This window comes from Shewanella loihica PV-4 (assembly GCF_000016065.1).
Lineage (GTDB): Bacteria > Pseudomonadota > Gammaproteobacteria > Enterobacterales > Shewanellaceae > Shewanella > Shewanella loihica.
In genome coordinates, this window is sequence record NC_009092.1 from 113758 (window position 1) to 229100 (window position 115343).

The 115343-nt window shown below is 52.1% G+C and carries 109 protein-coding genes, 6 tRNA genes and 6 rRNA genes (1 of these 121 running past the window's edge); 82 read left to right on the forward strand and 39 right to left on the reverse strand.

What is annotated here, in order from left to right:
* Positions 1-30 precede the first annotated feature (30 nt).
* Complete coding sequence (locus SHEW_RS00525) at positions 31-2568, reverse strand: M14 family zinc carboxypeptidase (RefSeq protein WP_011863914.1); 2538 nt, start codon at positions 2566-2568, stop codon at positions 31-33.
* A gap of 207 nt (positions 2569-2775) precedes the next feature.
* Between SHEW_RS00525 and nfuA the strand changes: the two genes are divergently transcribed.
* A complete protein-coding gene (gene nfuA, locus SHEW_RS00530; RefSeq protein WP_011863915.1) occupies positions 2776-3354 on the forward strand; it encodes a Fe-S biogenesis protein NfuA in 579 nt (192 codons plus the stop codon).
* 33 nt (positions 3355-3387) lie between these two features.
* On the opposite strand, the gene SHEW_RS00535 is transcribed toward nfuA, so the two are convergent.
* Positions 3388-4734 (reverse strand): MATE family efflux transporter, encoded by a 1347-nt coding sequence (locus SHEW_RS00535; RefSeq protein WP_011863916.1) that lies wholly within the window; start codon positions 4732-4734, stop codon positions 3388-3390.
* A 22-nt stretch (positions 4735-4756) separates the two neighbouring features.
* Between SHEW_RS00535 and SHEW_RS00540 the strand changes: the two genes are divergently transcribed.
* Positions 4757-5803: a polysaccharide deacetylase family protein gene (locus SHEW_RS00540; RefSeq protein WP_011863917.1), complete on the forward strand. Its 1047-nt coding sequence runs from the start codon at positions 4757-4759 to the stop codon at positions 5801-5803.
* Between the two features lie 58 nt (positions 5804-5861).
* Here the strand turns inward: SHEW_RS00540 and SHEW_RS00545 are convergent, their stop codons facing one another.
* From SHEW_RS00545 to SHEW_RS00600, 12 genes are all read right to left on the reverse strand, one after another.
* A complete protein-coding gene (locus SHEW_RS00545) occupies positions 5862-6908 on the reverse strand; it encodes a protein-glutamate methylesterase/protein-glutamine glutaminase (RefSeq protein ID WP_011863918.1) in 1047 nt (348 codons plus the stop codon).
* Between the two features lie 28 nt (positions 6909-6936).
* Complete coding sequence (locus SHEW_RS00550) at positions 6937-7767, reverse strand: CheR family methyltransferase (RefSeq protein WP_150099928.1); 831 nt, start codon at positions 7765-7767, stop codon at positions 6937-6939.
* 108 nt (positions 7768-7875) lie between these two features.
* Positions 7876-10470 carry a methyl-accepting chemotaxis protein gene (locus SHEW_RS00555; RefSeq protein ID WP_011863920.1) on the reverse strand — a complete coding sequence of 865 codons (2595 nt, stop codon included), beginning with the start codon at positions 10468-10470 and terminating at the stop codon, positions 7876-7878.
* 22 nt (positions 10471-10492) lie between these two features.
* On the reverse strand, positions 10493-11050 hold the full coding sequence (locus SHEW_RS00560; protein ID WP_011863921.1) for a chemotaxis protein CheW: 558 nt from the start codon (positions 11048-11050) through the stop codon (positions 10493-10495).
* A gap of 28 nt (positions 11051-11078) precedes the next feature.
* The gene (locus SHEW_RS00565; protein ID WP_011863922.1) at positions 11079-13139 is read right to left on the reverse strand and encodes a chemotaxis protein CheA; all 2061 of its coding nucleotides are present in this window, start codon (positions 13137-13139) and stop codon (positions 11079-11081) included.
* Positions 13140-13160: 21 nt separating this feature from the next.
* The gene (locus SHEW_RS00570) at positions 13161-13523 is read right to left on the reverse strand and encodes a response regulator (protein ID WP_011863923.1); all 363 of its coding nucleotides are present in this window, start codon (positions 13521-13523) and stop codon (positions 13161-13163) included.
* Positions 13520-13819 (reverse strand): STAS domain-containing protein, encoded by a 300-nt coding sequence (locus tag SHEW_RS00575; protein ID WP_011863924.1) that lies wholly within the window; start codon positions 13817-13819, stop codon positions 13520-13522. The genes SHEW_RS00570 and SHEW_RS00575 overlap by 4 nt, the downstream gene beginning before the upstream one ends.
* Positions 13820-13982: 163 nt before the next feature.
* Complete coding sequence (locus SHEW_RS00580; protein ID WP_011863925.1) at positions 13983-14618, reverse strand: SCO family protein; 636 nt, start codon at positions 14616-14618, stop codon at positions 13983-13985.
* A 4-nt stretch (positions 14619-14622) separates the two neighbouring features.
* Complete coding sequence (gene cyoE, locus SHEW_RS00585; protein ID WP_011863926.1) at positions 14623-15525, reverse strand: heme o synthase; 903 nt, start codon at positions 15523-15525, stop codon at positions 14623-14625.
* Positions 15526-15537: 12 nt separating this feature from the next.
* Positions 15538-16521 carry a COX15/CtaA family protein gene (locus tag SHEW_RS00590; RefSeq protein WP_011863927.1) on the reverse strand — a complete coding sequence of 328 codons (984 nt, stop codon included), beginning with the start codon at positions 16519-16521 and terminating at the stop codon, positions 15538-15540.
* Entirely contained in the window at positions 16521-17072 is a 552-nt protein-coding gene (locus tag SHEW_RS00595) for a redox-active disulfide-containing membrane protein (RefSeq protein ID WP_011863928.1), read from the reverse strand. Before SHEW_RS00595 ends, SHEW_RS00590 begins: the two co-directional genes overlap by 1 nt.
* 172 nt (positions 17073-17244) lie before the next feature.
* Positions 17245-18000 (reverse strand): SURF1 family protein, encoded by a 756-nt coding sequence (locus SHEW_RS00600; protein ID WP_011863929.1) that lies wholly within the window; start codon positions 17998-18000, stop codon positions 17245-17247.
* On the opposite strand from SHEW_RS00600, the gene SHEW_RS00605 reads away from it, so the two are divergent.
* On the forward strand, positions 17999-18217 hold the full coding sequence (locus tag SHEW_RS00605) for a DUF2909 domain-containing protein (RefSeq protein ID WP_041406252.1): 219 nt from the start codon (positions 17999-18001) through the stop codon (positions 18215-18217). The genes SHEW_RS00600 and SHEW_RS00605 overlap by 2 nt on opposite strands.
* Before the next feature lie 15 nt (positions 18218-18232).
* On the opposite strand, the gene SHEW_RS00610 is transcribed toward SHEW_RS00605, so the two are convergent.
* The 7 genes from SHEW_RS00610 to yrfG all read right to left on the reverse strand — a co-directional run bounded on the left by SHEW_RS00610 (position 18233) and on the right by yrfG (position 25176).
* Positions 18233-19108, reverse strand: a complete 876-nt coding sequence (locus SHEW_RS00610; protein ID WP_011863931.1) for a cytochrome c oxidase subunit 3 — start codon at positions 19106-19108, stop codon at positions 18233-18235.
* Positions 19105-19674 (reverse strand): cytochrome c oxidase assembly protein, encoded by a 570-nt coding sequence (locus SHEW_RS00615; RefSeq protein WP_011863932.1) that lies wholly within the window; start codon positions 19672-19674, stop codon positions 19105-19107. The genes SHEW_RS00610 and SHEW_RS00615 overlap by 4 nt, the downstream gene beginning before the upstream one ends.
* A 1-nt stretch (position 19675) precedes the next feature.
* Positions 19676-21286 (reverse strand): cytochrome c oxidase subunit I, encoded by a 1611-nt coding sequence (gene ctaD, locus SHEW_RS00620; RefSeq protein ID WP_011863933.1) that lies wholly within the window; start codon positions 21284-21286, stop codon positions 19676-19678.
* A 9-nt stretch (positions 21287-21295) separates the two neighbouring features.
* Positions 21296-22861: a cytochrome c oxidase subunit II gene (gene coxB, locus SHEW_RS00625; protein WP_011863934.1), complete on the reverse strand. Its 1566-nt coding sequence runs from the start codon at positions 22859-22861 to the stop codon at positions 21296-21298.
* A gap of 398 nt (positions 22862-23259) precedes the next feature.
* Positions 23260-23769: a cell division inhibitor SulA gene (locus SHEW_RS00630; protein ID WP_011863935.1), complete on the reverse strand. Its 510-nt coding sequence runs from the start codon at positions 23767-23769 to the stop codon at positions 23260-23262.
* Positions 23766-24383: a transcriptional repressor LexA gene (gene lexA, locus SHEW_RS00635; protein ID WP_011863936.1), complete on the reverse strand. Its 618-nt coding sequence runs from the start codon at positions 24381-24383 to the stop codon at positions 23766-23768. The genes SHEW_RS00630 and lexA overlap by 4 nt, the downstream gene beginning before the upstream one ends.
* A gap of 118 nt (positions 24384-24501) precedes the next feature.
* A complete protein-coding gene (gene yrfG, locus SHEW_RS00640; RefSeq protein WP_011863937.1) occupies positions 24502-25176 on the reverse strand; it encodes a GMP/IMP nucleotidase in 675 nt (224 codons plus the stop codon).
* Between the two features lie 97 nt (positions 25177-25273).
* Between yrfG and nudE the strand changes: the two genes are divergently transcribed.
* From nudE to SHEW_RS00665, 5 genes are all read left to right on the forward strand, one after another.
* A complete protein-coding gene (nudE, locus tag SHEW_RS00645) occupies positions 25274-25819 on the forward strand; it encodes an ADP compounds hydrolase NudE (protein ID WP_011863938.1) in 546 nt (181 codons plus the stop codon).
* A gap of 53 nt (positions 25820-25872) precedes the next feature.
* Positions 25873-26685 carry a 3'(2'),5'-bisphosphate nucleotidase CysQ gene (gene cysQ / locus SHEW_RS00650; RefSeq protein ID WP_011863939.1) on the forward strand — a complete coding sequence of 271 codons (813 nt, stop codon included), beginning with the start codon at positions 25873-25875 and terminating at the stop codon, positions 26683-26685.
* Positions 26678-27133, forward strand: a complete 456-nt coding sequence (locus tag SHEW_RS00655; RefSeq protein ID WP_011863940.1) for a GNAT family N-acetyltransferase — start codon at positions 26678-26680, stop codon at positions 27131-27133. Before cysQ ends, SHEW_RS00655 begins: the two co-directional genes overlap by 8 nt.
* Positions 27134-27240: 107 nt before the next feature.
* Positions 27241-27897 (forward strand): TetR/AcrR family transcriptional regulator, encoded by a 657-nt coding sequence (locus SHEW_RS00660; RefSeq protein WP_011863941.1) that lies wholly within the window; start codon positions 27241-27243, stop codon positions 27895-27897.
* Positions 27888-29750, forward strand: coding sequence for an MFS transporter (locus tag SHEW_RS00665; protein ID WP_011863942.1), 1863 nt, complete (start codon positions 27888-27890; stop codon positions 29748-29750). Before SHEW_RS00660 ends, SHEW_RS00665 begins: the two co-directional genes overlap by 10 nt.
* Positions 29751-29797: 47 nt before the next feature.
* Here SHEW_RS00665 and mnmH read toward each other — a convergent pair whose 3' ends face one another.
* The 3 genes from mnmH to SHEW_RS00680 form a co-directional block, all read right to left on the reverse strand.
* A complete protein-coding gene (mnmH, locus tag SHEW_RS00670) occupies positions 29798-30916 on the reverse strand; it encodes a tRNA 2-selenouridine(34) synthase MnmH (RefSeq protein ID WP_011863943.1) in 1119 nt (372 codons plus the stop codon).
* On the reverse strand, positions 30916-31959 hold the full coding sequence (gene selD / locus SHEW_RS00675; RefSeq protein ID WP_011863944.1) for a selenide, water dikinase SelD: 1044 nt from the start codon (positions 31957-31959) through the stop codon (positions 30916-30918). Before selD ends, mnmH begins: the two co-directional genes overlap by 1 nt.
* Positions 31960-32121: 162 nt before the next feature.
* Positions 32122-33228: a fatty acid desaturase gene (locus SHEW_RS00680; RefSeq protein WP_011863945.1), complete on the reverse strand. Its 1107-nt coding sequence runs from the start codon at positions 33226-33228 to the stop codon at positions 32122-32124.
* 142 nt (positions 33229-33370) lie between these two features.
* On the opposite strand from SHEW_RS00680, the gene fabR reads away from it, so the two are divergent.
* Positions 33371-33985, forward strand: coding sequence for an HTH-type transcriptional repressor FabR (fabR, locus tag SHEW_RS00685; RefSeq protein ID WP_041406854.1), 615 nt, complete (start codon positions 33371-33373; stop codon positions 33983-33985).
* An 80-nt stretch (positions 33986-34065) separates the two neighbouring features.
* Here the strand turns inward: fabR and trmA are convergent, their stop codons facing one another.
* The gene (gene trmA / locus SHEW_RS00690; RefSeq protein ID WP_011863947.1) at positions 34066-35163 is read right to left on the reverse strand and encodes a tRNA (uridine(54)-C5)-methyltransferase TrmA; all 1098 of its coding nucleotides are present in this window, start codon (positions 35161-35163) and stop codon (positions 34066-34068) included.
* A gap of 207 nt (positions 35164-35370) precedes the next feature.
* Between trmA and murI the strand changes: the two genes are divergently transcribed.
* Entirely contained in the window at positions 35371-36171 is an 801-nt protein-coding gene (gene murI / locus SHEW_RS00695; RefSeq protein ID WP_011863948.1) for a glutamate racemase, read from the forward strand.
* Between the two features lie 68 nt (positions 36172-36239).
* On the opposite strand, the gene SHEW_RS00700 is transcribed toward murI, so the two are convergent.
* A complete protein-coding gene (locus SHEW_RS00700; RefSeq protein WP_011863949.1) occupies positions 36240-36698 on the reverse strand; it encodes an RNA recognition motif domain-containing protein in 459 nt (152 codons plus the stop codon).
* A gap of 630 nt (positions 36699-37328) precedes the next feature.
* Here SHEW_RS00700 and SHEW_RS00705 point away from each other — a divergent pair.
* From SHEW_RS00705 to birA, 7 genes are all read left to right on the forward strand, one after another.
* Positions 37329-38871: ribosomal RNA gene (locus tag SHEW_RS00705) — 16S ribosomal RNA — on the forward strand.
* Positions 38872-38941: 70 nt separating this feature from the next.
* Positions 38942-39018: transfer RNA gene (locus tag SHEW_RS00710), tRNA-Ile, on the forward strand.
* Positions 39019-39070: 52 nt separating this feature from the next.
* Positions 39071-39146: transfer RNA gene (locus tag SHEW_RS00715), tRNA-Ala, on the forward strand.
* A 245-nt stretch (positions 39147-39391) separates the two neighbouring features.
* Positions 39392-42284 (forward strand): 23S ribosomal RNA (locus tag SHEW_RS00720).
* A gap of 122 nt (positions 42285-42406) precedes the next feature.
* Positions 42407-42522: ribosomal RNA gene (rrf, locus tag SHEW_RS00725) — 5S ribosomal RNA — on the forward strand.
* The 16S, 23S and 5S rRNA genes sit together here with 2 tRNA genes alongside, the layout of an rRNA operon.
* A 918-nt stretch (positions 42523-43440) precedes the next feature.
* Positions 43441-44481, forward strand: a complete 1041-nt coding sequence (gene murB, locus SHEW_RS00730; RefSeq protein WP_011863950.1) for a UDP-N-acetylmuramate dehydrogenase — start codon at positions 43441-43443, stop codon at positions 44479-44481.
* Positions 44474-45433, forward strand: a complete 960-nt coding sequence (birA, locus tag SHEW_RS00735) for a bifunctional biotin--[acetyl-CoA-carboxylase] ligase/biotin operon repressor BirA (protein WP_011863951.1) — start codon at positions 44474-44476, stop codon at positions 45431-45433. Before murB ends, birA begins: the two co-directional genes overlap by 8 nt.
* 63 nt (positions 45434-45496) lie before the next feature.
* Here birA and coaA read toward each other — a convergent pair whose 3' ends face one another.
* The gene (gene coaA, locus SHEW_RS00740) at positions 45497-46447 is read right to left on the reverse strand and encodes a type I pantothenate kinase (RefSeq protein WP_011863952.1); all 951 of its coding nucleotides are present in this window, start codon (positions 46445-46447) and stop codon (positions 45497-45499) included.
* Between the two features lie 235 nt (positions 46448-46682).
* On the opposite strand from coaA, the gene SHEW_RS00745 reads away from it, so the two are divergent.
* From SHEW_RS00745 to rplQ, 44 genes are all read left to right on the forward strand, one after another.
* A tRNA-Thr gene (locus SHEW_RS00745) sits at positions 46683-46758 on the forward strand.
* A 7-nt stretch (positions 46759-46765) separates the two neighbouring features.
* Positions 46766-46850: transfer RNA gene (locus tag SHEW_RS00750), tRNA-Tyr, on the forward strand.
* A 36-nt stretch (positions 46851-46886) separates the two neighbouring features.
* A tRNA-Gly gene (locus SHEW_RS00755) sits at positions 46887-46960 on the forward strand.
* 189 nt (positions 46961-47149) lie between these two features.
* The gene (gene tuf / locus SHEW_RS00760; RefSeq protein WP_011863953.1) at positions 47150-48334 is read left to right on the forward strand and encodes an elongation factor Tu; all 1185 of its coding nucleotides are present in this window, start codon (positions 47150-47152) and stop codon (positions 48332-48334) included.
* A 282-nt stretch (positions 48335-48616) separates the two neighbouring features.
* Positions 48617-48988: a preprotein translocase subunit SecE gene (secE, locus tag SHEW_RS00765; RefSeq protein WP_011863954.1), complete on the forward strand. Its 372-nt coding sequence runs from the start codon at positions 48617-48619 to the stop codon at positions 48986-48988.
* Positions 48989-48997: 9 nt separating this feature from the next.
* The gene (gene nusG, locus SHEW_RS00770; RefSeq protein ID WP_011863955.1) at positions 48998-49540 is read left to right on the forward strand and encodes a transcription termination/antitermination protein NusG; all 543 of its coding nucleotides are present in this window, start codon (positions 48998-49000) and stop codon (positions 49538-49540) included.
* 126 nt (positions 49541-49666) lie between these two features.
* A complete protein-coding gene (rplK, locus tag SHEW_RS00775; protein WP_011863956.1) occupies positions 49667-50095 on the forward strand; it encodes a 50S ribosomal protein L11 in 429 nt (142 codons plus the stop codon).
* A 4-nt stretch (positions 50096-50099) separates the two neighbouring features.
* Complete coding sequence (gene rplA, locus SHEW_RS00780; RefSeq protein WP_011863957.1) at positions 50100-50801, forward strand: 50S ribosomal protein L1; 702 nt, start codon at positions 50100-50102, stop codon at positions 50799-50801.
* Positions 50802-51068: 267 nt separating this feature from the next.
* The gene (gene rplJ, locus SHEW_RS00785; RefSeq protein ID WP_011863958.1) at positions 51069-51566 is read left to right on the forward strand and encodes a 50S ribosomal protein L10; all 498 of its coding nucleotides are present in this window, start codon (positions 51069-51071) and stop codon (positions 51564-51566) included.
* A gap of 53 nt (positions 51567-51619) precedes the next feature.
* A complete protein-coding gene (gene rplL / locus SHEW_RS00790; RefSeq protein ID WP_011863959.1) occupies positions 51620-51988 on the forward strand; it encodes a 50S ribosomal protein L7/L12 in 369 nt (122 codons plus the stop codon).
* A 238-nt stretch (positions 51989-52226) separates the two neighbouring features.
* Positions 52227-56258, forward strand: a complete 4032-nt coding sequence (gene rpoB / locus SHEW_RS00795) for a DNA-directed RNA polymerase subunit beta (RefSeq protein WP_011863960.1) — start codon at positions 52227-52229, stop codon at positions 56256-56258.
* 82 nt (positions 56259-56340) lie between these two features.
* A complete protein-coding gene (rpoC, locus tag SHEW_RS00800; RefSeq protein WP_011863961.1) occupies positions 56341-60555 on the forward strand; it encodes a DNA-directed RNA polymerase subunit beta' in 4215 nt (1404 codons plus the stop codon).
* A 190-nt stretch (positions 60556-60745) separates the two neighbouring features.
* Positions 60746-61120: a 30S ribosomal protein S12 gene (gene rpsL, locus SHEW_RS00805; RefSeq protein ID WP_011863962.1), complete on the forward strand. Its 375-nt coding sequence runs from the start codon at positions 60746-60748 to the stop codon at positions 61118-61120.
* An 80-nt stretch (positions 61121-61200) separates the two neighbouring features.
* On the forward strand, positions 61201-61671 hold the full coding sequence (rpsG, locus tag SHEW_RS00810) for a 30S ribosomal protein S7 (RefSeq protein WP_011863963.1): 471 nt from the start codon (positions 61201-61203) through the stop codon (positions 61669-61671).
* Positions 61672-61746: 75 nt separating this feature from the next.
* Positions 61747-63843: an elongation factor G gene (gene fusA, locus SHEW_RS00815; protein WP_011863964.1), complete on the forward strand. Its 2097-nt coding sequence runs from the start codon at positions 61747-61749 to the stop codon at positions 63841-63843.
* Positions 63844-63922: 79 nt separating this feature from the next.
* Positions 63923-65107 carry an elongation factor Tu gene (gene tuf / locus SHEW_RS00820; RefSeq protein ID WP_011863965.1) on the forward strand — a complete coding sequence of 395 codons (1185 nt, stop codon included), beginning with the start codon at positions 63923-63925 and terminating at the stop codon, positions 65105-65107.
* 361 nt (positions 65108-65468) lie between these two features.
* Positions 65469-65780 (forward strand): 30S ribosomal protein S10, encoded by a 312-nt coding sequence (gene rpsJ / locus SHEW_RS00825; protein WP_011070616.1) that lies wholly within the window; start codon positions 65469-65471, stop codon positions 65778-65780.
* Between the two features lie 27 nt (positions 65781-65807).
* Positions 65808-66446, forward strand: a complete 639-nt coding sequence (gene rplC, locus SHEW_RS00830) for a 50S ribosomal protein L3 (protein WP_011863966.1) — start codon at positions 65808-65810, stop codon at positions 66444-66446.
* Between the two features lie 16 nt (positions 66447-66462).
* Positions 66463-67068, forward strand: a complete 606-nt coding sequence (rplD, locus tag SHEW_RS00835; RefSeq protein ID WP_011863967.1) for a 50S ribosomal protein L4 — start codon at positions 66463-66465, stop codon at positions 67066-67068.
* Positions 67065-67364 (forward strand): 50S ribosomal protein L23, encoded by a 300-nt coding sequence (rplW, locus tag SHEW_RS00840; protein ID WP_011863968.1) that lies wholly within the window; start codon positions 67065-67067, stop codon positions 67362-67364. The genes rplD and rplW overlap by 4 nt, the downstream gene beginning before the upstream one ends.
* Positions 67365-67380: 16 nt before the next feature.
* The gene (rplB, locus tag SHEW_RS00845) at positions 67381-68208 is read left to right on the forward strand and encodes a 50S ribosomal protein L2 (RefSeq protein WP_011863969.1); all 828 of its coding nucleotides are present in this window, start codon (positions 67381-67383) and stop codon (positions 68206-68208) included.
* A gap of 11 nt (positions 68209-68219) precedes the next feature.
* Positions 68220-68498, forward strand: coding sequence for a 30S ribosomal protein S19 (gene rpsS / locus SHEW_RS00850; RefSeq protein WP_011863970.1), 279 nt, complete (start codon positions 68220-68222; stop codon positions 68496-68498).
* A gap of 15 nt (positions 68499-68513) precedes the next feature.
* The gene (gene rplV, locus SHEW_RS00855) at positions 68514-68846 is read left to right on the forward strand and encodes a 50S ribosomal protein L22 (RefSeq protein WP_011863971.1); all 333 of its coding nucleotides are present in this window, start codon (positions 68514-68516) and stop codon (positions 68844-68846) included.
* A gap of 9 nt (positions 68847-68855) precedes the next feature.
* The gene (rpsC, locus tag SHEW_RS00860) at positions 68856-69545 is read left to right on the forward strand and encodes a 30S ribosomal protein S3 (protein WP_011863972.1); all 690 of its coding nucleotides are present in this window, start codon (positions 68856-68858) and stop codon (positions 69543-69545) included.
* An 11-nt stretch (positions 69546-69556) separates the two neighbouring features.
* The gene (gene rplP, locus SHEW_RS00865; RefSeq protein ID WP_011863973.1) at positions 69557-69967 is read left to right on the forward strand and encodes a 50S ribosomal protein L16; all 411 of its coding nucleotides are present in this window, start codon (positions 69557-69559) and stop codon (positions 69965-69967) included.
* Positions 69967-70158, forward strand: a complete 192-nt coding sequence (rpmC, locus tag SHEW_RS00870; RefSeq protein ID WP_011863974.1) for a 50S ribosomal protein L29 — start codon at positions 69967-69969, stop codon at positions 70156-70158. The genes rplP and rpmC overlap by 1 nt, the downstream gene beginning before the upstream one ends.
* On the forward strand, positions 70158-70406 hold the full coding sequence (gene rpsQ, locus SHEW_RS00875) for a 30S ribosomal protein S17 (RefSeq protein ID WP_011863975.1): 249 nt from the start codon (positions 70158-70160) through the stop codon (positions 70404-70406). Before rpmC ends, rpsQ begins: the two co-directional genes overlap by 1 nt.
* Before the next feature lie 179 nt (positions 70407-70585).
* Positions 70586-70954 carry a 50S ribosomal protein L14 gene (gene rplN / locus SHEW_RS00880; RefSeq protein WP_011863976.1) on the forward strand — a complete coding sequence of 123 codons (369 nt, stop codon included), beginning with the start codon at positions 70586-70588 and terminating at the stop codon, positions 70952-70954.
* 11 nt (positions 70955-70965) lie between these two features.
* On the forward strand, positions 70966-71280 hold the full coding sequence (gene rplX / locus SHEW_RS00885; protein WP_011863977.1) for a 50S ribosomal protein L24: 315 nt from the start codon (positions 70966-70968) through the stop codon (positions 71278-71280).
* 12 nt (positions 71281-71292) lie between these two features.
* Complete coding sequence (rplE, locus tag SHEW_RS00890) at positions 71293-71832, forward strand: 50S ribosomal protein L5 (protein ID WP_011863978.1); 540 nt, start codon at positions 71293-71295, stop codon at positions 71830-71832.
* Positions 71833-71842: 10 nt separating this feature from the next.
* A complete protein-coding gene (gene rpsN / locus SHEW_RS00895) occupies positions 71843-72148 on the forward strand; it encodes a 30S ribosomal protein S14 (protein WP_011863979.1) in 306 nt (101 codons plus the stop codon).
* A gap of 23 nt (positions 72149-72171) precedes the next feature.
* Complete coding sequence (gene rpsH / locus SHEW_RS00900) at positions 72172-72564, forward strand: 30S ribosomal protein S8 (RefSeq protein ID WP_011863980.1); 393 nt, start codon at positions 72172-72174, stop codon at positions 72562-72564.
* Between the two features lie 10 nt (positions 72565-72574).
* Positions 72575-73105, forward strand: a complete 531-nt coding sequence (rplF, locus tag SHEW_RS00905) for a 50S ribosomal protein L6 (protein WP_011863981.1) — start codon at positions 72575-72577, stop codon at positions 73103-73105.
* Positions 73106-73115: 10 nt separating this feature from the next.
* Positions 73116-73466, forward strand: a complete 351-nt coding sequence (gene rplR / locus SHEW_RS00910) for a 50S ribosomal protein L18 (RefSeq protein WP_011863982.1) — start codon at positions 73116-73118, stop codon at positions 73464-73466.
* A gap of 13 nt (positions 73467-73479) precedes the next feature.
* The gene (rpsE, locus tag SHEW_RS00915) at positions 73480-73983 is read left to right on the forward strand and encodes a 30S ribosomal protein S5 (RefSeq protein WP_011863983.1); all 504 of its coding nucleotides are present in this window, start codon (positions 73480-73482) and stop codon (positions 73981-73983) included.
* A 5-nt stretch (positions 73984-73988) separates the two neighbouring features.
* Positions 73989-74171, forward strand: a complete 183-nt coding sequence (gene rpmD, locus SHEW_RS20215) for a 50S ribosomal protein L30 (RefSeq protein ID WP_011863984.1) — start codon at positions 73989-73991, stop codon at positions 74169-74171.
* Between the two features lie 3 nt (positions 74172-74174).
* Positions 74175-74609 carry a 50S ribosomal protein L15 gene (rplO, locus tag SHEW_RS00920; protein WP_011863985.1) on the forward strand — a complete coding sequence of 145 codons (435 nt, stop codon included), beginning with the start codon at positions 74175-74177 and terminating at the stop codon, positions 74607-74609.
* Between the two features lie 7 nt (positions 74610-74616).
* The gene (secY, locus tag SHEW_RS00925) at positions 74617-75957 is read left to right on the forward strand and encodes a preprotein translocase subunit SecY (RefSeq protein ID WP_011863986.1); all 1341 of its coding nucleotides are present in this window, start codon (positions 74617-74619) and stop codon (positions 75955-75957) included.
* Between the two features lie 21 nt (positions 75958-75978).
* The gene (rpmJ, locus tag SHEW_RS20220) at positions 75979-76092 is read left to right on the forward strand and encodes a 50S ribosomal protein L36 (protein ID WP_006083579.1); all 114 of its coding nucleotides are present in this window, start codon (positions 75979-75981) and stop codon (positions 76090-76092) included.
* Positions 76093-76209: 117 nt separating this feature from the next.
* Positions 76210-76566, forward strand: a complete 357-nt coding sequence (gene rpsM, locus SHEW_RS00930; protein ID WP_011863987.1) for a 30S ribosomal protein S13 — start codon at positions 76210-76212, stop codon at positions 76564-76566.
* Positions 76567-76583: 17 nt separating this feature from the next.
* A complete protein-coding gene (gene rpsK / locus SHEW_RS00935; protein WP_011863988.1) occupies positions 76584-76976 on the forward strand; it encodes a 30S ribosomal protein S11 in 393 nt (130 codons plus the stop codon).
* Between the two features lie 36 nt (positions 76977-77012).
* Positions 77013-77633, forward strand: coding sequence for a 30S ribosomal protein S4 (gene rpsD / locus SHEW_RS00940; RefSeq protein ID WP_011863989.1), 621 nt, complete (start codon positions 77013-77015; stop codon positions 77631-77633).
* 24 nt (positions 77634-77657) lie between these two features.
* Positions 77658-78647, forward strand: a complete 990-nt coding sequence (locus SHEW_RS00945) for a DNA-directed RNA polymerase subunit alpha (RefSeq protein WP_011863990.1) — start codon at positions 77658-77660, stop codon at positions 78645-78647.
* Positions 78648-78686: 39 nt separating this feature from the next.
* Positions 78687-79079: a 50S ribosomal protein L17 gene (rplQ, locus tag SHEW_RS00950; RefSeq protein WP_011863991.1), complete on the forward strand. Its 393-nt coding sequence runs from the start codon at positions 78687-78689 to the stop codon at positions 79077-79079.
* 56 nt (positions 79080-79135) lie between these two features.
* Here the strand turns inward: rplQ and SHEW_RS00955 are convergent, their stop codons facing one another.
* The 6 genes from SHEW_RS00955 to ccmA form a co-directional block, all read right to left on the reverse strand.
* The gene (locus SHEW_RS00955) at positions 79136-80113 is read right to left on the reverse strand and encodes an ABC transporter substrate-binding protein (RefSeq protein ID WP_011863992.1); all 978 of its coding nucleotides are present in this window, start codon (positions 80111-80113) and stop codon (positions 79136-79138) included.
* 134 nt (positions 80114-80247) lie between these two features.
* Positions 80248-80733, reverse strand: coding sequence for a cytochrome c maturation protein CcmE (gene ccmE / locus SHEW_RS00960; RefSeq protein WP_011863993.1), 486 nt, complete (start codon positions 80731-80733; stop codon positions 80248-80250).
* Positions 80730-80930: a heme exporter protein CcmD gene (gene ccmD, locus SHEW_RS00965; RefSeq protein WP_011863994.1), complete on the reverse strand. Its 201-nt coding sequence runs from the start codon at positions 80928-80930 to the stop codon at positions 80730-80732. The genes ccmE and ccmD overlap by 4 nt, the downstream gene beginning before the upstream one ends.
* On the reverse strand, positions 80930-81676 hold the full coding sequence (locus tag SHEW_RS00970) for a heme ABC transporter permease (protein ID WP_011863995.1): 747 nt from the start codon (positions 81674-81676) through the stop codon (positions 80930-80932). Before SHEW_RS00970 ends, ccmD begins: the two co-directional genes overlap by 1 nt.
* A 1-nt stretch (position 81677) precedes the next feature.
* On the reverse strand, positions 81678-82364 hold the full coding sequence (gene ccmB / locus SHEW_RS00975) for a heme exporter protein CcmB (protein WP_011863996.1): 687 nt from the start codon (positions 82362-82364) through the stop codon (positions 81678-81680).
* Between the two features lie 11 nt (positions 82365-82375).
* Positions 82376-83026: a cytochrome c biogenesis heme-transporting ATPase CcmA gene (gene ccmA, locus SHEW_RS00980; protein WP_011863997.1), complete on the reverse strand. Its 651-nt coding sequence runs from the start codon at positions 83024-83026 to the stop codon at positions 82376-82378.
* Between the two features lie 332 nt (positions 83027-83358).
* Between ccmA and SHEW_RS00985 the strand changes: the two genes are divergently transcribed.
* Positions 83359-83652, forward strand: coding sequence for a c-type cytochrome (locus tag SHEW_RS00985; RefSeq protein ID WP_011863998.1), 294 nt, complete (start codon positions 83359-83361; stop codon positions 83650-83652).
* 191 nt (positions 83653-83843) lie between these two features.
* Here SHEW_RS00985 and ccmI read toward each other — a convergent pair whose 3' ends face one another.
* On the reverse strand, positions 83844-85094 hold the full coding sequence (ccmI, locus tag SHEW_RS00990; protein WP_011863999.1) for a c-type cytochrome biogenesis protein CcmI: 1251 nt from the start codon (positions 85092-85094) through the stop codon (positions 83844-83846).
* A gap of 411 nt (positions 85095-85505) precedes the next feature.
* Between ccmI and SHEW_RS00995 the strand changes: the two genes are divergently transcribed.
* From SHEW_RS00995 to SHEW_RS01030, 8 genes are all read left to right on the forward strand, one after another.
* Positions 85506-87482, forward strand: a complete 1977-nt coding sequence (locus tag SHEW_RS00995; RefSeq protein WP_011864000.1) for a heme lyase CcmF/NrfE family subunit — start codon at positions 85506-85508, stop codon at positions 87480-87482.
* 17 nt (positions 87483-87499) lie between these two features.
* A complete protein-coding gene (locus SHEW_RS01000) occupies positions 87500-88057 on the forward strand; it encodes a DsbE family thiol:disulfide interchange protein (protein WP_011864001.1) in 558 nt (185 codons plus the stop codon).
* On the forward strand, positions 88057-88536 hold the full coding sequence (gene nrfF / locus SHEW_RS01005) for a heme lyase NrfEFG subunit NrfF (RefSeq protein WP_011864002.1): 480 nt from the start codon (positions 88057-88059) through the stop codon (positions 88534-88536). The genes SHEW_RS01000 and nrfF overlap by 1 nt, the downstream gene beginning before the upstream one ends.
* On the forward strand, positions 88533-89120 hold the full coding sequence (locus tag SHEW_RS01010; RefSeq protein WP_011864003.1) for a TlpA disulfide reductase family protein: 588 nt from the start codon (positions 88533-88535) through the stop codon (positions 89118-89120). Before nrfF ends, SHEW_RS01010 begins: the two co-directional genes overlap by 4 nt.
* Before the next feature lie 521 nt (positions 89121-89641).
* A 16S ribosomal RNA gene (locus SHEW_RS01015) occupies positions 89642-91186 on the forward strand.
* A 251-nt stretch (positions 91187-91437) separates the two neighbouring features.
* A 23S ribosomal RNA gene (locus tag SHEW_RS01020) occupies positions 91438-94330 on the forward strand.
* A gap of 103 nt (positions 94331-94433) precedes the next feature.
* Positions 94434-94549, forward strand: a 5S ribosomal RNA gene (gene rrf, locus SHEW_RS01025).
* A 36-nt stretch (positions 94550-94585) separates the two neighbouring features.
* Positions 94586-94662 (forward strand) — tRNA-Asp (locus SHEW_RS01030).
* A gap of 101 nt (positions 94663-94763) precedes the next feature.
* Here SHEW_RS01030 and SHEW_RS01035 read toward each other — a convergent pair.
* Positions 94764-95264: an Hcp family type VI secretion system effector gene (locus SHEW_RS01035; RefSeq protein ID WP_011864004.1), complete on the reverse strand. Its 501-nt coding sequence runs from the start codon at positions 95262-95264 to the stop codon at positions 94764-94766.
* A gap of 217 nt (positions 95265-95481) precedes the next feature.
* Between SHEW_RS01035 and SHEW_RS01040 the strand changes: the two genes are divergently transcribed.
* Complete coding sequence (locus SHEW_RS01040) at positions 95482-96756, forward strand: CinA family nicotinamide mononucleotide deamidase-related protein (protein ID WP_011864005.1); 1275 nt, start codon at positions 95482-95484, stop codon at positions 96754-96756.
* A gap of 57 nt (positions 96757-96813) precedes the next feature.
* Here SHEW_RS01040 and SHEW_RS01045 read toward each other — a convergent pair whose 3' ends face one another.
* The 3 genes from SHEW_RS01045 to argE all read right to left on the reverse strand — a co-directional run bounded on the left by SHEW_RS01045 (position 96814) and on the right by argE (position 101264).
* On the reverse strand, positions 96814-97353 hold the full coding sequence (locus tag SHEW_RS01045) for a YceB family lipoprotein (protein WP_011864006.1): 540 nt from the start codon (positions 97351-97353) through the stop codon (positions 96814-96816).
* Positions 97353-99989 (reverse strand): phosphoenolpyruvate carboxylase, encoded by a 2637-nt coding sequence (gene ppc / locus SHEW_RS01050; protein WP_011864007.1) that lies wholly within the window; start codon positions 99987-99989, stop codon positions 97353-97355. Before ppc ends, SHEW_RS01045 begins: the two co-directional genes overlap by 1 nt.
* A 117-nt stretch (positions 99990-100106) precedes the next feature.
* The gene (gene argE / locus SHEW_RS01055; protein WP_041406261.1) at positions 100107-101264 is read right to left on the reverse strand and encodes an acetylornithine deacetylase; all 1158 of its coding nucleotides are present in this window, start codon (positions 101262-101264) and stop codon (positions 100107-100109) included.
* A 276-nt stretch (positions 101265-101540) separates the two neighbouring features.
* Between argE and argC the strand changes: the two genes are divergently transcribed.
* The 5 genes from argC (at position 101541) to argH (ending at position 107015) form a co-directional block, all read left to right on the forward strand.
* On the forward strand, positions 101541-102521 hold the full coding sequence (gene argC / locus SHEW_RS01060) for an N-acetyl-gamma-glutamyl-phosphate reductase (protein WP_011864009.1): 981 nt from the start codon (positions 101541-101543) through the stop codon (positions 102519-102521).
* A gap of 28 nt (positions 102522-102549) precedes the next feature.
* Positions 102550-103335: an acetylglutamate kinase gene (gene argB, locus SHEW_RS01065; RefSeq protein WP_011864010.1), complete on the forward strand. Its 786-nt coding sequence runs from the start codon at positions 102550-102552 to the stop codon at positions 103333-103335.
* A 42-nt stretch (positions 103336-103377) separates the two neighbouring features.
* Positions 103378-104283 carry an ornithine carbamoyltransferase gene (locus SHEW_RS01070; protein WP_011864011.1) on the forward strand — a complete coding sequence of 302 codons (906 nt, stop codon included), beginning with the start codon at positions 103378-103380 and terminating at the stop codon, positions 104281-104283.
* 53 nt (positions 104284-104336) lie between these two features.
* Positions 104337-105560, forward strand: a complete 1224-nt coding sequence (locus tag SHEW_RS01075; protein ID WP_011864012.1) for an argininosuccinate synthase — start codon at positions 104337-104339, stop codon at positions 105558-105560.
* Between the two features lie 93 nt (positions 105561-105653).
* A complete protein-coding gene (gene argH / locus SHEW_RS01080; RefSeq protein WP_011864013.1) occupies positions 105654-107015 on the forward strand; it encodes an argininosuccinate lyase in 1362 nt (453 codons plus the stop codon).
* A gap of 171 nt (positions 107016-107186) precedes the next feature.
* Here argH and SHEW_RS01085 read toward each other — a convergent pair whose 3' ends face one another.
* Positions 107187-109772: a penicillin-binding protein 1A gene (locus tag SHEW_RS01085; protein WP_011864014.1), complete on the reverse strand. Its 2586-nt coding sequence runs from the start codon at positions 109770-109772 to the stop codon at positions 107187-107189.
* A gap of 184 nt (positions 109773-109956) precedes the next feature.
* Here SHEW_RS01085 and SHEW_RS01090 point away from each other — a divergent pair, with 184 nt between their 5' ends.
* The 6 genes from SHEW_RS01090 to aroK form a co-directional block, all read left to right on the forward strand.
* Entirely contained in the window at positions 109957-111036 is a 1080-nt protein-coding gene (locus SHEW_RS01090; RefSeq protein ID WP_011864015.1) for a pilus assembly protein PilM, read from the forward strand.
* Positions 111024-111605: a PilN domain-containing protein gene (locus SHEW_RS01095; RefSeq protein WP_011864016.1), complete on the forward strand. Its 582-nt coding sequence runs from the start codon at positions 111024-111026 to the stop codon at positions 111603-111605. The genes SHEW_RS01090 and SHEW_RS01095 overlap by 13 nt, the downstream gene beginning before the upstream one ends.
* Entirely contained in the window at positions 111602-112225 is a 624-nt protein-coding gene (locus SHEW_RS01100; protein WP_011864017.1) for a type IV pilus inner membrane component PilO, read from the forward strand. Before SHEW_RS01095 ends, SHEW_RS01100 begins: the two co-directional genes overlap by 4 nt.
* On the forward strand, positions 112222-112737 hold the full coding sequence (locus tag SHEW_RS01105) for a pilus assembly protein PilP (protein WP_011864018.1): 516 nt from the start codon (positions 112222-112224) through the stop codon (positions 112735-112737). Before SHEW_RS01100 ends, SHEW_RS01105 begins: the two co-directional genes overlap by 4 nt.
* A gap of 22 nt (positions 112738-112759) precedes the next feature.
* Positions 112760-114811 carry a type IV pilus secretin PilQ gene (locus tag SHEW_RS01110; RefSeq protein WP_011864019.1) on the forward strand — a complete coding sequence of 684 codons (2052 nt, stop codon included), beginning with the start codon at positions 112760-112762 and terminating at the stop codon, positions 114809-114811.
* A 215-nt stretch (positions 114812-115026) separates the two neighbouring features.
* Positions 115027-115343 carry the 5' portion of a shikimate kinase AroK gene (gene aroK, locus SHEW_RS01115; RefSeq protein ID WP_011864020.1) on the forward strand. Its footprint extends 199 nt past the window's final position, so only the first 317 of its 516 coding nucleotides appear in the window; the start codon lies at positions 115027-115029; the stop codon falls past the right edge of the window.

The window sequence follows — 115343 nt, forward strand, 5'->3', positions numbered from 1 at the left end:
GGCGCGTCGAAAAAGGGTTAAGCGCGAAGATCAATGTAGGGCCGGAATGAAGTAGAGGCTGTTGGCGTACACCTTCTGCGAGCCGAGCCAGATATTGCGAAACAAGAGGTTATCGGCCAAGGCGACCAGGGCGCCCTTGCCGTGGCGCTCCACGACAATGGCTGGGGTCTGACTCAGGCTGCGCTGATACTCCTCGGCTAGGAAACCATCCAGCAGGGGCTCGTCGGCATAGCTGGCGGCCGTGATGAAGGGGGCCTGGCTCTTACTCAGACCAAATACCTTGTTCTTCAGCACGGGTAGGCGATTAGTGCCTAGGCCGAAGGTGATCGGGTGGCTGGTGTCGAGATCCAGCGCCAATACGGCGCCGCCGATCGCCTGGCGGGCATCCAGCTTAGCCTTATCGCCAAAAGAGAGACCATCGGTGGCAAACAGCTGGCTGAAGTAGCGCTTCTCTCTGATGTCGCTCTTGAGCAGGTTGCCCTTGGAGAGCCACTGCAGCGCGCCTTTCTGCGCGACGATCACTCCGCCTTCAATGGCGAACTGCCCAAGCTTGCGGGCATATTTCTCATCCAGGTTGGCATAGCTGCCATCCATCAAGAACAGATGGGTGTAAGCTGCCAGCTCTATGCTCGGTAGGCGGCTGATATCGACCTGGGTCAGGGGCGCGCCGATAAGATTGTCCATGAAATACCAGAGCTCACCCACCTCGGCCGATGAGGTGCCATAGCCGGTGACAACCAAGGCCTTGATGGGGGCTATGTCATGAAAATCCGGGCTGCCAAGATCTATCCCTGAGCTGGCGAGTCCACTATCGACTCCCTGTAGCTGCACCCGATACTGCTCGGCGAGCGAAGTAAGCCTGTCGATCAGTTCCCTCGGCGTCATGGCGGCTTGGGCAACTGGGATCTGCAGGGTGCCGGCCTCCATGTTCAGAGACTGGCCATCGACCTTAAGGCTAAAGGGTTTGGCAGCAAACTTGACCCGAACACCCTCGCTAAGCAGGGTCTGCAACATGGGCGCGGCGTTCTGCTGTCGCCAATCGATTAATACCGCGACGTTATTGCTGCTCAGGGTGTCGGGCACTCTGGCGTGCGGCTCGGTGAGCAGGTCGTCGACATTCAGGTTAACGTTACGGGCCATCTGCAGGTTATAGGAGAAGGCGAGGTTCCAGCTGGAGACGTCGTAGAAAGTAGCGTCTTCAAATTCGGTGCGCAGATCGAACATCGCCAGCAGCAGTGTCTTCTGCGGCTGATTGATGGGGACAAACAGGCTGTCGTCCTGGCTGTATTGGTGTCTGCCCTGTTGCATCTTGTCCTTGAGATAGAAGAAGGCTATTCCATGACGGCTCAGTAGCTGGGCGAGATCGTCACGTCTGCCCGGATCCCCCGGCGCGCCAAGCAGGAAGCCGGCCTCACGGCCCGAAGGTGGGTGTTTGTCTTTGCGCTGATAGAAGCGGCTCTGATACTGCTTCAGCTCATCTGCCAGTGCCAGGGCCCCCTTGAGACTGGAGAAGGAGGTCGCGATCTGGTTGTTTATGGCCTGACTAAAACGCAGCAGGCCGTTTTCAGAATCCTGCTGCTGGCCGCGCACGCTGGCCTGTTCGAACAATATGCCCACGGCGCCGTTGATGTCTGGATAGGTCGAGCCCTTGCCGTAGTAGAAGTCATCAAACATCTGCTTGGTGAAATAGCGCTGCTTGCTCTCATCCAGCGCCTTGGCGTGGAAACTGGCGAGCTTTGAGGTTATCACCTGATTCTCTTTGGGAGTCAGCGGATGGGTACGTGTCGGCACGCCCGGCTGGAAGAAGAAGGTCTGGTTATGGCCCATCTCGTGGAAGTCGCCCAGATAGTGCGGCTGCCACTTATGGAACAGGGCGATGCGCCCCTGAGACTCTGGATGGCGCAGGAACAGCCAGTCGCGGTTCAAGTCGGCAAAATAGTGGTTACGCCTGCCGGCCGGCCAGTTCTGTCTGTGCTCGTTGTGATTCTCATCGCTCACCTTCACCTTGCCTGTGTAGTTGTTGGTCCAGGTGGAGAAGCGATCCAGGCCGTCGGGGTTTTGCGATGGGGTGATCAGTACCACGGCCTTGTCCAGTAGCTCCTGCACCCAGGGCTCCTGGTTCTGGCTGAGGCGATAGCTGACCTCAAGCGCCGCATGGGCGCCGCTGGCCTCGTCGCCATGAATCGAATAGGCCAGCCAGATGATAAGTGGGCTTTCGGGTGCCTTACCCGCCTTGACCTGTTGACGTCCCTGGACTATCTCTGCCAGCCTGGCCTGATTGGCGGCGGAGGTGATCACCGCCGTGAGCTGCTGCCTGGTCTCGTGGCTCTGTCCGGTGGATTCCAGGCTGACTCTGGGGCTGTTTTGGGCCAACTGCTTGAGGTAGTAGTTGATCTGGTCGTGGCGCAGATGCCACTGGCCGAGGGGATAACCGAGAAACTCGCTAGGCGACGCTAGGCTGCTGTCACTCTGGGTAGCGGACGCGACTGAGATCACGCTTTGGGCATTTGTCGCAAAGCTTAGGAGCAGGGGGACGATAGAAAGCAGCAAAAGGCAGAGTCGCAGCATGGTAATGCTCTTTATTATTGTATATAAAGGCTAAATTAACAGTTAGGCCAATGAGTTTCCAGCATCAGGCCTGACTTTAGACCATACTGCCAAGGCAAAAATCTCGCGACTATTAGACAAAGGGGCTACAAAGCTGATGATAGTCGGAGTATTATAGGCTTAATTCTTACTAAATCACTCGGGTTTATCCTGACGGAGCATGTCTTAATGATCACCATTTCCGATGCAGCTCAGGCGCATTTTGTTAAGCTACTCGCTGACCAGCCTGAAGGAACTCATATTCGCGTTTTTGTTATCAGCCCAGGTACCCCTTCGGCTGAGTGTGGCGTGTCTTACTGTCCGCCGGATGCCGTAGAGGCAGACGACATCGAACTCGAATTTAATGGTTTCCATGCCATGGTAGATGAGAAGAGTGCTCCTTTCCTCGAAGATGCTTCTATTGATTTCGTCACCGACCAGCTGGGTTCTCAACTGACCCTGAAGGCGCCCAATGCCAAGATGCGTAAGGTCGATGCCGACGCGCCGCTGAAAGAGCGTATCGAGTATGTGATCCAGTCTGAGATCAACCCACAACTGGCTAGCCATGGCGGTAACATCATGCTGGTGGATATCGACGAAGCCGGTATTGCTATCCTGCAATTCGGTGGTGGCTGTAACGGTTGTTCTATGGTCGATGTGACCCTGAAAGATGGCATCGAGAAGCAGCTACTGGATATGTTCCCTGGCGAGCTCACCGGGGTGCGCGATGTCACCGAACATCAACACGGTGAGCATTCTTACCAATAATCTTGATGATTAGATACAGCGGGATGACTTAGGTCATCCCGTTTTCGTTAGGGTCTTACTCAATCGATAGCGGTAGTCCAGTGCCAGGCTGAGGCTGCGGGTCACCATAAACAGGCTCATGGCGGCCCACAGGGCATGGTTACCATAATCCTGCAACAGTAGCCATGTGGGGAAGAAGACCCCGAAGGTGGCGAGTATCATGGTGTTGCGCATCGCCTTGCCTTGGGCGGCGCCGATATAGACGCCGTCGAACAGGTAGGAGCCGAAGGCGAGTAGCGGCAGGGCGACCACCCAGCCCAAGTAGGCCAGGGCCTCCTGGCGCACCTCAGAGATATTGGTCAGCAGCTTGATGATCTGCTCGCCCCAAAGGGCAAAAAACAGGGTAAACAACAGGGCAAAGATGGCCGACCAGAGCCCGGCCAGAGTGACGCTCTGGGTCATGCGCTGGTGGCTCTTTTCGCCCACGGCTCGGCCCACCTCGGCCTCACCATAATAGGCGATGCCATCCAAGGCGTAAGAGATGAGCAGCAAAAGGTTGAGCAGCACGGCGTTGGCGGCCACCGTATTGTCGCCCAGGTTAGCTCCCTGAAAGGTCATGAAGGCGAAGGCGAGTTGCAGGCAGAGGCTGCGGATAAAGATATCCAGATTGAGGCGCACCAGGCGCTGATAGCTATTGAGCGACAGGCTGCGAAGTAGAGGCAGGAACTCGAAACCTCCCTCTCGCTTGATGGTGCGAACCACCATGCTGGCGGCAACGGCAAAGCCCGTCATGTCCGCCAGTACAGAGGCCAGAGCGGCTCCTTCGACGCCCCAGCCAAGTCCGATTACGAATAGCAGATCCAAAAGTATGTTAGTGAGGTTGGCGGCGATGAGCTGCCACATGGCGGCCTTAGGCTGCTGGCGCCCCAGCAGCCAACCCAGCAGGGCCAGGTTGACCAGGGCGAAGGGGGTCGACCAGATGCGGATGTTAAAATAGGCCTGGCTGTAATACTGCACCTGCTCGCTGGCGTCGGAGAGTGCCATCGCCGCGGTGATTATGGGTTGCTGCAGGAGTAGCACCAGCAGGGAAAGCAGCAGCGCCAGGCTGGCCGACTGCATCAATAAACGGTATTGGGTGTGAAGCTCCTTGGCGCCGAAGGCCTGTGCCACAAGCCCCGTAGTCGACATGCGCAGGAAGCCCAGAATCCATAAAATCAGGGTGATCACCGTTGACCCGACGGCGACTCCCCCTAAATAATAGGCGTTACTCAGATGTCCCACGACGGCAGTATCGACCAGCCCCAGCAGGGGAACCGTAATGTTAGACAGGATCATAGGCACGGCGAGCGCGAACAACTGGCTGTTTTTCTGTTTATTTAACAATAAGTTTAGTGGCGACATAGACTCTCAGAGGTTACTCAATATGTTTAGAAGCGTGATTGCGGCGCTATTGGCCTGTCTCAGTTATTCGGCTCATGCTGTGGTGATTCTACAATATCATCATGTATCCGAGGATACCCCTAAGGTGACCAGTGTGATACCTGCTCAGTTCAGAGAGCAGATGAGCTACCTGAGGGAGAATGGCTTCAAGGTCAAGCCCTTGACTCACGTGGTCGAGGCGATAAAGCAGGGACGAGAGCTGGCGGACAAGACGGTGGCAATCACCTTCGACGATGGCTATCAGAACATTGCCGATACCGCTCATCCTATCTTGAAGGAGTTCGGCTATCCCTACACCATCTTTATCTCCATCGACCCTATAGAGCGCAAGCATAAGAATGTGATGAGTTGGGCGACCCTGAAACGCCTGAGTGATGAGGGGGTAACCCTGGCCAACCATAGCTGGGGCCATGAGCATCTTATTCGCCGTCTACACGGTGAAGACGAACAGACCTGGTTGACCCGAATTACAGAAAATCTGCTCGCCACCGAGGCCGAGATAGAGGCGAAAACCGGTCAGAGCGTGAAGATGTTAGCCTATCCCTATGGCGAATATAACACGGCCATAGAGACGCTGGTGCAGAAACTGGGCTTCGTGGGCTTCGGCCAGCAGTCTGGCGCTGCAGGCGGTTATTCTTCGCTTACCGCCTTGCCGCGCTTCCCGGTGGCGGGTGCCTATGCGGATCTCACCTCGCTCAAGGCCAAGCTCTATAGCCTGAATATGCCTGTGTTAGCGCTCACCCCGCGCAATACCCAACTGCCCCTGGGGCAGTGGCGGCCCGAGATGCAGGTGACCTTAGATATGGCAGATATCGTCGCCAGCCAAGTGATGTGCTTCGTTCAGGGGCAAGGCGCCATGAAGCCTAGCTGGGAGAGTGAAGATACCTTCAGTATACAGGCGGTGACAGACCTGCCGCCGGGGCGTTCGCGCTACAACTGCACAGCCCCAAGCAAGGCGAGCGGACGCTATTATTGGTTCTCCCAGGCCTGGGTGCGGCCAAAAAACGACGGCACCTGGGTGAAGGAGTAGCCCAGGTAGATGAGTCGACCTAGGTTATTGACTAGAGTCGCTAAATGAGTCGCAAGCCCTAGGAGATCTCCGCCGTCTTGCTGGTATTGAGTAGCTGCATCAGCCGGGCGGGGATCTTATCCAGATGCAGTATCTCTCTGTGAGCGTTGAGCTCGGCGGCGGCGCCCGGCATGCCCCACACCACAGAGCTGGCCTCATCCTGTATTATGGTGTGACTGCCGGCAGCCTTGAGGCGTTCCAGCCCCAGGGCTCCATCTTTTCCCATTCCCGTCAGCAGTATGCCTATGGTGTTGGCACCAAAGCAGTCGGCGATACTGTTGAATAACACATCCACAGCAGGTTTATGTCTATTGACCGGATCTGAGTCCAGTAGCTTGGTATAGAGCCTGGCGCCGTGTTTCTCCACCGTGAGATGAGCATCCCCAGGGGCCAGATAGGCGGTGCCTGACGCTATGAGCTCGCCGCCCTTGGCTTCGATCACCTTCATCGCCGAATGGCTGTCCAGTCGCTTGGCGAAGGAGAGGCTAAAGGCGGCGGGAATATGTTGGGTGATCACTATGGGCGGCGTATTTGCCGGCAGCGGGGTGATCACCCGCTGGATCGCCTCGGTTCCGCCGGTCGAGGCACCGATGGCGATCAACTTGTCCCCCGTAAGGGAGAACTTATTATTGGAAGCGACCTGAACAACCGGCCGGGTGAGCGGCTTAACATGACTGACGGCGGCGGTGCGCACCTTGTCGATCAGCTCATCGGTATAATCCAGCAATGTATTGGTGAGATCCGACTTGGGCTTAGAGATGAAGTCCACCGCGCCTAGGGCCAACGCCTCCAGGGTGATCTCGGCGCCCTTGTGGGTCAGGGTCGAGACCATGACGACCGGCATGGGTCTGAGCTTCATCAGATTGCGCAGGAAGGCGATGCCGTCCATCTTGGGCATCTCGATATCCAATGTCAGTACATCTGGGTTGAACTGCTTGATCAGGCTCCTGGCCTCATAGGGGTCTTCGGCGGTGGCGACCACCTTGATATCCGGCGCCTGTGAGAGCATATGGGTAAGCAGCTGCCTGACCAGAGGTGAGTCATCTATGATCAATACTTTTATCATATGGCGCCATCCTTTTGCGTCATCTGGCTCATGCACCGACACCGAGTCGTTGCCGCACCAGGGCGGCGTGTTGAGGTTGATAGATGGTTTGGCCGATCAATTTGAAATCGCTCGAGATATTATGCAGCGTCTCCGAATGACCGATAAACAGGTGGCCATCGTCGGCGAGCAGTCGTCGAAACTGGCGGATGATCTTCACCTTGGTCTGGGCATCGAAGTAGATGAGCACGTTGCGACAGAAGATGAGATCGAAGGGGCCATGCATGGGCCACTCGCCTAGTAGATTTAGCTGCTTGAAGTGGATTAGCCGCTTGAGTGAGTCGCACAGCATGACCTCGCCGGGATGGGGCCCGGGTTCCACATATTGGTTCAGCAGCGCCTTGGGCAGGTTGGCCATCGCCTCCTGGCTGTAGATACCGGCCCTGGCCTTATCCAGCACGTTAGTGTCGAGATCTGTAGCGAGGATTTTGAGATCCCAGCTGGCGGGCGGAAAGTGTTTAGCCAGGATCATGGCGATGCTGTAGGCCTCTTCGCCGGTGGAGCAGGCCGACGACCAGACGCGCAGGCGACGGTCGCGTCTCTGTTGCCATTGAGGCACTAGGTGCCGCTCCAAATAGTCGAAGTGGTGGGCCTCGCGAAAGAAGGAGGTGAGGTTAGTGGTCAGGGCATTGATGAAGTTGATCAACTCGCCGCCGTCGTCCTCTAGTCTCTGGCAATACTGATGGAAGTTGTTCAACTTGAGTGCGCGCAGGCGTCTGCTGAGGCGCGAGTAGACCATGTGCTGCTTCCTGTCTGGCAACACTATGCCCGACTCGCGATAGGCAAGCTGTCGAATAAATTCGAAGTCTTGCTGCGCCATCGGAAATTCCTTTTCGTTGCTCTGTTCCAATTGCATCCCCTAGCCTGATATTGGCTGCTGGCTATCGAATCGACTCTATGGGGCGCCTTCCTCTGGCGCCCACAGTTCCTAAAACTCGTTCCACTCCTCGTTGCTGATGTTCAGGGGACCGTGGCTATCGCCGGCCACCAGGGAGAGCGGTGCCGAGGTCATGCCCGAATGCATCGGAGCTTGAGACTGGAAGAAGCCGAGCTGAGACTTCATGTTGCGTGCCTGCTCGGCCATGGCATCGCCGGCGGCCGATACCTGTTCGACCAGGGCGGCGTTTTGCTGGGTCATCTCATCCATCTGGGAGATCGCCTTGTTGACCTCCTGAATACCCGCCGACTGTTGATCCGAGGCGATGCTGATCTGGCTGATCATATCGGCGACTTTAGTCACCGCCTGTACGATATCTTCCAGGGTCTCACCCGACTGGTTCACCAGCTGGGTACCGTCGGTCACCTTGGTCACGCTGTCACGGATCAGCTCCTTGATCTCCTTGGCGGCGCCGGCGCTGCGCTGTGCCAGGTTACGCACCTCGCCAGCCACCACGGCAAAGCCGCGTCCCTGCTCGCCCGCTCTGGCGGCCTCGACGGCGGCATTGAGGGCCAGCAGATTGGTCTGGAAGGCGATCTCATCGATCACCCCTATGATGTCGGCGATACGCTTGCTCGATTCGTTGATTGCCTCCATGGCAGTCACGGCCTGCTCCACCACCTTGCCGCCGTGGGCGGCCTTAGTGTTGGCCTCCTGGGCCAGCTGATTGGCGACCGTGGCGTTTTGCGCGCTCTGGGTGACGGTTGCCGTCATCTCTTCCATGCTGGAGGCTGTCTCTTCGAGGGAGGCGGCCTGCTCCTCGGTGCGCTGACTCAGGTCGGCGTTACCCTGGGCGATCTCTTCGGCGCCAGAGGTCACTGTATTGGCCGACTGGTTGATGCCGTCGAGGACCTCGGTCAGCTTGGCAGCGGTGGCATTGGCATCGGCCTGTAGCTTGCCGAACTGGCCCTGATACTCGCCCTGGATCTGACGATTGAGATCCCCCTTGGCCAGGCCGTCGAACATGTTCACCACATCGCCTATCACCTGGTCGGCGATGCCGACGAGACGGTTGAGGCCGTTGGAGAGATTGAGGAAGAAGCCCTCCTTATCTTGGGTGCCTACCCTCAGGGAGAGATCCCCCTTGCTGGCGGCGCCTATGATGGAATCTATCTCATGTTCTATCGCCACCTCGGCGGTTCTGTCGGCCCATTCCACAACCGTGCCTATGCTTTCACCGTTAGGATCGCGGATAGGGTTGGCGACTACCTGGAAGGTGCGTCCGCCAACCTTGAGCTGGCTGGTGTAGGTGGTGGTCAGCGTCTTGAGCAGGTTGCGTTGATGGCTGGGATTCTTGTGGAAGTTGTCTATGTTGACGCCCATGAGGTTACTGGCGTCGAAGTTAGGCAGATCCTTGGCAATATCATTCTGCGCCTGCTTGAACATCTGGCTGACGGCCTTGTTCATGTAGATGATGTTCAGATCGGCGTCGGCCACCATGGTATTGGAGGAGACATTGTCCAGCGCCTGCTTGATGCGGGCATTCTCGGCGGCTAGTTGACGTTCCTTCGCCTCCTTAGCCAGCTTCTCGGTGACATCCTGCCACTCGACCACAGTACCCGTGCGCACGCCATTCTCAAATACCGGGGTGGCGATCAGGGTGAAGTCTAGCCCCGCGACCTGAATGCTGGTGTCGTAGCTGCCGGTGAGCCTGTCGAGCATCTTACGTTGATGGGCCGGGTTCTGGTGGAAGATATCGATATTGCTGCCGAGCAGGCTATTGGTATTGAATTTGGTCAGCGTCTGTTGCAGCGTCTGCTCATTGTCCTTAAGCATCTGGGTGACAGAGTCGTTGAGGTAGATGATGTTATAGTCGGCATCCGCCACCATGACGTTGGCGCGGCAGACATCCAGCGCCTGCTTGATGCGGCTGTTCTCCTGGGCCAGCTTGTTCTCCGCATCGGCCTTGGCCAGGGCCTCGGTCTTATCCTGCCATTCGACCACAGTCGCGATGCGTTGATGTTTGTCGTCAAATACGGGAGAGGCGATCAAGGAAAAGATGCGACTACCCACCTTAATCTGCGCCGAGTGAGGGCGCTGCAGCTTAGCGATGATGTTTTGTTGATGGCTGGGTTGCTGGTGGAAGGTATCCATGTTGGTGCCGATAAGCGTGTCGACACTGAAGCTGGCTATCGCCTGCTGTATGTCGGACTCGGCCTTTTCCAGGGTCTGGCGCAGCGACTGGTTGAGGAAGTTAATATTGCCTTGGGGGTCGGCAAGCATCACGTTGGCCTGGCAGATCTCCAGTGCCCTGAGCTGTGCCTGATTGCCCTGGTTGGCATGCCATTGCTGGGTCAGGCTCTGGCTGATCTCAGGCCAATGGGGATAGTCGAAGGCGGAAAAGCTCGGCGGATTCTTGCCTTCGAGTGCCTGGTGGATCTCCTCGAAGGCTTGCCGCAGACTGTGTTGCGTCTGCCCCTGTTGTTGAATACCCAGGGCGATGACGGCGATGGCAACCACCTGAGCTATGCCGACCCAGAGCGAGGGCTGCTGGGTAAAGGCCAATAGGGCTGCGACGCCAGCGATAAGCAGTCCAATGATCGGCAGATTGTTTGCGTTGCCAGTCTTGCTGTTCATTGCATCCATTCTCTGTTCCTCTCTTGCCGGGTTAGGCGCTGACAGCCTGTGTTGAAGCAGCGTCGATATTATTGATGATGTTTGACAGTTGGGCGGCCTCGGGCAGCACCTCACTGCTAAGTAGGGTGTCTATGTCCAGTAGAATCACCATCTTATCCGCCAGATTTGCGAGTCCCTTGATGAAGGTGAGATCTGTCTCTTCGCCGAAGTCGGGGGCGTCGCGCAGATCTCTGTGGTGGACACTGAAGACATCTGAGACGGCATCGACCACTATGCCGATCACCTTGTGTTCGTCGCCGACACAGACCTTGATGACGATCACCACTGTCGTGGGGCCGTAGTCCAGGCTGGCGATTCCGAATCGCTGCCGTAGATCTATGATGGGGACTATGGTGCCGCGCAGATTGATGACCCCTTTGACATGGCTGGGGGAGTTGGGAATGACTGTCGTGGGCTCCCAGCCGCGGATCTCCTGCACCGAGAGTATGTCGACGCCATACTCCTCATCGGCCATGATGAAAGTAAGATACTGGTCGCTGGCATCGTCTTTGGCGGTGAGTGTGATGCCTGCTTCATCTGCCTGTGTCATGGATGAATCTCCCTTCTCATTTGGTTTCCTAGGCGGCGTGCTCTTGGGTACTGTTGATGCCCGCGAGGCTGACTAATCCGGCAATGTCTATGATCAAGGCAACGGTACCGTCGCCGAGTATGGTGGCGCCCGAAATACCGGCCACCTTGCTGTAGTTGTCTTCCAGGCTCTTGATCACCACCTGCTGTTGGGACAGCAGCTCGTCGACCAGGAGTCCTACCTTATCGTTGTTGGCATCGACTACCATCACCAGGCCATCTTTAATCTGTTTGGCATCTGCCTCGTGATGGAAGGCCTCATAGACCTTGAGCACTGGCAGGTATTCGTCCCGCAGACGAATCACCTCATGTTCTTCACTCAGGCGATTGATATGGGCGGCGGGCACCTCGAGCGACTCGTGAATTGCCACTAGGGGCACCACATAGGTGTGCGTGCCGATGCGTACCAACTGACCGTCGAGAATCGCCAGGGTGAGCGGCAGGCGTATGGTAAAGCGACTACCCTTGTCCTGGGTGGATTTCAGCTCTATGGTGCCGTTGAGTTCGTGAATGTTTCTCAGCACCACATCCATGCCGACGCCGCGGCCGGAGAGGTCTGAGACCGTCTCTGCGGTAGAGAAGCCGGGTTTGAAGATCAGCTGGTGAATGGCCTCTTCGCTCAGCTCTTCGTCGCTGCCGACTAGTCCCTTGGCGCGTGCCTTATCGAGAATTTTCTGGGTGTTGAGACCGGCGCCGTCATCGATGATCTCTATGATGATGTTACCGCCCTGATGGAAGGCATTGAGGGTGAGTGTGCCGGTTTCGGGCTTGCCCTTCTGACGGCGCACCTCCGGGGTCTCCAGGCCATGGTCGAGGGAGTTTCTTACCAGGTGCACCATAGGGTCGACTATCTTCTCCATTACCGTCTTGTCCAGCTCGGTATCTTCCCCCTTGAGGATCAGCTCCACCTTTTTACCCAGTTGCTGGCCTATGTCCCGTACCAGACGGGGGAAGCGGTTGAAGGCGAAGCTGATGGGCAGCATGCGGATCTGCATGACACTCTCCTGCAGATCCCGGGTGTGGCTGGCTAGCTGCTCCAGCCCCTGCTTCATGGTGATGAAGGACTCGGGCGTCATCTCCTCCTGCTGACCTATCTGGCCCAGCATGGCCTGGGTGATCACCAGCTCGCCCACCATATTGATCAGCAGATCTATCTTCTCTATGCTGACGCGGATGGATCCGGCGTCCTGGGTCTTGCTGCTGACCACGCTGGGCCTAGTCTGGCTTGCGGGTTTTTCGGGTTGGACACTAGCTGGGGTAGTTGTTTGAGTACTGGCCTGAATATCGCTTTCTGCCGTCGCCTCTATCTCTTTCTCAGTCGTTATCTCACTGGCCTCGCTCGCCTTGGGCTGAGCCTGATAGTCAATGTCGCACTCATCCTCGACCCATTCGAAGGCTTCCTTAAGACGCGAAAGGGGTTGGTCTGTGGTGAGGGTGAGCGACCAGGCGAGGTAGCAGGCCTCGGGGTCATATTGAGTGAAGTCGGGGATCTCCTGCGGCAGTAGCTCGACACTGAGTTCTCCGCACTGACCCAGCTCGTTGAACATCAGCAAAGGGTCGTTACCGTACCTGAGGATGTCCGTGCCGGCCTTGAAGCTGATCTGCCAGGTCGTCTGTTCTGGCGTCTCGGGTTCGCGCTGGGTTTCATCTTCTTGTGACTCGCCCTGGGATAGCTCGGCGGCAAACTTCTGCTCCAGATCGCTGAGCATGGGATCGTCGAAGGTTTGCTGATGCATGACGGCGTCGAGCATGTTACGCAGCAGGTCGACCGACAGCAGGAGTATGTCCTGATGATGGCTGGTCATCTCGCGGCGGCCGTCGCGGATCTCATCCAGCAGCGTCTCTAGCAGGTGGGTGTAGTTGGCGACCTGGTTAAAACCGAAGGTGCCGCTGCCCCCCTTGATGGAGTGGGCGGCGCGAAAGATGGTGTTGATCGCCTCGGGATCCGGCGCGGCGATATCTAGCTTCAGCAGCTCGGACTCCATGCTTTCCAAGCCCTCAAGGCTTTCTTCAAAGAAGACTTGGCTGAATTGACTCAGATCGATTTCCATATCCCACCATCCAGACTCAGATTAACGTAACACCTTGTTGACCGTGGCAAGCAGCTGGTCGGGGTTAAAGGGTTTGACTATCCAGCCGGTGGCACCGGCCGAGCGTCCCTCCTGCTTCTTTTCGCTGCCCGATTCTGTGGTCAGCATCAGTAGAGGGGTGAACTTATAGTTGGGCAGGCTGCGTAGGTTGCGGATCAAGGTGATGCCGTCCATCACTGGCATGTTGACGTCTGAGATCACCAGGTCATAGTCCTGGCTCTTCGCCTGGGTCAGCGCCTCGTCACCGTTGCAGGCTTCGGTCACATCGAATCCCGCCGTCTTGAGGGTAAAGCCCACCATCTGACGCATGGAGGCTGAATCATCTACTGCGAGTATCTTCTTCATTCTTGAATTCTCTCCTGAGCAAGCGCAAAGATCTGTGTCGCGTCGAGCCCCAACTCGGCCAGGGTATGTTCGACCTCCTCTGCGGGCGGCGTCCATTCGATGGCATGGTGGTGCGTCTGGCAATAGTGATGCAAAAAGTAGAGCAGCTGCGCACCTGAGGTATCGACCCGGGTCAACTGGCTGGCGTCGATACACAAGGTGTCGGACGCTGTGAGTTGTTCGGCAATATCGTGGTGGACCTGCTGGATGTTACGAATCGTCAGCTCGGACGCTAAGCGAATCGGACTCTGGGTCATCGGGGGGCTCCTCTACAATCCCTGTCAATAAGACTCCACTAGGATCAAAAGATAGACGGTAAATAAGAGGCTTGCCTGAAAAATAACAGTTTTTTAACTAAATGGGCTCCCAGGAGGGGAGCCCATTAGCGGTGATGAGAGTAATTTTGACGAGTGAGTCTCGCTATTCACCATAGTGAGTCGCCAGGGCGATCACATCATGAATGAGGTTCTTGTTGCGGATCTGCGGCAGCTGTCGCGGATCTAGGCTGGTGGGTTTAACCGTGGCCACCCGGGTGCCGTCGGGAGAGATGAGCACCATGGAGGCGCTGTGATCCACCTGATAGTTTTCGCCTTCGCCCACCATGGTATATACGAATCCCAGCTCACGGGTCAGCGGCAGTAACTGGCTGTGGGGCGCCGTGACCGCAATGAAGTTGGGATTGAAGAAGTTGATGTAATCCTTGAGTTTTACCTGGGTATCCCGCGCAGGATCGACCGACAGAAACACCACCTGCAGATCCACCACGCCTTCCAGTTGTTGATAGGCCGCCGCCAGCTTGCCCAGGGTGGTGGGGCAGACATCCGGGCAAGAGGTGTAGCCGACGAAGAACAGGCTCCACTTGTCTTTTAGCCGGGCGTTGGTGAAGGCCTTGCCGTTCTGATCCGTCAGCTCGAAGGGGGACAGAGGTCGCTGCTGGGGATAGCGATAGCTGGTGAGCAGCTCGGGCGGCGTGGCTTGGCCCGTGAAGTTAACCGCCGCGATCGCCCCCAGGCCGCTGAAGATGAATAAGGTTAGGACTATCCATAGCGGTTTCATCGCGTTAGCTCCAGAGATAGTGGTCGACTAGGAGCAGCAAGAAGAGCAGCATCAGATGGTAGATGGAGAAGCGAAACACCTGCATCGCCAGGCCCGGCTTGTCTCGATACTTGAGTTGCCAGGCCTTATAGATGAAGCCGCAACTCAACAGAGTCGACCCCACCAGATAAAGGGGACCGCACATGCCGACCAGCACAGGGTAGAGGCAGGCCAGCGCCAGCAACACCGTATAGAGCATGATGCAGGTCTTGGTAAATTCGACGCCGTGGGTGACGGGCAGCATGGGCACATCGACCTTGGCATATTCGGCGCGTCTGTGGATCGCCAGCGCCCAGAAGTGGGGCGGGGTCCAGGCGAAGATGATGATCACCAGCAGCAAGGCATGGCCGTGAAACTCACCGGTGATCGCCGTCCAACCCAGTAGGGGGGGCATGGCGCCGGCCAAGCCGCCGACGACGATATTCTGGGGTGTCGCGCGCTTGAGATAGGCGGTATAGATCACCGCGTAGCCGATGAGACTGGCGAAGGTGAGCCAGGCGGTGAGCGGGTTGACGGCCCAGTAGAGCAGCGCAAAGCCGAGAATCGCCATGGCGGTGGCAAAGGTGAGCGCCTTGGTGATAGAGATCCGGCCTTTGGGGAGCGGACGGTTATAGGTGCGGGCCATCAGGCCGTCGATGCGGCGGTCGATCAGATGGTTATAGGCCGCAGCGGCCCCCGCCATCATGCCTATGCCCACCAGGCCGGCGATCAGCGGCTGAACCGGTACCGCGCCTGGCACCGCCAGACACATGCCGACCAATACGGTCAGCAGCATCAGGGCAACCACCCTAGGCTTGGTCATTTCGAGGTAGGCGCGCCAAGGGAGCGGGGTGGCGACAGGCTTAGTGATTGTCATAGGTTTGGCCATGGCGATGCCTCCTTATGCCTTACGCCACAGGGCGTAGTTGATGAAGACCAAGGTGAGTAACAGGAGTGCGGCGCCCGCGTTATGGGACACGGCGATCCCCAGGGGAAGGTGCAGCACCACGTTGCTGATCCCCAGGGCTATCTGCAGGCACAATAACCCCAGGAGTACCCAGGCACTGCGTTTCAGCAGCTGAGAGTGTGAGAATTTAATCATGCAATACACCAGCCAGAGCAGTGCGGTCGCCGTGATGATGGCGCCGAATCTGTGAGCCACATGAATCGTCATGCGGGAGGAGTAATCCAGTATGCCGAACTCGTAGCTACCTTCCGTCTTATGCAGGGGATAGAAGGCATGCAGCGGGTCGAGGTTGCTTACCCAGTCTCCTTCGCAGATGGGCAGTGTGGTGCAGGCCAGCGCCGCATAGTTAGAGGAGGTCCAGCCGCCCAGGATGATCTGCAGCACGAGTAAGCTAAGGCAGAAGAGGGCGTAGGGTGCCAGTTTTCGCAGCCTTGGCTCGCCGCCGGGCAGTCGTAGCGGCTTGGTCCTGAGGTAGAGGAGCCACAATAAGGAGATCAGGGTAAAGCCGCCTATCAGGTGGGACATCACCACCACGGGCATGAGTTTCATGGTGACGGTCCACATTCCCAGCGCCGCCTGAAATAGGATCAGCAGGGCGATAAAGCTCGGCAGCTTCTTAGGAGCATCGGGCCGCCTGAAGCTGATGAAGAGGATGAAGGCGACCAGCAGGCCCAGGGTGCCGGCAATGTATCTGTGGATCATCTCCAGCCAGGCCTTCTCGGGTTCTACCGTGTGTTCGGGAAAGCTGTCCTGGGCTTTGGCCAGCTCATGGCTCTGGGTGGGCACCTTGATCATGCCATAGCAGCCGGGCCAGTCGGGGCAGCCAAGGCCGGCGTCAGACAGTCGGGTGTAGGCACCCATAAGTATCACGCACAGGGTAAAGACCAGGGTGAGTTTGAGTAGGGAAGTCATCTGCATTAGCCGACCCTCGACAGTTTAAGCATCTTTCTTAAGTCGGCGATCATCGCCTTACCCAGCATCAGCTGGGCCTGCTCATCTTCAACCTGGGCATAGCGCATCACCAGGGAGCCCAGGGGATCCACTATGATGATCTCTTCCCGGGTCAGCATCTGGCTGAGCGCCTCGGTAGCCTGGGCTGTAGTGAAGCTGAACTCACTCTCCTGCAGCGCCGCAAGATCGCTGTCTGCCTGTAGCAGTATGATGGGGTTGACCCTGTGTTGGTCCCGTCCCAGGGCGATCTGGCTCTGATGCAGTATGTAGAGTCGGTTCATGCAGGCCTGATCGCATTGGCTCGGCAGCAGGTAGATCATCTGCCAGTGCTTGGGCATGGGGTTGGCCATCGCTAGGCGGGCGTAGTTGGTATCGGGCGGCAGGAGTTCGCCCTTGTTGGTGACGCCACCATGGTAGAGGTTCAGACTCAGCACCAGCTTTGCCACCGCAACGGGTAAGACAAATACCAGTAGCAAGATCAGTAGGGGTTTTGCGCCTCGGCTCTTTGGGGATCTCATCTTAATCCTCTGTTGATTATTTTATGGGTTAGCGCGCGCCAGACACCGAAAAATATCAACTCCCCGAGACGGCTAGGAAGTGACCATTTACCTGGGTGAGCCCCCCGTTAATTCGGGGTGCCTATTGTTTAACCTACAGGGTCAGCTGACTTTGCGCAACAAGTTACGGCATTCATTTGTCTTTACTGGATTCTTTGTTTTTCCTCTTAAATATCAGAAGGTAAGCCATAAGTATCAGAAACGCGGTCGCCATAGAGAACCACTGCAGGGCGTAGCCCTGATGCTTCAGGGCACTCATGGGGATCGGCTGCCAGGGATGGGGGAGCGCGCTGCCCGGAATCGCCTCGGGTTGAAGAATGGCGGGGGCGAGCGGCAGCCCAAGTGTTTGCGATAACTCCGGCAGGTTAAGGTTCTGGATGCGCATGGGGGAGCCCGTCTCGGCCAGTAGATGTTGACTCAGTGGGTTGCTGGCTCGCTGATAGACGCGACCACTTAGTGTCACCTCTCGGCTTAGTTTGGTTAGTTGGGGCAGTTTCTGTCTGTCCAGGCCGCTGTCGATAAAGCCGAGCTCGACCAGCAGCAAGGGATCATCGGCCTCGCTCTCGGTCTCGACACGCATCACCTGGTAGGCCAGATAACCGACGTGGCCCTCATATACCTGGTTGTCCAGCAATATGATGGGGGCGTCCACAGGAGTCGCCTGGACCTCCAGACGATAGCCGGTGAGGGATTCACTTTCGGCCAAGGCGAGCAGACCCTGATAATCCAGCGGCGCGGCGGCCTGCTTGACGGTGAGCGCCTGTTGCAGTGCCTGCTTCTCGGCGGCCCTGTCTAACTGCCAAAGTCCCAGCTTGACCAGAATGGTGAATACCAGCAAAGTAACTAAAACGAGAAAAATCGTGCCACCGCGAACCGTGGGAGCCTTCATGAGCGAAATACTGCTATTTAAGATCGTCTTAGTACTGCTATTGGTCTTCATTATCTTTAATCTTGGCCGGGCCTTATTTGTCTTAGTGAAGGGAGAGGGCAAGGCGCCCATGAGTCAGTATCTGGGGCGGCGTGTGCTCTTCTCTGTGCTGGTGGTGCTCCTGCTATTGATTGCCTTGGGACTGGGGATCATCACCCCCAATCCCAGACCCTATTAGTCTCTAGATTCGTCGCTAAAGCACATAGACGAATACGAACAGGCAGAGCCAGACAACATCCACAAAGTGCCAATACCAACTGCCTGCCTGGAAGGCAAAATGCTTATCCGGCGTGAAATGTCCCCTCAGTACCCGCAAGAAGAGGACGAACAGAAAGATGGTCCCCAGGGTCACGTGCATGCCGTGAAATCCGGTGAGCAAGAAGAAGGTGTTGCCATAGACACCGGATGACAGGGTCAGCCCCATCTCCTGATAGGCGTGGGCATACTCTTTGGCTTGGAGGAAGAGGAAGGCCAGACCTAAGAGTATGGTGATGCCTAACCAGAGGGTGAGCGCCGTGCGTTTGCTCTTCTCCAGGCTCACATGGGCGAAATGCAGGGTGACCGACGAGGTCAGCAGTATGATGGTGTTGTAAAGGGGCAGACCTGTCCAGCCCATGGCCTCCGTCTTGGTGCCGTCCGGTGTGGTGACCAGAGGCCAGACCGCCTGGAAATTGGGCCAGAGCACCTCGTGGGTCATGGCATTGTTCGAGGCGCCACCGAGCCAGGGCACGGCTATGGTGCGGGCATAGAGCAGGGCACCGAAGAAGGCGGCAAAGAACATCACCTCGGAAAAGATAAACCAGCTCATTCCTTGGCGGAAGGAGCGATCCATCTGTTTAGAGTAGAGGCCAGACATGGACTCGCCGATCACAGTCCTGAACCAGCCGAAGACCATGTAGAGGATGACGGCGATCCCGGCTGTAAGGATATAACCGCCGCTAGTCTGCTCCGTCTGTAACTGCTGTACATAACTGCCGGCGCCATAGGCGATGAGGAAGAGGCCGAAGGCACCTATGATGGGCCAGGCACTCTGGGCGGGGACATAGTAGTGTTCATGTTTGCTTGTCATTTCGCAGCTCCTTGCTCAACATCATCTACGTACCCCTTGTCGGTGATGTTGTATAGCGTATAAGAGAGGGTCAGTGTCGAGATCTGCTCGGGCAGCTCGGTATCGACATAGAAGATCAAAGGTAATTGCGCATCGGCATTGGCATCGAGTTTTTGCTGGTTAAAGCAGAAACACTCTGTCTTGTGGAAGTAGGCCGCGCCCTGTCCCGGAGAGACAGAGGGAATAGCCTGTCCGATAATTTGCTGCGCCGATAGATTTTTGGCGTGAAACTGAGTACGAATCACCTCTCCCGGATGCACCTGAATGCGTTTCATCTCGGGGGCGAAGACCCAGGGCATATCTTTCTGGGTCTGTGCCATAAATTCGACCGTTACCGTGCGGCTGGTATCTATGGTTACCGCCTTATATTCGGCGGCGGTCGATTGCGTCTTACCATTGATGCCTAATTTTTCACATAGCACATCATATAGAGGCACCAAGGCGAATCCGAAGCCGAACATGCCCACACAACCTAATAGCAGTAGGCCGATCAGCTTACGGTTGGAGTATGCCTTAGTGTCCGTCATGCTATTTCACCTCGGGTGGTGTCGAGAATGAGTGGTAGGGCGCCGGACTCGGCAGGGTCCACTCCAGTCCCTCGGCACCATCCCATGGCTTGCTGGGCGCCGGCTCGCCGCCGCGGATGCACTTGATCACCACCACCAGGAAGATCAGTTGCGACAGGCCGAAGGCGAAGCCGCCGATAGAGACTATCTGGTTAACGTCGGCAAACTGAATCGAGTAGTCCGGAATGCGTCGCGGCATGCCCGCCAGTCCCAGGAAGTGCATGGGGAAGAAGAGCACGTTAACCGAGATCACCGAGCACCAGAAATGCAGCTTGCCGAGTTTCTCGCTGTACATATGCCCGGTCCACTTAGGCAGCCAATAGTAGGCCGCCGCCATGATGGAGAAGATAGCGCCCGAGACCAGCACATAGTGGAAGTGAGCCACGACGAAGTAGGTGTCGTGATACTGGAAATCCACAGGCGTGATGGCCAGCATCAGCCCAGAGAAGCCGCCTATGGTGAAGAGTATGATAAAGGCCAGTGCAAACAGCATGGGCGTCTCGAAGGTGAGCGAGCCGCGCCAGAGGGTGGCGACCCAGTTAAACACCTTCACTCCGGTCGGCACGGCGATCAACATGGTGCAATACATGAAGAAGAGCTCGGCAAATACCGGCATACCTGTGGTAAACATGTGGTGTGCCCAGACCAGGAAGGAGAGGATCGCGATACTGGCGGTGGCGTACACCATGGAAGAGTAGCCGAACAGCTTCTTGCGGCTGAAGGCCGGTACTATGGCGGAGATGATGCCGAAGGACGGCAAGATCATGATGTAGACCTCGGGATGGCCGAAGAACCAGAAGATATGCTGGAACATCACAGGGTCACCACCACCGGCGGCATCGAAGAAGCTGGTGCCGAAGAACTTGTCGGTCAGTACCATGGTCACTGTACCTGCGAGTACCGGCATTACTGCGATCAACAAGAAGGCGGTGATCAACCAGGTCCAGACGAACAGTGGCAACTTCATCCAGCTCATGCCGGGAGCGCGCATGTTGACTATGGTCACGATCACGTTGATGGCGCCCATGATGGAGCTGATACCCATGATGTGTACCGAGAAGACAAACAGCGCCGTGCTATCCGGGCTATAGGCCGTCGACAGCGGGGCGTAGAAGGTCCAACCAAAGTTAGGCCCGCCGCCTTCCATAAACAGCGAACTGAGCAGGATCGCAAAGGCGAAGGGCAAGATCCAGAAACTCCAGTTGTTCATCCGCGGCAGTGCCATGTCTGGCGCGCCTATCATCATAGGGATCAGCCAGTTGGCGAGGCCGGTAAAGGCCGGCATCACGGCGCCAAACACCATGATGAGGCCGTGAACCGTGGTCATCTGATTGAAGAAGTTGGGCTCCACCAGTTGCAGACCCGGCTGGAACAGCTCGGCACGGATCACCATGGCCATGGCGCCGCCGGTCAAGAACATGATGAAACTGAACCAGAGATACAGGGTGCCAATATCTTTATGGTTGGTGGTAAACAGCCAACGTTTTATACCCGTCGGGTGCTCCTCATGGTGGGTCGAATGTTCGCCAATATGAGTGGCATCCATATCTGCTTCACGCGTTATTGCATTCATAATGCCTCCCTATTGACCCTGTTGCTTGACGTCTGTTGCCTGAACCATGTCGCCTGTGTTGTTACCCCAGGCGTTACGCTCAAAGGTGATCACCGAGGCGATTTCCTGTGGCGTTAACTGACTGGCGAAAGCCTGCATGGCGGTGCCAGGCTTACCGTGAAGCACTATGTCTAGGTGATTCTTAACTGGCCCTGTGGCGATGGCGCTGCCTTTTAGGGCGGGGAAGGCGCCGGGTAATCCCATGCCTGTGGCCTGATGACAGGCGGCGCAGTGGCCGAGATATACCTGTTCACCCTTGGCCATCAGCTCATCCATGGTCAGATCGTCTAACACAGGTGCTTGGGGATCCTCGGCGGTGGAGCTTGCTGCCGCACTCGAATCGGCTGCCGGGGTAGGCACAGATTGAACCGCTTCTGCAGCTGCATCTGCTCCTGTATCAGCCCCGCTCGATGCGCCTGAGTTTGCCTGGTTAACGTCGGCTGCCTGAACCGTATCGCCCGTGTCGTTACCCCAGGCATTACGTTCGAAGGTAACCACGGCGGCAATCTCTGTGGCGGTGAGCTGCTGGGCGAAGGCCTGCATGGCTGTGCCGGAGCGGCCATGTAGCACCACATCCAAGTGATCGGCGACAGGGCCCTTGATGATTGGGCTGCCTATGAGCGAGGGGAATACACCCGGCAGGCCGGCGCCATTTGGCTGGTGGCAGGCGGCGCAGCGGGCCATATAGACTTGTTCGCCCTGAGCCATCAGCTCTTCTTTCGACAGGGTCTTCGACAGTGCGGCCTGCGCCTCGGCGGCGGCCGCGCTGGCCTGTGCCTCCTGCTCGACAATCCAGTTGTCGAAATCGGCCTCGGAAAGTACCTGCACTACGATGGGCATGAATCCGTGATCCTTGCCGCAAAGCTCGGCGCACTGGCCGCGGTAGATGCCTGGCTTGTCGATGCGGGTCCAGGCCTCGTTGATAAAGCCTGGGTTAGCATCCTTCTTTACCGCGAAGGCCGGCACCCACCAGGAGTGGATCACATCTTCCGAGGTCATCAGGAAACGGATCTTACGATTGACCGGCAATACCAGCGGCTTGTCGACCTCCAGCAGATAGTGTTCGCCTTTGGTCTCCTTGCCCTCTATCTGTTCTCTGGGAGTCGCCAGCAGGCTATAGTAGCTGATGTCTTGATCAAAATAGCTGTAGTGCCATTTCCATTGGGAGCCAGTGATCTTGATGGTGAGATCGGCATTGCTGGGATCTTCCATGGCGATGAGAGTCTTGGTGGCCGGGATGGCCATGAGGATCAAGATGACAAAGGGAACGAGCGTCCAGGCGATCTCTACCTTAGTGCTCTCATGAAAGTTTGCCGCGACGGCACCCTTAGAGCGCCTATGGTTGATGATGGCGTAGATCATCACCCCAAAGACGACTAGGCCTATGGCACAACAGATATAGAGAATCGTCATATGAAGGCTAAACACCTTATTGCTGATCTCTGTGACCCCTGATGTCATATTCAGGGGCATATCTGCTGCGAGTATGGTGGGCGTAAATAGCAACGCCAGCAAACAACACAACACTTGCTTCACTAGACTTCTCCTCTGTCAATTGCGAAGGCAACTACAAAGAAGAGCCACACAGTATGTCTCGGCTCTATGCAAACTCTTCAGTTCCCAAAAAAGCAACGATGACTTCAAAGTGCGTCGGTGGTGAATCTCTTGTTCTGCTGGTGGTGACCACGCTTGCACTTACGGCTGAATATATCAGACCAATTTCAGCTACCGTGGGCGAGGTATTACAGGTTCATTTTCGCCGCTCAAGCCGACAACCAAATTGTGCGATATAACAAATAATCGTTGATATCTCTTACTAACTTAATGGCTGTTTAAATATTGATCAAGATCACTTTTATTTTATTTTGCTAAACAAAACAGACACAAAAACGCCCCTTGCGGGGCGTCTGTATGGAAAGGTAGGGCGCGGAATATCAGTGTAGTGAACTGAACAGACTCATGGTTTGGCCGCCGAGATCCTCTTGGGGAAAAGGGTTGGCAGGTAAGTGACCGTTCGCATCTTCGATCACCACTCCCAGGGCGCGGGTATTCTTGGCAACTATCTGTAGGCGACGACTGTCACGGGCATCCAGGGTTTGTGCCCAGCAGATCACCGCACTGGATGTACCACTTGTGAGGGCTTTTTCCATCGCCCACAGGGTTTCGACCTCATCCTTGGTGTGCACCAGTAGGATGCGATCCATACGCACACCGCCGTCGGCCAGCATCTGCTTGTAGCCTATGTTAGGTGGGCTGATCAACACCACCCATTGTCCCTGCTGACTGAGTCTGGCTAGCTCTGGAGTGAGGGCCTGCAGCTCCTGCTTGCCCTGGGTAGAACTTGCCGTAGTCGAGATAGTGTTGCCATCGCCGCGCTTAAGCGAGCTGTCGAGATCGACCCACAGCCCTGGATGACGTGGCGCCATGCCCATTAGGTTGTTCATTGCCAGTCTCCATTTCGAATAACGCCGACGGCCAGGCCTTCGATGCTCAGGCTCTGGGTGGTGAGGTCCACCACGATAGGGGAATACTCTTCATTCTCGGCATGCAGATAGACGGTGCTGCCACGCTTCTCGAAGCGTTTAACCGTTACATCATCTTCCACGCGGGCCACGACTATCTGGCCGTTTCTTGCCTGTTCGACCTTATGTACCGCGAGTAGGTCGCCCTCGAGAATACCTATATCTTTCATACTGTCCCCCCTGACCCGCAGCAGGAAGTCGGCGCTGGGGCGGAACATGCTAGGGTCAACCTGATAGTGTTGTTCCACATGCTCCTGGGCCAGGATGGGCTCACCGGCGGCCACCTGACCTATGAGGGGCAGGCCGAGATCTTCAGGCTCTTCCTCCTGGGTCAGCTTGATGCCACGTGATGTGCCGGGCATGATTTCGATGCAGCCTTTCTTGGCCAGGGCCTTGAGGTGTTCCTCGGCGGCGTTGGCACTCTTAAAGCCTAGTCGACGCGCAATCTCGGCACGGGTAGGCGGCATGCCCGTGTCGGCAATATTGCGTTTTATCAGATCTAAAATCTCGGCTTGTCTCGGGGTTAAGGGTCTCATGATTAATCCTGTCTTTCCATACAGTACCTGTCAGTATATACAGTATTTTATACAGTGCAAGTATTAACCAGATTTTCTCCCAATCCCATCAAGCGATTAGCGCCTAAAGTGTGATTGATTAGCCGAGTCTGGCCTGTTCAAGGGAGAGCAGCAGATGATGGTAATCGTCGATGGCCGGAAAGTCGGCAAACTGCTTGTGAGGCTGCTGGCTGTCGGGATTCTTGATCCCCAACTGGTAGCCGACGCCAGCCTTCTTGGCTGCCTGTAGTATGGGCTCGCTGTCGTCGATAAACAGGCAGCGGCTGGGATCCAAGGAATACTGATTAAACAGGTGACGCCAAAATTGCGGGTGTTCCTTGGGATAGCCGGTGGCGTGACTCGAGAGCATCTCATCGAGCCCGTTAGCCAGATCTGTATGCTCGAGTTTCAGCGCCAGGCTGTGGGGATGGGCGTTGGTGACCAAGATGCGCCGCTTGCTGTGTCTGGCCAGTGCGGTGAGAAAGGGCATGCTGTCCTGACGTAGCTGGATCCGGTCCACTAGAGTGTGGTGCAAAGCCAGGATGTCTAAACCCAGCTCCTGTTGCCAATATTCAAGGCAATACCACTCCAGGGTGCCGAAGACCTTGGCGTAGGCACTCTCCACCAGTTGTTGGGCGTCGGCCTTTGGGATCTGCCTTTGTTCACACAAGGCCTGAGGCACCAGGCTAAGCCAGAAATGGTTGTCGAAATGCAGATCCAACAGGGTGCCGTCCATATCCAGCAGCACGGTATCTATCTTATTCCAGGGAAACATAAAGCGAGTAAAAAAATTCCTTGGTTTGAGTTGTGGATTAGGCCCATCATAGTAAGATTGAGTGGTTAAGCAAACGCCATTTTTATCAGGAAGTTTCATGCCGGACAAAAAGCCGCAGATCCTACATGCCGAAGTTGTTGCCCAGAGCCGTCTGTTTCAGATAGAGCAGGTGCATTTAAAATTTTCGAACCAGGTTGAGCGCCAGTATGAGCGCATGAAGGGCAACGCCCGTGGCGCCGTGATGGTGGTGCCTGTGCATGGCGAGGAGCTATTGCTGGGACGCGAATATGCGGCGGGTACCCACAGCTATGAGCTGGGTTTCCCCAAGGGCCTAGTGGATCCCGGCGAGACCCATGCCGAGGCGGCCAACCGAGAGCTGCAGGAAGAGATAGGTTTTGGTGCGCGTAAGTTGACCCATCTGATGGAGTTGAGCCTGGCGCCCGGCTACTTTGCCAGCAAGATGCAGATCTTCGTCGCCGAAGATCTGTATGAGAGTCGATTGCAGGGTGACGAGCCCGAACCCATAGAGGTGGTGCGCTGGCCATTGAGCCAGTGGTCTGAGCTGTTATTAGAAGATGATTTTTCCGAATCTCGAAGCGTTAGCGCCTTGTTTTTGGCACAGAAACATCTAAAACTAAAGTAGTTAATCCGAATTATCATATTAGGCATTGCCAGATGTAGGCTGTTGGAGTTGTGATGAAGCCAGAAGAGTATGTTGAGCAGGCGATTTCGATTGCCATCGAGGCGGGTGAGGCCATCAAAGGGATCTACCTCGAGGGCAGTTTTGACAAAGAGGTGAAATCCGACAATACCCCGGTAACCTCTGCCGATATCGCGGCCCATGAGATCATCTCTTCCCAGCTAAGCAGCCTTACCCCTGAGATCCCAGTCCTCTCTGAAGAAGATGCCGATATTCCTTTCTCCGAGCGCGCCGATTGGCAGCGTTACTGGTTGGTAGACCCTCTCGATGGCACGGGTGAGTTTATCGCCGGTAGCGGCGACTTCTCGGTGATCATCGCCCTGGTCGAGCACAATCGTCCCATCATGGGAATCGTCTATGTGCCCATGACGGGTGTGGTTTACTATGCCGTGGCAGGCCTGGGTGCCTACAAGCGTAGCAGCAAGGGCGAGGTGCGTATCGCCAGCAAGCAGCTGACCAAAGACGATGAGCCCTGCCTGCGTCTGGCGGTGAGCCGCCGTCAGGATCCTCAATCTGTGTTGAAGCTTTTCAATCATCCTAAGCACTGTGAACTCGTGGTGCTGGGCGGTGCGGCGCTAAAGAGCTGCCTGGTGGCAGAGGGCCGCGCCGACTGCTATGTGCGCATTGGCCCAACCGGCGAGTGGGACACCGGTGCGGCGCAGATCATCATCGAAGAGGCCGGTGGCCAGGTGATGGATCTCGAGTTGCAGCCGTTGAGCTACAACGAGCGCGAATCACTGGAGAACCCCAACTTCATCGTCGTGGGCTCGACTCACCTGCCATGGGATGAGCTGTTAACCGGTGAATAATCCTAATCTTATCAGTGTCGAGGCGGCTTGTAAGACTCAGCTGCCGGCGATCTATCGTCTCGAGCAGGGGCTCTTTGGCGACCATGCCTACCCGGATTTTTTCTTTCGTCAGAGCTTCGATTGCTGGCCGAGCGGGCTGCTTGTCGCCTGCGATAACGCTGAACGCCTGCTCGGTTACATCTTGCTGGCAAGGAGTGAACAGGCCGACTGTGCCTGGATCCTCTCTGTGGCCGTCGACGATGCCGCTCAGGGTCGGGGCATAGGCAGGCGCCTGATCACCGAGTCTCTGAGTGCGCTGCCAGATGGTGTGGCCCAGGTGAAACTCACGGTGGCGCCGGAGAATCCCGCCAGACACCTCTATTCCAAGCTGGGCTTTGTCGAGCAGGGGCTGGAGGCCGATTATTTCGGCCCGGGCGAAGACAGGATCCTCATGATACTCCAGCGATAAAATCCTAATTTTAATCTACCCGGTGAAAAATAGTCTTATTGTGAACATTGTTTTTTATTTTGCTTGCTGGTAACTTGTGCACAAATTGACAGCGCGATGGAGCCGAGATGGCAAGACGCAAAGAACATACTCATGATGAGATCCGGGCGATGGCAACCGCCGCCGTGCTGCGCCACCTGGAGGTCGAGCCGCTCGATAGCCTGAGCCTGCGCAAGGTGGCGGCGGCCATAGGTTATGTGCCCAGTACGCTGGTGAATCTCTTCGGCAGCTATCAGGGCTTGCTGCTGGCGGTTGCCGAGCAGACCCTGGATGAACTGTATAAGCGCCTGGCTGCTAAAGCTCAAGCTTTTCAAGATTATGCATCTCAAGAGCAAGCTGCTCAAAGCCAAGCGTCTGAGTCGAGTCAGCTTGAGGCGATGGCCGGGGCCTATCAGCAATTTGCTTTCGCGCAGCCAAGGGCGTTTCAGCTGATCTTCGAGCTAAAGGCGACGGAGGAGCAGGGGCTGAGCGATCACCATGCCCAGCTAATCGCGCAGCTGTTCGGCCTGATTGAGTCATGCCTGGCGCGTCTGCTGCCCGAGCTTCCGGCCGAGCAACTATTACTGGCGAGCCGCGCCCTGTGGGGCGGCGTCCATGGTCTGGTGAGTCTGGCGCTGGATGATAAGCTCTTTGCCCCAGGGATCGGTATTGAGCAGGCCATTAGTCATCATCTCGCGGTACAACTTAAAGGATTGGGTTATCACAAGGAGGCGTTATGTTGTTAACCAAGCGGTTTTTCCCCTATTTTGCGACCCAGTGTCTGGGCGCGCTTAACGATAATATCTACAAGAATGTGCTGCTGCTGATGGTGACCTACAGCCAGATAGAGAGCCTACCCATTAGCGTCAACCTATTTGTTAACCTCGCCGCCGGCGTATTTATCCTGCCTTTCTTCCTGTTTTCCGCCCACGCGGGTGTGGTGGCAGATAACATGGATAAGGCCAAATTGATCAGACGCTTAAAGCAGCTCGAGTTGGTGATCATGTCCTGCGCCGCCATGGCGATCTTGACCCAGAGTTACATGATGATGTTGCTGCTGCTCTTCTTGACCGGTAGCCAGTCGGCCTATTTTGGGCCGGTCAAATACTCGCTGTTGCCTCAGGCGCTTGCGGAAGATGAGCTGGTGACGGGCAATGCCTGGGTGGAGATGGGCACCTTCTTGTCGATCTTGATAGGTACACTCAGTGCCGGGCTTCTGGTGGCCAGCGACAAGGGCATTATAGCTACCGCGGCGACCGTGTTTGTGCTGGCCGTTGCCGGCTATCTGGCCAGCCGCGCGATCCCTGCCATGCCGCCGCAGGGAAATGTCACTAAGATACGTTTCGCGCCTCTGTCTGGCACCTGGCGCAGCATCGCCAAGGTGAGGAAGACGCCGAGTATCTGGATGGCCATCTTAGCGATCAGCTGGTTCTGGTTCCTCGGGGCGACCTATCTGACCCAGTTCCCCAACTTTGCCAAGTTGCATCTGCACGCCGATGCCACCGTGGTCTCACTCCTGTTGGCGCTGTTCTCTATCGGGATTGCCGCGGGCTCCTTCCTGTGTGAGCGCTTCTCCTTCGGCCATGTGGAGCTGGGGCTCTTGCCCTTCGGCGTGGCTGGGCTAACTCTGTTTGGTGTGGATCTGCTGTGGTCGCTGCCCGAGTTGCCCGCCCAGGCTGAGACCATCTATAGCTTTAGCAGCTTTATCGCCGAGTCACAGCACTATCGGGTGATGTTTGCCCTGTTTATGGTGGGGGTGAGCGGCGGTCTGTTTATCGTGCCCCTGTACGCCTTTATTCAGTCGCGTGCCGACCGGGGTGAGTGTGCCCAGGCCATCGCCGCGAACAATATCATGAACGCCCTGTTCATGGTGGTCTCGGCGGTCATGTCTATCTTGCTGCTAGAGGTGTTTGGCTGGCAGATCACAGAGCTCTTCCTATTGCTGGCGCTGCTCAATGCCGTCGTCGCCCTCTATGTCTATAGTCAGGTGCCCGAGTTTACCCAGAGATTTGTCAGTTACCTGCTGAGCCATATCCTGTATCGCGTCACAGTTACCGGCCGCGACAAGCTGCCCAGCGAAGGTGCCGGCATCATAGTGTGCAACCATGTGAGCTATGTGGATGCCTTGATCATCATGGGCGCCTCGACCCGCCCGATCCGTTTCGTGATGGATAAATCTATCAGCGAGATGCCGCTGCTCAAGTATCTGTTTCGCCATGCGGGTGTGATCCCCATCTGTTCACCGCGGCAGAGTGAGGCGACCTATAATCAGGCGTTCGAGTCTATCCATCAGGCGCTGGCCGATGGCGAGCTGGTGTGTATCTTCCCCGAGGGGCGTCTGACGCCTAACGGTGAGTTGGGCGAGTTCCGCCCCGGTATCGACAAGATCCTCGCCCGCGACTCCGTGCCTGTTATCCCTATGGCCCTCAACGGCCTCTGGGGTTCCTACTTCAGCCACAAGGATGGCCATGCTCTGAGTACTAGGCCAAAGCGCTTCTGGTCTAAGATCTCGGTTGATCTGGATGATGTGGTGTCGGGCACAGAGGCTAACCGCCATCTGCTGCGAGAGCGGGTCGAGGCCATGTTGCCCGCATCCTAGTAGGTTGCTGCTTGAGATTAAATAGCGAAAAGCCAGGCTGATGCCTGCTAGCGAGTGGCGTATTCATCCAGCCACTGGTGCATGGCCTGATGGTCGCCCTGGAAGATCACCCTGTCGGCCTTCTTGCCAATCTGATATTGATACATGGGGTCGTAATACTTGCTCAGCAGCAGGGCGATCCATTCGAGGTGCGCCTGGGTATCGCCGCGCTGGGTCTGCACCGCTAATGCGTCTGTGATCATCTGTTGCAGCTCATCGTGCTGCTTGCCGCCCAGGCGTTTCTTGATGCCACTGATGCTGTTGGCCAGGTACTCGGCAAATGCCTCAAAGCCTGCTTCTTCGCCCAGACGCTCGACATAGCCTCGATGCATCTTATGGACATATTCGTCCAGAAGACGTGTCAGCCTTGCCTCCAGCGGTTCCTCCAGGATGACCACGCTGGCGGCTTGCATTCCCATGTAGAAGGCCTTGGGCAGCGCCGAGCGTCCGATAAGGTAGCTCTCATCTTCTAACAGCAGGATTCTCGCCGGGCTCTGTTGATGTTTGAGCAGGGCGACGCCCAGACTGTTTTCGAAGTTGATTTGTGTCGGCTGTCCCTCGTGATAGCGGCCGAAGCTGGATCCCCTGTGATGGGCCAGTCCTTCGAGATCTACTGCCTCCTGGCGTTGCAGCAGAAAGTCTGTCTTGCCACTGCCTGTGATGCCGCTGAGGATCAGCATAGGCCTCGCCTCTGGCGCCCTGTCTATGGTGTCGATAAGGTACTGGCGCATCGCCTTGTAGCCACCCTGAATGTAGGGGACGTCTCTGCCGGCCTCGGCCAGCCATTGCTGGGTTAGCTGTGAGCGCAGGCCGCCGCGAAAGCAATAGAGGTAGGCGTCTGGATGGGCATCGAGATAGGCAAGCCAGGCGTCTACGCGCTGCTGTTTGACCGCGCCACACACCAGGGAGTGGCCCAGGGCGATGGCGGCATCCTGGCCATGTTCCTTATAGCAGGTGCCCACTTGTTGTCGCTCATCGTCGCGCATCAGGGGATGGTTGCTGCTGGCGGGAAAGGCGCCCTTGGTGAACTCTATCGGCGCGCGCACATCCATGATGGGATGGCCGCTGGCCAGGATACGGCCATATTCGCTTGCCGGAATGACGTTAGCCAATTGATGATTATCCATTAGATTAGCTCTACCAGTGGCTGCGACTCAGTTTGCGGCGCCAAATGGCCGATGCATTGGGTCGGCAGCCCCTCTTTTCCCAGCAGTGCCAGCAACTCGGCCTCATGGCTGTTTGATACGGCGATCAGCAATCCGCCGCTGGTTTGTGGGTCGCACAGCAGGGCCTTCTGCTCTTCGTTCACTTCTGGCAGGTGTTCGCCATAGCTGTCGTAGTTTCTATGGGTGCCGCCGGGGATACAGCCGAGCCTGAGGTAATCCATCGCCTTTGGCAGCATGGGCAGGGCATTCAGGTCTATCTTGGCCGCCAGCGTGGCGCCCTGGCACATCTCGATCAGGTGGCCAGCTAGGCCAAAGCCGGTGACATCTGTCATGGCGGTAACCCCGGAGATCTTGGCGATTGCCGCGCCTATCTTGTTGAGTTGGCACATGGCACCCGGTGCGATGTCGATATCCTCATCCGCCAACTTTTTCTGTTTCTGCGCCGTGGTTAGTATGCCGATACCCAGCGGTTTGGTCAGGAACAGCCTGTCGCCCGCCTTGGCGGTATCGTTCTGCTTGAGCTCGTTTAACGGGATCTGTCCGGTCACGGCGAGGCCGAAGATAGGCTCGGGCGCATCGATACTGTGGCCGCCTGCCAACATGATGCCGGCATCCTTACAGGCCTGGCGTCCGCCATCGACCACCTGCTGGGCGATCTCGGCAGGTAAGACGTTGACCGGCCAGCCCAAAATCGCGATGGCCATCATAGGGGTGCCGCCCATGGCGTAGATATCGCTGATGGCATTGGTGGCGGCAATACGCCCGAAGGTAAAGGGGTCATCCACGATCGGCATGAAGAAGTCAGTGGTGCTGATGATGCCTGTCTCATCGTTGAGTCGGTAAACGGCGGCATCGTCGCGGGTCTGATTGCCTACCAGGATATTGGGGTCGTCAAAGCTGGGTAGCTGAGAGGCGAGTATGGTGCCCAGTACTTTAGGTGAAATCTTACAACCACAGCCAGCGCCATGGCTGTACTCGGTGAGTTTAATCTTTTCTGCTGACATAACCGCAAACTATCTCTGGATGAAGTGGAGAGCCGCTCATGATAGACCCATAGGTGCGCCACTTCAATCGCCCTTAGATATGAAGGGCGGGAGGCCGTTATCATTCCTGTTTATTTCAGGGTGTAAAAAAGCCACCCCTGGGGTGGCTTTTTCGAGATCGGACTAGGCAAAGCCTGTGGTGAGGGACTTCCACTGCTTCTGGCGTGCCAGGAGTTCCTGCTTCAGGTGCTCTACCTGCTGCATCAGCTGATGTGTGGTCAGCTGTTTGCGCTTGGCTTCCAGCAGCTCCTTATGGGCCTGATAGTAATCGGCAATATGGGTCTTGAGCAGCTCATATTCCGCATGGATCTTCTCGAGGATCTCTTCGTGGTTGGCCAGCTGTGTGACCTTATGCTGTGCCTTCTTCAGTTGCATCTGCAACTTGGCACTCTCGATCCGCTCCTGTGGCGTGACCCTGAGGTTGTTGGCCAGTCCAGTCCAGGCCATGGCGTTGATCAGCCATTTGGTGGGATCATAGTGCCACCAGAGGATGCCGTTGCGATAGTCGTTCTCGAAGATGTGGTGGAAGTTATGATAGCCCTCGCCATAGGTAAACAGTGCCAGCACGCCGTTGTCACGCGCCGTGTTTTTGTCTGTGTAGGGCTGGCTGCCCCAGATGTGGGCCAGCGAGTTGATGAAGAAGGTGCAATGGTGCACGACCACCAGACGCAGCAGGCCAGCCATCAGCAACATGGCCCAGACATCGCCATTAAGCCAGCCCAGCAGCGCCGGCAGGCCTATGTTCATGATGATGAGGAGCGGCAGATAATATTTGTGCTGCCACATCACAATTTTCTCATTCTGCAGATCACGCACGTTCTTATAATCGTGATAACGCTGCGCCTGATACTCCCTTAGCATCCAGCCGATATGGCTGTACCAGAAACCCATGTTAGCCGAATAGGGGTCTTTGTCGTTGTCATCCACATGCTTGTGATGGATGCGATGATCCGACGACCAGTGCAGGGCGCTGTTCTGCAGAGCTAGGGCGCCGCCCAAGGCAAACAGAAAACGTACCGACCAGTGTGCCTTGTAGGTGCGATGTGACCAGAGCCTATGGTATCCGGCGGTTATCGACAGACCGCTGGCGAAGGCGAGGCCGACAAAGGCAACCCATTCTGCCATGCCATAGCCATAGGTGATGCCATACCAAGGCACCAGGATGACAGCACCTAAGAAGGTGATGGCAAAGAGTAAAATGTTGGTCCAGATGAGGGGAGGCTTTTTCATTATAATGTCCAGGTTCTCTTCATTGAGCGTACAGCTGTAAGCCAATTCTACTGACTTAATGGAGCAGGTCAAGGCGGGCTGCGTTTTTGTCTCAAAGAAGGTATGATTGCCAGATTGAGTTTTATCTAGTGGATTCATCATGATGGGTATCAGAGCACAGCAAAAAGAAAAAACGCGTCGCGCCTTGGTCGATGCGGCATTTAATCAATTAAGTGCCGAACGCAGTTTTTCTAGCCTGAGTCTGCGGGAAGTGGCTCGCGAGGCCAACATAGCGCCAACCTCCTTCTATCGTCACTTTAAGGATATGAACGAGCTGGGGCTCACCATGGTGGATGAAGGCGGCCTGACCCTGAGACAGATGATGCGCAAGGGACGTCAACGCGCCGAGGCCGGCGGCAGCGTGATTCGCATCTCAGTCGATACCTTTATGGAAGTCTTGGAGTCTAACCCCAACGTCTTTCGCATCTTGCTGCATGAGCGCTCGGGCACCTCGGCGCCGTTTCGTGCGGCGGTGGCGAGAGAGATAGAACACTTCATCTCGGAGTTAGCGCACTACACCGAGGCGACCACCAAGCGCACCCCCGAACTGGCAAGAGCCCAGGCGGAGGCCCTAGTGACCTTAGTCTTCAATGCCGGCGCCGCGGCGCTGGATATGAAGCGGGTCGATCGCAAGATATTGGCGGATCGCCTGGTGATCCAGCTGCGCATGGTGGCTAAGGGCGCCGAGTCCCTGCAGCAGAAGATGGAACATCGTTAAGCCGGGAATAGGTAGCGCAAGAGAGCAACGAAAAAAGGGCCATCGGGCCCTTTTTTACTGTTTGACTTATAGCTAGCCGATTAACGACGTTCCAGCAGGACGCCAGATTCCATATGATCTGTATAAGGGAACTGGTCAAACAGCGCGAAGCGGGTGATCTTATGGGTTTTGTCCAACACCTTGAGGTTGTCCAGCAGGGTATTGGGATTACAAGAGATATAGAGAATACGCTCGTAGCCCTGCACCATAGACAGGGTATTATCATCTAAGCCTGCTCTTGGCGGGTCGACGAAGATGGTGTTGCAGTCATAGCTGTCCAGATCCACCCCTTCTAAGCGTCTGAAGCTGCGCTTCTTGGCCAGCGCATCGGTAAAGTCTTCCGCCGACATACGGATGATCTGCAGATTATCTATCTGGTTGGCCTCTATGTTGTACTGGGCCGAGTCCACAGATGGCTTGGCCAGTTCGGTAGCGAGCACGCGGTTGAAGTTCTGTGCCAGGGCGATAGAGAAATTACCGTTACCGCAGTAGAGCTCCAACAGGTCACCACTGCTATCACGGGTGATGTCGATGGCCCACTCGAGCATCTTGATCGCCACCTCGCCGTTTGGCTGGGTAAAGCTGTTTTCGACCTGCTTGTAGGTAAGCTGTTTGCCGTTGACGGGTAGGGATTCGATAACGAAGTCGCGATCCATCACCAGCTTCTGCTTACGAGCGCGGCCTATGATGTCCACCTTAAATTTGCTCGACAGTGCCTCTTTCAGCGCCTGAGCCTCCTCTTGCCACTGAGCATCGAGCTGCTTGTGGTACAGGAGTGACACTAAGATCTCTCCGCTGAGAGTAGAGAGAAAATCAACCTGGAACAGCTTGTGTCTCAGGACCGGGTTAGGACGCAGCGCCGCCATCAGCTCTGGCATCATGTCGTTGATCAACTGACTTGCCGGTAAGAACTGCTCGCAGCGTATCTTCTGGTTCTGCGCCTTATCGAACATGTAATAGTAGAGATCTTCACCCTCATGCCAGACGCGGAACTCGGCGCGCATGCGGTAGTGGGCCTTCTGTGAGGCAAACACTTCCAGTTCGGGTGTCTCGAAGTCGACAAATAGCTGGGCTAGTTTCTGACGTTTCACATCGAGTTGTGCGTCATATTGCTGGGGATCCATTGCGTCTACATTCATTTCTTAACACCGTTACTGTCTCTGGGGGCGCAAATAGTATACTACTTGTCGTTGATGTCTAGGGGGTGGCTAACATTGTAGCGGACTTTCCCGGCGGATTAAGCCGCCATAAAAGCCAATTGTGAGGCCTATGGCTTTAGCTTTTATCGCGAATGTGAAAAAATCGCCCCTTTAGTGTGTCTGCGTTTCTATGATGGGAGAGCCAATTTGTCAGCAAATATACTCGTGTTCGATTCCGGGGTAGGCGGCCTGTCGATATTGGCGGCGGTGCGAGAGCAGCTTCCCAGTGCGAACTACTGTTATCTGTTTGACAATGCCAGGCTACCCTATGGCGAACTTGACGAGCAGGAGCTGATCCAAGGTTGCGTGACCTTAATTAGTCAGGCGGTTATTCAGTGCCAGGCTGATATCGTGGTCGTGGCCTGTAACAGTGCCAGCACACTCATATTGCCAGCGTTAAGAGCCTGCCTGAAGGTGCCCGTGGTGGGCGTCGTTCCGGCTATCAAGCCCGCGGCGGCGTTATCACAGAAGAAACACCTTGGGCTATTGGCAACGCCCGGTACTGTCAATCGCCAATACACCCAAGATCTTATCGATCAGTTTGCCAGTGATTGTCGCGTGGACAGATTTGGCTCCTCCGAGCTGGTCTATCTGGCCGAGGATAAGATGGCGCAGCGGCCTGTGGATAGCGAGGCTCTGCATCGTATCCTTGCACCAATCAAAGCATCCGGGTTAGACACCCTGATCCTCGGCTGTACTCACTTTCCGATTCTAAGAGAGGAGCTGCAAAGCTACTTGGGTGAGGGCGTGCATCTATTAGATTCATCCAACGCTATTGCGGCCAGGGTGGTGAGCCTGCTCGAGCCGAGCATGAGTGGAGAGATAGGTAAGAGTCAGGCACTTTACACGACAGATAGTATTTGCGAGGGATTAAGGAAGACCTTAGCTGCCTGGGGATTCAGATCGGCTACCGCCTTTCGCGATAGCCTGATGCCAATAGGCAGCTAGGTTATGACGCTGCTAAATATAAGCTGACTTTCTAATATCAAATTAATATCAATTAAGCCGGGTTAAATTTAGCTGGCCTGTGCTCCTTCGTTTTTCTCTGCGTCTTGCGACTTAGCTTCACGAACCTTGAGGGTGCGTTCCTGGAACTCGAATTCGTTTAGTTTGGTCATCGCCTTCTTGGCGCCCGCCTCTGACATCTCGATAAAGCCGAAACCCTTACGACGTCCTGTCTTGCGATCGCGAACCAATCTGACCGAGCTGACAGGACCATACTTGCCAAATAACTCTTTCACTTCACCTTCGTGCACACGGTAAGGCAGGTTGCCTACATAGAGTGTCATTGTGGGTCCTGTATAAGTGTCGCCTCCGGTAGCGTTAGCGGGAGATGACTGAAGTGTAAAAATAACACTCGCAATAATAGCACCAGTAAAAAATGCGACCGCTGAATAAAGCTCTGGTGTGAACTGAGATATTGCCAATGCGCCCAGGATGGCGACAATCAAAACAATAAGAAATGGCTTTTGCATATAATAGGTTCTCTGAGGAATTGATAATTAACTGTTAACAGCTCGTATATGGTAATGAATTATTAGCAATTACACTAGCATATTGATGAAAAAACGAACTTTAGCGGCCTTTGATATTGCGAGATCCAGATCCATTCTGTGTGATTTCCCCTCGTTTTGTTTCTTAATTCAACGAAGCGATTAAAAGATCGACTTGCGATCGCCGATCCTTGAAAAAGCCCTTGCGCCCAAATCAGAACTGCCTATAATGCGCATCCACTGACACGGCAAAGCAGACAACGCAGCGTCGAAACACTTGGTAGCCAAGGCGATAAGGTAGTCAGTCACTGAAAAGTGAAGCCTCAAAAAGTTTGCAAAAACTGCTTGACGCGAACAAGGGATTGCGTAGAATACGCAGCCCTAGCCACTCGGGAATCACCGGGATGTGCTAACGCTCTTTAACAATTTATCAAGTAATCTGTGTGGACACTCGCAGGTATTGAGTTAATCGAAAACGATTTAAATCTCAATGCAACGATGAGTGTTCATAGCAATATGTACAAACATGTAGATGATTCTTCCGAGTCATTTATGTGAATCAGAATTCATTGAGTCGCTTCCTTTTGAATAAAGAGTGGAGCAAAAAACTTTTAATTGAAGAGTTTGATCATGGCTCAGATTGAACGCTGGCGGCAGGCCTAACACATGCAAGTCGAGCGGTAACAGAAAGTAGCTTGCTACTTTGCTGACGAGCGGCGGACGGGTGAGTAATGCCTAGGGAACTGCCCAGTCGAGGGGGATAACAGTTGGAAACGACTGCTAATACCGCATACGCCCTACGGGGGAAAAGAGGGGATCTTCGGACCTTCTGCGATTGGATGTACCTAGGTGGGATTAGCTAGTAGGTGAGGTAATGGCTCACCTAGGCGACGATCCCTAGCTGTTCTGAGAGGATGATCAGCCACACTGGGACTGAGACACGGCCCAGACTCCTACGGGAGGCAGCAGTGGGGAATATTGCACAATGGGCGCAAGCCTGATGCAGCCATGCCGCGTGTGTGAAGAAGGCCTTCGGGTTGTAAAGCACTTTCAGCGAGGAGGAAAGGTTAACGGTTAATACCCGTTAGCTGTGACGTTACTCGCAGAAGAAGCACCGGCTAACTTCGTGCCAGCAGCCGCGGTAATACGAGGGGTGCAAGCGTTAATCGGAATTACTGGGCGTAAAGCGTACGCAGGCGGTTGATTAAGCGAGATGTGAAAGCCCCGGGCTTAACCTGGGAACTGCATTTCGAACTGGTCAACTAGAGTCTTGTAGAGGGGGGTAGAATTTCAGGTGTAGCGGTGAAATGCGTAGAGATCTGAAGGAATACCGGTGGCGAAGGCGGCCCCCTGGACAAAGACTGACGCTCAGGTACGAAAGCGTGGGGAGCAAACAGGATTAGATACCCTGGTAGTCCACGCCGTAAACGATGTCTACTCGGAATTTGGTGTCTTGAACACTGGGTTCTCAAGCTAACGCATTAAGTAGACCGCCTGGGGAGTACGGCCGCAAGGTTAAAACTCAAATGAATTGACGGGGGCCCGCACAAGCGGTGGAGCATGTGGTTTAATTCGATGCAACGCGAAGAACCTTACCTACTCTTGACATCCAGAGAACTTTTCAGAGATGAATTGGTGCCTTCGGGAACTCTGAGACAGGTGCTGCATGGCTGTCGTCAGCTCGTGTTGTGAAATGTTGGGTTAAGTCCCGCAACGAGCGCAACCCTTATCCTTACTTGCCAGCGGGTAATGCCGGGAACTTTAGGGAGACTGCCGGTGATAAACCGGAGGAAGGTGGGGACGACGTCAAGTCATCATGGCCCTTACGAGTAGGGCTACACACGTGCTACAATGGTCGGTACAGAGGGTTGCGAAGCCGCGAGGTGGAGCTAATCTCACAAAGCCGGTCGTAGTCCGGATTGGAGTCTGCAACTCGACTCCATGAAGTCGGAATCGCTAGTAATCGTGGATCAGAATGCCACGGTGAATACGTTCCCGGGCCTTGTACACACCGCCCGTCACACCATGGGAGTGGGCTGCACCAGAAGTAGATAGCTTAACCTTCGGGAGGGCGTTTACCACGGTGTGGTTCATGACTGGGGTGAAGTCGTAACAAGGTAGCCCTAGGGGAACCTGGGGCTGGATCACCTCCTTACCTATACGATTGAATTGATATTTGTTGAGTGTTCACACAGATTACTTGATAGAAGATAGAGAATGACGTTGGGTCTGTAGCTCAGCTGGTTAGAGCGCACCCCTGATAAGGGTGAGGTCGGTGGTTCAAGTCCACTCTGACCCACCAATCTTTTCAACTGGAAAGATTCGGTAAACGTATTATTCTCGCTGCATGTAATGGGGCTATAGCTCAGCTGGGAGAGCGCCTGCCTTGCACGCAGGAGGTCTGCGGTTCGATCCCGCATAGCTCCACCATTTGCTCTTAAAGAGAGCATGCAGTTATGGTTAGAGATGCCAAAGATAAATGCAGAATTTATCTTTGGCTTTTTTAAGCCCGCTCTTTAAAAATTTGGAAAGCTGATAGTAATAACCGAAAGGTTATTGCGAAAAATAATTGAGTTCTCAAAACACACTTTAATCAAGTGACTTGAGTATTCTTTTGGCGAAAGTAGAAACCGTTAGTTGCGATGCGACTCAGATGAAACTCATTTGGGTTGTATGGTTAAGTGACTAAGCGTATACGGTGGATGCCTTGGCAGTCAGAGGCGATGAAGGACGTAGTAACTTGCGAAAAGCGTTGGCGAGCTAGTAACAAGCATTTGAGCTAACGATGTCCGAATGGGGAAACCCGGCACCATAAGGTGTCATCACTAAGTGAATACATAGCTTAGTGAGGCGAACGAGGGGAACTGAAACATCTAAGTACCCTTAGGAAAAGAAATCAACCGAGATTCCCCTAGTAGCGGCGAGCGAACGGGGATTAGCCCTTAAGCCTAGAGGGTGTTAGTGGAATGTGTTGGAAAGCACAGCGATACAGGGTGATAGCCCCGTACATGAAAACTAACTTTAGGTGAAAACGAGTAGGACGGGACACGTGATATCTTGTTCGAATATGGGGGGACCATCCTCCAAGGCTAAATACTCCTGACTGACCGATAGTGAACCAGTACCGTGAGGGAAAGGCGAAAAGAACCCCTGTGAGGGGAGTGAAATAGAACCTGAAACCGTATACGTACAAGCAGTGGGAGCGGTTCTTGAGACCGTGACTGCGTACCTTTTGTATAATGGGTCAGCGACTTACATTTTGTAGCGAGGTTAAGCGAATAGCGGAGCCGTAGGGAAACCGAGTGTTAACTGCGCGTTTAGTTGCAAGGTGTAGACCCGAAACCCGGTGATCTAGCCATGGGCAGGTTGAAGGTTGAGTAACATCAACTGGAGGACCGAACACACGTATGTTGAAAAATGCGGTGATGACTTGTGGCTGGGGGTGAAAGGCCAATCAAACCGGGAGATATCTGGTTCTCCTCGAAAGCTATTTAGGTAGCGCCTCGAGCGAATACCATTGGGGGTAGAGCACTGTTAAGGCTAGGGGGTCATCCCGACTTACCAACCCTTTGCAAACTCCGAATACCAATGAGTACTACTCGGGAGACACACGGCGGGTGCTAACGTCCGTCGTGAAAAGGGAAACAACCCAGACCATCAGCTAAGGTCCCAAAGTTATTGCTAAGTGGGAAACGATGTGGGAAGGCTTAGACAGCTAGGATGTTGGCTTAGAAGCAGCCATCATTTAAAGAAAGCGTAATAGCTCACTAGTCGAGTCGGCCTGCGCGGAAGATATAACGGGGCTAAGCAATACACCGAAGCTATGGGTACTAGCGCTTGCGCTAGTGCGGTAGAGGAGCGTTCTGTAAGCCGTTGAAGGTGAAGGGGTAACCCACGCTGGAGGTATCAGAAGTGCGAATGCTGACATGAGTAACGATAAAGGGGGTGAAAAACCTCCTCGCCGAAAGACCAAGGGTTCCTGTCCAACGTTAATCGGGGCAGGGTGAGTCGACCCCTAAGGCGAGGCCGAAAGGCGTAGTCGATGGGAAACGGGTTAATATTCCCGTACTTCTGCTAACTGCGATGGAGAGACGGAGAAGGCTAGGCTAGCGCGGCGTTGGTTGTCCGCGTTTAAGGCTGTAGGTAGGGTACTTAGGCAAATCCGGGCACCTAATACTGAGAGTTGATGACGAGTCACTACGGTGATGAAGTAGTTGATGCCATGCTTCCAGGAAAATCTTCTAAGCTTCAGGTTAGTAGGAATCGTACCCCAAACCGACACAGGTGGTCGGGTAGAGAATACCAAGGCGCTTGAGAGAACTCGGCTGAAGGAACTAGGCAAAATGGTACCGTAACTTCGGGAGAAGGTACGCTCCTGTTGGTGATGAGACTTGCTCTCTAAGCTGACGGGAGTCGCAGATACCAGGTGGCTGCAACTGTTTATCAAAAACACAGCACTGTGCAAAATCGCAAGATGACGTATACGGTGTGACGCCTGCCCGGTGCCGGAAGGTTAATTGATTGGGTTATCTTCGGAGAAGCTCATGATCGAAGCCCCGGTAAACGGCGGCCGTAACTATAACGGTCCTAAGGTAGCGAAATTCCTTGTCGGGTAAGTTCCGACCTGCACGAATGGCGTAATGATGGCCACGCTGTCTCCAGCCGAGACTCAGTGAAGTTGAAATTGCGGTGAAGATGCCGTATACCCGCGGCTAGACGGAAAGACCCCGTGAACCTTTACTATAGCTTGGCACTGAACATTGACCCTACATGTGTAGGATAGGTGGGAGACTTTGAAGCGGGAACGCCAGTTCTCGTGGAGTCATCCTTGAAATACCACCCTTGTAGTGTTGATGTTCTAACTCTGGCCCCTGAATCGGGGTTGAGGACAGTGCCTGGTGGGTAGTTTGACTGGGGCGGTCTCCTCCCAAAGAGTAACGGAGGAGCACGAAGGTTGGCTAAGTACGGTCGGACATCGTACGGTTAGTGCAATGGCATAAGCCAGCTTAACTGCGAGACATACACGTCGAGCAGGTGCGAAAGCAGGTCATAGTGATCCGGTGGTTCTGAATGGAAGGGCCATCGCTCAACGGATAAAAGGTACTCCGGGGATAACAGGCTGATACCGCCCAAGAGTTCATATCGACGGCGGTGTTTGGCACCTCGATGTCGGCTCATCACATCCTGGGGCTGAAGTCGGTCCCAAGGGTATGGCTGTTCGCCATTTAAAGTGGTACGCGAGCTGGGTTCAGAACGTCGTGAGACAGTTCGGTCCCTATCTGCCGTGGGCGTTGGATGATTGAAGGGAGCTGCTCCTAGTACGAGAGGACCGGAGTGGACGAACCGCTGGTGTTCGGGTTGTCATGCCAATGGCATTGCCCGGTAGCTACGTTCGGAATCGATAACCGCTGAAAGCATCTAAGCGGGAAGCGAGCCCTAAGATGAGTCATCCCTAGACCTTTAAGGTCTCTAAAGAGCCGTCCGAGACTAGGACGTTGATAGGCAGGGTGTGTAAGCGTTGTGAGGCGTTGAGCTAACCTGTACTAATGACTCGTGAGGCTTAACCATACAACCCAAAAGGGTTTCGTAAGATGGTTTTACGTAATCAAAAGAATACAAAGTACTTGATTGAAGTGCGAACTCAGATTGACTCTTAGATAAGAGTACAGCTTTCCGAATTTCCAATTTTGTCTGGAAACCATAGCATTGTGGTCCCACCTGATCCCATCCCGAACTCAGAAGTGAAACGCAATCGCGCCGATGGTAGTGTGGGGTCTCCCCATGTGAGAGTAGGTCATTTCCAGGCGCCTAATAAACGATAAATCCCCAGCACCTAGTGTTGGGGATTTTTTCGTTTAACAGCTTTTGAAATATCTACTCGAGCATGGGAAAAAGAGAGTGCATGCAAAGCATGCCACCTTTCCATGTGAAGTAGGGTGAATCACTTGCGTTTATCAAACGAAGTTTGATGCAAGGGATGAACGCGGAGAGCTCTGCTCGAAGCTGGCCATGACAGGCGCCTACTCCCGACGTCCCCCACCGCTGAGCGGGTTCTCCGGCTACGAAGCATAGCTTCTCCGCGTTCAAGTGAGGCTAAATACTGCGTATTTAAAGCGCCTCACCTTCACCCCCATGTGTTCGCTGCGCGAACCGAGTAGGTCATTTCCAGGCGCCTAATAAAGCAAAAAGCCCTAGCGTTTTAGGCTAGCGCTTTTTGCTTTCTACGCTCGGCTAAATTGCTCCTGGCAATTTATGGCACTTCCTACATTCCATGTAGGTCGCGCGAAAGCGCTACTTCACATGCAGCCCAAAGCTGCTTACGCAGTATGGCAGTTAAGTGCTCCATTCATTAACTGCATTTCCGCCATTCAAGGTGGTCAGGCCCCTCAGTTCGCAGCTTAGCTGATTCGCGCTCCAGTCATCCATCAAGCTGCGCTTGATAAGCGGATGTCTTGCACCCTCATGTGAGATACGACTTTCTATAATCGCGGACGAAAATATGGTTTTAGCTGCTCGATACTCTTCGCAGCTCTGTTTGCAACGGTATGGGTATCCTTTTTACAGGTGTCAATTGCCGAACGGTACGATCCTTCCTATTTTCAGAGTCCATTCATAGGTGAATCATGAGCTCCATCAAGATTAATCTTTGTTGGGATTTAGGTTGCCGGGGTTAGATACGTTACAATGGCTTTTTTGGCTGACAGACATAAATCACGCTTCCTCTATGGACTCCAAGAACACTGACTCTTTAACGCAATTTAATACCCTGGGCCTTAAGGCTGACTGCTTTCGATTGGTTAGGGCAAGGCAGGAGGCTGAGCTTATTGCCGTCTGTTTGCAGGCCTTTAAACAGCTGGAGCCGCTATTGCTGATAGGTGGTGGTAGTAATATTGTGCTCACCGAGACCTTCCAAGGGACTGCCGTATTAGTGGAGACCAAGGGAATCGAGGTGAGTCAGGATGAGAAGTACTATTACCTCAGTGTCGAGGCCGGTGAGGTGTGGCATGATCTTATCAAGTTCTGTCTCGATAATAAGATGCCAGGACTCGAGAACCTCGCGTTGATTCCAGGTTCTGTCGGCGCCGCGCCCATACAAAATATCGGTGCCTATGGCGCAGAGCTGGCGCAGTTCTGCAATTGGGTCGAGTATCTCGACCTCGCTAGCGGTGAAATAAAGCGGCTAAAAGGCGCTGAATGCGAGTTTGCCTACCGTGAGTCCATCTTCAAGAATGCCCTAAAGCATAGCGCCGTGATCTTGCGGGTGGGCTTTGTGCTATCCAAGGCGTGGCAACCTAATCTCAGCTATGGCCCATTGCAGGCATTGAGCGAACGTACCCAAGGGGTGACGCCAAGAGAGGTGTTCGATTGCATCTGCGAGACACGCATGGCCAAACTGCCCGATCCTGCCGTATTAGGTAACGTCGGCAGCTTCTTTAAAAATCCTGTGGTGAGCCAGCAAACATTCGACGCGCTCAAGCAGCAATATGCCGACATAGTCGGCTATGCGCTGGAAGATTCACAGGTTAAGTTGGCGGCTGGCTGGTTGATCGACAGGGCAGGGCTCAAGGGGCAGTCTGTTGGCAATGCAGTGGTTCATCTTAAACAGGCCTTAGTCATAGTTAACAGAGGGGGCTGTAGCGGTCAGGATGTATGTGACTTGGCGGAGTTGGTGATAGATAGGATATTCGAACAATTTGGCGTAAGGTTAGAGGTCGAACCTAGGGTCATAGGCGCAACCGGACAGAAGGAATTAGCAGATGCATGATCAGTGGGCCCGTCGCCGGGATATTATTCGTTTGTTGAGTCAGGGACACTTTGTGTCGGGCGAGGCGCTGGCCAGTGAGCTCGGCATCTCTCGGGCGGCAGTCAGCAAGCAGGTAGCCAACTTAGAAGAGTTTGGCGTCGACATCTATAGCGTTAAAGGTAAGGGCTATAAGCTAGCCACACCTATCTCGCTTATCGATGAGGCTAAGCTTAAGACTGCTATCAAGAATCGCTGCTTCTATTTTAATGAGATCAACAGCACCAACGGATTCCTACTCGAGCATGTGAAGGATCTCAGCAGCGGCGATATCTGTGTGGCCGAGTATCAGTCTGCCGGGCGTGGACGCCGCGGGCGTCAATGGGTATCTCCCTATGGATGCCACCTCTATACCTCCTTCTATTGGCAGTTTTCTCAGGGAATGGCCCAGGCGATGGGGCTTAGCCTGGTGGTTGGCTGCTCTTTGGTAACAGTGCTGCGTTCACTGGGAGTCGATGGCATAGGGGTTAAGTGGCCGAACGACATCTACCTCAACCATAAGAAGCTTGCGGGGATACTGATCGAGATGAGTGGCCAAGCCGACAGTGTTTGTGACCTAGTGATAGGTATAGGCATCAACCTCTCTATGTCGCCGGCGCAAGCGGATAAGATAGATCAGCCCTGGAGCGATCTGTCTGAGTTGACGCAGTTGCCGGACAAAACGGAGCTGATGATAGCGCTGCAGCAGCAGTTGGTGACAGATCTGGAGCTGTTTCAGCGTCAAGGTCTGAAGGCATTCCAGTCAAGATGGCGCGAGGCCGATCTGTTCGACGGTGAGCCTATCAAGCTGTTGATGGGCGAGAATAGCGTCGAGGGGATCTGCTGCGGTATCGACGAGCAGGGGGCAATATTGCTTAAGACGGAGGAGGGCACTAAGGCCTTCGTCGGCGGTGAGATCTCCATGCGTCCTGCATAACAAAACGGCCATCTTTTGATGGCCGTTGATCTATCTATAGGTGCTTGGCTATCTACTTTAAACCTATTTACGCATCAGCACCTGGTGCATCATATGATCTGTGCCCTTGCGCAGGATAAGATGCGCCCTGTCTCGGGTAGGCAGAATATTCAGATTCAGGTTAGGGCCGTTGATGCTGTCCCAGATGTTGGCGGCTATCTTGGTGGCCTCATCGTCAGTCAGTTCTGAATAGTGATGGAAGTATGAGTTAGGGTCGCTAAAGGCGCCGGTGCGGAATTTGAGGAAGCGGGAGATATACCACTCCTTGAGCAGCGGCTCTTCGGCATCCACATAGATAGAGAAGTCGACAAAGTCGGACACGAAGGGCTGCTGAATGGCCACATGGGTATCCTGGCCCGTCTGCAGTACGTTGAGCCCTTCGATGATCAGGATATCGGGCTGTTCTATGGCCTGCTGTGTATCGGCCACTCGGTCGTAACTGATATGAGAATAGATAGGCGCATGTACCAGACTCTCACCTGCCTTGATCTTGGAGATGAACTCGACCAGCAGTTTCATATCATAGCTTTCTGGAAATCCCTTACGCTGTAGCAGTCCGCGGCGTTTGAGCTCAGACAGGGGATATAGGAAGCCATCTGTGGTGACCAGGTCCACCTTGGGATGCTCGGGCCACTGACGCAGTAGTGCTTGAAGGATACGCGCCGTAGTACTCTTGCCTACCGCGACACTGCCGGCGATGCTAATAATATAGGGACGCTTAGGCGGTACACGACCGAGAAACTGATTCAGTACCAGTCCTCTCTGCTGCTTGGCACCGACGATCAGGTTCAGCAGGCGGCTAAGGGGCAGATAGATGTCGGTGACTTCATCGAGGGAGATAGATTCGTTAATACCGCGCAGATCGTCGAGATCGGATTCGCTGAGTGTCAGAGGCACAGATTTTCGCAGCTCGGCCCACTGTTGGCGGGCAAATGCGAGATAGAGTGCATTGTGAATTTGGTTGTTGGCGCGCATGAATGAAATCTCCCCTTAGGCAAGGCACAGTACACCATAGACCTCGGTGGAACAACATCAAAAACACGATTCCATAATGGCTTATTAACCTGTCGAAGCTTAGTGGGTAAATAGTGCACTTTCTGAGGCTTGCGTGGCGGAAAAAACGACGTTTAGGCGATTTTTTTGCAGATTTTTAAAATTAGGTATTGCACTTGTGCTCACGATTACCTAATATCCGCTACCGAAATGACACGCCGGCATAGCTCAGTTGGTAGAGCAACTGACTTGTAATCAGTAGGTCCCGAGTTCGACTCTTGGTGCCGGCACCATTTCTCTGGAGGGGTTCCCGAGTGGCCAAAGGGATCAGACTGTAAATCTGACGGCTCAGCCTTCGAAGGTTCGAATCCTTCTCCCTCCACCATTTTTCTAGGTAGTTAGGTAACCTTAGTTAGGTTGCGCGGATGTCGTATAATGGTATTACTCCAGCCTTCCAAGCTGATAACGCGGGTTCGATTCCCGCCATCCGCTCCAATTTTCGCTGATTGTGCCCGTATCTATGAGCCAGCCCAACAGGGTCCCGTTCACGATAAACTGCCTTCAGCCTTCCCAACTAAGCTTCCGTAATTATCTTAATTAAATCGATTCGATGACATAATAGGCATCGGATTTTTTGTTGTATGTAGATTTCATCACCAAGTATCTCTTAATTGGGGCAATACCATGGCTAAAGAAAAATTTGAACGTAGCAAACCTCACGTAAACGTGGGCACCATCGGTCACGTTGACCATGGTAAAACAACTCTTACAGCTGCTATCTCTCACGTACTGACTAAGACGTACGGTGGTGAAGCTAAAGATTTCGCACAGATCGATAACGCTCCAGAAGAGCGTGAGCGCGGTATTACCATCAATACCTCTCACATCGAGTACGACACTCCAACTCGTCACTACGCACACGTAGACTGCCCAGGCCACGCTGACTATGTTAAAAACATGATCACTGGTGCTGCACAGATGGACGGCGCTATCCTAGTAGTAGCTTCTACTGACGGTCCAATGCCACAGACTCGTGAGCACATCCTGCTTTCTCGTCAGGTAGGTGTACCTTTCATCATCGTATTCATGAACAAGTGTGACATGGTTGACGATGAAGAACTGCTAGAACTAGTAGAGATGGAAGTTCGTGAACTGCTATCTGAATACGACTTCCCAGGTGATGACCTACCAGTTATCCAAGGTTCAGCTCTGAAAGCCCTAGAAGGCGAGCCAGAGTGGGAAGCTAAGATCCTAGAACTAGCTGAAGCACTAGACTCTTACATTCCAGAGCCAGAGCGTGCTATCGACGGTGCATTCATTCTGCCAATCGAAGACGTATTCTCAATCTCAGGCCGTGGTACTGTAGTAACTGGTCGTGTTGAGCGTGGTATCGTTAAAGTTGGTGACGAAGTAGAAATCGTAGGTATCAAAGACACTACTAAGACTACTTGTACTGGTGTTGAAATGTTCCGTAAGCTGCTTGACGAAGGTCGTGCAGGTGAGAACTGTGGTGTACTACTACGTGGTACTAAGCGTGATGAAGTTGAGCGTGGTCAAGTACTGGCTCAGCCTGGTTCAATCACTCCACACACTCAGTTCGAATCAGAAGTATACGTACTGTCAAAAGAAGAAGGTGGTCGTCACACTCCATTCTTCAAGGGCTACCGTCCACAGTTCTACTTCCGTACAACTGACGTAACCGGTACTATCGAGCTGCCAGAAGGCGTTGAAATGGTAATGCCTGGTGACAACATCAAGATGGTTGTTACCCTGATCTGCCCAATCGCGATGGACGAAGGTCTACGTTTCGCTATCCGTGAAGGTGGCCGTACAGTTGGTGCTGGTGTTGTAGCTAAGATCATCGCTTAATAGCATTTGATTTTACAAACACACTGAAAAAGGCAGCTTAGGCTGCCTTTTTTGTTTTAGAACTCCCAGATATTGTGCTTATCCTTGTGCGGCTTAGCCTTGCTTACTGCGCGGAATAAGAATACAATCTATGGCCGATTTTTGACCCTCTGGGCTTACTGCTTGCTCTGGGAGTAAGTTCGGAGAATGTTAGTGGTATGGACTGGGCAATCTCAGCACTTGCGAGTTTTTTATGCCCGGCCAGACTTAAGCTCAGGTCGTAGTGAGTAACGGAATTAACCGATGACAACAAATACTGAAAACCAGGGAAGCTCTCTGGATATCGTTAAATGGGGCATAGTAGTCGTACTGCTAGCGGCCGCCATTATTGCTAATCAGATGTATAGCGAAGCTAGTGTATTAGTTCGTGCTATCGGTGTCGTAGTGGCATTTGCAATAGCAGGTTTTATCGCGCTTCAAACCGAGAAGGGTAAACAAGCGCTGACTTTCGCTCGCGAGTCTCACATTGAAGTGCGTAAAGTGGTATGGCCGACGCGTCAAGAAGCCCTAAACACGACATTTATCGTACTACTGGCAACAGGTGTACTGGCATTGGTTCTGTGGGGAATGGATGCGGTACTGCTGAGAATTGTTAATTTTATTACGGGCGTATAGGCATTTCATATGACTGAAGCTAAAAAAAGATGGTATGTGGTTCAGGCCTTTTCGGGTTATGAAGGTCGTGTATGCAAATCATTGCTTGAACACATCAAAATGCACGGCATGGAGCATTACTTCGGCGAGGTACTAGTACCTACCGAGGAAGTGGTTGAGATGCGTGCAGGCCAGCGTCGTAAGAGCGAGCGTAAGTTCTTCCCTGGCTATGTGTTGGTACAGATGGAAATGAACGATGAAAGCTGGCACTTGGTGAAGAGCATCCCTCGTGTGATGGGCTTTATCGGTGGCACCTCTGATCGTCCAGCGCCTATCTCTGATCGCGAAGCCGATGCGATTCTGCAGCGTCTACAAGAGACGACAGAGTCTCCGACTCATCGCGTGATGTTCGAGCCTGGTGAAGTGGTTCGCGTAACCGACGGTCCTTTTGCCGACTTTAACGGCACCGTTGAAGAGGTCGACTACGAGAAGAACCGCGTTAAGGTGTCTGTAATGATCTTCGGTCGTTCAACACCTGTAGAGCTAGATTTCAGCCAGATCGAAAAAAGCTGATTAAATAAAGCACAAAACGTATTGGAAATGGGTGCGGATTTTTGTATAATCCGCACCCATTATTTTCGGGGAGCTAATCGGCATGTCGCCGCTAGCGTTTGTACCCAAACTTGAGGAAAATGTCTCATGGCAAAGAAAGTTGATGGTTACATCAAACTACAAGTAGCAGCCGGTGCTGCAAACCCGTCGCCACCAGTTGGTCCTGCATTGGGTCAAAAAGGTGTCAACATCATGGAATTCTGTAAAGCATTCAACGCTCGTACTGAAAAGTTCGAGAAAGGTATGCCAATTCCTGTTGTGATCACTGTTTACACTGATCGCTCTTTCACTTTTGAAACTAAGACGCCACCTGCTTCATTCCTGCTGCTTAAAGCTGCTGGTCTTAAGTCTGGTTCAGGCCGTCCTAACACTGAAAAAGTGGGAACTATCAAGCGTAGCGCTGTCCAGGAAATCGCTGAGACTAAAGCTGCTGATATGACTGGTGCTGACATTGAAGCGATGACTCGCTCAATCGAAGGTACTGCGCGTTCAATGGGTTTGGTAGTAGAGGATTAATATCATGGCAAAGCTAACTAAACGCGCGCGTTTGATCCGCGAGAAAGTAGAAGCGACTAAGAGCTACGACATCAACGAAGCTGTTGCACTACTGAAAGAACTAGCTACTGCTAAGTTCGTTGAAAGTGTTGACGTTGCGGTTAACCTAGGTGTTGACCCACGTAAATCAGACCAAAACGTTCGTGGCGCGACTGTTCTGCCACACGGTACTGGTCGTGAAGTACGTGTTGCTGTGTTTACTCAAGGTGCTAACGCTGACGCCGCTAAAGAAGCCGGTGCTGAGCTAGTTGGTATGGACGAGCTTGCTGCACAAGTTAAAGCTGGTGAAATGAACTTCGACGTAGTTATCGCATCTCCAGATGCAATGCGCGTTGTTGGTCAGTTAGGCCAAATCCTGGGCCCACGTGGTCTGATGCCTAACCCTAAGACTGGCACTGTAACGCCAAACGTTGCTGAAGCTGTTAAGAACGCTAAAGCTGGTCAGGTTCGTTACCGCAACGACAAGAACGGTATCATCCACACTACCATCGGTAAAGTGGACTTCGAACCAGTTCAACTGAAAGAAAACCTAGACGCTCTGCTAGGCGCGCTTATCAAAGCTAAGCCAGCTGCAGCGAAAGGCGTTTTCGTTAAGAAAGTAAGCATCTCTACCACTATGGGTGCAGGTGTTGCGGTTGATCAGAGCACTCTGAACCCAACTGCTTAATTTCTTAGCTTGTTTTACAAGGTGCGGGGATTAGTCTATAATGCGCGCACCTTGTGGGTTGAGGACCATTTTCATTCGTGTAAATGGTTCACGTCCAAGACCGTAGGTGTTAACGAATAAACGTTAGCTTAATTCCCTACGTAGACGGTGTCGGACCCCAGATAGATTTATTCTGCCTGGATATTCGCGCCGTAAGTAACTGAGTATTAAATACTTAGTTTGGTAATTGCTAGGGATATCCCTAGATTGAATCCAGGAGTAAAGCCAATGGCATTAAGACTCGAAGACAAAAAAGCGATTGTTGCTGAAGTCAACGAAGCTGCCAAAGGTGCTTTATCTGCAGTTGTAGCCGATTCTCGCGGTGTGACTGTAGGTGATATGACCGGTCTTCGTAAAACCGCTCGTGAATCTGGTGTTTACATTAAAGTTGTACGTAACACACTAGTTAAGCGCGCTGTTGAAGGTACTGATTTCGAGTGCCTAAGCGAAACATTTACTGGTCCTACTTTGATTGCATTCTCTAACGAGCACCCAGGTGCCGCTGCGCGTCTTCTTAAAGATTTCGCGAAAGCTCAAGGGAACTTTGAAATCAAAGCAGCAGCCTTTGAAGGGGAATTAATCCCTGCAAGCGACATTGATCGTTTAGCAAAACTACCAACATACGAAGAAGCACTAGCACAGTTCATGATGACTATGAAAGAAGCATCTGCTGGCAAGTTCGTTCGTACATTGGCCGCTCTACGCGATCAGAAAGAAGCTGCTTAATTTTACAAGCCGCTTAAATAAATTGAATTCAGTACAATTAGGAATTTTTTGTTATGTCTATCACTAAAGACCAAATCTTAGAAGCCCTTGCAGCTATGTCTGTAATGGAAGTTGTTGAACTAATCGAAGCAATGGAAGAGAAGTTCGGCGTTTCTGCCGCTGCTGCTGTTGTTTCTGGTGGTGCTGATGCAGGCGCTGCTGCTGAAGAGAAGACAGAGTTTGACGTAGTTATGACTTCTCACGGCGACAACAAAGTTGCAGTAATTAAAGCTCTTCGTGGCGCTACAGGTCTAGGCCTGAAAGAAGCCAAGGGTATGGCTGAATCAGCTCCAGTAGCTGTTAAAGAAGGCATCTCTAAAGAAGAAGCTGAAGCACTGAAGAAAGAGCTTGAAGAAGCTGGTGCTCAAGTAGAGATCAAGTAAGTTATACTCTAACTTACAACCTCCCGAGTGATCGGGCGGAGGCTGGCGGTTTTTTAACCGTCGGCCTTTTTTGCGCTGTAAGCGTAGGCGATTTTTTATTCACCGTTTGTCGCCAGATTTCGCAGTCCCTAGCAGAGATTATTGGTTAGGTTCTTGCTTTCAACGGTGATGGGCAAACGTGCTGTTGCAACCCAGCGTTGTTTCAGTCTTGGTCACATCTCGCAATCAGAGGAAACCCATGGTTTACTCCTATTCTGAAAAGAAGCGTATTCGCAAAGACTTTGGTAAGCGTCCACAAGTGTTGGATATCCCTTACCTTCTGTCAATCCAGTTGGACTCGTTTAAGAAGTTCACCGATCAAGATCCTACAGGTGAGCGTGGTTTAGAAGCCGCTTTCCGTAGCGTTTTTCCCATCAAGAGCTTTTCTGGTAATTCAGAGCTGCAATATGTCAGCTATAAGCTAGGTGAGCCAGTTTTTGATGTGAAAGAGTGTCAAATTCGCGGTGTTACATACTCTGCTCCACTACGCGTTAAACTGCGTATGGTGCTGTATGATCGTGAAGCTGCGCCTGGCACAGTTAAAGACATTAAAGAACAAGAAGTCTACATGGGGGATATCCCTCTGATGACTGAAAACGGTACCTTTGTTATCAATGGTACTGAGCGTGTTATCGTTTCTCAGCTGCACCGTTCTCCTGGTGTATTCTTCGATCACGACCGTGGTAAGACCCACTCTTCAGGTAAGGTGCTTTATAACGCACGTATTATTCCTTACCGTGGCTCATGGTTGGACTTCGAGTTCGATCCTAAAGATGCACTGTTTGTACGTATTGACCGTCGTCGTAAGCTTGCGGCGTCTATCATACTGCGTGCACTTGACTACTCTACTCAAGATATTCTCGATCTGTTCTTCGAACGTGTTCAGTACAAGATCAAGAAAGATAGCCTAGTCATGGCACTGGTTGCCGATCGCCTACGTGGTGAGACAGCCAGCTACGACATCAAAGATGCTGAAGGTAACATCATAGTTGAGAAGGGCCGCCGTATTACTGCGCGCCACATTCGTCAACTTGAAAAGACAAACACCACAGAGCTCGAAGTACCTGTTGAGTACATTTCAGGCAAGATCGCTGCACAAGACTACATCGACCCAGATACGGGCGAAGTACTGGTTTCTGCTAACGCCGAAATCAGCCTGGAAGATCTTGCTAAGCTGTCTATGGCCGGCATCAAAGATATCGACACCCTATACGTCAACGAGCTTGACCACGGTGCCTATATCTCTGACACCCTACGTATCGATTCAACCACTAACCGCCTAGAGGCGCTGGTTGAGATCTATCGTATGATGCGTCCTGGCGAGCCGCCAACCAAGGATGCTGCCGAAGCGCTATTCCAAAACCTCTTCTTCAGTGAAGAGCGTTACGACCTGTCTAAAGTGGGTCGTATGAAGTTCAACCGTCGTCTCGGTATCGATGACGATGAAGGTACAGGTATCCTGACCAAAGAAGATATCGTTGCAGTAATGCAGAAGATCATCGAAATCCGTAACGGTAACGATGAAGTCGACGATATCGACCACCTGGGTAACCGTCGTATCCGTAGTGTTGGTGAAATGGCTGAGAACCAGTTCCGTGTTGGTCTCGTTCGTGTAGAACGTGCCGTACGTGAGCGTCTGTCTCTTGGCGATCTTAACGAGCTGATGCCACAAGATCTGATCAACGCTAAGCCGATTTCTGCGGCAGTGAAAGAGTTCTTCGGTTCTTCTCAGCTGTCTCAATTCATGGACCAGAACAACCCGCTGTCAGAAGTGACACACAAGCGTCGTATCTCTGCGCTTGGCCCAGGCGGTCTGACCCGTGAGCGTGCAGGTTTCGAGGTTCGAGACGTTCACCCAACTCACTATGGTCGTCTATGTCCAATTGAGACCCCTGAAGGTCCAAACATCGGTCTGATCAACTCGTTGGCAAGCTTCGCGCGCACCAACTCTTACGGCTTCCTCGAAACACCATACCGCAAAGTGGTTGATGGTGTGATCACAGATCAGGTGGATTACCTGTCTGCTATCGAAGAAGGTCGTTACGTGATCGCACAGGCTAACATCGAAGTCGATGCCGATGGCCGTATGGTTGAAGAGCAGATCGCTTGTCGTCATAAGGGTGAATCTACCTTTATGCGTGCAGCAGACGTTCAGTACATGGACGTATCACCACAGCAGATCATCTCTGTGGCAGCCTCTCTGATCCCGTTCCTAGAACACGATGACGCGAACCGTGCATTGATGGGTGCGAACATGCAACGTCAGGCAGTACCAACACTTAGAGCTGACAAGCCGCTAGTAGGTACTGGTATTGAGCGTACATTGGCCGTTGACTCAGGCGTAGTTGTTGCCGCTAAGCGTGGTGGTTACGTTGACTATGTCGATGCGAGCCGCATCGTGGTTAAGGTTAACGAAGACGAGCTGACTCCTGGTGAAGCCGGTATCGACATCTACAACCTGACCAAGTACACACGTTCTAACCAGAACACCTGTATCAACCAGCGTCCATGTTGTAGCGTTGGCGAGCCAGTGGTTCGTGGTGACGTACTTGCAGATGGTCCATCTACCGACCTGGGTGATCTTGCGCTTGGTCAGAACATGCGTATCGCATTCATGCCTTGGAACGGTTACAACTTCGAGGATTCGATCTTAATCTCTGAGCGCGTTGCGCAAGAGGATCGTTTCACCACTATCCACATTCAAGAGCTTTCTTGTATCGCTCGTGATACTAAGCTGGGTAGCGAAGAGATCACCGCCGATATTCCTAACGTGGGTGAGTCTGCGCTGTCTAAGCTGGATGAATCAGGTATCGTTTACATCGGTGCAGAAGTGAAGGGTGGCGACATCCTGGTTGGTAAGGTTACGCCTAAGGGCGAGACTCAGCTGACCCCTGAAGAGAAGCTGCTACGCGCTATCTTCGGTGAGAAGGCTTCTGACGTTAAAGACAGCTCACTGCGTGTCCCTAACTCTGTTAAGGGTACCATCATCGACGTTCAGGTATTTACCCGTGACGGCGTTGAAAAAGACAAGCGTGCTGTAGAAATCGAAGAGATGCACATCGCTCAGGCTAAGAAAGACCTGACCGAAGAGTTCAAGATCCTTGAAGAAGGTGTCTTCGGCCGTGCGCGTAACCTTCTCATTGGAGCAGGTTTTGCCGAAGCCGAGCTTGATGCTCTGCCACGTCCTCAACTACTGGTACAAACCATTGAAGACGAAACTAAGCAGACTGAACTCGAGCAACTTGCCGAGCAGCATGAAGAGCTGAAAGCCGATTTCGATAAGAAATTTGAAATCAAACGCCGCAAGATCACCCAAGGTGATGACTTGGCACCTGGCGTACTGAAGATCGTTAAGGTTTACCTGGCGGTTAAACGTACTATCCAGCCTGGTGACAAGATGGCGGGTCGTCACGGTAACAAGGGTGTGATCTCTAAGATCAACCCAATCGAAGATATGCCGTATGACGAAAACGGTAACCCAGTGGACATCGTACTGAACCCACTAGGTGTACCATCACGTATGAACATAGGTCAGGTTCTCGAAGTGCACTTAGGTGCCGCGGCCAAGGGCATTGGTGATCGCATCACCGCTATGCTCGAAGAGCAGCGTGAACTTGCAGAGCTTCGTGGCTACATCAAGAAGGTGTACGAACTGGGTGAAGACGTGCAGCAGCAGGTCGACATCGACTCGTTCACCGATGAAGAAGTTCTACGTCTTGCTAAGAACCTCAAAGGCGGTATTCCGACTGCGACTCCAGCATTCGACGGCGCGAAAGAGAAAGAGATTAAGGACATGCTTGAACTAGCAGGTCTGCCAACCTCTGGACAGCTGAAGTTGTTTGATGGTCGTACCGGTAACGAGTTTGAACGTCCGGTAACCGTAGGTTACATGTACATGCTTAAACTTAACCACTTGGTTGACGATAAGATGCACGCGCGTTCAACAGGTTCTTACAGTCTTGTTACTCAGCAGCCTCTGGGCGGTAAAGCTCAGTTTGGTGGTCAGCGTTTCGGTGAGATGGAAGTATGGGCACTTGAAGCATACGGTGCCGCTTACACGCTACAAGAAATGCTTACTGTTAAGTCTGATGACGTTAACGGTCGTACTCAGATGTATAAGAACATCGTCGACGGTAACCATCAGATGCAACCAGGCATGCCTGAGTCCTTCAACGTATTGCTGAAGGAGATCCGTTCGCTCGGTATTAACATCGAGTTGGATCAAGAGTAAGACTTGGCCATCGCCGAAGTTTGGCAATAAACGGTGCTCTGCGAGAGCAGGGCACCTGGTTTAACTCCTTCAGGAGAGAAACGTGAAAGACTTATTAAAGTTTCTGAAACAGCAAAGCAAGACTGAAGAATTTGAAGGCATCAAGATCGGCCTAGCGTCGCCTGATCTGATCCGCTCTTGGTCATTTGGTGAAGTTAAGAAGCCAGAAACCATCAACTACCGTACTTTCAAGCCTGAGCGTGAAGGTTTGTTCTGTGCGCGTATTTTTGGTCCAGTTAAAGACTACGAGTGTTTATGCGGTAAGTATAAGCGCCTTAAGCACCGTGGTGTGATTTGTGAGAAGTGTGGCGTAGAAGTTACCCAGACTAAAGTACGTCGTGAGCGTATGGGTCACATCGATCTAGCCAGCCCAGTAGCGCACATTTGGTTCTTGAAGTCTCTGCCGTCTCGTATCGGTTTGATGCTGGATATGACTCTGCGTGATATCGAACGTGTGCTTTACTTCGAATCTTTCGTCGTGATCGAGCCTGGCATGACCAGCCTCGAGCGCGGTCAGATGCTGACTGAGGAAAACTACCTCGACGCACTCGAAGAGTACGGTGATGAGTTTGAAGCCAAGATGGGTGCCGAGGCAGTACTTGAGCTGCTGCGTGCTATCGATCTTGAGAAAGAGATTGAAGAGATGCGCGAAGAGCTGCCATCTATCAACTCTGAGACTCGTCGTAAGAAGATCACTAAGCGTCTGAAACTGATTGAGGCCTTCTACCAGTCTGGCAACAAGCCAGAGTGGATGATCCTCAAGGTGCTACCGGTTCTGCCACCTGATCTGCGTCCATTGGTTCCACTGGATGGCGGTCGTTTCGCGACTTCAGATCTGAACGATCTGTATCGCCGCGTGATTAACCGTAACAACCGTCTGAAGCGTCTGTTAGACCTAGCTGCACCGGACATCATCGTGCGCAACGAAAAGCGTATGCTGCAAGAGTCTGTTGATGCGCTATTGGATAACGGTCGTCGCGGTCGTGCGATCACGGGTTCTAACAAGCGTCCTCTGAAATCTTTGGCCGATATGATCAAGGGTAAGCAGGGTCGTTTCCGTCAGAACCTACTGGGTAAGCGTGTTGACTACTCAGGCCGTTCGGTAATTACCGTAGGTCCTACTCTGCGTCTGCATCAGTGTGGTCTGCCTAAGAAGATGGCACTTGAGCTGTTCAAGCCATTCATCTACGGCAAGCTGGAAGGTCGTGGCCTGGCTACTACCATCAAAGCTGCTAAGAAGATGGTTGAGCGCGAAGTACCAGAGGTTTGGGACGTACTCGATGACGTGATCCGTGAGCATCCTGTGATGCTTAACCGTGCACCAACACTTCACCGTCTTGGTATCCAGGCGTTTGAGCCGGTACTGATTGAAGGTAAAGCGATCCAACTGCACCCATTGGTGTGTGCGGCATACAACGCTGACTTCGATGGTGACCAGATGGCGGTTCACGTGCCACTGACGCTAGAAGCTCAGTTGGAAGCGCGTTCACTCATGATGTCTACCAACAACATCCTGTCACCTGCGAACGGTGAGCCGGTGATCACACCGTCACAGGACGTTGTATTGGGTCTGTACTACACCAGCCGTGAGCGTATCAACGGCCGCGGTGAAGGCATGGCATTCGAATCTGTTGCCGAAGTAGAAAAGGCATACCGTACTGGCGTTGCCGAGCTGCATGCTCGCGTTAAGGTACGTATTACCGAGACTACTATCGCTGAAGACGGCGAGCGCACCGAGTCACGTCGTATCGTAGATACTACTGTGGGCCGTGCCCTGTTGTCTCAGGTTCTGCCAAAAGGCCTTTCTTATGATCTGGTTAACCAGAACATGGGTAAGAAGCAGATCTCTAAGCTATTGAACACCTGTTATCGTCAGCTAGGTCTGAAAGATACCGTTATCTTTGCTGACCAACTGATGTATACCGGTTTCCACTTCGCGACCGTTTCTGGTGCGTCTGTGGGTATCAACGACATGGTGATTCCAGATGAGAAATATTCTCTGGTTGCCGATGCCGAAGCTGAAGTACTTGAGATTCAAGAGCAGTTCCAGTCGGGTCTTGTTACCGCCGGTGAGCGTTACAACAAGGTTATCGATATCTGGGCAAGTGCGAACGAAAAAGTTTCTAAGGCGATGATGGATAACCTGTCTACCGAGACAGTGATTAACCGTGATGGCGAAGAAGAAACTCAAGCTTCGTTCAACAGCATCTACATGATGGCCGACTCGGGCGCTCGTGGTAGTGCTGCACAGATTCGTCAGCTAGCGGGTATGCGTGGTCTGATGGCGAAGCCAGATGGCTCGATCATCGAAACCCCAATTACGGCGAACTTCCGTGAAGGTCTAAACGTACTCCAGTACTTTATCTCTACTCACGGTGCGCGTAAGGGTCTAGCGGATACCGCACTTAAGACAGCGAACTCGGGTTACCTGACTCGTCGTCTGGTTGACGTTGCACAAGACTTAGTGGTTATCGAAGACGATTGTGGTACACACGAAGGTCTGACAATGAAGCCGCTGATCGAAGGTGGTGATGTTGTTGAGCCGCTACGTGAGCGTGTACTGGGTCGTGTGGTAGCTGAAGATGTTTACTACCCAGGTACCGAAGATGTACTTGCGCCGCGTAACACTCTGCTTGATGAAGCATGGTGTGACAAGCTGGAAGAACACTCTATCGACGAAGTTAAGGTTCGTTCTGTAATTAGCTGTGACACAGATTTCGGTGTGTGTGCGGCGTGTTACGGCCGTGACCTTGCACGTGGTCACCTGATTAACCAAGGTGAAGCGATTGGTGTGGTAGCTGCTCAGTCAATTGGTGAGCCAGGTACACAGCTGACGATGCGTACCTTCCACATCGGTGGTGCGGCATCGAGAGCGTCTGCAGAAAACAACGTACAGGTGAAGAACGCTGGTACCGTTAAGCTGCACAACGCTAAGCATGTTACCAACAGTGACGGTAAGCTGGTTATCGTATCGCGTTCATCTGAAATCGCGATTATCGATGAGCTGGGTCGTGAGAAAGAGCGTTACAAGGTGCCTTACGGTACTGTCCTAGAGAAGCTGGAAGACGCAACGGTTAATGCCGGTGAAGTCATCGCTAACAGGGATCCGCACACTCACCCAATCGTTTCTGAGGTAGCGGGTAGCATCAAGTTCGTCGACATGATCGAAGGTGTCACTATGACACGTCAGACCGACGAGCTAACGGGTCTATCTTCAATCGTGGTTATGGATGTGGGTCAACGTCCTACTGCGGGTAAAGAGATGCGTCCGGCGATTCGTCTGGTTGGTGCCGATGGCAACGATCTGATGATCCCTGGTACCGAAGTACCAGCGCAATACTTCTTGCCTGGTAAGGCGATCGTTAACCAAGACGATAACGCACAAATCGCCGTTGGTGATGCGCTTGCACGTATTCCGCAAGAATCATCTAAGACTCGCGATATTACCGGTGGTCTGCCACGCGTTGCTGACTTGTTCGAAGCGCGTAAGCCGAAAGAGCCTGCTATCCTGGCTGAGTACTCAGGTACTATCTCGTTCGGTAAAGAGACCAAAGGTAAGCGTCGTCTGGTGATCACACCTGCCGATGGTGGTAAGCCATACGAGGAGATGATTCCTAAGTGGCGTAACCTGAACGTGTTCGAAGGTGAGAAGGTTGAGCGCGGCGAAGTTATCGCCGACGGTCCAGAAGCTGCACACGACATCCTGCGTCTGCGTGGTATTCACAAGGTGGCTAACTACATCGTTAACGAAGTGCAAGACGTTTACCGTCTGCAAGGCGTGAAGATTAACGATAAGCACATCGAAGTGATTATCCGTCAGATGCTGCGTAAGTGTGAGATCACCGAAGCCGGTGACAGTGAGTTCCTACCGGGCGAACAGGTTGAAGTGTCTCGCGTCAAGATCGCTAACCGCGAACTTGAAGCGCAAGGCAAAGAGCCTGCTAAGTTCGAGCGTGAACTACTGGGTATCACCAAGGCCTCGTTGGCGACCGAGTCATTTATCTCGGCGGCATCGTTCCAGGAAACCACACGCGTATTGACCGAAGCTGCCGTAGGCGGTAAGAGCGATAAGCTACGTGGCCTGAAAGAGAACGTGATCGTGGGTCGTCTGATCCCGGCCGGTACAGGTTATGCGTACCACACCAGCCGTAACCAGGCTGCACAGAATGGCCCGGCAGAAGAAGTGCCGGCAATCAGTGCCAGTGAAGCAGAGCAAAACCTTGCCGATCTATTGAACCTGGCGGGCAGCCCTGAATAATCAGTGCTAGTTGGTAAATAGATTGTAAAAAAGGCACCTCGGGTGCCTTTTTTTTACTTAAATTGGGTAAAAAGTTGGCTATTTCTTGACAGCGACCCCTTACCTTTCTAAAATTTCGCGTCCCACACCTGTGGGATATAGATTTTTCACACCTTACTGTTGAGTTTAATCAACTGATTCGGAGCTATACATGGCAACTGTAAACCAGTTGGTACGTAAGCCTCGCTCGCCAAAAGTCATCAAGACTAACGTGCCTGCGTTGAATGCGTGTCCACAAAAGCGTGGTGTTTGTACTCGCGTATACACAACCACACCTAAAAAACCTAACTCTGCACTACGTAAAGTAGCTCGTGTGCGTCTAACTAACGGTTTCGAAGTTACTTCGTACATCGGCGGTGAAGGCCACAACCTGCAGGAACACAGCGTGATTCTAATCCGTGGTGGTCGTGTTAAAGACTTACCAGGTGTTCGTTATCACACTGTTCGTGGCGCATTAGACTGTGCTGGTGTTAGTGAGCGTCGTCAAGGACGTTCTAAGTACGGAGCTAAGCGTCCTAAGTCTTAACGTTTTCCGTTAAGTAAGGCCAAGCTAGAGATAAATGTGATTCCAGTTTTGGGGTCCCTGAAGCATACGGAGAAATTGTTATGCCAAGACGTCGCGTTGTAGGACAACGTAAAATCCTACCAGATCCAAAATTTAATAGTGAGTTGCTGGCTAAGTTCATCAACGTCATTATGCAGGACGGCAAAAAGTCGACTGCTGAAAAAATCATTTACAAGGCACTAGACGTTGTCGCTGAGAAGAAAGGCGAAGAGCACCTAGTGATCCTTGAAGCAGCCCTGGATAACGTACGCCCAACTGTCGAGGTTAAGTCTCGTCGTGTTGGTGGTTCTACTTACCAGGTACCATGTGAAGTTCGTCCAGTGCGTCGTAACGCACTAGCGATGCGCTGGTTAGTTGAAGCTGCACGTAAGCGTGGTGAAAAATCTATGGCTCTACGTCTAGCAGGTGAAATGCTAGATGCTGCCGAAAACAAAGGCACTGCTGTTAAGAAGCGCGAAGACGTGCATCGTATGGCAGAAGCAAACAAAGCGTTTGCTCATTACCGCTGGTAATCTTTTGGTGCAGGCGATTGCCTGCACCATGTTTTACATCACTAAGGTGCCTACCTTAGTAAAGAGGGTTTAATCGTGGCTCGTACAACTCCAATTGAGCGCTACCGTAATATCGGTATCTGTGCTCACGTTGACGCAGGAAAAACCACAACTACAGAACGTGTTCTCTTCTATACCGGTATGTCTCACAAGATCGGTGAGGTGCATGATGGCGCAGCCACCATGGACTGGATGGAACAGGAGCAGGAGCGTGGTATTACTATCACCTCGGCGGCAACGACCACGTTCTGGCGCGGTATGGATGCTCAATTTACCGAGCATCGTATCAACATCATCGACACCCCTGGCCACGTTGACTTCACTATTGAAGTTGAGCGTTCGCTACGTGTACTCGATGGCGCAGTAGTTGTGTTCTGTGGTTCATCTGGTGTTGAACCTCAGTCCGAAACTGTATGGCGACAAGCGGACAAGTACCACGTCCCGCGCTTAGTGTTTGTCAATAAGATGGACCGCGCTGGTGCTGACTTTGAACGCGTCGTTGGACAGATACGTAACCGTCTGGGAGCGACTTGTGTACCTATTCAATTGAACATAGGTGCAGAAGAAGAGTTTAAGGGTGTCATTGACCTGATCAAGATGAAGGCCATTAACTGGAACGAATCAGATCAAGGTATGACCTTCAATTATGAAGAAATTCCCGCAGAGTTGGCCGACAAGGCCGCTGAGATGCGTGAATACCTAGTTGAGAGTGCGGCCGAAGCCTCTGAAGAGCTGATGGACAAGTACCTTGAAGAAGGTGAGCTATCGGAAGAAGAGATCAAGGCTGCATTACGTCAGCGAACTCTGGCTAACGAGATCGTGCTGGCTACCTGTGGTTCTGCATTTAAGAACAAGGGTGTGCAGGCGGTACTCGATGCAGTTATCGATTATCTGCCATCGCCAGTCGAAGTACCCGCCATTAAGGGTATTGACGACAATGAGAATGAAGTCGAACGTCCGGCGGACGACAACGCGCCATTCTCTGCGTTAGCATTTAAGATCGCGACAGACCCATTCGTAGGAACACTGACCTTTGTGCGTGTTTATTCAGGCGTATTGGAAGCAGGTTCTGGCGTATATAACTCGGTCAAACAAAAGCGTGAGCGTATTGGTCGTATGGTGCAGATGCATGCAAACGACCGTAAAGAGATCAAAGAAGTCCGTGCTGGCGACATCGCGGCGGCTATTGGTCTGAAGGATGTTACCACTGGTGACACCCTATGCGATGCTGACCATAAAGTTATTCTCGAACGTATGGAGTTCCCTGAGCCCGTAATCACGATTGCCGTGGAGCCTAGATCTCAAGCCGACCAAGATAAGATGGGCATTGCGCTGCAGAAACTTGCTGCAGAAGATCCCTCTTTCCGCGTTGAGACCAACGAAGAATCGGGGCAAACCCTGATCTCTGGTATGGGCGAGTTGCACTTAGACATCATCGTAGACCGTATGCGTCGCGAATTCAGTGTCGAATGTAACGTAGGTAAGCCACAAGTAGCGTATCGTGAGACTATTCGCTCGAGTGTAGAAGTCGAAGGCAAGTTCGTTCGTCAATCTGGTGGCCGAGGTCAATTTGGTCACGTTTGGTTGAAGCTTGAACCTCAAGAAGAAGGTTTCGGCTATGAATTTGTCAACGAGATTGTTGGTGGTGTTGTTCCAAGAGAATACATCCCTGCAGTAGATAAAGGTATCCAGGAACAGATGAAGAATGGCGTACTCGCCGGTTTCCCTGTTCTGGACGTCAAAGTAACGCTGTTCGACGGCTCATACCATGATGTCGACTCGAACGAGATGGCGTTTAAAGTGGCCGCCTCCATGGGCTTCAAGAAGGGTGCTCTCGAAGCAGACCCTGTGTTACTCGAACCTTGTATGAAGGTTGAAGTAACCACTCCTGAAGATTACATGGGGGATGTAGTAGGCGACTTAAACCGACGTCGCGGCATGATCGAAGGTATGGACGACGGCATTGGCGGCGTCAAAATCGTTCGAGCTGTAGTACCTCTATCTGAAATGTTTGGTTACGCGACAGACTTGCGTAGCGCTACCCAAGGACGTGCCTCATACTCTATGGAGTTCCTGAAGTACTCGGATGCGCCGCAGAATGTTGCAAAATCAGTTATAGAAGCGCGCGGATAACCGCAAACTAGTCTATAACTCATAATTGAATGCTATTACTCAGCAAGGCTGAGTATTTCTGAAAAGAAAGGAATATATCGTGGCTAAAGAAAAATTTGAACGTAGTAAACCCCATGTTAACGTTGGTACCATCGGTCACGTTGACCATGGTAAAACAACTCTAACTGCTGCTATCTCTCACGTACTGACTAAGACTTACGGTGGTGAAGCTAAAGATTTCGCACAGATCGATAACGCTCCAGAAGAGCGTGAGCGCGGTATTACCATCAATACCTCTCACATCGAGTACGACACTCCAACTCGTCACTACGCACACGTAGACTGCCCAGGCCACGCTGACTATGTTAAAAACATGATCACTGGTGCTGCACAGATGGACGGCGCTATCCTAGTAGTAGCTTCTACTGACGGTCCAATGCCACAGACTCGTGAGCACATCCTGCTTTCTCGTCAGGTAGGTGTACCTTTCATCATCGTATTCATGAACAAGTGTGACATGGTTGACGATGAAGAGCTGCTAGAACTAGTAGAGATGGAAGTTCGTGAACTGCTATCTGAATACGACTTCCCAGGTGATGACCTACCAGTTATCCAAGGTTCAGCTCTGAAAGCCCTAGAAGGCGAGCCAGAGTGGGAAGCTAAGATCCTAGAACTAGCTGAAGCTCTAGATTCTTACATTCCAGAGCCAGAGCGTGCTATCGACGGTGCATTCATTCTGCCAATCGAAGACGTATTCTCAATCTCAGGCCGTGGTACTGTAGTAACTGGTCGTGTTGAGCGCGGTATCGTTAAAGTTGGTGACGAAGTAGAAATCGTAGGTATCAAAGAAACTACTAAGACTACTTGTACTGGTGTTGAAATGTTCCGTAAGCTGCTTGACGAAGGTCGTGCAGGTGAGAACTGTGGTGTACTACTACGTGGTACTAAGCGTGATGAAGTTGAGCGTGGTCAAGTACTGGCTCAGCCTGGTTCAATCACTCCACACACTCAGTTCGAATCAGAAGTATACGTACTGTCAAAAGAAGAAGGTGGTCGTCACACTCCATTCTTCAAGGGCTACCGTCCACAGTTCTACTTCCGTACAACTGACGTAACCGGTACTATCGAGCTGCCAGAAGGCGTTGAAATGGTAATGCCTGGTGACAACATCAAGATGGTTGTTACCCTGATCTGCCCAATCGCGATGGACGAAGGTCTACGTTTCGCTATCCGTGAAGGTGGCCGTACAGTTGGTGCTGGTGTTGTAGCTAAGATCATCGCTTAATAGCATTTGATTTTACAAACACACTGAAAAAGGCAGCTTAGGCTGCCTTTTTTATTGCCGGCGATTTGTTGGCAGAGGGGGGCTAGCTTTTCTGATCTGGATAAGTATAATACTCGCCACTTTGAGAGTTAACGCATAACTGCTGTTAATTCGTTCAACGGGCTTGATCTTAAACTTTAGATCAGTATAATAGCCCCTCGCCTTAACCATTAGGCGAAGTTTGTCGGTTCTCGAAACCGACGTAAAATAATACAGCGACTCCGATTTGGAGTCGAACGGTTAAATCATCTCGCTCTGCTTTTCCAGTAAGGAAGAAGCTAGAGGGTGATTTTTTATGTGTCCATTTTAGGAGCTCTGGTCAATGCAGAACCAAAGAATCCGTATCCGCCTCAAAGGATTTGATCATCGTCTGATCGATCAATCTACCGCGGAAATCGTTGAAACTGCTAAGCGCACAGGCGCCCAGGTACGTGGTCCAATCCCACTACCAACGCGTAAAGAGCGTTATACCGTTTTGATCTCTCCACACGTTAATAAAGATGCGCGTGATCAGTACGAACTTCGTACTCATAAGCGTCTTGTTGACATCGTAGAGCCGACTGAAAAGACTGTAGATGCACTTATGCGTCTAGATCTGGCGGCAGGTGTTGACGTTCAAATTAGCTTAGGTTAATTGAGATCCTTAGAAGAGGTTTGAGAGATGGCTATCGGTCTTATCGGTCGTAAAGTAGGTATGACTCGCATCTTCACTGAAGATGGTGCGTCAATACCTGTAACAGTAATTGAAATTGCAGCTAACCGCGTTGCTCAAGTGAAAACTTTAGAAACTGACGGTTACCGTGCACTTCAAATTACTACTGGTACCAAAAAAGCTAATCGCATCACTAAACCAGAAGCAGGTCACTTTGCTAAGGCTGGCGTTGAAGCTGGTCGTGGTTTGTGGGAAATGCGTCTGGCTGACGGTGAAGGCGAAGGCATCGAAGTAGGTGCTGAGCTTAATGTTGATATCTTCGCTGACGTAGCGAAAGTTGATGTTACTGGTCAATCAAAGGGTAAAGGTTTCCAAGGCGGTATCAAGCGTTGGAACTTCCGTACTCAAGATGCAACACACGGTAACTCATTGGCACATAGAGCTAACGGTTCTATCGGTCAAAACCAAACACCTGGTCGCGTTTTCAAAGGTAAGAAAATGTCTGGCCACATGGGTGCAGAGCGTGTTACTACCCAGAATCTAGACGTTGTACGTGTAGACGCTGAGCGTAACCTGCTATTGGTTAAGGGTGCAGTTCCAGGCGCTACTAATGGCGACCTGATCATCAAGCCTGCCGTTAAAGCTTAGGTCTGAGGAGATAGTAATGGAATTGGTATTGAAAGACGCACAGAGTGCTCTTGAAGTTTCCGAAACTACCTTCGGCCGTGACTTTAATGAAGCACTGGTTCATCAGGTAGTTGTAGCATACGCTGCAAACGCGCGTCAGGGTACTCGTGCTCAAAAGACTCGCGCAGAAGTAACTGGCTCTGGCAAAAAGCCATGGCGCCAAAAAGGTACTGGCCGTGCTCGTGCTGGTACTGTTAAAGGCCCAATCTGGCGTGGCGGTGGCGTTTCATTCGCTGCTAAAACCCAAGATCACAGCCAAAAAGTAAACAAGAAGATGTACCGCGGAGCGCTTAAGAGCATTCTGTCTGAATTAGTACGTCAAGATCGTCTTGTTGTTGTTGAGTCATTCGGTGTTGAAGCTCCTAAGACTAAAGAGTTGAAGGCTAAGCTGAAAGACATGAAGCTGGAAGACGTATTAATTGTTACTCCAGAGATTGACGAGAACTTGTTCTTAGCTGCACGCAACCTGTACAAAGTTGACGTTCGCGACGTTGCTGGTATCGATCCAGTAAGCCTAATCGCGTTCGAAAAAGTACTGGTTACTGCCGATGCTGTTAAGCAAATCGAGGAGATGCTGGGATGATAAGCGAAGAACGTTTGCTAAAAGTTATTCTAGCGCCACACATCTCTGAAAAGAGTACTGTTTGCGCTGAAAATAACAACACGGTCGTTTTCCGTGTAGCTATCGATGCGACTAAAGCTGAAGTTAAAGCTGCAGTAGCTAAGTTGTTCGAAGTTGAAGTAGATTCAGTTCGCACTTTGGTTAACAAAGGTAAGACTAAGCGTCACGGTGCCCGTACTGGCCGTCGTAGCGATTGGAAAAAAGCCTATGTGACTTTAGCTGCTGGTGCTGACATCGATTTCGTCGGCGCTGAGTAAGCAAAGGAGAATTATCATGGCAGTTATTAAGTGTAAGCCAACCTCTGCTGGTCGTCGCCACGTTGTTAAAGTGGTGAACAGCGATCTGCATAAGGGTAAACCCTTTGCTGGCCTGTTGGCGAAAAAAGCTAAGAGCGGTGGCCGTAACAACACCGGTCGTATTACTGTTCGTCACGTAGGTGGTGGACACAAGCAGCACTACCGTATTGTTGACTTCAAGCGCAACAAAGACGGTATCCCTGCTAAAGTAGAGCGTTTGGAATATGATCCAAACCGTACCGCTAACATCGCACTTGTTTTGTATGCTGATGGTGAGCGTCGTTATATCCTTGCTGCTAAAGGCATGCAAGCTGGTGATCAAATCCAGTCTGGTATCGATGCTGAAATCAAAGCGGGTAACGCTTTGCCACTACGCAACATCCCAGTAGGTAGCGTTGTTCACGCAGTTGAAATGAAGCCTGGTAAAGGTGCTCAGATCGCTCGTTCAGCAGGTACCTATGTACAAGTTGTAGCTCGTGACGGCGCATACGCCACTCTACGTCTTCGCTCTGGCGAAATGCGTAAAGTGCCAGTAGATTGCCGCGCGACATTAGGTGAAGTTGGTAATGCCGAGCATATGCTACGCCAGTTGGGTAAAGCAGGTGCTAAGCGCTGGAGAGGCGTACGCCCAACAGTTCGTGGTGTTGCAATGAACCCAGTAGACCATCCACATGGTGGTGGTGAAGGCCGTACATCTGGTGGCCGTCACCCAGTGACTCCATGGGGTGTCCCAACTAAGGGTTATAAGACCCGTAGTAACAAACGCACCGACAAGTACATCGTACGTCGTCGTAACAAAAAGTAAGAGGATTCGCCATGCCACGTTCTCTCAAGAAAGGTCCATTCATTGACCTACACTTGCTGAAGAAGGTAGAGAAAGCGATGGAAGCGGGTGACAAGAAGCCTATCAAGACTTGGTCTCGCCGCTCAATGATCATTCCTAACATGATTGGAATGACCATCGCTGTCCATAATGGTCGTCAGCACGTACCTGTGTTCGTAACTGACGAGATGATCGGCCACAAGCTTGGTGAATTTTCACCAACTCGCACTTATCGCGGCCATGCTGCTGATAAGAAAGCGAAGAAGCGTTAATACGGGAGACTCGAGATGGAAGTTTTAGCTAAACATCGTTTTGCCCGTACGTCGCCTCAAAAGTGTCGTTTGGTTGCAGATCAAATTCGTGGACTGCCTGTTGCTAAGGCTCTTGAAATTTTGACTTTCAGCCCTAAGAAAGCAGCTGTACTTGTTAAGAAAGTACTAGACTCTGCTATCGCTAATGCTGAGCACAACGAAGGTGCTGACATTGACGAGCTGAAAGTTGGAAAAGTCTTTGTAGACGAGGGTCCAACTATGAAGCGTATCATGCCACGTGCTAAAGGCCGTGCTGATCGTATTATCAAGCGTACCAGCCACATCACTGTGGTTGTGTCAGATCGCTAGGAGTTAGCAATGGGACAGAAAGTACATCCTAATGGTATCCGTCTGGGTATCACTAAGCCTTGGATCTCGACTTGGTACGCTGATAAATCAGATTATGCCAACAATCTAAGCAGCGACTGGGAAGTGCGTAAGTTTCTAGAAAAGAAACTTAAGCAAGCCTCAGTCTCTAAGATTGTTATCGAGCGTCCAGCTAAGAGTGTTCGCGTTACCATTCACACTGCCCGTCCAGGTGTTGTGATTGGTAAGAAAGGCGAAGATGTTGAAAAGCTGCGCAACGAAGTTGCTAAGTTGACTGGTATTCCAGCTCAAATCAACATCGCTGAAATCCGTAAGCCAGAGCTAGATGCGAAGCTGGTTGCCGAAGGCATCGCTTCTCAGCTAGAGCGTCGTGTAATGTTCCGTCGCGCTATGAAGCGTGCGGTACAGAACGCTATGCGTCTAGGTGCTAAGGGTATCAAAGTTGAAGTGAGCGGCCGTTTAGGCGGTGCTGAGATTGCGCGTTCAGAGTGGTATCGTGAAGGTCGTGTGCCTCTACATACACTGCGTGCTGATATCGATTATTCTACTGCAGAAAGTCACACTCAATACGGTGTGATCGGCGTTAAAGTTTGGGTCTTCAAAGGTGAAGTTCTAGACGGCGTTGTTCCTGCGCTAGAAGAGCCGAAACAGCAGCCGAAGCGTAAGCCTCGCGGTAAATAGGAGAGCTGGCAATGCTGCAACCAAAACGAATGAAGTTTCGTAAAATGTTCAAAGGCCGTAACCGCGGTCTGGCGAACGGCACTGAAGTAAGCTTCGGTGAGTTCGGTTTGAAAGCTGTTGGACGTGGCCGTCTGACTGCTCGTCAAATCGAATCTGCGCGTCGTGCTATGACACGTCACATTAAACGTCAAGGTCAAATTTGGATCCGCGTTTTCCCTGACAAGCCAATCACCTCTAAGCCTCTTGAAGTGCGTATGGGTAAAGGTAAGGGTAACGTTGAATACTGGGTTTGCCAGATTCAACCTGGTAAGGTTCTTTATGAGATGAATGGTGTATCAGAAGAGTTGGCTCGTGAAGCTTTCACTCTTGCTGCTGCCAAGCTTCCTATTAAGACTACCTTCGTAACTAAGACGGTGATGTAATGAAAGCGAGCGAACTAACTCAGAAGAGCGTTGAAGAACTGAACGCTGAACTGCTTGGTCTGCTGCGTGAGCAGTTTAATCTGCGTATGCAACACGCCACTGGTCAGTTGACTCAGACTCACCAGCTCAAAATCGTGCGTCGTAACATTGCGCGCGTTAAGACCATTATTACTTCTAAGGCGGGTGCATAATGACTGATAAAATCCGTACTTTGCAAGGTCGTGTACTTAGCAACAAGATGGACAAGTCTATCACTGTAGCTATTGAGCGTAAGGTTAAGCATCCTCTATACGGGAAGTTTATCAAGCGTACTACTAAGATCCATGCACATGACGAAACAAATCAGTGTAATGCTGGCGATATCGTGACTATTCGCGAATGCCGTCCGCTGTCTAAGACTAAGTCTTGGACTCTGGTTGAAGTAGTAACAAAAGCCTAATTTAATTAGGTGATTAGCGAAACGGCTCCTAGATTTGGGGCCGTTTTTATTTTTAATACTATCTATTCCTATTTTGCGGTGTTATACTTGCGCGCCATTTTAGACGTTATTTGGTCTAGAATGGTTTAAAAATGCCCCAAATATGGGATTAGTGAAGTAACGATAGCGGAGCACTTAAAATGATCCAAATGCAATCGACTCTAGAAGTCGCCTGTAACAGTGGCGCTCGTAGAGTTCAGTGTATTAAGGTCTTGGGTGGCTCTCATCGTCGTTATGCCGGTATCGGCGACGTCATCAAGGTTTCTGTAAAAGAAGCAATTCCTCGCGGTAAAGCGAAGAAAGGTGACGTGTATAACGCGGTGGTAGTCCGTACTAAGAAAGGCGTACGTCGTCCAGATGGTTCTGTCATTCGCTTCGATCGCAATGCAGCGGTATTGCTAAACGCAAACCTTGCACCGATTGGTACTCGTATCTTTGGACCAGTGACGCGTGAACTGCGTACAGAACAATTTATGAAAATTGTTTCTCTGGCACCAGAAGTACTGTAAGGAGCTTCAAAATGGCAGCTAAAATCCGTCGTGAAGACGAAGTAATTGTACTAGCAGGTAAAGACAAGGGTAAACGCGGTAAGGTTTCTCGAGTTTTACCAACTGGTAAATTAATTGTAGAAGGCATCAATCTGATCAAGAAGCACCAGAAGCCTAACCCACAAATGGGTGTGACTGGTGGTATCGTTGAGAAAGAAGCGCCAATACAAGCATCAAATGTAGCGATTTTCAACTCTGCCACTGGCAAAGCTGATCGCGTTGGTTTCCGATTTGAAGACGGCAAAAAAGTCCGTTTCTTTAAGTCGAACAGTGAACTCGTTAAGTAATTGGAGTAAACGATGGCGAAACTGCATGATAAATATAAAGAGACTGTTATCGCTGAGCTTTCTAAGAAGTTCGGTTATACCAGTGTCATGCAAGTCCCTCGGATTGAGAAAATCACCCTTAACATGGGTGTTGGCGAAGCTGTAGCAGATAAGAAAGTTATGGAGCACGCGCTTCGTGACATGACTGCTATTGCTGGTCAAAAGCCAGTTGTAACTGTTGCTCGTAAATCAGTTGCTGGTTTTAAAATCCGTGATGGCTACCCGATTGGCTGCAAGGTTACCCTGCGTGGTGAACGCATGTGGGAATTCCTTGAGCGTTTAGTTGATATCGCAATCCCGCGTATCCGCGACTTCCGTGGTCTGAGCGCTAAGTCGTTCGACGGACGTGGTAACTACGCAATGGGTGTACGTGAGCAAATCATCTTCCCGGAAATCGATTACGATAAAATCGATAAGATCCGCGGTATGGATATTGTTATCACTACTACTGCGAAGAATGACGAAGAAGGCCGTGCTTTACTCGACGCCTTTAACTTCCCATTCAAGAAATAAGGGTAGCGAAATGGCAAAAAGTTCAATGAAAGCACGTGAAGCAAAACGTGCCAAGCTCGTGGCTAAGTATGCTGAAAAGCGTCTAGCTCTTAAGGCTATCATTAGCAATCCAACTACTTCTGATGAAGATCGTTGGGATGCAGTTCTTAAGCTGCAAGGTCTACCACGTGACTCAAGTGCTGCGCGTCAGCGTAATCGTTGTAGTCAAACTGGTCGCCCACATGGTTTCCTACGCAAGTTCGGCCTAAGCCGTATCAAATTGCGTGAAGCTACCATGCGTGGTGAAGTTCCTGGTCTGCGTAAGGCCAGCTGGTAATACTTGTCACGGAGTAAGCTAATATGAGCATGCAAGATCCAATTGCGGATATGTTAACTCGCATTCGTAACGGCCAAGCTGCTAACAAAGTATCAGTATCTATGCCTTCTGCTAAGCTGAAAGTTGCTATCGCACAGACGCTTAAAGAAGAAGGTTACATCACTGACTACACCGTAGCAGGCGAAGCCAAGCCGGTTTTGGAAATCACTTTGAAGTATTTCCAAGGCCAACCAGTCGTTGAGACTATCCAGCGCGTAAGTCGTCCTGGTCTTCGTATTTACAAAGGTAAAAACGATCTACCAAAGGTGATGGGCGGTCTGGGTGTCGCAATCGTGTCCACTTCTAAAGGTTTGATGACTGATCGTGCCGCCCGCCAACAAGGCATGGGTGGAGAAGTTATCTGCTACGTAGCATAAGGAGCTAGCAATGTCTCGTGTCGCAAAAGCACCAGTCGCTATCCCTGCAGGCGTAGAAGTGACTTTAAACGAACAAACTATCACCGTAAAAGGTGCTAAAGGTAGTTTGACTCGAGTAATCAACGCTGACGTTTCTGTTGTTGTTGAAAACAACGAAATCAAGTGTTCACCAGCTGAAGGCGTAACTAGCGCTGCACAAGCTGGTACAGCTCGAGCACTAATCAACAACATGGTTGTTGGTGTTAACGAAGGTTTCGAAAGAAAGCTGACTCTAGTTGGTGTTGGTTACCGTGCAAAAATTGCTGGTAACGGTATCGACCTGACTCTAGGTTTCTCACACCCTCTAGTACACCAGCTTCCTGACGGCGTAACTGCTGAGTGTCCATCACAAACTGAAATCGTACTTAAGAGTACTGATAAGCAGCTTGTTGGTCAGGTTGCAGCAGAAATTCGTGGCTACCGTCCACCAGAGCCTTACAAAGGCAAGGGTGTTCGCTATGCTGATGAACAAGTACGCCGTAAAGAGGCTAAGAAGAAGTAGGTAACGCGATATGGATAAGAAAACATCTCGCTTACGCCGCGCGACTCGCGCCCGTAAGAAGATCCAAGAGCTGGGCGTTAACCGTCTGGTTGTACATCGTACACCACGTCACACATACGCACAGGTTATTGATGCCAACGCGCAAGTTGTGGCGGCAGCTTCTACTGCTGAAAAAGCGGTATCAGAGCAGCTTAAATACACAGGTAACGTAGAAGCGGCTAAAGCAGTAGGTAAGACTATTGCTGAGCGTGCTATCGAGAAAGGCGTAACTGTAGTTGCATTCGATCGTTCCGGCTTTAAGTATCACGGACGCGTAGCTGCCCTGGCAGACGCTGCTCGTGAAGCTGGCCTACAGTTCTAAGGAATGATTAAAAATGGCTAAATTTGAAGCTCCACAAAAAGACGATCTGCAAGAGAAGTTAGTTGCAGTAAATCGTGTTTCTAAAGTAGTTAAAGGCGGACGTATCTTTAGCTTCACTGCACTGACTGTAGTGGGTGACGGTAACGGTAAAGTCGGCTATGGCTATGGTAAAGCGCGTGAAGTACCTGCTGCTATCCAGAAAGCAATGGAAAAGGCTCGCCGTAACATTGTTTCTGTTGAACTTGTAAATGGTACTTTGCACCACCCTGTTAAGGGCCGTCACACTGGTTCGCGTGTTTACATGCAACCAGCTTCTGAAGGTACTGGTATTATTGCCGGTGGTGCGATGCGTGCCGTATTGGAAGTAGCAGGCGTTCATAACGTTCTGTCAAAAGCATACGGTTCTACTAACCCGATCAACATCGTTCGCGCAACTGTAGATGCGTTGGTGCACATGAAGTCACCAGCTCAAATCGCAGCTAAGCGTGGCCTGAATGTTGATGAAATTCGAGGTTAAGCACCATGGCTACTAAAACATTAAAAGTAACTCAGACTAAGAGTTCAATTGGCCGTCTGCCTAAGCACCGCGCCACATTGACTGGTCTAGGTCTACGCCGTATTAATCACACCGTTGAGCTGGAAGATACTCCTGCTGTTCGCGGTATGATTAACAAGGTTTACTACATGGTTAAGGTGGAGGATTAATCAATGAAATTGAATACTCTATCACCTGCTGCAGGTGCAAAATCAGCAGCTAAGCGTGTAGGTCGCGGTATCGGTTCTGGCCTAGGTAAGACTGCTGGTCGCGGTCACAAAGGTCAGAAGTCACGTTCTGGTGGCGGTGTTCGCGTCGGTTTCGAAGGTGGTCAAATGCCACTTAAGATCCGTTTGCCTAAGTTTGGTTTTACTTCGCGTAAAGCGATGGTAACTGCCGAAATTCGTGTAAGCGAACTGGCTAAAGTTAACGGTGATGTTGTCGACTTGAATGCACTGAAAGATGCGAATCTTGTTACTCGCAACATACAGTTTGCTAAAGTCGTTCTTTCAGGTACCATTGAACGCCCAGTGACCGTTAAAGGTCTGAAGGTAACCAAAGGTGCACGTGCAGCGATCGAAGCTGCCGGCGGAAAGATCGAGGAATAATACGTCGATGGCAAAACCAGGACTTGATTTAAAAAGCGCGAAGGGCGGTTTATCAGAATTGAAAGCCCGCCTACTGTTCGTGATTGGTGCGATTATCGTCTTTAGAGCCGGTTCGTTCGTACCAATTCCTGGTATTGACGCAGCTGTATTAGCAGAGCTGTTTAATCAGCAGAAGGGTACCATCTTAGGCATGTTTAACATGTTCTCTGGTGGCGCCCTTGAACGTGCTTCTATCTTTGCTCTTGGTATCATGCCGTACATCTCGGCATCGATCATCATGCAGCTATTGACTGTGGTACATCCTGCACTAGCCGAACTGAAGAAGGAAGGCGAGTCAGGACGTAAGAAGATCAGTCAGTATACTCGATATGGCACACTGGTCTTGGGTACATTCCAAGCGATCGGTATCGCAACGGGTCTGCCAAACTTGGTCCCTGGTTTAGTTGTAAACCTTGGATTTGGTTTCTACTTCGTTGCAGTAGTGAGTTTGGTCACGGGAACCATGTTCCTGATGTGGCTGGGTGAGCAGATTACCGAACGAGGCATAGGCAACGGTATCTCGATTCTTATTTTCGCAGGTATTGTAGCCGGTCTACCTTCTGCTATCGGCCAAACGGCTGAGCAGGCGCGTCAAGGCGACTTGAACGTACTAGTATTATTGTTGATTGCAGTGATCGTATTTGCTGTGACCTATTTTGTTGTGTTTGTTGAGCGTGGACAGCGTCGTATCGTTGTTAACTATGCTAAGCGTCAGCAGGGCCGTAAGGTGTTTGCCGCGCAGAGCACTCACTTACCGCTTAAGGTCAACATGGCAGGTGTGATTCCACCAATCTTTGCGTCAAGCATCATTTTGTTCCCAGGCACACTGGCTCAGTGGTTTGGTCAGAATGAAGGCTTGTCTTGGTTAAGTGATTTTTCACTTGCAGTATCGCCAGGTCAGCCGCTTTACTCATTGTTGTATGCAACAGCGATTATCTTCTTCTGTTTCTTCTACACTGCGTTGGTATTTAACCCACGTGAAACAGCAGATAACCTGAAGAAGAGTGGTGCGTTTATTCCCGGGATCCGTCCTGGAGAACAGACTTCGCGATATATAGATAAAGTAATGACTCGCCTAACACTGGCCGGTGCATTGTATATTACCTTTATCTGTTTAATTCCGGAGTTCATGTTAATCGCGTGGAAAGTACAGTTCTATTTTGGCGGTACTTCACTACTAATTATGGTAGTCGTGATCATGGACTTCATGGCTCAGGTTCAGACCCATATGATGTCACATCAGTATGAGTCTGTGATGAAGAAAGCTAACCTAGTGAATAAAGCGAACTTAGATCGCTTTGGTCGCTAAGTAGCTTTACGGAGTGATGAAATGAAAGTTCGAGCTTCCGTGAAGAAGATCTGCCGTAACTGCAAGATCGTAAAGCGTAGCGGCGTTGTACGCGTTATCTGTGTTGAACCAAAACACAAACAGCGTCAAGGCTAAAAACTTTTTGACCAGCTCAGTTTCTGAGCTGGTCAAAATATTATTTGCAAAATCGTCATCTGTCGAGTATCCTACCGGGCTTTTCACAGATGGCCTTTAACTTATGAGGAGTGCATAGTGGCCCGTATCGCTGGCATTAACATTCCTGATCAGAAGCACACAGTCATTGCATTGACTGCTATCTACGGTATTGGACTAACTCGCGCACAACAAATCTGCGCGGCTACTTCAATTGCTGAAGATGCTAAGATCAAGGAATTGAGCGAAGCTCAAATAGACACACTACGCGAAGAAGTTGCTAAATACATTGTAGAAGGTGACTTGCGTCGTGAGATCTCTATGAACATCAAGCGTCTGATGGACCTTGGTTGTTATCGTGGTCTCCGCCACCGTCGTAGCCTGCCCCTTCGTGGGCAACGTACCAAGACCAATGCGCGTACTCGCAAAGGTCCACGTAAGCCAATTAGAAAGTAACGGGAAGGTAAACCAATATGGCTAAAGTTCCGTCACGTTCAACGCGCAAGCGCGTACGTAAACAGGTTGCTGATGGCATGGCTCATATCCATGCATCTTTCAACAACACCATTATCACCATTACAGATCGTCAAGGTAATGCACTTTCTTGGGCAACTTCTGGTGGTTCAGGTTTCCGTGGTTCACGTAAATCTACACCATTTGCTGCACAGGTAGCTGCTGAGCGCGCAGGTGTTGCTGCTCAGGACTACGGTGTTAAAAACCTTGAAGTTTTCGTGAAGGGTCCAGGTCCAGGACGTGAGTCAGCTATTCGAGCGCTGAACGCGGTTGGTTACAAGATAACCAACATTACCGATGTGACGCCGATCCCTCATAATGGTTGTCGTCCTCCTAAGAAACGTCGCGTGTAATCGCCCCGTTTTTAATAGGATAGTTGGAGAAAGAACATGGCAAGATACTTGGGTCCAAAGCTCAAGCTCACTCGCCGAGAAGGTACTGACCTTTTCCTGAAAAGCGGTGTGAGAGCAATTGATTCGAAGTGTAAGCTTGAAGCTGCACCTGGACAACACGGCGCTCGTAAAGCTCGTTTGTCTGAGTACGGCGTTCAGCTGCGCGAAAAACAAAAAGTTCGTCGTACTTATGGTGTGCTTGAAAAGCAATTCCGTAACTACTATAAAGACGCTGCACGTCTAAAAGGTAACACTGGTGAAAACCTGCTTACTCTTTTGGAAACTCGTTTAGATAACGTTGTTTATCGTATGGGTTTTGGTGCTACCCGTGCTGAAGCACGTCAGCTAGTTAGCCATAAGTCAATTATGGTAAACGGCCGCGTTGTTAACATTCCATCATTCAAAGTGTCTGCGAATGATGTAATTAGCGTTCGTGAGAAGTCTCAAAAGCAAGCTCGTATCAAAGCTGCTCTAGAGGTTGCTTCTCAGCGCGAAAAGCCAACATGGGTTGAAGTAGATGCCGCTAAGATGGAAGGTGCTTTCAAGCGTCTGCCTGAGCGTAGCGATTTATCTGCGGATATTAACGAACAGCTGATCGTCGAGCTTTACTCTAAGTAAAGCTAATAAACAAGAGAGGACACAATGCAGGGTTCTGTTACAGAATTTCTTAAACCGCGTCTCGTTGATATCGAGCAGGTTAACCCAACACGTGCCAAGGTTACACTGGAGCCGCTTGAGCGTGGTTTTGGTCATACTTTAGGTAACGCGTTGCGTCGTATCCTATTGTCGTCTATGCCCGGCTGCGCGGTTACCGAAGTCGAGATTGATGGTGTACTGCACGAATACAGCAGCAAGGAAGGCGTACAAGAGGATATCCTAGAGATCCTACTAAACCTTAAAGGTTTAGCAGTGGTTATCGAGGGTAAAGACGAGGCTATGCTTACATTAAGCAAGTCAGGCGCAGGCCCTGTTACCGCAGCAGATATCACGCACGATGGTGATGTTACTATTATGAATCCTGATCATGTTATCTGTCATCTGACTGGTAACAATGACATTAGCATGCGTATCCGTGTTGAGCGTGGTCGTGGTTATGTACCAGCTTCGGCTCGTGCACAAACTGAAGACGACGATCGCCCAATTGGCCGTCTGCTAGTGGATTCATCTTTCTCACCTGTCGCGCGTATTGCTTACAATGTTGAAGCAGCACGTGTTGAACAGCGTACTGACTTGGACAAACTCGTTATCGATATGACCACTAACGGCACTATCGATCCTGAGGAAGCGATTCGTCGTTCTGCAACCATTCTGGCTGAACAGCTAGATGCGTTTGTTGAGCTTCGTGATGTCACTGAGCCAGAACAGAAAGAAGAGAAACCAGAGTTCGACCCAATTCTGTTGCGTCCTGTCGACGATCTAGAGCTAACTGTACGTTCGGCTAACTGTTTGAAAGCCGAAGCGATTCATTACATCGGAGATCTGGTACAGCGTACTGAGGTTGAGCTACTTAAAACGCCTAACTTGGGTAAGAAGTCTCTTACCGAAATTAAGGATGTGTTGGCTTCTCGCGGACTTTCATTAGGTATGCGTCTAGAAAACTGGCCTCCAGCCAGTTTAGCAGACGACCTATAAGTCCTAGTTTGTACAGATTTAGGTAATAAGGATTAGGTCATGCGCCATCGTAAGAGTGGTCGTCAACTAAACCGTAACAGCAGTCATCGTCAAGCTATGTTCCGTAACATGGCAAGCTCTTTAGTCCGTCACGAAGTGATCAAGACTACTGTAGCTAAAGCGAAAGAATTGCGTCGCGTAGTTGAACCTCTAATAACACTTGCTAAGAGTGACAGTGTTGCAAACCGTCGTTTGGCATTTGCACGTACTCGCGACGCTGAAGTCGTAGGTAAGTTATTTAATGAATTGGGTCCACGCTACCAGGAACGTCCTGGTGGATACACCCGTATCCTTAAGTGCGGTCTTCGTACTGGTGATAAGGCGCCTATGGCGTATATCGAACTAGTAGGTCGTCCAGAAGCTGCTGAAGCTGTTGAAGAAGCTGCTGAGTAACACTTAAGTTCATTGTAAAAAGCCGGGCATTGCCCGGCTTTTTTATTGCTTCAAATCTATTCTACCCAATCTGCCTTCTCGGCGATCTCCTTAGGGATCGACAGATGCCATTTGGCCACGCCAGACAGGCTGAATCGAAACGCCCCCTTGCTGTCACTAACATAGCCTAAATTGCTGGCCTGCTCGCCGGCTAACAGTCGATTAATCAATTTGGCGGTCAGTAGGCCATGTTCATAGCCGTTAAGCACATAACCGCCTGGGTTGGCATGTCTGCCAACGGTAAAGTCCCAAAAACCGAAATGGGGTACTGGGGAGTGGTCTGCCGTCCAGGCGATCATCTCACTCGGGTCCATATAGTCGCCACCATCTTTGCTTAGTGTGTGATAGAGCCCGGTAAAAACCCCCTGGTAGCCTGCCTTCTTGGCATCTATCACCGCCTGTTGCCACTCCTTGGCCGAATTGGTCAGGGTGAAGGCTATGGTCAGCTTTCCTATCTGTATGGGCTTAAAGTCGGTGCTGATCGGGCTGAAGGCCGCGCGGGAGGTCGCGCTATTATCAGAAAGGATCAGCAGCTTCTTGGTCTCTTTCCCAGGCAGTAGGCAATCGACCAATAGCAGGGAACGTTTGAACAGCGGCCGCTCGAGTATGCCGGTAAACTGCCGATAGCCCTGCAGGCCATGATCTCTGGGGTTAGTATTGAGGCCGAGAAATACAACAGGGGTCTTGGTGGTCGCGATGCGCTCGCTCAGCAGTGAGATGGCGTTGTCGTCGGCGAGAATGATGATGTCTGGCTTGTCGCGTTTAACTGCTTCCCAGGCGTCGTCAGCGCGTTTGACATAGGCATTACGGGGGAGACGCTTGGAGTCCAGATAAATCTCCGTCATCTTGGTGGGCTCGCTAAGGTTTTCCAATATCGCCTGGCGATAGTCTTTCACCCAGGGGTAGCCCTCATGATAGCTGTGAATGAACATCAGCCTGGCGGCCGATGCGGGTAGGCTGGTCCAGAGGAGTAGGAGGCAGACAAGTATGCGCATGGATGGATTTCCCTTAAAGCTTTCACCCCAAAGTCTTTTACATAGTTATAGTCGATCTTGCTCCTAAGTTGTGCACAGGCAATAAAAAAGGCCTCAATTGAGGCCTTTAGCTTTTCACACTAAGAATATGCGGTCTAGTACCCGGTTTTCTGCGTAGAGTCGTATTCTAGTTTCTCGTGGGTCTGGCCCATGGCCTCGGCAACTTCTGGCGGCATGTAGTTTTCGTCATGCTTGGCCAATACTTCGGTCGCTTCCAGCTTACCACCTTCGATCAGTACGCCCTGGGCGACGATACCTTGTCCCTCACGGAAGAGGTCGGGTAATAGATCGTCATAGGTCACCATAACTTCGCCACCGGCGGCGTCATGTACGGCAAACTCAACGTGTAGGCTCTCTGGATCGCGTACTAGTGAACCTACGGTGACCATGCCACCTACACGAATACGTTGACCGATTTCCGGCTTAACACCTGTGTCTTTCTTACCGTGAACGATCTCTGTTGGGGTATAGAAAAGGTTCAAGTTTGAATTGAGCGCATAAAGTAGCAAGGACGCGATGGCGGCTACGCCACCAATCAGGGCGGTTGCTAAGGCGAGTCTTTTCTTACGTCTGGCGTTCACTGTTCTTTACTCCGGTTGGCTTTGAGGCGTTCTTCGCGTTGCATCTTCTTGGATATCTCGGTAAGGATCTTGCGCTTCTGGCGCAGGCTCACCACGATTAAGGTACCCAGTGCGAAGGCGGTTATGCCGTAAGATAGCCACACATAAAAGGCGTAGCCACCCATGTTAAAAAAATCTGCTAATGAATCGAACTGCATTATTTGACTCCTTCAGCTTGCGCGAGTTCCCTGACCCAGGGACGCATACCGTTTCTGGCAAGTATCTCGGCTCTGAAACGAATAAGCGTGATAGCGCCTATCATCAGGCCGAAACCGAAGATGTTGATCAGCAGTGGATATAACATCTCAGGTGCCATAGATGACTTCTCGGTGATCTTGATGGTCGCAGGCTGGTGTAGTGAGTTCCACCACTCTACCGAGTACTTGATGATAGGAATGTTGATCACGCCCACGATGGCCAGAATGCCGGCGGCACGAGCGGCGAGTACCTTATCTTCGAAAGAGGCGTACAGAGAGATCACACCCAGGTAGAGGAACAGCAACACAAGTTCTGATGTCAGGCGAGCGTCCCACACCCACCAGGTGCCCCACATAGGCTTGCCCCAGGCAGCACCCGTGATGAGGGCGATAAAGGTAACGACCGCACCGATAGGCGCAATGGCCGCTGCCGCCCAGTCGGCAGACTTAATCTGCCATACTAGGCCGATAAAGGCCGAGGTTGCCATCGCCATGTAGGCCGACATCGACATAGAAGCCGCGGGTACGTGGATAAAGATGATGCGGTAACTGTCACCCTGCTGGTAATCTACCGGCGCAAACAACAGACCCCAGATAGAACCCACACCAATAAACGCGATTGCAAGCGTCGCAAACCAAGGCAATAGCCTGCCAGAGAGGTTATAGGCTTTTTGAGGGTCTGCGTAAGAATGTAGCCATTTCCACATATTAGTTAGTACTCACTCTTAATGAGGCACCAATTGCAAAAGGTGCCAATATTAACGAACCGACCAGCATAGCGCCTATGATAGCGAGATGGCCGCTGTAGGGTAGATTTAGACCAGCGGCATCGATGGCGCTGGTTGCAAAAATTAGTACAGGTATGTAAAGCGGTAGGATCAACAGGCTCAGCAGCACGCCGCCCTTACGCAGGCCGACGGTAAGCGCGACACCTATGGCGCCCAACAGGCTGAGTACGGGCGTGCCCAGTGCCAGGGTGGCCATCAGTGCGCCATAGCTGTTGGCTTCAAGATGCAGCAGCACGGCCAGTAGCGGGGCAACCAGTATCAGTGGTACGCCGGTCAATATCCAGTGGGCCAGCACTTTTGCCAATACCATGAGTGACAATGGCTGTGGGCTAAGCAGCATCTGTTCCAGGCTACCATCGACGAAGTCCGCCTTAAACAGTCGCTCGAGTGACAACATAGATGCCAGCAGGGCGGCTACCCAGATGATCCCCGGTGCAACGCGAGTCAGTACCTGCGGCTCGGGACCAATGCCCAGTGGGAAGAGGGTGACCACCAGGATAAAAAACAGTAAGGGATTGAAGATGTCACCCTTATGACGAATCGCTATCTTAAGATCGCGTCTAAGCAGGGTGAAAAACGCTTGGGTGAAACTGATACCTTTATTCATTCACTGCACCTTTAAATAAAGCGGTAATCGAGGCGAATCTTACGGAGAATATCGTCACCGATAATGCTCATGTCCTGGTGGGTAGTCATGATGACACAACCGCCGCTTTGAGCATGTTGTAAAAACAGGTGTTCCAATTCTTCGACGCCTTTCTTATCGATTGCAGTAAATGGTTCGTCCAATAGCCAGACCTTACAGTTGGTATGCCAGAGTCGGGCTAGGGCGGTACGACGATGTTGACCCGCCGACAGGTGGCCGGCCAAAGCCTCTTCGAAGCCAGACAGGTTTACCTTAGCGAGGATCTGGTTGGTTTCGAAATCATCATACCCGCTGATTCTTAAATTGAAGTTAAGATTCTCTTCGGCGGTTAACTCGCTTTTTACACCTGCAAGGTGGCCGAGATACAAAAGGTCGTCATTGTATTCGTCGCGGCAGCGGGTAATGTCAGTACCCTTGTACTTGGCTTCGCCCGCATAGGGACGTGACAGGCCGGCGAGGATCCTCAGCAGGCTGGTTTTACCCGCGCCATTAGGGCCTTCGATTTGAACTATCTCACCCGCTTGGATATCAAAGCTCAGCTCGTCGAAGAGAATTCGCTCTTCGCGGATACAAGTCAAGTTATCGGCTGATACCAGTGTTGTTGCTGTTTTTTCTTCTACCACTGAACCCTCTATCTCAAGCCTGATGTAAACATAAGCGATATTAACATAATCCCCTTGAGGGGTTTAGTCTTGCTATCTGATTAGTGTCAGCAATTTGATATGCTTCCAAAAAGTAAAACCTTTTCGTCATTGAGATTGAACTTTTTCAACAATTGCTAATGTATCAGGTAACTCGGGCACCTATAACATGTTGAACCATCAAATTCTGATATTAATCACAAAAAGGTGAGATTTGTTGAAGTTTGATGTATCCTAGGGCCGCTATAGAATAAGTCTGCCCCAGTTTAGGGTGGCATAGAGCTCTGTTAATATTTGCATTAGGAACATTGAACATGAAAAAACTGTTAGCATTGTCTGCAGTGGCTGCATTGACCTTGTCTGCAAACACTTTTGCACAAGAAGGTGAAGCTGTATATAACAAGGCATGCCATGTATGCCACAGTATGGGTGTCGCCGGTGCCCCTAAAGCTCATGATGCAGCTGCATGGGAGCCTCGTTTAGCGAAAGGCCTAGACGCACTACTAGGTAGTGTTAAGACTGGTCTGAACGCTATGCCACCAGGTGGTATGTGCACAGATTGTACCGACGAAGATTACAAGAACGCTATCGAGTTCATGTCTAAGTAATTTGACTTCGTTGAAAAAAGCCGACCTTATGGTCGGTTTTTTTATGCCTGTCGCTAAGTAGTTTTTAATAAAGAGGCTCTCGGAAGAGGCTCTCGCGATCAAGATAGGTGAGCAATAAAAAAGCCGGCTAATGCCGGCTTTTCTGTGCGATACGGAACCTGATTTATTGAATCGGTATTATTGGACCGAGATTACTGAACCAGAGTATCAATCACTAGCTTAGCGGTTGACCCCACGTCCATGGTTTCCAGACGGCCCTGTAGATCGCCAGGCTGCGCCTTAACCGAACCATGCTTAGAGAGCACGGCGATCACTTCAACCTGTTTGGCGTCGCTCAGCTTGATATCGCCGCCCATGCCAGTGCTGTCATCTAAGGTGATAGAGACAGGCAGAGATTTCGCCGATACCTTAGTCGCCGCTAGCGGCACCTTAGGGCCTTGGGTGTTGCGGGCAAAGATAAACAGCATATCGCTACCGCTGACATTCTCTAGCAGCTCGGGTGCGATTGACACATCTATGGTTACCGTCTTACCGGTAGTGGCCTTGGCCTGCTGATGAGTCGCGTCGTTAGGCATCTCGCCAGTTTCGGCTTGCATTCTCATCTTGGCGCTCTCGATGGCATTGATGATGGCGCTACGGTCCACATCGCTTCTGTCGCTATCGAGAATGATCTGCCAGGCATCGATCGCCTTCTTATATTGAGCACTGAAGAAGGCATCCATACCGACAAGCAGTAGGGTTGAAGGATCTTCAGGATCTAATGCCAATGATTGGTCGATAATGGCCTGTACCGCAGGGGTGATTCTTTGGTTGGCCTTGTAGTACATGGCTGTCGCCTTAGGACCAAGCAGCTCGGCGTGGGTACCCACTAGCTCCATCGCCTTGTCGAATGCTTTTACCGCATCATCATAACGGTTGGCGCTGATGTAGGCATGGCCAAGGCTAAACAGCAGCTGGCTGTTTTCCGGCTCGGCTTGCAGCTGTGATTCCATCATCTGAATGCGCTGGGTCATGATCTGGGCGGCATCCATTCCTGCGTGTGGATTGTCGGGAACCGCCTTGTCTAGGTTGGCATACGCACCTAGGTTGGCATAGAAGTAGCCAGAAACACCTAATACCACCACAGACATCAATGTTGGCCAGAGTAGGCTCTTAGGCTTGATCTGACCGACCAGAGATTCATCTTCACCTTGCTTCATGTCCTGAAGCAGGCTGATCTCGAGTTCTTTCTTTAGCGCGTTAAACTCATCTTGATCCAGCAGCTCATCCTCAAGTTCCTTCTCTAGGGTCGCTAGGCGATTGTTAAAAAGTTCGAGGTTGGTGGCCTTACGCACACCGGCTTCTTCGGCCTGCAGCATCTTTTGCTGGCGGAAGTGTGGAAACCAAATCAGCACAAGGCTGACTAATACAAAAAGCGCAATAAAAATCCAGAGTGTGGTCATTATTTCTTTTTCACATTAGTTGCAGGAATGCGGGAATGCCGCGCGATATAGGGATCAGATTATACGGAAAGATTATTCATTGAACAGTAATATAAGGGTTTCCAGCCGTTAAATACTGATACTTTTGCACTGGTTCACAGTTCGATTCTATTTTCAAAAATTGGCTGAAACTTAAGTTTCAAACAAGGGTCAGAGCATAAAATCTGCCAGTTTATAACAATTGTAACCCTGCGTTTCTGTTCGCAAGAATGAGACAGGTCACCCAGAATTGTGCGAAAGAGGCAGACAGATACAATAGCAAATACTAAAATGACTCAAATTTTGTACCTTGAGTAGTGTGAATTGCAAACTCTGGTGAATTAGGTGAAGCTAATGCTTCAACTGGTTCTCATATAGGACTGAGGAAACCCCATGATCCCTGAATTAGGACACTTTTCGTTGATAATAGGATTGGCATTCGCCTTTCTATTGGCCAGCGTTCCCTTAATCGGTGTTGCTCGCAAAGATCAATATCTGGTGCGTTATGCCTGGCCGTTGAGTTACGGCATGTTTTTCTTTATCGCTCTCTCCGTGATCGTCCTGGGTTATAGCTTTGCCGTCGACGATTTCTCTGTAGCCTATGTTGCACACCACTCAAACTCTCAGCTGCCGATCTTCTTCAAGATCGCCGCGGTATGGGGTGGTCACGAAGGTTCATTACTCTTCTGGGTGTTTGCCCTGTCTGTCTGGACGGCATCGGTTGCCTTCTTCAGTAAGGGGTTAGAAGAGGTCTTCACCGCTCGCGTACTCGCTATTCTGGCGATGATAGTGATCGGCTTCTGTCTCTTCATGCTGCTGACTTCGAGTCCATTTGAGCGTCTGTTCCCGATTCCTATGGAGGGACGCGACCTTAACCCAATGCTGCAGGACGTGGGACTCATCTTTCACCCACCTATGCTGTACCTGGGCTATGTTGGTTTCTCGGTGAGCTTTGCCTTCGCCATCGCCGCGCTCATGGGCGGACGTCTCGATTCCGCCTGGGCACGTTGGAGTCGTCCTTGGACGCTTGCGGCCTGGATCTTCCTGACCGGCGGTATCTCGCTCGGTTCTTGGTGGGCATATTACGAGCTAGGCTGGGGCGGCTGGTGGTTCTGGGATCCCGTCGAAAACGCGTCATTCATGCCTTGGTTGATCGGTACCGCACTGCTGCACTCAGTGATCGTGACCGAGAAGCGTGCAACCTTCCGTAACTGGACGGTACTGCTTTCTATATTCGCATTCTCGCTGAGTCTGCTAGGCACCTTTATCGTGCGTTCAGGCGTACTGACTTCGGTGCACTCATTCGCGGCGGATCCTAGCCGTGGTATGTTCATCCTCTTGCTGCTGGGTCTCGCCATCGGCGGCTCACTGACGCTGTTTGCCTTCCGCGCAAGCGACATGAAGAGCCCTGCGCGTTTCGAGCTGATGTCGAAAGAAACCATGCTGCTGGTAGGTAACATCCTCCTTACCGTAGCTTGTGGTACCGTGCTGCTGGGCACACTCTACCCACTGCTGATCGATGCCCTTAACATGGGTAAGATCTCTGTAGGCCCACCATACTTCAACGCGGTATTCGTGCCGATTGCACTCGTGCTGTTTGCCTTCATGGGTATTGGCCCTAGCATCCGCTGGAAGCGCGCTAAGGCAGGTGAACTCAGGGCCAAGCTGCTGGTGCCTGCCATCGTCTCTGCCGTTATCGGTGTGGCGACGCCTTTCCTGGTGGACGGCAAGTTTAATGCTTGGGTGATGTTCGGTATTGGCCTGGCCGCTTGGGTAACAGTTGCTACGCTGCGCGCCGCCTACGACATCATGCAGTCTAAAGATGGCCTGAGCCTGGCGCGTATGGGGCGCAGTCAGCTAGGTATGATCATCGCTCACTTAGGTATCGCCGTCTCTGTGGTCGGCGCGACTATGGTGTCTAACTACTCGATCGAGAAGAGTGTTCGCATGGGCCCTGGTATCACCCAGGAACTGGCGGGCTATAGCTTCCACTACATCGAGACCAAGAATGTCGTCGGTCCTAACTATACCGCCCAGCAGGGTCAGGTCGAAGTGACCAAAGACGGTGAGTTCATTACTCTGCTTAAACCTGATCGTCGTCAGTACAACGTACGTACCATGGACATGACAGAGGCGGGCATCGATTGGGGACTGTTCCGCGATCTCTATATCACCATGGGCGATCCAATCAGCCGCACCGAGTTTGCCGTGCGTCTGAACTACAAGCCATTCGTGCGCTGGTTATGGTTCGGTAGCATCTTCATGATGGTAGGTGGTCTGTTCGCCGCGTCTGATAAGCGTTACCGCAGAGCCAAGGCGACCGAAACTGCCGGTGAAAAAGCCAAACAAGCAAAATTAGCAACCGCATAACTTGAATTGGGGCAAGTATGAAGAAAAGGCTAGTATTATTTATTCCTTTGATTCTGTTTTTGGTGATGGGAGTGTTCCTCTATAAGGGACTCTTCCTGAATCCACAGCAGCTGGACTCTGCACTAGAAGGAAAGCCGATACCGGCTTTCCAACTGCAAAAGCTTGAAGATGCCAACGAGATCATTACCAATGACAGCATCAAGGGTCAGGTCTCACTGCTGAACGTATGGGCCACCTGGTGTCCGTCATGTAAGTATGAGCATCCTTATTTGATGCGCTTGGCCAGACAGAACATCTTGCCTATCTATGGCATCAACTATCGTGACGAGCGTGCCATGGCGATCCGTGAGCTGAGCCGCGAGGGCGATCCTTACACCAAGAATATCTTTGACCATGACGGACGTTTAGGTCTGGATCTTGGGGTGTACGGTGCGCCCGAGAGCTATCTGGTGGATCACAACGGTATCATCCGCTTCCGTTACGCCGGTCCTATCGATATGCGTGTCTGGAATGAGACACTCTATCCCATGATTCAAGAGTTACAGGCACAGGCTAAAGCTGAGGGAGCATCTTAATGAAGACCTTAGTCGGGTTTATTACCGCAATACTGTTATCTTTCTCGCTGGTGGGCGCCGCGATGGCGACCCCAGTGGATACCTATGAGTTTAAGTCGGTAGATAACCAGAAACGAGCCCTCGAACTGGCTCACTCGCTGCGTTGTCCTCAGTGTCAAAACCAGAACCTGATCGATTCCAATTCACCTGTGGCGCAAGATCTGCGACTCGAAGTCTATCAAATGGTCGATGCCGGTAAGGGCGACGAAGAGATTATCGAGTTCATGACTAGCCGTTACGGTGAGTTCGTCCTCTATAAGCCACGCATGGAAGCCAAGACTTACATCCTATGGCTAGGGCCAATCGCGCTATTGCTGGTGGGCTTAGTGATCGGCTTTATCTTCGTTAGACAGCAGCGAATCAGCAATGCCGTCGAACAGGAGATCAGCGCCGAGGAGCAAGCCGAGTTGGATAGACTGCTCAAGCGAGACGATAAATGAAGTCAAAGTTAGCCACGGCGCTGCTGTCGGCGGCTCTCGCCTTAGGCGGATATGCCGCCAGCGTGCAAGCCTATCCCGGCATGCAGAAGAAGCAAGGCGGTGAGGTGCAGTCGAGTGTCGATCTGATCAACGTGCTGCCAAAAGCCTATCCGATAGATCCTGTGCCCTTTAAGGATGCCCAGGGTAAGGCGATCGACTTCAGTCAGTATCGCGGTCAGGTAGTGATGGTCAACATGTGGGCCACCTGGTGTCCCCCTTGTGTGCGTGAGCTGCCGGCCATAGATCGCTTCAAAGGCAAGTTCGATCCTAAACAGTTTCGCGTGCTGCCGATATCGATCGATATGAATGGCAAGGAGAAGGTCGAACCCTTCCTCGCCTCTCTGGGGATGGATAAGTTCGAGACTTATTATGATCCACAGCAGCAGCTGGGTCAGGTGTTCCCCCTAGATACAATACCGGCGACCTTTATTCTCAATCAGCAGGGCGAATTGATCGCCTTCGTCAGAACGTTTGTCGACTGGGATGATGAGAAAGCGGTGAAATTGATCGAGAGCTTTATCGCGTCAGAGACTCAAAAACAGTAAAACACGGCAATATTGGCCGTAAATCATACGAAAAAGATCGCAATTGCCTAAAAGATCGGCATGCGATCTTTTTTTTGTAAAAAGCCCTTGCGCAAAAGATTTGGCTCCCTATAATGCGCTCCCACTGACACGGCAAACGGCGCTACTTACCAAGTGAGTAAGTAACGAATGTCGAGTCAAGGCGATAAGCGGTTCGAGTTTTTAAGCCGGTAGTTACAACGCGAAAGCACAGTAATTAACCACTTAAAAATCTTTTGAAAAAAGCGCTTGACGCCGACAGGGAGAAGCGTAGAATACGCAGCCCTAGCCCGCTGGAGTCCAGTATGAGGCAAACGTTCTTTAACAAGATAAAACAAGAAATCTGTGTGGACACTCACAGGTATTGAGTTAATCGAAAACGATTTAAATCTCAATGCAACGATGAGAGTCCATAGCAATATGTACAAACATGTAGATGATTCTTCCGAGTCATTTGTGTGAATCAGAATTCATTGAGTCGGACTTAGGTCCACAAAAACTTTTAATTGAAGAGTTTGATCATGGCTCAGATTGAACGCTGGCGGCAGGCCTAACACATGCAAGTCGAGCGGTAACATTTCAAAAGCTTGCTTTTGAAGATGACGAGCGGCGGACGGGTGAGTAATGCCTAGGGAACTGCCCAGTCGAGGGGGATAACAGTTGGAAACGACTGCTAATACCGCATACGCCCTACGGGGGAAAAGAGGGGATCTTCGGACCTTCTGCGATTGGATGTACCTAGGTGGGATTAGCTAGTAGGTGAGGTAATGGCTCACCTAGGCGACGATCCCTAGCTGTTCTGAGAGGATGATCAGCCACACTGGGACTGAGACACGGCCCAGACTCCTACGGGAGGCAGCAGTGGGGAATATTGCACAATGGGCGCAAGCCTGATGCAGCCATGCCGCGTGTGTGAAGAAGGCCTTCGGGTTGTAAAGCACTTTCAGCGAGGAGGAAAGGTTAACGGTTAATACCCGTTAGCTGTGACGTTACTCGCAGAAGAAGCACCGGCTAACTTCGTGCCAGCAGCCGCGGTAATACGAGGGGTGCAAGCGTTAATCGGAATTACTGGGCGTAAAGCGTACGCAGGCGGTTGATTAAGCGAGATGTGAAAGCCCCGGGCTTAACCTGGGAACTGCATTTCGAACTGGTCAACTAGAGTCTTGTAGAGGGGGGTAGAATTTCAGGTGTAGCGGTGAAATGCGTAGAGATCTGAAGGAATACCGGTGGCGAAGGCGGCCCCCTGGACAAAGACTGACGCTCAGGTACGAAAGCGTGGGGAGCAAACAGGATTAGATACCCTGGTAGTCCACGCCGTAAACGATGTCTACTCGGAATTTGGTGTCTTGAACACTGGGTTCTCAAGCTAACGCATTAAGTAGACCGCCTGGGGAGTACGGCCGCAAGGTTAAAACTCAAATGAATTGACGGGGGCCCGCACAAGCGGTGGAGCATGTGGTTTAATTCGATGCAACGCGAAGAACCTTACCTACTCTTGACATCCAGAGAACTTTTCAGAGATGAATTGGTGCCTTCGGGAACTCTGAGACAGGTGCTGCATGGCTGTCGTCAGCTCGTGTTGTGAAATGTTGGGTTAAGTCCCGCAACGAGCGCAACCCTTATCCTTACTTGCCAGCGGGTAATGCCGGGAACTTTAGGGAGACTGCCGGTGATAAACCGGAGGAAGGTGGGGACGACGTCAAGTCATCATGGCCCTTACGAGTAGGGCTACACACGTGCTACAATGGTCGGTACAGAGGGTTGCGAAGCCGCGAGGTGGAGCTAATCTCACAAAGCCGGTCGTAGTCCGGATTGGAGTCTGCAACTCGACTCCATGAAGTCGGAATCGCTAGTAATCGTGGATCAGAATGCCACGGTGAATACGTTCCCGGGCCTTGTACACACCGCCCGTCACACCATGGGAGTGGGCTGCACCAGAAGTAGATAGCTTAACCTTCGGGAGGGCGTTTACCACGGTGTGGTTCATGACTGGGGTGAAGTCGTAACAAGGTAGCCCTAGGGGAACCTGGGGCTGGATCACCTCCTTACCTATACGATTGACTGATATTTGTTGAGTGTTCACACAGATAACTTGTTCTTGTTAGAGCGAGTGGCACGTCCGAGCGACGATGCTTGTTCTTTAAAAATTTGGAAAGCTGATAGTAATAATCGAAAGATTATTGCGAAAAATAATTGAGTTCTCAAAACACACTTTAATCAAGTGACTTGAGTATTCTTTTGGCGAAAGTAGAAACCGTTAGTTGCGATGCGACTCAGATGAAACTCATTTGGGTTGTATGGTTAAGTGACTAAGCGTATACGGTGGATGCCTTGGCAGTCAGAGGCGATGAAGGACGTAGTAACTTGCGAAAAGCGTTGGCGAGCTAGTAACAAGCATTTGAGCTAACGATGTCCGAATGGGGAAACCCGGCACCATAAGGTGTCATCACTAAGTGAATACATAGCTTAGTGAGGCGAACGAGGGGAACTGAAACATCTAAGTACCCTTAGGAAAAGAAATCAACCGAGATTCCCCTAGTAGCGGCGAGCGAACGGGGATTAGCCCTTAAGCCTAGAGGGTGTTAGTGGAATGTGTTGGAAAGCACAGCGATACAGGGTGATAGCCCCGTACATGAAAACTAACTTTAGGTGAAAACGAGTAGGACGGGACACGTGATATCTTGTTCGAATATGGGGGGACCATCCTCCAAGGCTAAATACTCCTGACTGACCGATAGTGAACCAGTACCGTGAGGGAAAGGCGAAAAGAACCCCTGTGAGGGGAGTGAAATAGAACCTGAAACCGTATACGTACAAGCAGTGGGAGCGGTTCTTGAGACCGTGACTGCGTACCTTTTGTATAATGGGTCAGCGACTTACATTTTGTAGCGAGGTTAAGCGAATAGCGGAGCCGTAGGGAAACCGAGTGTTAACTGCGCGTTTAGTTGCAAGGTGTAGACCCGAAACCCGGTGATCTAGCCATGGGCAGGTTGAAGGTTGAGTAACATCAACTGGAGGACCGAACACACGTATGTTGAAAAATGCGGTGATGACTTGTGGCTGGGGGTGAAAGGCCAATCAAACCGGGAGATATCTGGTTCTCCTCGAAAGCTATTTAGGTAGCGCCTCGAGCGAATACCATTGGGGGTAGAGCACTGTTAAGGCTAGGGGGTCATCCCGACTTACCAACCCTTTGCAAACTCCGAATACCAATGAGTACTACTCGGGAGACACACGGCGGGTGCTAACGTCCGTCGTGAAAAGGGAAACAACCCAGACCATCAGCTAAGGTCCCAAAGTTATTGCTAAGTGGGAAACGATGTGGGAAGGCTTAGACAGCTAGGATGTTGGCTTAGAAGCAGCCATCATTTAAAGAAAGCGTAATAGCTCACTAGTCGAGTCGGCCTGCGCGGAAGATATAACGGGGCTAAGCAATACACCGAAGCTATGGGTACTAGCGCTTGCGCTGGTGCGGTAGAGGAGCGTTCTGTAAGCCGTTGAAGGTGAAGGGGTAACCCACGCTGGAGGTATCAGAAGTGCGAATGCTGACATGAGTAACGATAAAGGGGGTGAAAAACCTCCTCGCCGAAAGACCAAGGGTTCCTGTCCAACGTTAATCGGGGCAGGGTGAGTCGACCCCTAAGGCGAGGCCGAAAGGCGTAGTCGATGGGAAACGGGTTAATATTCCCGTACTTCTGCTAACTGCGATGGAGAGACGGAGAAGGCTAGGCTAGCGCGGCGTTGGTTGTCCGCGTTTAAGGCTGTAGGTAGGGTGCTTAGGCAAATCCGGGCACCTAATACTGAGAGTTGATGACGAGTCACTACGGTGATGAAGTAGTTGATGCCATGCTTCCAGGAAAATCTTCTAAGCTTCAGGTTAGTAGGAATCGTACCCCAAACCGACACAGGTGGTCGGGTAGAGAATACCAAGGCGCTTGAGAGAACTCGGCTGAAGGAACTAGGCAAAATGGTACCGTAACTTCGGGAGAAGGTACGCTCCTGTTGGTGATGAGACTTGCTCTCTAAGCTGACGGGAGTCGCAGATACCAGGTGGCTGCAACTGTTTATCAAAAACACAGCACTGTGCAAAATCGCAAGATGACGTATACGGTGTGACGCCTGCCCGGTGCCGGAAGGTTAATTGATTGGGTTATCTTCGGAGAAGCTCATGATCGAAGCCCCGGTAAACGGCGGCCGTAACTATAACGGTCCTAAGGTAGCGAAATTCCTTGTCGGGTAAGTTCCGACCTGCACGAATGGCGTAATGATGGCCACGCTGTCTCCAGCCGAGACTCAGTGAAGTTGAAATTGCGGTGAAGATGCCGTATACCCGCGGCTAGACGGAAAGACCCCGTGAACCTTTACTATAGCTTGGCACTGAACATTGACCCTACATGTGTAGGATAGGTGGGAGACTTTGAAGCGGGAACGCCAGTTCTCGTGGAGTCATCCTTGAAATACCACCCTTGTAGTGTTGATGTTCTAACTCTGGCCCCTGAATCGGGGTTGAGGACAGTGCCTGGTGGGTAGTTTGACTGGGGCGGTCTCCTCCCAAAGAGTAACGGAGGAGCACGAAGGTTGGCTAAGTACGGTCGGACATCGTACGGTTAGTGCAATGGCATAAGCCAGCTTAACTGCGAGACATACACGTCGAGCAGGTGCGAAAGCAGGTCATAGTGATCCGGTGGTTCTGAATGGAAGGGCCATCGCTCAACGGATAAAAGGTACTCCGGGGATAACAGGCTGATACCGCCCAAGAGTTCATATCGACGGCGGTGTTTGGCACCTCGATGTCGGCTCATCACATCCTGGGGCTGAAGTCGGTCCCAAGGGTATGGCTGTTCGCCATTTAAAGTGGTACGCGAGCTGGGTTCAGAACGTCGTGAGACAGTTCGGTCCCTATCTGCCGTGGGCGTTGGATGATTGAAGGGAGCTGCTCCTAGTACGAGAGGACCGGAGTGGACGAACCGCTGGTGTTCGGGTTGTCATGCCAATGGCATTGCCCGGTAGCTACGTTCGGAATCGATAACCGCTGAAAGCATCTAAGCGGGAAGCGAGCCCTAAGATGAGTCATCCCTAGACCTTTAAGGTCTCTAAAGAGCCGTCCGAGACTAGGACGTTGATAGGCAGGGTGTGTAAGCGTTGTGAGGCGTTGAGCTAACCTGTACTAATGACTCGTGAGGCTTAACCATACAACCCAAAAGGGTTTCGTACGATGGTTTTACGTGATCAAAAGAATACAAAAGTACTTGATTGAAGTGCGAACTCAAGCAGCTTTCTAAATTTCCAAATTTGTCTGGAAACCATAGCATTGTGGTCCCACCTGATCCCATCCCGAACTCAGAAGTGAAACGCAATCGCGCCGATGGTAGTGTGGGGTCTCCCCATGTGAGAGTAGGTCATTTCCAGGCGCCTAATTTAGTATCCCGCGTAAGCGTGTTACTAAAGGAGCGGTAGTTCAGTTGGTTAGAATACCGGCCTGTCACGCCGGGGGTCGCGGGTTCGAGTCCCGTCCGCTCCGCCAACATTAAGATGAAAGCCCTAGCAGCAATGCTAGGGCTTTTTTCGTTTCTGTCTTTTCAAAATCTTCATGCACTAAGCCATAGGAATATAGTCTCTCATCGCCTATCTGCATTTCTCGCTTGTGATGGTGGCCGAGATCGCTGGTCCGCCGCTGCCATCTGCCTTTTGTGGTGTGTATTGGTATTTGAGCTCTTCAAAATTTAGGGTGATGTTCTCGGTGAGGCGATCTTCTCCGCCAGAGCCGCCGGTAGACAGGCTAGAGACCCATACGTCGCGTAATTCGATCACTATATATTCAAGAGGTGTGCCACCCGCCTTGCGCACCGTCAGCGTCGCTCTAGGGTATTGCATGTGGCTCATCTGGTTCATGAGGAGTTGGGGTGAGGCGCTATCCACATACTTGGTCACACTGATATCTTGAATGCAGGTGCGTCGCATATCGCTGCTTGCTCCCCAAGACCAGGCGAGCACATCGATCTCGTTGCGGTGCTGCGCGTCCAGGCTCTCGCCATCGACGCCATCTATCTTGAGAAACATATCCGTAGCCGCGTTCAGCGTGAAGGAGCTGAGCGCTAATAGGCCCATGGCCGCGAGTTTATACATGATCATTCTACCTATTGCCGAGTTGGATTAAGTGTTTATTGAGTCTAGTTTGCATTTAGAGATGAGTTCGTTTTTGCTTAGAACTAAAGAATCTGTAAACACCGCATAACGCCCAATAGCATGAATATCGAGCTAGCCGCCAGTTTGTCTATTGCTATTCCACGCGGCCTTACCTACCTTATGCCCAAGTGAAATGGCTTAGTTTCAAGGGATGGATATGAAAATAGAAATGATCTGCACCGGTGAAGAGGTGTTATCCGGACAGATAGTCGATACCAATGCGGCATGGGCGGCAAATGCCTTGATGGACCATGGCATAGAGATGCAGCAGCGGATCACGGTAGGCGATAGATTGGACGATCTGGTCGAGGTGTTTCGTCAGCGTAGCGAGCACGCCGATGTCATCCTGGTCAATGGCGGACTCGGCCCGACAAGCGATGATATGTCTTCCGAGGCGATGGCCATTGCCAAGGGCGAGCCCCTGGTCGAGTGCACCCTGTGGCGGGAGCGTATTCAAGAGTGGTTTACCCGTAACGGTCGACACATGCCAGAAAGCAATCTCAAACAGGCGATGTTACCCGCGTCGGCCATCATGGTGGACAATCCTGTGGGCACGGCCTGTGGCTTTCGTGTGAAGCTCAATCGTGCCTGGCTCTTCTTTACTCCCGGTGTGCCTTTTGAGTTTAAGAAGATGGTGACCGAACAGTTCATTCCTTTTGTGGAGCAGATCGCCGATAGCCATATCGAAGTCGAGGTGCAGAAGCTACTGACCATAGGTCAGGGGGAGTCGGCACTGGCCGATAAGCTAGAGGGCATGCCTTTACCGGATGGCATGACCTTGGGCTATCGCTCTTTCATGCCCTATATCGAGATCAAGTTGTTTGCCCGGGGGGAAGCAGCTATCGGCGAATTAGACAGGGTGAAGGCTGAGGTGCTCACTCGTCTAGGCGATGCGGTCGTCGGCCACAACGTTGCTTCACTGGCACAGGTGATCCATAACGGGCTGCTGGCTTCGGGTAAGCGTTTGAGTATTGCCGAGTCCTGTACCGGCGGCATGATCGCTAACAACCTGGTGGCCTTTGCCGGCAGCTCCAATTACCTGGATCAGGGACTGGTGACCTATAGCAACGAGTCTAAGGTACGCGTGTTAGGGGTTAAACCTGCGACTCTGGATGACCATGGGGCGGTCTCTATCGCCACGGTTGAGGAGATGGCCAAGGGCGCCAGAGGCCTGCTGGATAGCGACTATGCGCTGGCGACCAGTGGCATTGCCGGGCCCGATGGTGGCAGTGAGGCAAAGCCGGTTGGCACTGTGGCGATCGCCCTGGCGACTCGGCAAGGTGTCTATAGCCAGATGCTTAAGTTCCCGGCGCGTTCCCGCGAGCTGGTGCGGCAGCTGAGCACGGCTGTTGCCTTGGATATGCTAAGGCGTGAGCTGCAGGAGTCTCCCGTTCTGGTGGACTATTCCTCTTATCCGCGATTCGCAAGATAGACTAGATAAGGCGCCAAGCATAATGGCGCCTTAAATAGAGTTGATTATGTGGTGAGGTTAATCTTTAAAGATAAGGTTAATCTTGCCCGGAACGACCTGGATACGTTTGGTCATCTCGGCGACAAGCGCCTGATTACCCTCTTGGGTATCGAGCACATACACGGGCTGGGTCTCGAGGAAGTGGGTCATGAATCCCATGATCTGAGGACTCACCTGGCCTATGGCCTGCTCGAGATCCTTTGGGTTAGAGCTCAGGCTGACCAGGGTAAGGTCCTTAAGATAGAGGCTGTGCTGGTCGGCATCATACCAAGGCTTGGCTTCGAACTCGGCTGTCATGGTGGCATTGAGCGGCATTAGCGGGTTGGCCACCTTGATAAGACTGCTCGCCGTGATCGCCATGGTGTCGGCCTTGTGGCCAAGCTTGACCTTCACATCATTGATCTTCATCTCTATGCCAAAGAAGCGATTGCCCTCTTTGACCTCGAAATGCATCTCGTCGTTCAGGTAGTTGGTGAGCTGGCGCTCGCTGATGCTGTATTGACTGACACATGCAGTCAAACTCAGCATCAGCACGCCTATTAGGGCTAGGCTTCTCATTAACCCGTGTTTCTCATGCCCGCCGCCACACCGGCGATGGTGAGCATCAGTGCCAGTTCGACATTGCTTGATCCTGCCTGCTCCTTGCGGGTACGCGCCAGGAGTTCGGCCTGGAGGAAGTTGAGCGGGTCGATATAGGGATTGCGCAGCTCTACCGACTCACGATTCCACGGGGTATGCGACATCAGGGCATCGGACTGGGTCAGCTCCAAGACCACCTTGATCCCTGTCGCCATCCGGCTACGTAGGGCTTCGCCGAGATGATGTAGCTCTTGCGGCACCAGGCAGGTTTCATAGTACTTCGCCAGGTTAGGCTCGGCCTTGGCGTAGACCATCTCTAGCATGGAGATACGAGTCTCGAAGAAGGGCCATTGTTGCTCCATCTCCCTTAGCAGGGTCAGTTCGCCACGGTCGGCAGCCTGCTGCAGCGCCTCGCCGGCGCCTAGCCAAGCGGGGAGCATCAAGCGGTTCTGCGACCAGGCGAAGATCCAGGGGATCGCACGCAGGCTCTCGATACCGCCATCCACCCGACGTTTCGCGGGGCGGCTACCTAGCGGTAGCTTACCGAGCTCGACTTCAGGAGTTGCCGCGCGGAAGTAGGCGACAAAATCTGGCTCCTCACGCACTATGGCGCGATAGGCGGTGACCGAGTCACTGGCGAGTCGCTCCATCGCCTCGCGCCACTCTGGCTTAGGTTCTGGTGGCGGCAACAGGGTGGCCTCCATCACGGCCGAGGTATATAGCGCCAGGCTCTGCACTGCCAACTTAGGCAGGCCGAACTTGAAGCGGATCATCTCTCCTTGTTCCGTTACCCTGATGCGGCCATCTACCGAGCCCGGTGGCTGCGACAGGATCGCCTTGTGAGCTGGTCCGCCGCCACGGCCTATGGTGCCGCCACGGCCGTGGAACAGGGTGAGCTTGATGTCTGCCTGGTTACAGACCTTAACCAGTTTTTCCTGCGCACTGTATTGTGCCCAGGCGGCCGCCATTACGCCAGCATCTTTAGCCGAGTCTGAGTAGCCTATCATCACCTCCTGGCTGCCCTTGCAGTAGCCGCGGTACCAGTCGATGGCGAATAGCGCCGAGATACAGCTGGCGGCGTTGTTAAGGTCCTCTAAGGTCTCGAACAGTGGCACCACCCGCATCGGATGCTGACATCCTGCCTCTTTCAATAGCAGGAGCACAGTCAATACGTCCGACGGCTGGCTCGCCATGGAGATGACATAGGAGCCCAGGGCCTTAGGCGACTGGCTGGCGATCAATCTGACGGTGCTGATCACCTCGGCAACTTCGGCACTCGGTTCCCAGTTATGGGGGATCAGCGGGCGTTTGCCACTCAGTTCCCGCAGCAGGAAGGCTTGTTTCTCATGTTCGTCCCAGTGGTCGAAGTCGCCAAGGCCCAGGTAACGGGTCAGCTCGGCGATGACGTCGCTATGGCGCTGGGCATCTTGGCGGATATCCAGGCGCAGCATATGGATACCAAAGCAGGCCAGACGACGCAGCATATCCAGCAGCAGGCCATTGGCGATCAAGCTCATACCTGACTCAGTCAGGCTGCGATAGAGCAGGGTCAAAGGCTGTTTGAGATCGTCCTCGTGCCAGATAAGGCTATCGAGATCCACCTCGGGCGAATGCCCCTCGAGGCGGGCGTTTAGATAATCTATGGTGTCGCGTAGCTTCTGTCTTAGCTCCCGCAGCACCACGCGGTAAGGTTCATGGCTGTTGTCTGTAAGGGCCAGCAGTTCTTCGTTGGCCTCCTCCATCGACAGCTCGTTGACCAGCAAGACCACATCCTTGAGATAGAGGCGCGCCGCGGTGTGGCGGTTGCGATCCAATACTTCCTGGGTGACTTTGGCGGTGACGAAGGGGTTGCCGTCGCGATCGCCGCCCATCCAGCTGGAGAAGCGAATGGGGGCTATGTCGCTGGGCAGCTGCTTACCGGTGCGCTCTTCGACCTGTTCGTTGAGCTGGCGCAGAAAATCGGGAATGGCTTGCCAGAGTGACGCCTCTATGGTGCTTAGTCCCCAGCGGGCTTCGTCCACCGGTGTTGGGCGCTCGTGGCGTATCTCGTTGGTGTGCCAGATCTGGGCGATAAGCTGTCTGAGTCTGAGGTGATTCTGTTTCTTTTCGCGCTCGGTGAGCTGCGGGTTTTCCATGGTGGCGAGACAATCGACCACGGCGGAGTATTTCTGGATCAGGGTGCGACGGGAGATCTCTGTTGGGTGCGCCGTAAGCACCAGATCGATATCCAGTGTCTGTAGACACTCGAGCATCTTATCTTGGTCGATGCGCCCATTTAGCATGCGCCCCAGGAGTTGATCCACAGGATCGGGCACGCAGACCAGCTCGTCACAGTTGCGGCTGATGGTATGGAACTGCTCGGCGATATTGGCCAGGTTGAGAAACTGGTTGAAGGCCTTGGCAAATGGTACCAACTCTTCGTCGGGTAAGGCGGCCAGTAGGGTAAGCATCTGTTCCCTGGCGGTATCGTTGCCTTGGCGTGAGCTCTTGGCCAGGTGTCTGATCTGTTCAATCTTATCTAAAAAGGGCTCGTCCATGTGTGTGCGAATAGTATCGCCTAATATTTGGCCTAATGTGCCCACATTGGATCGCAGCGACGCGTACATATCTGTCATAAATGCTCCATACCCACGAGTTAATCAATCACCATACCTAGGCTATCAGGTTTAGGTCAATACGGCATATCTTCATATCGTATGCTTATGTGTTCTATATCACCTTGCATGAATTTTTTATGGCGCCTTTATGCAGGCGTGGTAAATCAACTGTTTTAGCAAGTCGACGGTTTTGTTGATGTAGGCGGTGTCCAGGTACTCATCTGGCTGATGTGCCTGCTCTATGCTGCCCGGTCCCCAGACCAAGGTTTGACAGCCCAGTTGCTGAATATAGGGGGCCTCAGTCGCATAGTTGACTACCTCGGGGGCCTGATTCGATAGCTGGGCGACTAGCTGTGACCATTGCGCATCTGCCTGTCCCGCGAAGGGCTGAGAACCGGGATAGAGCTGGCTTATGCTGATGGACCCTGGATAGCGCTGGCTCAGTTCGGCCAGGTATTGGGTCAGTAGTTGCTCCAAGACCTCTAATGGCAGGCCGGGCAGGGGGCGGATATCCAGGTGCAGATCGCAGCAGCCGCAGATGCGGTTGGCGGCGTCGCCACCGTGAATATGGCCAAAGTTCATGGTGGGATAGGGCACGCTGAAGGCTTCTTCGCGGTAGTGCTCCGCCAGGTGTTGCTTCAGCTTGAGGAGCTGGCCTATCACCTGATGCATGATCTCTATGGCGTTGAGTCCCTTGGCGGGATCCGAAGAGTGACCGCTACGCCCCGTGATGCGGATGCCCTGGGCCAAGTGTCCCTTATGCATGTAGACAGGCTTTAGGCCGGTGGGCTCGCCTATGAGTGCATATTCAGGCGCGATGGCCTTAGACTGGGCGAAGGCTTTGGCGCCATTCATAGTGGTTTCTTCATCGGCGCTGGCGAGTATGTAGAGCGGCCGCACGAAATCTTGGGTCGGCATCTGGCGCACGGCCTCTATGACCAGGGCGAAGAAGCCCTTCATATCGCAGCTGCCTAGTCCGTACCAGCGATTATCCTTCTCGGTCAGGGTAAAGGGATCCTGACTCCAGCGTCCCTCGTCGAAAGGAACCGTATCCGTATGTCCCGCCAGCAGCAGTCCACCGCGTCCCTGGCCGATCTTGGCCAGCAGGTTGTGCTTACCACGGGTGTCGGGGACGGCCTGCATCTGGCAGTCGAAGCCCAGATCTGTGAGCCACTGGCTCAGCAGGGTCACCACACCTTGGTTGCTCATGTCGAGTTCGGCTTCGAGGGCACTGATGGACGGCGTGGCGATCAGCTCACGGAAGGATTGCTTGATATCGGGAAAGGTTTTCATCATTTGACTCAATTCACCAATTTAATTTAAAAATATCTATTCAATATTATTGCATAATTAGTTTGTTGTGTTAGTCTATCAAACAGCTAAAACGAGCGCCATTATTAAAGGCTTAACTTAGAGATAAAAAATGAACAATTTCTTCTTACTTTTTGCATATAAGGTTAGCTGTAATCACTTCCTGCGACGATAATCTTGTCATATTGGTATCTATACCAGGGCTTAAGCAGTGCCCCTCTCTTTTTTACCGTTAACACAATATAGAAGTCATAAAGTATGAAAAGCATAGCGATAATTGGCGCCAGTGGTTACACAGGTGCTCAGGTTACTTCACTGATCCAGGCCGATGATCAGCTTAAGATTCAAGGCCTCTATGTTTCTGAAAACAGTCTGGATAAGGGCAAAACTCTGGCTAGCCTGTATCCGGTTTACAGCCATATTGATCTTAGCCTGGCACCGCTAACAGAGCAGGCCAAGCAGGCCATAGTCAATGAGGCAGATGCCGTGGTGTTGGCGACCGACCATGGTGTGAGCCTGCACCTGGCGGCCTGGTTCTATCAGGCGGGTCTGGCGGTTTTCGACCTGAGTGGCGCCTACCGTTTTGCCGATAGCGAACAGTATCCCAAATGGTATGGTTTCGAGCATATCTACCCAGAGGTGTTGGCCGAGGCCGTCTATGGTCTGGCGGAGTGGAACACGGAGGCGATTGCCGCCAGCAAGATGATTGCTGTGCCAGGGTGTTATCCCACGGCTTCACTGACGGCACTGAAACCCCTGAAAGATCTGATGACAGACAGCCTGCCGGTGATCAATGCCGTCAGTGGTGTGACCGGTGCAGGCAGAAAGGCGCAGCTGCACACCAGCTTCTGCGAGGTGAGCCTGACGCCCTACGGCGTGCTGGGTCATAGACATCAACCCGAGATTGCGACTCAGCTGGGGCAGCAGGTGATCTTCACCCCTCACCTGGGCAACTTTAAGCGTGGCATCCTGGCTACCATTACCGTGCAGATGAAGCCCGGGGTGAGCGAAGCCGATATTGCCAAGGCCTATGAAGTGTATGAGTCGGCACCTCTGGTGAATGTGTACCATAATCAATTTCCTAAGGTTGACGACGTGGTGCATACCCCTAACTGCCTGCTGGGATGGAAGTACGATCCCCTCAATGGCTACCTGGTGGTGGCGAGCGCTATCGACAATCTGATGAAAGGTGCGGCCAGTCAGGCGCATCAATGCATAAAGATTCATTTTAATTATTAATATTGTCACCTGTGAGAGAGAAGTAGCTATGTCGGCAAATAAGAAAACCTTAGTGCTTAAAGTGGGTGGCGCCCTGATGCAGTGTGAGATGGGGCTGGCGCGCCTGATGGCAAGCGCGGCCAACATCATCAAGTCGGGCCAATCTGTCATCTTGGTTCATGGTGGCGGTTGCCTGGTAGACGAGCAGCTCAAGGCCAATGGCATGGAGACGGTCAAGCTGGACGGTTTGCGTGTCACCCCCGAAGAGCAGGTGCCCATTGTGGTGGGGGCGCTGGCGGGTACCTCTAACAAGATCTTGCAGGCCAGTGCCATCAAGGCTGGCATCACGAGTGTGGGCATGAGCCTGTGTGATGGCGCCATAGTCAATGGCAGCATCAAAGATGAACAGCTCGGCTTTGTGGGTGAAGTGTCGCCCAATGACCCGACTTATCTGAACTTCCTGTTGGCCCAGGGCTGGATGCCAATTGTCAGCTCGATTGCCGTGGATGACGCGGGCAACTTGCTGAACGTCAACGCCGATCAGGCGGCGACCGTGATCGCTAAGCTGGTGGAAGGCCAGTTGGTGCTGTTGTCCGACGTGAGCGGTGTGCTCGACGGTAAAGGACAGCTGATCAAGACCCTGGATAAGGCCCACGCCGATGAACTGACCAAGTTAGGCGTCATCGAGAAGGGGATGAAGGTTAAGGTCGAGGCGGCACTAGAGGTTGCCCAGTGGATGGGACAGCCGGTACAGGTCGCCTCATGGCGCGACGCCGAGCAGCTGAGCGCGCTGGAGAAGGGCGAGTCTATCGGCACACAGGTTATGCCACATTAATTAAACGGAACATGAGAAGAGTATTCATCTAGGAGTAGATATATGAATCACCTACTATCGATAAAAGAGCTTACCCAGCAGCAGCTGATCGACTTACTCGCCCTGGCGAAGACGATCAAGGCCAACCCAGAAGACTATCGCAAGGCACTCGACGGTAAGAGTGTGGTGATGTTATTCGAGAAGCCATCGCTGCGAACTCGCGTAAGCTTCGACATCGGTATCAATAAGTTAGGTGGTCATTGTCTCTACCTGGATCAGCAAAATGGTGCCCTGGGCAAGCGTGAGCCGGTATCCGACTTTGCCGCCAACATCTCTTGTTGGGCCGATGCCATAGTGGCGAGAACCTTCGCCCATTCGACCATAGAGCAGCTCGCCGAGCATGGCACTGTGCCTGTGATCAACGCGCTGTCGGACATGTACCATCCTTGTCAGGGGCTGGCTGATTTTCTGACCCTGGCGGAGCAGTTCGATGATGTCAGCAAGGTAAAGCTGGCCTATGTTGGCGATGGTAACAACGTGACCCACTCGCTCATGTATGGCGCGGCGCTGCTGGGTGCCAAGATGACGGTGATCTGCCCGCAGGGCCACTTCCCCGACGGTAAGGTGGTGCTCGAGGCACAAGCGATTGCCGAGGCCCATGGTGGCGAGTTGGTATTGAGCTCAGATGTCGAGGCGATCGCCGGCCATGATGCCATCTATACTGATACTTGGATCTCCATGGGAGACAAGGCCAGTCTAGATGAGATCAAAGCCAAATTTGCGCCTTATCATGTAGATACCGATATGATGAACAAGGCGGGAGCCAAATTCTTTATGCACTGCCTACCTGCTTACCGTGGCGTTGAGGTGGCTGCCGAGGTGGTCGATGGGGCCGGCTCACTGATCTTGCAACAGGCAGAGAACCGCATGCATGCGCAGAATGCCGTGTTGGTGACCCTACTGAGTTAACGAATCTTCCCAATGGTGATTGGGCCAACGAATTGAGTATTTAGGAAAACGAAATGTCTATCGAAAACAACAAAGCATCGGTGAAAAAAGTGGTATTGGCCTACTCGGGTGGTCTGGATACATCGGCGATCATTCCTTGGCTGAAAGAGACCTATGATAATTGTGAGATCGTTGCCTTCTGCGCCGACGTGGGTCAGGGCGAGGCCGAGCTTGAAGGGCTGCATGAGAAGGCGATCGCCTCGGGTGCGTCTGAGTGCTATATCGTGGATCTGAAAGAGGAGCTGGTGGCCGATTATATCTACCCCACCATAGCGACAGGTGCCATCTACGAAGGCACCTACCTGCTGGGCACCTCTATGGCCAGACCTATCATCGCCAAGGCTCAGGTGGAAGTGGCACGTAAAGTGGGCGCCGACGCCGTATGTCACGGTTGTACCGGCAAGGGTAACGATCAGGTGCGTTTCGAGGGCTGTTTCGCCGCCCTGGCACCGGATCTTACCGTGATCGCCCCTTGGCGTGAGTGGAGCATGGTGAGCCGTGAAGATCTGCTGGACTATCTGGCAGAGCGCAACATCAAGACTACTGCCTCTGCCACTAAGATCTATAGCCGTGACGCCAACGCCTGGCACATCTCTCACGAAGGTGGTGAGCTGGAAGATCCGTGGAACGAGCCAAGCAAAGAAGTATGGACCATGACGGTTGCGCCGGAAGATGCGCCCGATGAGCCTGAGTATGTGTCGGTTGAGATGGAAGCCGGTCGTATCACTAAGGTGAATGGTCAGTCATACACTCCTTATGGTGCCCTGATGGCCCTTAACGAGATTGCCGGCGCCCATGGCGTGGGTCGTATCGATATCACCGAAAACCGTCTGGTGGGCATGAAGTCTCGTGGCTGCTACGAAACTCCTGGTGGCACGGTAATGTTCGCCGCGCTCAGAGCGATCGAAGAGCTGGTACTGGACAAGACCAGCCGCGAATGGCGTGAGCAGGTAGGTGCCAAGATGGCGCACCTGGTCTATGACGGTCGTTGGTTTACCCCATTGTGTGAATCGCTGCTGGGCGCCTCTCAGCCACTGGCGAACCTGCTGAACGGTGAAGTGGTGCTGAAGCTCTATAAGGGCCAGGCACAGGCGGTGAAGAAACGTTCTCCTAATAGCCTGTACTCCGAGGAGTTTGCTACCTTTGGTGAAGACGAAGTCTATAACCAGAAAGATGCGGAAGGCTTCATTCGTCTCTATTCATTGGCGAGCCGTATCCGGGCGCTAAACGTTAAGTAGAGTCGACTAGCTAATAAAGGAGCGGCGAACGCTCCTTTATTTTAAGAGCAGATTTACGAGCTGAATTAAGAGCTGATTATAGAGGATAGTGAGATGGCGTTATGGGGCGGAAGATTTAGCCAAGAGAGCAGCGCACTGTTTAAACTTTTCAACGATTCCCTGCCGGTCGATTATCGGCTGGTGGAAGAAGATATTGTTGGTTCCATTGCCTGGGCCGATGCCATCACAGGTGTGGGCATTCTCAGCCAGCAAGAGTGTCAGTCGCTCAAGCAGGCGTTGCAAGAACTGCTGGCCGAGGTGAAGGATCAGCCAGAGACCATCCTGGCCTCCGGCGCCGAAGATACCCACAGTTTTGTCGAGCAAGCCTTGATCGCCAAGGTCGGTGATCTGGGTAAGAAGCTGCATACAGGCCGTTCGCGTAACGATCAGGTGGCGACCGATCTTAAGCTCTGGTGTAAGAAGGAGGGCAAAGCTCTGCTTGAACTGCTGGCACAGTTAAAGGCAGCCTTGCTGTCACTTGCTGAACGTGAGCTGGATGCTGTCATGCCGGGTTATACCCATCTGCAGCGGGCGCAGCCTGTGGCCTTCGGTCACTGGTGCCTAGCCTATGTGGAGATGTTTGAGCGTGATATCAGCCGTCTGCAAGACTGTCTGCAGCGCCTCGATACCTGTCCGCTGGGCACGGGCGCACTAGCTGGTACCGCCTACCCCATGGACAGATACGCGCTGGCTAAGTCATTGGGATTCGCCTCGCCAACTCTTAATAGCCTAGATTCTGTGTCTGACAGGGATCATGTGATCGAGTTATGCTCGGACGCCGCCATCAGCATGATGCACCTGAGCCGCATGGCCGAAGATTTGATCTTCTTCAACAGCGGTGAGGCGGGCTTTATCGAATTGGACGATCAGGTTACCTCGGGTTCATCGCTGATGCCGCAGAAGAAAAACCCAGATGCGCTTGAGCTTATCCGTGGTAAGACGGGCCGTGTCTATGGCAGCCTAATGGGCATTCTGACCACCATGAAGGCCCTGCCTCTGGCTTACAACAAGGATATGCAGGAAGACAAAGAGGGCCTGTTTGACGTGATGGACAGCTGGTCTATCTGTCTGGAGATGGCCGCTCTGGTGCTGTCTGGCTTAAAGGTCAACAGAGAGAATACCCTGTCGGCGGCCCAGCAGGGTTATGCCAATGCAACCGAGCTTGCTGACTATCTGGTAGCCAAAGGCATGCCGTTTAGAGAGGCGCATCATGTGGTGGGTGAGGTCGTGGTTGAGGCGATCGCCCAGAAGAAGCCTATCGAAGAGTTCGAGTTGGCTAGCCTGCAGGTGTTCGCCAGCGTCATCCAGGAAGATGTTTATCAATGTCTGACGATAGACTCTTGTCTGGCTAAACGTGAGGCTCTGGGTGGTACGTCACTAACCCAAGTGAAGGCGGCGTTGGCTGCCAAGGGCTAGTTTAGATAAATTCTGTCTAATCAATCGATTAAAAAACCTGCAATCGCAGGTTTTTTTACATCTAAAGTTTTATTCGCATCAAAAAATTGGCGCTATGAATTCACTGCAAAATGGCGAAAGGCCAGTGGAATTGACTGGACTGGTGGCGAATGACACCAGCCCATCTGAAGGCTATTGGAACAGATCTTCTACTGAATCGTCGATAAAGATATCTTCCTGAGTCTGCGCCTCGGTGGCAAATTCCTTCGGCTCGGTACCCTGAATGAAATACTCGAACTTGGTGGTGTAGTCTGTCTTACGGCTTAACTTGCCTGTGGCCAGGTCGATACGGGCCGAGACGATCCCTTCCGGTGGAGGAGAAGGTAGCTCAGGCGTGCCTTGGAGGGCGTTTTTCATAAACTCGTTCCAGCCTGGGCCGGCGGTCTTTGCACCGGCCTCGGCGCCCGAGATCTGATCTTTCGCGCCGTTGGTATTCCAGGCGGTGCGGCCCAGTTCGATGCTGTGATCGTCGAAGCCGACCCATACGGTAGTTGCCAGCGTCGGTGTGAAGCCACTGAACCAAGTATCTTTCGATTCGTTGGTGGTACCTGTCTTACCGGCGATATCGTGGCGATTTACCACACGGGCGGCGCGCCAGGCGGTGCCGTTCCAGCCTGTGCCCTTGCTCCAATCGCCACCGCCCCAGATTACGCTCTTCAGGGCTTCGGTGATCAGGAAGGCCGTCTGTTTGCTGATGATCTGCGGTGCGTGGCGAGCCGTGCTCGGACAGCTAGGATCTTCGGCGTTAGCTTCTTGGCTCGCGACTTCTAGGCCTTCTACCTCTTGATTTGCCACTTCGTGCTTAGGCAGTTCCTGCGCCATCGCTGCAAAAGGATCGTCGGTTGGCAGCGTCTGTGGCTGAATTAACTCAGGCTTACAGGCTAGCGTAGGGCTGGCTTCTTCTACCGTCTGCTCGTAGGCATTGTCGATATGGTCGATAAAGTAAGGCTCGACCCGGTAGCCGCCATTTGCAAATACCGAGAAGGCGGTGACCACCTGCAGCGGCGTCACCGAAGGTGAACCCAGCGCCAGTGATTCGTTTTGCGGCAGATCGTCGCGGTCGAAACCGAACTTGACCAGGGTGTCGATAGCGCTCTCTAGCCCGGTATAGCGCATGGCGCGTACCGACATGACGTTAATAGACTGTGCCAGACCGACTCTCAGGCGTGTCGGCCCAGTATACTTGTCGGGCGAGTTCTTAGGTCGCCATGCTGTGCCCTGACGTATGTCGGCATTGTTGATCGGCGCGTTGTTGATCAGCGTCGCCAGGGTGTAACCTTTCTCCAGCGCACCTGTATAGATGAAGGGCTTGATGTTGGAGCCCAGCTGACGCTTGGCCTGGGTGACACGGTTGTATTGGCTGGTGTGGAAGCTGTAGCCGCCCACTAGGGTCCTGATGGCACCGTCCTTAGGATCCAGCGAGACGATGGCGCTGGCCACCTCAGGAATTTGCGATAGCTGCCAGATGTTCCCGTTGTTGCGGATCCAGACCTGCTCGCCTGCCTTGAGGATCTCGCCAGCCGTCTTAGGCGCCTTGCCCTGACGCTTGTTGCTGATGAACTTGCGCGCCCACTTAAGACCTTCCCACTCCAGAGTGAGGGTTTCGCCCTTCGCATTGATGACCTTGACGCTCTGCTCGGCAACCTCGAGCACGGCGGCGGGCTCGAGTCCTTGGAAGCCTTGGGTTTGCTTCAGCTGTGTGACGATTTGGGTCTCATCTAGCTTGGCCGTGCCTTCTGCGTCCCATAACACCTTAGTCGCGCCGCGATAGCCGTGGCGCTCGTCATAGGCGTAGACGTTATTGCGCAGTGCCTCTTGGGCCAGCATCTGCAGGCGAGAGTCGACAGTGGTGTAGACGTTGTAACCGCCGGTATAGGCTTCCTCTTCACCGAGTTTTTCGACCAGATAGTCGCGTGCCATCTCTGAGATGTAAGGCGCATAGAGCTCTACCTCGGCGCCATGGTACTTGGCGGTGATAGGGGCTCTAATTGCTTCCTGATACTCGTCCGGGGTAATGTTCTCTTTCTCCAGCATACGGCTGAGTACCCAGTTGCGACGATTCATCGCACGGGCCGGATTACGTATAGGGTTGGCGGCAGAAGGCGCCTGTGGCAGACCGGCAATCATGGCCATCTCAGGCAGAGTGAGCTCCTCGAGTTCCTTGCCATAGTAGACCTGAGCGGCGGCTCCGACACCATAGGCGCGGTTACCCAGGAAAGAGCGGTTGAGATAGAGGGTTAAGATCTCTTTCTTACTCAGGGCTTGCTCGATTTTCAGGGCCAGGAAGATCTCTTTGATCTTACGAATGTAGGTCTTCTCTCTGGAGAGGAAGAAGCCGCGGGCAACCTGCTGGGTGATGGTACTTGCCCCTTGGCTCTTCTTACCTGTGGTAGCCAGAATCACTGCGGCACGTATGATGCCTATGGGGTCTATCCCCTTATGTTCGAAGAAGCGGGCGTCTTCTGTGTCGAGCACCGCATTAATTAATTGTTGCGGTACCTGCTCATATTCGACTGGAATGCGACGTTTTTCGCCAAATTGTGAAATTAATTTGCCATCAGCGCTGTAAATTCGTAATGGAGTTTGCAATTTTACGGTTTTAAGAGTGGTAACATCGGGGAGGTCCGGTAGCACATAAAAATAGGCCGCAGCAATTGCACCTATTCCCAAAAGGGCTAGGCTAAATAGAGCGATGGTAATTCGTTTAAACCACTTCACCAGATAATTCCAATAAATTTAGCAGGCACAATAGTATATAAGGCGAGCAGCTATTGGTGAAGCAAAAATGGTTGTCAAAAAAATGGCAATTGTAAAAGTTACAAACATTTTGTACAAATATCTATAACGAGTTGATTTTGTGCTAATCTAATTCCTGAAACTATAACAAAAGTGACGATGGACTATGCTTTCAAATTTATGGAAGCGTCAGGCTCCGCAGATGGTCGGGATCGATATCGGTTCCCACGAGATAAAAGCAATACTGCTGAGTAAGACTGCTGATGGTTATAAAATTTTGAGTCACGCAGCGGTGCCCGTTAAAAAAGGCGCCGTTAATGATCATGAGATAAGAGATTCAGACGCGGTTTTGGAGTCCTTAAGATTGATCAAACGATCTTTGCCTAAGAGCGTAAAATATGCGGCGGCTGCGGTTTCGGGATCGGCTGTGATGACCAAGGTGATCTACATGGATGCTTCACTGAGTGAAGAGGAGATGGAGACCCAGATCGAGATCGAAGCCGACAACCTTATCCCCTATTCTCTCGATGAAGTCAGCATAGATTTTGAAACCCTAAGTGTTAATAGCGCCGACCCCTCCAAGGTGGATGTGCTGCTGAGCGCCTGCCGCACCGAGAATATCGATGCCAGAGTCGATAGCCTGGACGATATTAATCTCGAAGCCAAAGTGATTGATGTTGAAGGATATGCGCTGGGACGCTCGTTCGAGTTGGTCGCCGCTCAGTTACCCGATGGCGCCGAAGATAAGGTGGTTGCGCTGGTGGATATCGGCGCGAACATGACCACCTTTGCCGTGGTGGAGAAGGGGGAGACAACCTTTATCCGCGAACAGGCCTTTGGTGGTGAGCAGTTTACCCAGTCTATCCTATCTTTCTACGGCATGTCGCACGAGCAGGCCGAGAAGGCCAAGCTCGAAGGCGATTTGCCACGCAACTATATGTTCGAGGTACTCTCGCCCTTCCAGACGCAACTGCTACAACAGATTAAGCGCACCTTGCAGATTTACTGTACTTCGAGTGGCAAGGATAAGGTGGATCATATCGTCTTGTGTGGTGGCACTTCAAAGCTGGAAGGCATGGCTAATCTGCTCACGAATGAACTCGGCGTTCATACCATCATTGCCGACCCTTTCTTGGGTTGCTTGCATGCGGACGAGCAAGTGAAGACACAACTACAGCCCACTATTAATAAATACATGGTCGCGTGTGGATTAGCGCTGAGGAGTTACTCTCAATGGCGAACATAAACTTATTGCCCTGGCGCGAAGAAGCAAGAGAAAAACAAAAACGCGATTATCTGGGCATATTAGCTGCTGTATTTATCGGCGCGGCATTAGTCGTTTATTTAGCCTTAACGGTTCTCGATATGATGACCGAGGAGCAGAGAGGTAGAAATGCCTATCTGCAGGGTGAAATTCAGCTGTTAGAAAAACAAATTGCCGAAATTAAAAAGATTCGTGAGCGTAAGAAAGATATCGAGCGTCGTACCGAGATCATATTAAACCTGCAACAGGCAAGAAACTTACCCACCCATGTATTGGATGAGTTGGTGCGTGTCGTACCGCCGGGAATATATCTTTCCAGCATCGAAAAGAAGGGCAGCTTGCTGTGGATCCAGGGACGTAGTGAGTCTAACAACAACGTCGCCAACATGATGCGCAAGATCAAGGCCTCAATGTGGTTACACGATCCCAACATGCAGTCGATCGTCTCGCAGAATGATGAGATGCGTCAGCTACAGCGTTTCAGTTTAAGGGTCTCTATCGGTGAAGAAGATGCAGATAATGCCAAAGCGACACAAGGAGCGAGCAAATGAAACTCGATCTGAGTGAATTCAATGATATCGATTTTGAGAACATTGGCGGTTGGCCTACCCAGGTTAAGGTGGTATTCGCGTCTTTCCTGGCCATCATTATCTTCGTCGCAGGATATTTCCTGTTTGTCTCGGATGCCATCGATGTGCTTAAGCGTGAGCAAGACAAAGAGATCACCTTGCGGGATGATTTTAAAGCGAAATATCAATTAGCGGCTAATCTTAAGTTGTATCGGGAGCAACTGGCAGTCATGGAAGTTCAGTTTGCAGAGCTGCTGAAAATGTTGCCGTCGCAGAATGAGATGCCTGGCCTGCTCGACGATTTAACTTTCGTGGCGACCGATTCAGGGCTGGGGATTCAGAGCCTGGAGTGGCAAGAAGAGATACAACGCGATTTCTATATCGAGTTCCCTATCAGCATGTCGGTAACGGGCAATTATCATGAGATGGGCCATCTGGTCAGTGGCGTGGCTAAACTGCCGCGTATCGTGAGCCTGCATGACTTCGTGATCAAGCGCAGTGACAGCGGTGAGCTCGCCATGGAGATCTTGGCCAAGACCTATCGTTTCAAAGAGGGAGCCCAGCTCCCGAAAGATAATGCGGCGAAGGGGGCGAAGAAATGAAGAAGCTACCTTTGCTAATCGTGGGCTTGATGCTAGCAGGTTGTATGGGGGATCGCAGCGATCTTGAGTTATTTGTGACGACCACTAAGGCTCAACATGTCGCGCGCGTGCCCCCCTTGAAGGAGCCCCCTAAGTTTGAACATTTTGCCTATCAGGCAGAGTTGATGCGCAGTCCCTTCGTACCGCCTTCGAGAGAACTAACCGAAGAGGTGGTCGATACGACCAAAGATTGTCTACAGCCAGATCTGCAACGCCGCAAGGGCCGTCTAGAAACCTATGCGCTGGACAATTTAAAGATGCGCGGTACCTTGAGCGAAGATAAAAATATTTGGGCCTTAATCGAGACTAATGATGGCAGCGTATATCGTCTAGGTGTGGGCGAATACGTAGGTTTGTATCACGGGCGAATTGCTAAAGTTACACAGCAAATGGTCGAAATAGTTGAATTAATTCCAGATGGGACAGGTTGCTGGGCTGAAAGAATGAGCAACATGGAACTGACTGGTGAATAACAAAGCGAAGGATGAGGGAATAATGGAATCTTCTGCCGCGAAAAGCGTTTTATTAAAAAAGTCGCCCCTGTTTAAAGTGGCCTTTGGCTTGGCTTTATTATTGGGTGTGGCGCCGTATTCTTCAGCTGCGAACCGTCTGATTGATGTCAAATACCACTCGATTGTCGATCATCAGTTAGAGTTACAACTGGTGTTTGAGGAGGCCGTGAAGGAGCCTGAGATCAATCTCAATGCTTCACCGGCGCAGATCATCCTTGGATTCGACGATAGTTTGTCAGGGCTGGAAAAAGATGTCCTACCGATCAACAACGTCGGTGTTAAGTCCATGTCCACACTGCAGGACAGCGAACAGCTTAAGGTGCTGGTGGATCTGGCTAAGGTAAAGGCCTATCAAGGCAAGGTGATGGGGAATACCTATCGCCTGACCATTAACGATGAGGTTGCCAGTCGCAGTGACGTCGCCGCAAATCCTTTTGTTAACGGCATCAAAAACATCGACTTCCATCGCACCGGCGATGGTGGTGGCGAGTTGTTGGTCAAGCTTAATAACTCATCGGTGGCCGCGAATGTGGAGCAGGTGGGTGCCAAGCTAGAACTTAAGCTTTACAACACAGATATTGCCTCAGATCTTCTTTATGTCATGGATGTTCAAGACTTTGCGACGCCAGTAAAGAGCTTTGAGACCTTCAAGGATGAGTTGACGGCGCGCGTATTGGTGGATGTCTCGGGTCAATACGAGTACAACTACAAGCAGGAAGGCAACCTGTTCAGACTCAACGTGCGTAAGGCTGAGCGTGCTGCTGTCGTCAAGGAAGAGAAGAAGTATGAAGGCCGTTCGCTTTCTCTTAACTTCCAGAGCATCTCGGTACGTACCGTGCTGCAGATCATCGCCGATTATAACAATTTCAACCTGGTGACCAGTGATACAGTCGAAGGGGATATCACCCTGAGACTTGACGATGTGCCATGGGACCAAGCCTTGGATCTGATTCTACAGACTAAGGGACTGGATAAGCGTATCGAAGGCAATATCTTGATGGTGGCACCTGCCGAAGAGATCGCAATTCGCGAGAGCCAAGAGCTGAAGAACCAACAGGAAGTGAAAGAGCTTGCTCCGCTCTATTCTGAGTATCTGCAGATCAACTATGCCAAGGCGACAGATATTGCCGAGCTGCTTAAAGGCGACGATGCGTCTCTGTTATCGGCTCGAGGCACAGTGGCTGTAGACGACAGAACCAACACTCTGTTGGTGAAGGATACCGAAGAGAGTCTGGAAAACATTCACCGCTTGGTGGAGGTGTTGGATATCCCGATTCGGCAGGTATTGATCGAATCTCGTATGGTTACCGTGAAGGATGACGTGTCTGAAGATCTTGGTATCAAGTGGGGGATCACAGATCAGCAAGGCAGTAAGGGTACTTCGGGTAGCTTGGAAGGCGCAAACGATATCGCCAATGGCGTAGTGCCAGATATCGGTGACAGATTGAATGTTAACCTGCCGGCCGCGGTGGCTAACCCAACCAGTATTGCTTTTCATGTGGCTAAGTTGGCCGACGGCACCTTGTTGGATCTAGAGCTGAGTGCACTGGAGCAAGAGAGCAAGGGTGAGATCATCGCTAGCCCACGTATTACCACTTCGAACCAGAAGGCGGCCTACATCGAGCAGGGTGTTGAGATCCCTTATGTTGAATCGGCTTCCAGTGGTGCGGCAACGGTGCAGTTTAAGAAGGCGGTATTGTCGCTGCGCGTGACGCCACAGATCACACCTGACAATCGCGTGATCTTAGATCTTGAGATCACCCAGGACTCTCAGGGTAAGACAGTCGACACACCACTCGGTCAGGCGGTTTCTATCGATACTCAGCGTATCGGTACTCAGGTGTTAGTCGATCACGGTGAGACGATTGTGCTCGGTGGTATCTACCAGCAACAATTGATCAATCGTGTCAGTAAGGTACCTGTATTGGGGGATATTCCTTTCTTGGGTTACCTCTTTAGAAACACGACCGACAAGAATGAGCGCCAAGAGCTGTTGATCTTCGTGACACCTAAGATCATCTCAGAGCAACTCTAGTTCTAAGCACCTATCCGATAAAGCCAGCGTATGAACGCTGGCTTTTTTATGCCTGAGTATAATTTCACAGAATTTACTCACCCTACTTGCCTTTGGGGGGAGATAGCTGAGATAATCCGTGGTCAAGTCTCATTAGAGCAAGGTAACATTTAAGGTCGGCCTGATTTTTTGGCTGGCGTAGGCAAACTTTCCATATAAGATTCAGACGTAAAGCAATGGCTGAAAAACGTAATATTTTCCTAGTAGGTCCTATGGGGGCTGGCAAAAGCACTATAGGCCGTCATCTGGCGCAGATGCTTCATTTAGAGTTCCACGATTCAGATCAAGAGATTGAAAACCGTACCGGTGCTGATATCGCGTGGGTATTTGACGTTGAGGGCGAAGAAGGTTTTCGTCGTCGCGAAACACAAGTTGTTGCCGATTTAACTGAAAAACAGGGTATTGTTTTAGCCACTGGCGGCGGCTCCATTCAGAGTAAAGACATTCGTAACAACTTGTCTGCCCGTGGCATAGTGGTGTATCTGGAAACCAC

Coding starts and splice junctions, on each gene's coding strand:
- SHEW_RS00525 (WP_011863914.1), bottom strand. CDS start 2,568: ATGCTGCGACTCTGCCTTTTGCTGCTTTCTATCGTCCCCCTGCTCCTA.
- nfuA (WP_011863915.1), top strand. CDS start 2,776: ATGATCACCATTTCCGATGCAGCTCAGGCGCATTTTGTTAAGCTACTC.
- SHEW_RS00535 (WP_011863916.1), bottom strand. CDS start 4,734: ATGTCGCCACTAAACTTATTGTTAAATAAACAGAAAAACAGCCAGTTG.
- SHEW_RS00540 (WP_011863917.1), top strand. CDS start 4,757: ATGTTTAGAAGCGTGATTGCGGCGCTATTGGCCTGTCTCAGTTATTCG.
- SHEW_RS00545 (WP_011863918.1), bottom strand. CDS start 6,908: ATGATAAAAGTATTGATCATAGATGACTCACCTCTGGTCAGGCAGCTG.
- SHEW_RS00550 (WP_150099928.1), bottom strand. CDS start 7,767: ATGGCGCAGCAAGACTTCGAATTTATTCGACAGCTTGCCTATCGCGAG.
- SHEW_RS00555 (WP_011863920.1), bottom strand. CDS start 10,470: ATGGATGCAATGAACAGCAAGACTGGCAACGCAAACAATCTGCCGATC.
- SHEW_RS00560 (WP_011863921.1), bottom strand. CDS start 11,050: ATGACACAGGCAGATGAAGCAGGCATCACACTCACCGCCAAAGACGAT.
- SHEW_RS00565 (WP_011863922.1), bottom strand. CDS start 13,139: ATGGAAATCGATCTGAGTCAATTCAGCCAAGTCTTCTTTGAAGAAAGC.
- SHEW_RS00570 (WP_011863923.1), bottom strand. CDS start 13,523: ATGAAGAAGATACTCGCAGTAGATGATTCAGCCTCCATGCGTCAGATG.
- SHEW_RS00575 (WP_011863924.1), bottom strand. CDS start 13,819: ATGACCCAGAGTCCGATTCGCTTAGCGTCCGAGCTGACGATTCGTAAC.
- SHEW_RS00580 (WP_011863925.1), bottom strand. CDS start 14,618: ATGAAACCGCTATGGATAGTCCTAACCTTATTCATCTTCAGCGGCCTG.
- cyoE (WP_011863926.1), bottom strand. CDS start 15,525: ATGGCCAAACCTATGACAATCACTAAGCCTGTCGCCACCCCGCTCCCT.
- SHEW_RS00590 (WP_011863927.1), bottom strand. CDS start 16,521: ATGCAGATGACTTCCCTACTCAAACTCACCCTGGTCTTTACCCTGTGC.
- SHEW_RS00595 (WP_011863928.1), bottom strand. CDS start 17,072: ATGAGATCCCCAAAGAGCCGAGGCGCAAAACCCCTACTGATCTTGCTA.
- SHEW_RS00605 (WP_041406252.1), top strand. CDS start 17,999: ATGAGCGAAATACTGCTATTTAAGATCGTCTTAGTACTGCTATTGGTC.
- SHEW_RS00600 (WP_011863929.1), bottom strand. CDS start 18,000: ATGAAGGCTCCCACGGTTCGCGGTGGCACGATTTTTCTCGTTTTAGTT.
- SHEW_RS00610 (WP_011863931.1), bottom strand. CDS start 19,108: ATGACAAGCAAACATGAACACTACTATGTCCCCGCCCAGAGTGCCTGG.
- SHEW_RS00615 (WP_011863932.1), bottom strand. CDS start 19,674: ATGACGGACACTAAGGCATACTCCAACCGTAAGCTGATCGGCCTACTG.
- ctaD (WP_011863933.1), bottom strand. CDS start 21,286: ATGAATGCAATAACGCGTGAAGCAGATATGGATGCCACTCATATTGGC.
- SHEW_RS00630 (WP_011863935.1), bottom strand. CDS start 23,769: ATGAACAACCTAATGGGCATGGCGCCACGTCATCCAGGGCTGTGGGTC.
- lexA (WP_011863936.1), bottom strand. CDS start 24,383: ATGAGACCCTTAACCCCGAGACAAGCCGAGATTTTAGATCTGATAAAA.
- yrfG (WP_011863937.1), bottom strand. CDS start 25,176: ATGTTTCCCTGGAATAAGATAGATACCGTGCTGCTGGATATGGACGGC.
- nudE (WP_011863938.1), top strand. CDS start 25,274: ATGCCGGACAAAAAGCCGCAGATCCTACATGCCGAAGTTGTTGCCCAG.
- cysQ (WP_011863939.1), top strand. CDS start 25,873: ATGAAGCCAGAAGAGTATGTTGAGCAGGCGATTTCGATTGCCATCGAG.
- SHEW_RS00660 (WP_011863941.1), top strand. CDS start 27,241: ATGGCAAGACGCAAAGAACATACTCATGATGAGATCCGGGCGATGGCA.
- SHEW_RS00665 (WP_011863942.1), top strand. CDS start 27,888: ATGTTGTTAACCAAGCGGTTTTTCCCCTATTTTGCGACCCAGTGTCTG.
- mnmH (WP_011863943.1), bottom strand. CDS start 30,916: ATGGATAATCATCAATTGGCTAACGTCATTCCGGCAAGCGAATATGGC.
- selD (WP_011863944.1), bottom strand. CDS start 31,959: ATGTCAGCAGAAAAGATTAAACTCACCGAGTACAGCCATGGCGCTGGC.
- SHEW_RS00680 (WP_011863945.1), bottom strand. CDS start 33,228: ATGAAAAAGCCTCCCCTCATCTGGACCAACATTTTACTCTTTGCCATC.
- fabR (WP_041406854.1), top strand. CDS start 33,371: ATGGGTATCAGAGCACAGCAAAAAGAAAAAACGCGTCGCGCCTTGGTC.
- trmA (WP_011863947.1), bottom strand. CDS start 35,163: ATGAATGTAGACGCAATGGATCCCCAGCAATATGACGCACAACTCGAT.
- SHEW_RS00700 (WP_011863949.1), bottom strand. CDS start 36,698: ATGCAAAAGCCATTTCTTATTGTTTTGATTGTCGCCATCCTGGGCGCA.
- murB (WP_011863950.1), top strand. CDS start 43,441: ATGGACTCCAAGAACACTGACTCTTTAACGCAATTTAATACCCTGGGC.
- birA (WP_011863951.1), top strand. CDS start 44,474: ATGCATGATCAGTGGGCCCGTCGCCGGGATATTATTCGTTTGTTGAGT.
- coaA (WP_011863952.1), bottom strand. CDS start 46,447: ATGCGCGCCAACAACCAAATTCACAATGCACTCTATCTCGCATTTGCC.
- tuf (WP_011863953.1), top strand. CDS start 47,150: ATGGCTAAAGAAAAATTTGAACGTAGCAAACCTCACGTAAACGTGGGC.
- secE (WP_011863954.1), top strand. CDS start 48,617: ATGACAACAAATACTGAAAACCAGGGAAGCTCTCTGGATATCGTTAAA.
- nusG (WP_011863955.1), top strand. CDS start 48,998: ATGACTGAAGCTAAAAAAAGATGGTATGTGGTTCAGGCCTTTTCGGGT.
- rplK (WP_011863956.1), top strand. CDS start 49,667: ATGGCAAAGAAAGTTGATGGTTACATCAAACTACAAGTAGCAGCCGGT.
- rplA (WP_011863957.1), top strand. CDS start 50,100: ATGGCAAAGCTAACTAAACGCGCGCGTTTGATCCGCGAGAAAGTAGAA.
- rplJ (WP_011863958.1), top strand. CDS start 51,069: ATGGCATTAAGACTCGAAGACAAAAAAGCGATTGTTGCTGAAGTCAAC.
- rplL (WP_011863959.1), top strand. CDS start 51,620: ATGTCTATCACTAAAGACCAAATCTTAGAAGCCCTTGCAGCTATGTCT.
- rpoB (WP_011863960.1), top strand. CDS start 52,227: ATGGTTTACTCCTATTCTGAAAAGAAGCGTATTCGCAAAGACTTTGGT.
- rpsL (WP_011863962.1), top strand. CDS start 60,746: ATGGCAACTGTAAACCAGTTGGTACGTAAGCCTCGCTCGCCAAAAGTC.
- rpsG (WP_011863963.1), top strand. CDS start 61,201: ATGCCAAGACGTCGCGTTGTAGGACAACGTAAAATCCTACCAGATCCA.
- rpsJ (WP_011070616.1), top strand. CDS start 65,469: ATGCAGAACCAAAGAATCCGTATCCGCCTCAAAGGATTTGATCATCGT.
- rplC (WP_011863966.1), top strand. CDS start 65,808: ATGGCTATCGGTCTTATCGGTCGTAAAGTAGGTATGACTCGCATCTTC.
- rplD (WP_011863967.1), top strand. CDS start 66,463: ATGGAATTGGTATTGAAAGACGCACAGAGTGCTCTTGAAGTTTCCGAA.
- rplW (WP_011863968.1), top strand. CDS start 67,065: ATGATAAGCGAAGAACGTTTGCTAAAAGTTATTCTAGCGCCACACATC.
- rplB (WP_011863969.1), top strand. CDS start 67,381: ATGGCAGTTATTAAGTGTAAGCCAACCTCTGCTGGTCGTCGCCACGTT.
- rpsS (WP_011863970.1), top strand. CDS start 68,220: ATGCCACGTTCTCTCAAGAAAGGTCCATTCATTGACCTACACTTGCTG.
- rplV (WP_011863971.1), top strand. CDS start 68,514: ATGGAAGTTTTAGCTAAACATCGTTTTGCCCGTACGTCGCCTCAAAAG.
- rpsC (WP_011863972.1), top strand. CDS start 68,856: ATGGGACAGAAAGTACATCCTAATGGTATCCGTCTGGGTATCACTAAG.
- rplP (WP_011863973.1), top strand. CDS start 69,557: ATGCTGCAACCAAAACGAATGAAGTTTCGTAAAATGTTCAAAGGCCGT.
- rpmC (WP_011863974.1), top strand. CDS start 69,967: ATGAAAGCGAGCGAACTAACTCAGAAGAGCGTTGAAGAACTGAACGCT.
- rpsQ (WP_011863975.1), top strand. CDS start 70,158: ATGACTGATAAAATCCGTACTTTGCAAGGTCGTGTACTTAGCAACAAG.
- rplN (WP_011863976.1), top strand. CDS start 70,586: ATGATCCAAATGCAATCGACTCTAGAAGTCGCCTGTAACAGTGGCGCT.
- rplX (WP_011863977.1), top strand. CDS start 70,966: ATGGCAGCTAAAATCCGTCGTGAAGACGAAGTAATTGTACTAGCAGGT.
- rplE (WP_011863978.1), top strand. CDS start 71,293: ATGGCGAAACTGCATGATAAATATAAAGAGACTGTTATCGCTGAGCTT.
- rpsN (WP_011863979.1), top strand. CDS start 71,843: ATGGCAAAAAGTTCAATGAAAGCACGTGAAGCAAAACGTGCCAAGCTC.
- rpsH (WP_011863980.1), top strand. CDS start 72,172: ATGAGCATGCAAGATCCAATTGCGGATATGTTAACTCGCATTCGTAAC.
- rplF (WP_011863981.1), top strand. CDS start 72,575: ATGTCTCGTGTCGCAAAAGCACCAGTCGCTATCCCTGCAGGCGTAGAA.
- rplR (WP_011863982.1), top strand. CDS start 73,116: ATGGATAAGAAAACATCTCGCTTACGCCGCGCGACTCGCGCCCGTAAG.
- rpsE (WP_011863983.1), top strand. CDS start 73,480: ATGGCTAAATTTGAAGCTCCACAAAAAGACGATCTGCAAGAGAAGTTA.
- rpmD (WP_011863984.1), top strand. CDS start 73,989: ATGGCTACTAAAACATTAAAAGTAACTCAGACTAAGAGTTCAATTGGC.
- rplO (WP_011863985.1), top strand. CDS start 74,175: ATGAAATTGAATACTCTATCACCTGCTGCAGGTGCAAAATCAGCAGCT.
- secY (WP_011863986.1), top strand. CDS start 74,617: ATGGCAAAACCAGGACTTGATTTAAAAAGCGCGAAGGGCGGTTTATCA.
- rpmJ (WP_006083579.1), top strand. CDS start 75,979: ATGAAAGTTCGAGCTTCCGTGAAGAAGATCTGCCGTAACTGCAAGATC.
- rpsK (WP_011863988.1), top strand. CDS start 76,584: ATGGCTAAAGTTCCGTCACGTTCAACGCGCAAGCGCGTACGTAAACAG.
- rpsD (WP_011863989.1), top strand. CDS start 77,013: ATGGCAAGATACTTGGGTCCAAAGCTCAAGCTCACTCGCCGAGAAGGT.
- SHEW_RS00945 (WP_011863990.1), top strand. CDS start 77,658: ATGCAGGGTTCTGTTACAGAATTTCTTAAACCGCGTCTCGTTGATATC.
- rplQ (WP_011863991.1), top strand. CDS start 78,687: ATGCGCCATCGTAAGAGTGGTCGTCAACTAAACCGTAACAGCAGTCAT.
- SHEW_RS00955 (WP_011863992.1), bottom strand. CDS start 80,113: ATGCGCATACTTGTCTGCCTCCTACTCCTCTGGACCAGCCTACCCGCA.
- ccmD (WP_011863994.1), bottom strand. CDS start 80,930: ATGCAGTTCGATTCATTAGCAGATTTTTTTAACATGGGTGGCTACGCC.
- SHEW_RS00970 (WP_011863995.1), bottom strand. CDS start 81,676: ATGTGGAAATGGCTACATTCTTACGCAGACCCTCAAAAAGCCTATAAC.
- ccmB (WP_011863996.1), bottom strand. CDS start 82,364: ATGAATAAAGGTATCAGTTTCACCCAAGCGTTTTTCACCCTGCTTAGA.
- SHEW_RS00985 (WP_011863998.1), top strand. CDS start 83,359: ATGAAAAAACTGTTAGCATTGTCTGCAGTGGCTGCATTGACCTTGTCT.
- ccmI (WP_011863999.1), bottom strand. CDS start 85,094: ATGACCACACTCTGGATTTTTATTGCGCTTTTTGTATTAGTCAGCCTT.
- SHEW_RS00995 (WP_011864000.1), top strand. CDS start 85,506: ATGATCCCTGAATTAGGACACTTTTCGTTGATAATAGGATTGGCATTC.
- SHEW_RS01000 (WP_011864001.1), top strand. CDS start 87,500: ATGAAGAAAAGGCTAGTATTATTTATTCCTTTGATTCTGTTTTTGGTG.
- nrfF (WP_011864002.1), top strand. CDS start 88,057: ATGAAGACCTTAGTCGGGTTTATTACCGCAATACTGTTATCTTTCTCG.
- SHEW_RS01010 (WP_011864003.1), top strand. CDS start 88,533: ATGAAGTCAAAGTTAGCCACGGCGCTGCTGTCGGCGGCTCTCGCCTTA.
- SHEW_RS01035 (WP_011864004.1), bottom strand. CDS start 95,264: ATGTATAAACTCGCGGCCATGGGCCTATTAGCGCTCAGCTCCTTCACG.
- SHEW_RS01040 (WP_011864005.1), top strand. CDS start 95,482: ATGAAAATAGAAATGATCTGCACCGGTGAAGAGGTGTTATCCGGACAG.
- SHEW_RS01045 (WP_011864006.1), bottom strand. CDS start 97,353: ATGAGAAGCCTAGCCCTAATAGGCGTGCTGATGCTGAGTTTGACTGCA.
- ppc (WP_011864007.1), bottom strand. CDS start 99,989: ATGACAGATATGTACGCGTCGCTGCGATCCAATGTGGGCACATTAGGC.
- argE (WP_041406261.1), bottom strand. CDS start 101,264: ATGAAAACCTTTCCCGATATCAAGCAATCCTTCCGTGAGCTGATCGCC.
- argC (WP_011864009.1), top strand. CDS start 101,541: ATGAAAAGCATAGCGATAATTGGCGCCAGTGGTTACACAGGTGCTCAG.
- argB (WP_011864010.1), top strand. CDS start 102,550: ATGTCGGCAAATAAGAAAACCTTAGTGCTTAAAGTGGGTGGCGCCCTG.
- SHEW_RS01070 (WP_011864011.1), top strand. CDS start 103,378: ATGAATCACCTACTATCGATAAAAGAGCTTACCCAGCAGCAGCTGATC.
- SHEW_RS01075 (WP_011864012.1), top strand. CDS start 104,337: ATGTCTATCGAAAACAACAAAGCATCGGTGAAAAAAGTGGTATTGGCC.
- argH (WP_011864013.1), top strand. CDS start 105,654: ATGGCGTTATGGGGCGGAAGATTTAGCCAAGAGAGCAGCGCACTGTTT.
- SHEW_RS01090 (WP_011864015.1), top strand. CDS start 109,957: ATGCTTTCAAATTTATGGAAGCGTCAGGCTCCGCAGATGGTCGGGATC.
- SHEW_RS01095 (WP_011864016.1), top strand. CDS start 111,024: ATGGCGAACATAAACTTATTGCCCTGGCGCGAAGAAGCAAGAGAAAAA.
- SHEW_RS01100 (WP_011864017.1), top strand. CDS start 111,602: ATGAAACTCGATCTGAGTGAATTCAATGATATCGATTTTGAGAACATT.
- SHEW_RS01105 (WP_011864018.1), top strand. CDS start 112,222: ATGAAGAAGCTACCTTTGCTAATCGTGGGCTTGATGCTAGCAGGTTGT.
- SHEW_RS01110 (WP_011864019.1), top strand. CDS start 112,760: ATGGAATCTTCTGCCGCGAAAAGCGTTTTATTAAAAAAGTCGCCCCTG.